This window comes from Pseudidiomarina atlantica, from assembly GCF_000753735.1.
GTDB classification, from domain to species: domain Bacteria; phylum Pseudomonadota; class Gammaproteobacteria; order Enterobacterales; family Alteromonadaceae; genus Pseudidiomarina; species Pseudidiomarina atlantica.
The window spans coordinates 1-115,343 of the sequence record NZ_JPIN01000013.1 but is presented as its reverse complement, the minus strand read 5'-3'; the positions used below and the strand labels follow the sequence as shown (position 1 = coordinate 115,343).

The 115,343-nt window shown below is 51.3% G+C and carries 105 protein-coding genes, 1 tRNA gene and 1 pseudogene (1 of these 107 running past the window's edge); 53 read left to right on the top strand and 54 right to left on the bottom strand.

Translation table 11 applies throughout. The features are described 5' to 3' along the window. From IDAT_RS11850 to coaD, 4 genes are all read right to left on the bottom strand, one after another. A protein-coding gene (locus IDAT_RS11850; RefSeq protein ID WP_034733942.1) for an ABC transporter permease crosses the window boundary here: on the bottom strand, positions 1-282 show its beginning. It extends 900 nt beyond the left edge of the window; only the first 282 of its 1,182 coding nucleotides appear in the window; the start codon lies at positions 280-282; its stop codon lies beyond the left edge, outside the window. Beyond that, complete coding sequence (locus IDAT_RS11845; protein WP_034733939.1) at positions 279-1,184, bottom strand: ABC transporter ATP-binding protein; 906 nt, start codon at positions 1,182-1,184, stop codon at positions 279-281. The genes IDAT_RS11850 and IDAT_RS11845 overlap by 4 nt, the downstream gene beginning before the upstream one ends. Before the next feature lie 160 nt (positions 1,185-1,344). After that, positions 1,345-2,949: a phosphoenolpyruvate carboxykinase (ATP) gene (pckA, locus tag IDAT_RS11840; RefSeq protein WP_034733936.1), complete on the bottom strand. Its 1,605-nt coding sequence runs from the start codon at positions 2,947-2,949 to the stop codon at positions 1,345-1,347. Positions 2,950-3,112: 163 nt separating this feature from the next. Next, positions 3,113-3,604 carry a pantetheine-phosphate adenylyltransferase gene (coaD, locus tag IDAT_RS11835; protein WP_034733933.1) on the bottom strand — a complete coding sequence of 164 codons (492 nt, stop codon included), beginning with the start codon at positions 3,602-3,604 and terminating at the stop codon, positions 3,113-3,115. Positions 3,605-3,716: 112 nt separating this feature from the next. Here coaD and IDAT_RS11830 point away from each other — a divergent pair, with 112 nt between their 5' ends. From IDAT_RS11830 to ubiA, 6 genes are read left to right on the top strand one after another with little or no spacing between them, the layout of a single operon-like run. Then, a complete protein-coding gene (locus IDAT_RS11830) occupies positions 3,717-4,910 on the top strand; it encodes a glycine C-acetyltransferase (protein ID WP_034733930.1) in 1,194 nt (397 codons plus the stop codon). A gap of 24 nt (positions 4,911-4,934) precedes the next feature. Next, positions 4,935-5,963: an L-threonine 3-dehydrogenase gene (gene tdh / locus IDAT_RS11825; RefSeq protein ID WP_034733928.1), complete on the top strand. Its 1,029-nt coding sequence runs from the start codon at positions 4,935-4,937 to the stop codon at positions 5,961-5,963. A gap of 40 nt (positions 5,964-6,003) precedes the next feature. Then, a complete protein-coding gene (glpE, locus tag IDAT_RS11820) occupies positions 6,004-6,327 on the top strand; it encodes a thiosulfate sulfurtransferase GlpE (protein ID WP_034733925.1) in 324 nt (107 codons plus the stop codon). A gap of 1 nt (position 6,328) precedes the next feature. Next, positions 6,329-7,171, top strand: a complete 843-nt coding sequence (locus IDAT_RS11815) for a rhomboid family intramembrane serine protease (RefSeq protein WP_034733923.1) — start codon at positions 6,329-6,331, stop codon at positions 7,169-7,171. Beyond that, positions 7,168-7,764 carry a chorismate--pyruvate lyase family protein gene (locus IDAT_RS11810; protein WP_034733921.1) on the top strand — a complete coding sequence of 199 codons (597 nt, stop codon included), beginning with the start codon at positions 7,168-7,170 and terminating at the stop codon, positions 7,762-7,764. Before IDAT_RS11815 ends, IDAT_RS11810 begins: the two co-directional genes overlap by 4 nt. After that, positions 7,757-8,602, top strand: coding sequence for a 4-hydroxybenzoate octaprenyltransferase (gene ubiA / locus IDAT_RS11805; RefSeq protein WP_034733918.1), 846 nt, complete (start codon positions 7,757-7,759; stop codon positions 8,600-8,602). The genes IDAT_RS11810 and ubiA overlap by 8 nt, the downstream gene beginning before the upstream one ends. Here the strand turns inward: ubiA and plsB are convergent, their stop codons facing one another. Then, positions 8,603-11,053, bottom strand: a complete 2,451-nt coding sequence (plsB, locus tag IDAT_RS11800) for a glycerol-3-phosphate 1-O-acyltransferase PlsB (protein WP_034733915.1) — start codon at positions 11,051-11,053, stop codon at positions 8,603-8,605. Positions 11,054-11,199: 146 nt separating this feature from the next. Between plsB and lexA the strand changes: the two genes are divergently transcribed. From lexA to IDAT_RS11770, 6 genes are all read left to right on the top strand, one after another. Beyond that, positions 11,200-11,820: a transcriptional repressor LexA gene (gene lexA, locus IDAT_RS11795; protein WP_034733912.1), complete on the top strand. Its 621-nt coding sequence runs from the start codon at positions 11,200-11,202 to the stop codon at positions 11,818-11,820. Further along, complete coding sequence (locus tag IDAT_RS11790) at positions 11,817-12,233, top strand: hypothetical protein (RefSeq protein ID WP_051986800.1); 417 nt, start codon at positions 11,817-11,819, stop codon at positions 12,231-12,233. Before lexA ends, IDAT_RS11790 begins: the two co-directional genes overlap by 4 nt. 327 nt (positions 12,234-12,560) lie before the next feature. After that, positions 12,561-13,649 (top strand): cytochrome c oxidase subunit II, encoded by a 1,089-nt coding sequence (gene coxB / locus IDAT_RS11785; RefSeq protein ID WP_081909841.1) that lies wholly within the window; start codon positions 12,561-12,563, stop codon positions 13,647-13,649. Between the two features lie 13 nt (positions 13,650-13,662). Continuing rightward, positions 13,663-15,249 (top strand): cytochrome c oxidase subunit I, encoded by a 1,587-nt coding sequence (gene ctaD, locus IDAT_RS11780; protein ID WP_034733907.1) that lies wholly within the window; start codon positions 13,663-13,665, stop codon positions 15,247-15,249. Between the two features lies 1 nt (position 15,250). Beyond that, positions 15,251-15,829 (top strand): cytochrome c oxidase assembly protein, encoded by a 579-nt coding sequence (locus IDAT_RS11775; protein WP_034733904.1) that lies wholly within the window; start codon positions 15,251-15,253, stop codon positions 15,827-15,829. An 11-nt stretch (positions 15,830-15,840) separates the two neighbouring features. Then, positions 15,841-16,722: a cytochrome c oxidase subunit 3 gene (locus IDAT_RS11770; RefSeq protein WP_034733901.1), complete on the top strand. Its 882-nt coding sequence runs from the start codon at positions 15,841-15,843 to the stop codon at positions 16,720-16,722. Between the two features lie 31 nt (positions 16,723-16,753). Here the strand turns inward: IDAT_RS11770 and IDAT_RS11765 are convergent, their stop codons facing one another. Next, positions 16,754-16,969: a DUF2909 domain-containing protein gene (locus tag IDAT_RS11765; RefSeq protein WP_034733899.1), complete on the bottom strand. Its 216-nt coding sequence runs from the start codon at positions 16,967-16,969 to the stop codon at positions 16,754-16,756. Between the two features lie 27 nt (positions 16,970-16,996). Between IDAT_RS11765 and IDAT_RS11760 the strand changes: the two genes are divergently transcribed. From IDAT_RS11760 to IDAT_RS11740, 5 genes are read left to right on the top strand one after another with little or no spacing between them, the layout of a single operon-like run. Beyond that, entirely contained in the window at positions 16,997-17,722 is a 726-nt protein-coding gene (locus tag IDAT_RS11760) for an SURF1 family protein (protein ID WP_051986798.1), read from the top strand. Beyond that, entirely contained in the window at positions 17,719-18,264 is a 546-nt protein-coding gene (locus IDAT_RS11755; protein WP_034733896.1) for a hypothetical protein, read from the top strand. Before IDAT_RS11760 ends, IDAT_RS11755 begins: the two co-directional genes overlap by 4 nt. Positions 18,265-18,268: 4 nt before the next feature. Beyond that, entirely contained in the window at positions 18,269-19,252 is a 984-nt protein-coding gene (locus IDAT_RS11750) for a COX15/CtaA family protein (RefSeq protein ID WP_034733894.1), read from the top strand. A gap of 39 nt (positions 19,253-19,291) precedes the next feature. Then, the gene (cyoE, locus tag IDAT_RS11745) at positions 19,292-20,200 is read left to right on the top strand and encodes a heme o synthase (RefSeq protein WP_034733892.1); all 909 of its coding nucleotides are present in this window, start codon (positions 19,292-19,294) and stop codon (positions 20,198-20,200) included. Between the two features lie 3 nt (positions 20,201-20,203). After that, positions 20,204-20,827 (top strand): SCO family protein, encoded by a 624-nt coding sequence (locus tag IDAT_RS11740; RefSeq protein WP_034733889.1) that lies wholly within the window; start codon positions 20,204-20,206, stop codon positions 20,825-20,827. Here the strand turns inward: IDAT_RS11740 and IDAT_RS11735 are convergent. Further along, positions 20,824-21,876, bottom strand: a complete 1,053-nt coding sequence (locus IDAT_RS11735) for a polysaccharide deacetylase family protein (RefSeq protein ID WP_034734041.1) — start codon at positions 21,874-21,876, stop codon at positions 20,824-20,826. The genes IDAT_RS11740 and IDAT_RS11735 overlap by 4 nt on opposite strands. Here IDAT_RS11735 and IDAT_RS11730 point away from each other — a divergent pair. After that, entirely contained in the window at positions 21,842-23,203 is a 1,362-nt protein-coding gene (locus IDAT_RS11730) for an MATE family efflux transporter (RefSeq protein WP_051986796.1), read from the top strand. The genes IDAT_RS11735 and IDAT_RS11730 overlap by 35 nt on opposite strands. On the opposite strand, the gene IDAT_RS11725 is transcribed toward IDAT_RS11730, so the two are convergent. Together IDAT_RS11725 and nfuA are read right to left on the bottom strand one after the other, a co-directional pair. Further along, positions 23,177-24,580: a DUF4397 domain-containing protein gene (locus tag IDAT_RS11725; RefSeq protein ID WP_034733885.1), complete on the bottom strand. Its 1,404-nt coding sequence runs from the start codon at positions 24,578-24,580 to the stop codon at positions 23,177-23,179. The genes IDAT_RS11730 and IDAT_RS11725 overlap by 27 nt on opposite strands. A 98-nt stretch (positions 24,581-24,678) precedes the next feature. Continuing rightward, positions 24,679-25,257, bottom strand: coding sequence for a Fe-S biogenesis protein NfuA (gene nfuA, locus IDAT_RS11720; RefSeq protein WP_034733883.1), 579 nt, complete (start codon positions 25,255-25,257; stop codon positions 24,679-24,681). 143 nt (positions 25,258-25,400) lie between these two features. On the opposite strand from nfuA, the gene IDAT_RS11715 reads away from it, so the two are divergent. Beyond that, on the top strand, positions 25,401-28,019 hold the full coding sequence (locus tag IDAT_RS11715) for a M14 family metallopeptidase (protein ID WP_211250606.1): 2,619 nt from the start codon (positions 25,401-25,403) through the stop codon (positions 28,017-28,019). 3 nt (positions 28,020-28,022) lie between these two features. Here the strand turns inward: IDAT_RS11715 and IDAT_RS11710 are convergent, their stop codons facing one another. Beyond that, the gene (locus IDAT_RS11710; RefSeq protein WP_051986794.1) at positions 28,023-28,724 is read right to left on the bottom strand and encodes a ComF family protein; all 702 of its coding nucleotides are present in this window, start codon (positions 28,722-28,724) and stop codon (positions 28,023-28,025) included. Positions 28,725-28,757: 33 nt separating this feature from the next. Between IDAT_RS11710 and bioH the strand changes: the two genes are divergently transcribed. Continuing rightward, entirely contained in the window at positions 28,758-29,540 is a 783-nt protein-coding gene (gene bioH, locus IDAT_RS11705) for a pimeloyl-ACP methyl ester esterase BioH (protein WP_034733879.1), read from the top strand. Here bioH and mutM read toward each other — a convergent pair. After that, a complete protein-coding gene (mutM, locus tag IDAT_RS11700; protein ID WP_034733877.1) occupies positions 29,537-30,352 on the bottom strand; it encodes a bifunctional DNA-formamidopyrimidine glycosylase/DNA-(apurinic or apyrimidinic site) lyase in 816 nt (271 codons plus the stop codon). The two genes, bioH and mutM, sit on opposite strands and share 4 nt — an antisense overlap. 75 nt (positions 30,353-30,427) lie before the next feature. On the opposite strand from mutM, the gene IDAT_RS11695 reads away from it, so the two are divergent. Continuing rightward, positions 30,428-31,084 carry a 2OG-Fe(II) oxygenase gene (locus tag IDAT_RS11695; RefSeq protein ID WP_051986791.1) on the top strand — a complete coding sequence of 219 codons (657 nt, stop codon included), beginning with the start codon at positions 30,428-30,430 and terminating at the stop codon, positions 31,082-31,084. Between the two features lie 73 nt (positions 31,085-31,157). On the opposite strand, the gene rpmG is transcribed toward IDAT_RS11695, so the two are convergent. The 3 genes from rpmG to radC all read right to left on the bottom strand — a co-directional run bounded on the left by rpmG (position 31,158) and on the right by radC (position 32,399). Beyond that, on the bottom strand, positions 31,158-31,313 hold the full coding sequence (gene rpmG, locus IDAT_RS11690) for a 50S ribosomal protein L33 (protein ID WP_034733875.1): 156 nt from the start codon (positions 31,311-31,313) through the stop codon (positions 31,158-31,160). A gap of 11 nt (positions 31,314-31,324) precedes the next feature. Further along, complete coding sequence (gene rpmB / locus IDAT_RS11685; protein WP_034733872.1) at positions 31,325-31,561, bottom strand: 50S ribosomal protein L28; 237 nt, start codon at positions 31,559-31,561, stop codon at positions 31,325-31,327. A gap of 160 nt (positions 31,562-31,721) precedes the next feature. Next, a complete protein-coding gene (radC, locus tag IDAT_RS11680) occupies positions 31,722-32,399 on the bottom strand; it encodes a RadC family protein (RefSeq protein ID WP_034733869.1) in 678 nt (225 codons plus the stop codon). A 183-nt stretch (positions 32,400-32,582) separates the two neighbouring features. Here radC and coaBC point away from each other — a divergent pair, with 183 nt between their 5' ends. After that, positions 32,583-33,815 carry a bifunctional phosphopantothenoylcysteine decarboxylase/phosphopantothenate--cysteine ligase CoaBC gene (gene coaBC, locus IDAT_RS11675; RefSeq protein ID WP_034733866.1) on the top strand — a complete coding sequence of 411 codons (1,233 nt, stop codon included), beginning with the start codon at positions 32,583-32,585 and terminating at the stop codon, positions 33,813-33,815. 14 nt (positions 33,816-33,829) lie between these two features. Then, positions 33,830-34,414: a nucleoid occlusion factor SlmA gene (slmA, locus tag IDAT_RS11670; protein ID WP_034733863.1), complete on the top strand. Its 585-nt coding sequence runs from the start codon at positions 33,830-33,832 to the stop codon at positions 34,412-34,414. Here the strand turns inward: slmA and gpsA are convergent. The 3 genes from gpsA to IDAT_RS11655 are packed head-to-tail and all read right to left on the bottom strand — an operon-like array spanning position 34,406 to position 36,406. Next, complete coding sequence (gene gpsA / locus IDAT_RS11665) at positions 34,406-35,407, bottom strand: NAD(P)H-dependent glycerol-3-phosphate dehydrogenase (RefSeq protein ID WP_034733861.1); 1,002 nt, start codon at positions 35,405-35,407, stop codon at positions 34,406-34,408. The genes slmA and gpsA overlap by 9 nt on opposite strands. 24 nt (positions 35,408-35,431) lie before the next feature. Beyond that, positions 35,432-35,941 carry a protein-export chaperone SecB gene (gene secB, locus IDAT_RS11660; protein WP_034733858.1) on the bottom strand — a complete coding sequence of 170 codons (510 nt, stop codon included), beginning with the start codon at positions 35,939-35,941 and terminating at the stop codon, positions 35,432-35,434. Between the two features lie 36 nt (positions 35,942-35,977). Continuing rightward, positions 35,978-36,406, bottom strand: a complete 429-nt coding sequence (locus tag IDAT_RS11655) for a rhodanese-like domain-containing protein (protein WP_034733856.1) — start codon at positions 36,404-36,406, stop codon at positions 35,978-35,980. Between the two features lie 185 nt (positions 36,407-36,591). Here IDAT_RS11655 and gpmI point away from each other — a divergent pair, with 185 nt between their 5' ends. From gpmI to IDAT_RS11640, 3 genes are read left to right on the top strand one after another with little or no spacing between them, the layout of a single operon-like run. After that, positions 36,592-38,127 carry a 2,3-bisphosphoglycerate-independent phosphoglycerate mutase gene (gpmI, locus tag IDAT_RS11650; RefSeq protein ID WP_034733854.1) on the top strand — a complete coding sequence of 512 codons (1,536 nt, stop codon included), beginning with the start codon at positions 36,592-36,594 and terminating at the stop codon, positions 38,125-38,127. Further along, positions 38,124-39,275, top strand: coding sequence for a murein hydrolase activator EnvC family protein (locus tag IDAT_RS11645; protein ID WP_051986789.1), 1,152 nt, complete (start codon positions 38,124-38,126; stop codon positions 39,273-39,275). Before gpmI ends, IDAT_RS11645 begins: the two co-directional genes overlap by 4 nt. Further along, entirely contained in the window at positions 39,275-40,030 is a 756-nt protein-coding gene (locus IDAT_RS11640) for a divergent polysaccharide deacetylase family protein (RefSeq protein WP_034733853.1), read from the top strand. The genes IDAT_RS11645 and IDAT_RS11640 overlap by 1 nt, the downstream gene beginning before the upstream one ends. Here the strand turns inward: IDAT_RS11640 and IDAT_RS13215 are convergent. The 5 genes from IDAT_RS13215 to ftsY form a co-directional block, all read right to left on the bottom strand. Then, entirely contained in the window at positions 39,993-40,244 is a 252-nt protein-coding gene (locus IDAT_RS13215) for a YkgJ family cysteine cluster protein (protein WP_081909838.1), read from the bottom strand. The genes IDAT_RS11640 and IDAT_RS13215 overlap by 38 nt on opposite strands. Positions 40,245-40,247: 3 nt before the next feature. After that, entirely contained in the window at positions 40,248-41,114 is an 867-nt protein-coding gene (rpoH, locus tag IDAT_RS11635; protein ID WP_034733850.1) for an RNA polymerase sigma factor RpoH, read from the bottom strand. A gap of 161 nt (positions 41,115-41,275) precedes the next feature. Further along, positions 41,276-42,256, bottom strand: coding sequence for a permease-like cell division protein FtsX (gene ftsX / locus IDAT_RS11625; RefSeq protein ID WP_034733846.1), 981 nt, complete (start codon positions 42,254-42,256; stop codon positions 41,276-41,278). Continuing rightward, positions 42,253-42,930: a cell division ATP-binding protein FtsE gene (ftsE, locus tag IDAT_RS11620; protein ID WP_034733844.1), complete on the bottom strand. Its 678-nt coding sequence runs from the start codon at positions 42,928-42,930 to the stop codon at positions 42,253-42,255. The genes ftsX and ftsE overlap by 4 nt, the downstream gene beginning before the upstream one ends. Beyond that, on the bottom strand, positions 42,927-44,138 hold the full coding sequence (gene ftsY, locus IDAT_RS11615; RefSeq protein ID WP_051986787.1) for a signal recognition particle-docking protein FtsY: 1,212 nt from the start codon (positions 44,136-44,138) through the stop codon (positions 42,927-42,929). The genes ftsE and ftsY overlap by 4 nt, the downstream gene beginning before the upstream one ends. 100 nt (positions 44,139-44,238) lie before the next feature. Between ftsY and rsmD the strand changes: the two genes are divergently transcribed. Together rsmD and IDAT_RS11605 are read left to right on the top strand one after the other, a co-directional pair. Continuing rightward, on the top strand, positions 44,239-44,859 hold the full coding sequence (gene rsmD, locus IDAT_RS11610; protein ID WP_034733841.1) for a 16S rRNA (guanine(966)-N(2))-methyltransferase RsmD: 621 nt from the start codon (positions 44,239-44,241) through the stop codon (positions 44,857-44,859). After that, the gene (locus IDAT_RS11605) at positions 44,856-45,134 is read left to right on the top strand and encodes a DUF1145 domain-containing protein (protein ID WP_034733839.1); all 279 of its coding nucleotides are present in this window, start codon (positions 44,856-44,858) and stop codon (positions 45,132-45,134) included. Before rsmD ends, IDAT_RS11605 begins: the two co-directional genes overlap by 4 nt. On the opposite strand, the gene IDAT_RS11600 is transcribed toward IDAT_RS11605, so the two are convergent. Then, entirely contained in the window at positions 45,131-45,748 is a 618-nt protein-coding gene (locus IDAT_RS11600) for a YjaG family protein (protein ID WP_034733837.1), read from the bottom strand. The two genes, IDAT_RS11605 and IDAT_RS11600, sit on opposite strands and share 4 nt — an antisense overlap. Positions 45,749-45,844: 96 nt before the next feature. On the opposite strand from IDAT_RS11600, the gene IDAT_RS11595 reads away from it, so the two are divergent. After that, positions 45,845-46,765, top strand: coding sequence for a threonine ammonia-lyase (locus IDAT_RS11595; protein WP_156099524.1), 921 nt, complete (start codon positions 45,845-45,847; stop codon positions 46,763-46,765). On the opposite strand, the gene IDAT_RS11590 is transcribed toward IDAT_RS11595, so the two are convergent. The 4 genes from IDAT_RS11590 to IDAT_RS11575 all read right to left on the bottom strand — a co-directional run bounded on the left by IDAT_RS11590 (position 46,758) and on the right by IDAT_RS11575 (position 49,633). Continuing rightward, positions 46,758-47,186, bottom strand: a complete 429-nt coding sequence (locus tag IDAT_RS11590; RefSeq protein WP_034733835.1) for a VOC family protein — start codon at positions 47,184-47,186, stop codon at positions 46,758-46,760. The two genes, IDAT_RS11595 and IDAT_RS11590, sit on opposite strands and share 8 nt — an antisense overlap. 4 nt (positions 47,187-47,190) lie before the next feature. After that, positions 47,191-47,400 carry a hypothetical protein gene (locus IDAT_RS11585; protein WP_034733833.1) on the bottom strand — a complete coding sequence of 70 codons (210 nt, stop codon included), beginning with the start codon at positions 47,398-47,400 and terminating at the stop codon, positions 47,191-47,193. Positions 47,401-47,494: 94 nt separating this feature from the next. Beyond that, the gene (locus IDAT_RS11580; protein WP_034733831.1) at positions 47,495-48,658 is read right to left on the bottom strand and encodes a cystathionine gamma-synthase; all 1,164 of its coding nucleotides are present in this window, start codon (positions 48,656-48,658) and stop codon (positions 47,495-47,497) included. 3 nt (positions 48,659-48,661) lie between these two features. After that, entirely contained in the window at positions 48,662-49,633 is a 972-nt protein-coding gene (locus IDAT_RS11575; protein WP_034733829.1) for a PLP-dependent cysteine synthase family protein, read from the bottom strand. A 169-nt stretch (positions 49,634-49,802) separates the two neighbouring features. Between IDAT_RS11575 and IDAT_RS11570 the strand changes: the two genes are divergently transcribed. Continuing rightward, a complete protein-coding gene (locus tag IDAT_RS11570) occupies positions 49,803-50,408 on the top strand; it encodes a hypothetical protein (protein WP_034733827.1) in 606 nt (201 codons plus the stop codon). 8 nt (positions 50,409-50,416) lie between these two features. Beyond that, entirely contained in the window at positions 50,417-51,430 is a 1,014-nt protein-coding gene (gene ltaE, locus IDAT_RS11565) for a low-specificity L-threonine aldolase (RefSeq protein WP_034734028.1), read from the top strand. Here ltaE and IDAT_RS11560 read toward each other — a convergent pair. Next, positions 51,427-52,812: a sigma-54-dependent transcriptional regulator gene (locus IDAT_RS11560; RefSeq protein ID WP_034733825.1), complete on the bottom strand. Its 1,386-nt coding sequence runs from the start codon at positions 52,810-52,812 to the stop codon at positions 51,427-51,429. The genes ltaE and IDAT_RS11560 overlap by 4 nt on opposite strands. After that, positions 52,809-54,149, bottom strand: coding sequence for a sensor histidine kinase (locus IDAT_RS11555; RefSeq protein ID WP_051986782.1), 1,341 nt, complete (start codon positions 54,147-54,149; stop codon positions 52,809-52,811). The genes IDAT_RS11560 and IDAT_RS11555 overlap by 4 nt, the downstream gene beginning before the upstream one ends. A 182-nt stretch (positions 54,150-54,331) precedes the next feature. On the opposite strand from IDAT_RS11555, the gene IDAT_RS11550 reads away from it, so the two are divergent. Further along, positions 54,332-54,733 carry a DUF4168 domain-containing protein gene (locus IDAT_RS11550; protein WP_244441653.1) on the top strand — a complete coding sequence of 134 codons (402 nt, stop codon included), beginning with the start codon at positions 54,332-54,334 and terminating at the stop codon, positions 54,731-54,733. Between the two features lie 58 nt (positions 54,734-54,791). Here IDAT_RS11550 and IDAT_RS11545 read toward each other — a convergent pair whose 3' ends face one another. After that, positions 54,792-56,330 (bottom strand): YifB family Mg chelatase-like AAA ATPase, encoded by a 1,539-nt coding sequence (locus IDAT_RS11545; RefSeq protein WP_034734022.1) that lies wholly within the window; start codon positions 56,328-56,330, stop codon positions 54,792-54,794. Positions 56,331-56,441: 111 nt separating this feature from the next. After that, positions 56,442-57,185: a ferredoxin--NADP reductase gene (locus IDAT_RS11540; protein ID WP_034733823.1), complete on the bottom strand. Its 744-nt coding sequence runs from the start codon at positions 57,183-57,185 to the stop codon at positions 56,442-56,444. Positions 57,186-57,257: 72 nt separating this feature from the next. On the opposite strand from IDAT_RS11540, the gene IDAT_RS11535 reads away from it, so the two are divergent. Further along, positions 57,258-57,929 (top strand): hypothetical protein, encoded by a 672-nt coding sequence (locus IDAT_RS11535; RefSeq protein ID WP_034733820.1) that lies wholly within the window; start codon positions 57,258-57,260, stop codon positions 57,927-57,929. Here IDAT_RS11535 and IDAT_RS11530 read toward each other — a convergent pair. After that, entirely contained in the window at positions 57,913-58,164 is a 252-nt protein-coding gene (locus tag IDAT_RS11530) for an accessory factor UbiK family protein (protein WP_034733818.1), read from the bottom strand. The two genes, IDAT_RS11535 and IDAT_RS11530, sit on opposite strands and share 17 nt — an antisense overlap. A 95-nt stretch (positions 58,165-58,259) precedes the next feature. Between IDAT_RS11530 and rep the strand changes: the two genes are divergently transcribed. After that, entirely contained in the window at positions 58,260-60,269 is a 2,010-nt protein-coding gene (gene rep / locus IDAT_RS11525) for a DNA helicase Rep (RefSeq protein ID WP_034733816.1), read from the top strand. 7 nt (positions 60,270-60,276) lie between these two features. On the opposite strand, the gene IDAT_RS11520 is transcribed toward rep, so the two are convergent. Beyond that, positions 60,277-62,850, bottom strand: coding sequence for a sensor domain-containing phosphodiesterase (locus IDAT_RS11520; protein WP_051986780.1), 2,574 nt, complete (start codon positions 62,848-62,850; stop codon positions 60,277-60,279). Between the two features lie 200 nt (positions 62,851-63,050). Then, positions 63,051-63,434 carry a c-type cytochrome gene (locus IDAT_RS11515; RefSeq protein ID WP_244441657.1) on the bottom strand — a complete coding sequence of 128 codons (384 nt, stop codon included), beginning with the start codon at positions 63,432-63,434 and terminating at the stop codon, positions 63,051-63,053. 137 nt (positions 63,435-63,571) lie between these two features. Between IDAT_RS11515 and dinB the strand changes: the two genes are divergently transcribed. Continuing rightward, the gene (gene dinB, locus IDAT_RS11510; RefSeq protein ID WP_244441652.1) at positions 63,572-64,657 is read left to right on the top strand and encodes a DNA polymerase IV; all 1,086 of its coding nucleotides are present in this window, start codon (positions 63,572-63,574) and stop codon (positions 64,655-64,657) included. On the opposite strand, the gene IDAT_RS11505 is transcribed toward dinB, so the two are convergent. The 3 genes from IDAT_RS11505 to IDAT_RS11495 form a co-directional block, all read right to left on the bottom strand. Then, positions 64,644-65,687, bottom strand: coding sequence for a PepSY-associated TM helix domain-containing protein (locus tag IDAT_RS11505; protein ID WP_034733813.1), 1,044 nt, complete (start codon positions 65,685-65,687; stop codon positions 64,644-64,646). The genes dinB and IDAT_RS11505 overlap by 14 nt on opposite strands. After that, a complete protein-coding gene (locus IDAT_RS11500; RefSeq protein WP_034733811.1) occupies positions 65,687-67,789 on the bottom strand; it encodes a TonB-dependent receptor in 2,103 nt (700 codons plus the stop codon). The genes IDAT_RS11505 and IDAT_RS11500 overlap by 1 nt, the downstream gene beginning before the upstream one ends. A gap of 89 nt (positions 67,790-67,878) precedes the next feature. After that, on the bottom strand, positions 67,879-68,724 hold the full coding sequence (locus tag IDAT_RS11495; protein ID WP_034733808.1) for a MurR/RpiR family transcriptional regulator: 846 nt from the start codon (positions 68,722-68,724) through the stop codon (positions 67,879-67,881). Between the two features lie 131 nt (positions 68,725-68,855). Here IDAT_RS11495 and IDAT_RS11490 point away from each other — a divergent pair, with 131 nt between their 5' ends. The 5 genes from IDAT_RS11490 (at position 68,856) to IDAT_RS11470 (ending at position 75,614) form a co-directional block, all read left to right on the top strand. Then, the gene (locus IDAT_RS11490) at positions 68,856-70,229 is read left to right on the top strand and encodes a Na+/H+ antiporter NhaC family protein (RefSeq protein WP_034733806.1); all 1,374 of its coding nucleotides are present in this window, start codon (positions 68,856-68,858) and stop codon (positions 70,227-70,229) included. A gap of 13 nt (positions 70,230-70,242) precedes the next feature. Further along, positions 70,243-71,832 carry a serine hydrolase gene (locus tag IDAT_RS11485; RefSeq protein ID WP_034733803.1) on the top strand — a complete coding sequence of 530 codons (1,590 nt, stop codon included), beginning with the start codon at positions 70,243-70,245 and terminating at the stop codon, positions 71,830-71,832. A gap of 3 nt (positions 71,833-71,835) precedes the next feature. Next, positions 71,836-72,939, top strand: a complete 1,104-nt coding sequence (alr, locus tag IDAT_RS11480; protein WP_034733801.1) for an alanine racemase — start codon at positions 71,836-71,838, stop codon at positions 72,937-72,939. A gap of 125 nt (positions 72,940-73,064) precedes the next feature. Next, positions 73,065-74,501 carry a C40 family peptidase gene (locus IDAT_RS11475; RefSeq protein ID WP_211250605.1) on the top strand — a complete coding sequence of 479 codons (1,437 nt, stop codon included), beginning with the start codon at positions 73,065-73,067 and terminating at the stop codon, positions 74,499-74,501. A gap of 12 nt (positions 74,502-74,513) precedes the next feature. Further along, positions 74,514-75,614: a dipeptide epimerase gene (locus IDAT_RS11470; protein ID WP_034733799.1), complete on the top strand. Its 1,101-nt coding sequence runs from the start codon at positions 74,514-74,516 to the stop codon at positions 75,612-75,614. Here the strand turns inward: IDAT_RS11470 and IDAT_RS11465 are convergent. The 3 genes from IDAT_RS11465 to IDAT_RS11455 form a co-directional block, all read right to left on the bottom strand. After that, the gene (locus IDAT_RS11465) at positions 75,598-76,017 is read right to left on the bottom strand and encodes a YqaA family protein (RefSeq protein ID WP_034733797.1); all 420 of its coding nucleotides are present in this window, start codon (positions 76,015-76,017) and stop codon (positions 75,598-75,600) included. The genes IDAT_RS11470 and IDAT_RS11465 overlap by 17 nt on opposite strands. 2 nt (positions 76,018-76,019) lie before the next feature. Beyond that, positions 76,020-78,107, bottom strand: a complete 2,088-nt coding sequence (locus tag IDAT_RS11460; RefSeq protein WP_051986775.1) for a S9 family peptidase — start codon at positions 78,105-78,107, stop codon at positions 76,020-76,022. Positions 78,108-78,208: 101 nt separating this feature from the next. Beyond that, complete coding sequence (locus IDAT_RS11455) at positions 78,209-78,703, bottom strand: TIGR00645 family protein (protein WP_034733794.1); 495 nt, start codon at positions 78,701-78,703, stop codon at positions 78,209-78,211. 181 nt (positions 78,704-78,884) lie between these two features. On the opposite strand from IDAT_RS11455, the gene IDAT_RS11450 reads away from it, so the two are divergent. Both IDAT_RS11450 and cydB read left to right on the top strand, forming a co-directional pair. Then, positions 78,885-80,288 carry a cytochrome ubiquinol oxidase subunit I gene (locus IDAT_RS11450; RefSeq protein WP_034733792.1) on the top strand — a complete coding sequence of 468 codons (1,404 nt, stop codon included), beginning with the start codon at positions 78,885-78,887 and terminating at the stop codon, positions 80,286-80,288. 2 nt (positions 80,289-80,290) lie between these two features. Continuing rightward, the gene (gene cydB / locus IDAT_RS11445) at positions 80,291-81,292 is read left to right on the top strand and encodes a cytochrome d ubiquinol oxidase subunit II (RefSeq protein WP_034733790.1); all 1,002 of its coding nucleotides are present in this window, start codon (positions 80,291-80,293) and stop codon (positions 81,290-81,292) included. A gap of 103 nt (positions 81,293-81,395) precedes the next feature. Here the strand turns inward: cydB and IDAT_RS11435 are convergent, their stop codons facing one another. Together IDAT_RS11435 and olsF are read right to left on the bottom strand one after the other, a co-directional pair. Beyond that, on the bottom strand, positions 81,396-82,211 hold the full coding sequence (locus tag IDAT_RS11435; RefSeq protein ID WP_034733785.1) for a prephenate dehydratase: 816 nt from the start codon (positions 82,209-82,211) through the stop codon (positions 81,396-81,398). A gap of 72 nt (positions 82,212-82,283) precedes the next feature. Next, positions 82,284-84,023 carry a bifunctional ornithine lipid synthase OlsF gene (gene olsF / locus IDAT_RS11430; protein WP_034733783.1) on the bottom strand — a complete coding sequence of 580 codons (1,740 nt, stop codon included), beginning with the start codon at positions 84,021-84,023 and terminating at the stop codon, positions 82,284-82,286. Positions 84,024-84,122: 99 nt separating this feature from the next. Between olsF and IDAT_RS11425 the strand changes: the two genes are divergently transcribed. Further along, positions 84,123-85,484: an amidohydrolase family protein gene (locus IDAT_RS11425; RefSeq protein ID WP_034733781.1), complete on the top strand. Its 1,362-nt coding sequence runs from the start codon at positions 84,123-84,125 to the stop codon at positions 85,482-85,484. On the opposite strand, the gene pbp4b is transcribed toward IDAT_RS11425, so the two are convergent. The 3 genes from pbp4b to IDAT_RS11410 all read right to left on the bottom strand — a co-directional run bounded on the left by pbp4b (position 85,481) and on the right by IDAT_RS11410 (position 92,419). After that, on the bottom strand, positions 85,481-87,943 hold the full coding sequence (gene pbp4b / locus IDAT_RS11420) for a penicillin binding protein PBP4B (RefSeq protein ID WP_034733779.1): 2,463 nt from the start codon (positions 87,941-87,943) through the stop codon (positions 85,481-85,483). The two genes, IDAT_RS11425 and pbp4b, sit on opposite strands and share 4 nt — an antisense overlap. Next, the gene (locus IDAT_RS11415; RefSeq protein WP_034733777.1) at positions 87,940-89,448 is read right to left on the bottom strand and encodes a tryptophan halogenase family protein; all 1,509 of its coding nucleotides are present in this window, start codon (positions 89,446-89,448) and stop codon (positions 87,940-87,942) included. The genes pbp4b and IDAT_RS11415 overlap by 4 nt, the downstream gene beginning before the upstream one ends. 97 nt (positions 89,449-89,545) lie before the next feature. Then, complete coding sequence (locus IDAT_RS11410) at positions 89,546-92,419, bottom strand: TonB-dependent receptor domain-containing protein (RefSeq protein ID WP_034733776.1); 2,874 nt, start codon at positions 92,417-92,419, stop codon at positions 89,546-89,548. A 444-nt stretch (positions 92,420-92,863) separates the two neighbouring features. Here IDAT_RS11410 and IDAT_RS11405 point away from each other — a divergent pair, with 444 nt between their 5' ends. After that, complete coding sequence (locus IDAT_RS11405) at positions 92,864-94,675, top strand: glycoside hydrolase family 3 N-terminal domain-containing protein (RefSeq protein ID WP_051986773.1); 1,812 nt, start codon at positions 92,864-92,866, stop codon at positions 94,673-94,675. Here the strand turns inward: IDAT_RS11405 and IDAT_RS11400 are convergent. After that, the gene (locus tag IDAT_RS11400; RefSeq protein WP_081909836.1) at positions 94,672-95,808 is read right to left on the bottom strand and encodes a M14 family zinc carboxypeptidase; all 1,137 of its coding nucleotides are present in this window, start codon (positions 95,806-95,808) and stop codon (positions 94,672-94,674) included. The two genes, IDAT_RS11405 and IDAT_RS11400, sit on opposite strands and share 4 nt — an antisense overlap. Next, complete coding sequence (locus IDAT_RS11395) at positions 95,809-98,586, bottom strand: FAD-binding and (Fe-S)-binding domain-containing protein (RefSeq protein ID WP_034733774.1); 2,778 nt, start codon at positions 98,584-98,586, stop codon at positions 95,809-95,811. It lies immediately after the preceding gene. A gap of 77 nt (positions 98,587-98,663) precedes the next feature. On the opposite strand from IDAT_RS11395, the gene IDAT_RS11390 reads away from it, so the two are divergent. Then, the gene (locus IDAT_RS11390; protein ID WP_034733772.1) at positions 98,664-99,512 is read left to right on the top strand and encodes a MurR/RpiR family transcriptional regulator; all 849 of its coding nucleotides are present in this window, start codon (positions 98,664-98,666) and stop codon (positions 99,510-99,512) included. Positions 99,513-99,516: 4 nt separating this feature from the next. Here the strand turns inward: IDAT_RS11390 and IDAT_RS11385 are convergent, their stop codons facing one another. Genes IDAT_RS11385 through IDAT_RS11370 form a run of 4 tightly spaced genes read right to left on the bottom strand, consistent with a single transcriptional unit; the run spans position 99,517 to position 104,498 of the window. Next, positions 99,517-100,662 carry an exo-beta-N-acetylmuramidase NamZ family protein gene (locus IDAT_RS11385; protein WP_034733770.1) on the bottom strand — a complete coding sequence of 382 codons (1,146 nt, stop codon included), beginning with the start codon at positions 100,660-100,662 and terminating at the stop codon, positions 99,517-99,519. Further along, positions 100,655-101,614: an N-acetylmuramic acid 6-phosphate etherase gene (gene murQ, locus IDAT_RS11380; protein ID WP_034733769.1), complete on the bottom strand. Its 960-nt coding sequence runs from the start codon at positions 101,612-101,614 to the stop codon at positions 100,655-100,657. Before murQ ends, IDAT_RS11385 begins: the two co-directional genes overlap by 8 nt. Beyond that, a complete protein-coding gene (locus IDAT_RS11375) occupies positions 101,611-103,194 on the bottom strand; it encodes a sodium:solute symporter (protein ID WP_034733767.1) in 1,584 nt (527 codons plus the stop codon). The genes murQ and IDAT_RS11375 overlap by 4 nt, the downstream gene beginning before the upstream one ends. Before the next feature lie 11 nt (positions 103,195-103,205). Then, complete coding sequence (locus IDAT_RS11370) at positions 103,206-104,498, bottom strand: hypothetical protein (RefSeq protein WP_034733764.1); 1,293 nt, start codon at positions 104,496-104,498, stop codon at positions 103,206-103,208. Between the two features lie 108 nt (positions 104,499-104,606). Between IDAT_RS11370 and IDAT_RS11365 the strand changes: the two genes are divergently transcribed. From IDAT_RS11365 to IDAT_RS11340, 6 genes are read left to right on the top strand one after another with little or no spacing between them, the layout of a single operon-like run. Beyond that, positions 104,607-105,509 carry a glucosamine kinase nucleotide-binding domain-containing protein gene (locus tag IDAT_RS11365; protein ID WP_051986767.1) on the top strand — a complete coding sequence of 301 codons (903 nt, stop codon included), beginning with the start codon at positions 104,607-104,609 and terminating at the stop codon, positions 105,507-105,509. Beyond that, the gene (gene nagB-II, locus IDAT_RS11360; RefSeq protein ID WP_034733762.1) at positions 105,506-106,492 is read left to right on the top strand and encodes a glucosamine-6-phosphate deaminase NagB-II; all 987 of its coding nucleotides are present in this window, start codon (positions 105,506-105,508) and stop codon (positions 106,490-106,492) included. Before IDAT_RS11365 ends, nagB-II begins: the two co-directional genes overlap by 4 nt. After that, positions 106,492-107,628: an N-acetylglucosamine-6-phosphate deacetylase gene (gene nagA / locus IDAT_RS11355; RefSeq protein WP_034733760.1), complete on the top strand. Its 1,137-nt coding sequence runs from the start codon at positions 106,492-106,494 to the stop codon at positions 107,626-107,628. The genes nagB-II and nagA overlap by 1 nt, the downstream gene beginning before the upstream one ends. After that, a complete protein-coding gene (locus IDAT_RS11350; protein WP_034733757.1) occupies positions 107,616-108,893 on the top strand; it encodes a sugar MFS transporter in 1,278 nt (425 codons plus the stop codon). The genes nagA and IDAT_RS11350 overlap by 13 nt, the downstream gene beginning before the upstream one ends. A gap of 58 nt (positions 108,894-108,951) precedes the next feature. After that, on the top strand, positions 108,952-110,097 hold the full coding sequence (locus IDAT_RS11345; RefSeq protein WP_034733755.1) for a GGDEF domain-containing protein: 1,146 nt from the start codon (positions 108,952-108,954) through the stop codon (positions 110,095-110,097). Between the two features lie 29 nt (positions 110,098-110,126). Then, positions 110,127-111,680 carry a serine hydrolase gene (locus IDAT_RS11340; protein WP_034733752.1) on the top strand — a complete coding sequence of 518 codons (1,554 nt, stop codon included), beginning with the start codon at positions 110,127-110,129 and terminating at the stop codon, positions 111,678-111,680. Between the two features lie 17 nt (positions 111,681-111,697). On the opposite strand, the gene IDAT_RS11335 is transcribed toward IDAT_RS11340, so the two are convergent. Continuing rightward, on the bottom strand, positions 111,698-113,269 hold the full coding sequence (locus IDAT_RS11335; RefSeq protein WP_034733750.1) for a leucyl aminopeptidase family protein: 1,572 nt from the start codon (positions 113,267-113,269) through the stop codon (positions 111,698-111,700). 165 nt (positions 113,270-113,434) lie between these two features. Between IDAT_RS11335 and IDAT_RS11330 the strand changes: the two genes are divergently transcribed. Further along, a tRNA-Arg gene (locus IDAT_RS11330) sits at positions 113,435-113,511 on the top strand. A gap of 189 nt (positions 113,512-113,700) precedes the next feature. Here IDAT_RS11330 and IDAT_RS11325 read toward each other — a convergent pair. Both IDAT_RS11325 and IDAT_RS11320 read right to left on the bottom strand, forming a co-directional pair. Continuing rightward, positions 113,701-114,663: a HindVP family restriction endonuclease gene (locus IDAT_RS11325; protein WP_157980884.1), complete on the bottom strand. Its 963-nt coding sequence runs from the start codon at positions 114,661-114,663 to the stop codon at positions 113,701-113,703. 80 nt (positions 114,664-114,743) lie between these two features. Next, entirely contained in the window at positions 114,744-114,929 is a 186-nt protein-coding gene (locus tag IDAT_RS11320) for a hypothetical protein (RefSeq protein WP_034733748.1), read from the bottom strand. A gap of 211 nt (positions 114,930-115,140) precedes the next feature. Here IDAT_RS11320 and IDAT_RS11315 point away from each other — a divergent pair. Beyond that, a pseudogene (locus IDAT_RS11315) lies at positions 115,141-115,343 on the top strand (TolC family protein); the annotation flags it as partial.

The following is a 115,343-nucleotide window of genomic DNA, read 5'->3' as shown; positions in this document are numbered from 1 at the left end:
CTCAATCAACAGCACTCCGGCAACCTCTTTACCCAAGAGCGCAAATGCTGGTTCAGCTTCAGTCATCGCTTGCCACTCAATGTTAGCGACTGCTGGCAATTCAAACGGGGCAACTACTGCCACTTGATGGGTTTCTTCCAATGAAGTTTTCAACTCACCCCAACCAATCGAGATAGCAAACAACACTGCCATCAAGACCAACGAAAAGAGCTCTTGTTTCCATTTGAAAAAACGACGGAATTCAAATCCGCCAATGCGCATAATTTGTTGCCAACGTTTCATGATTGCACCGCCTGCAAGTAGAGTTCGTGAAGGTTTTGCTGTTGCTGGCTAAACTGCCGCACCGGCCCAAGTTGCTGCAACTGCGTTAACAACACCTCCGTTGCCACCTGCTCGCTACAAGTCAGTGCAAAGTCTTGTGCCGACTGTACCTCGACTTGTTCCACCCCAGGCAAAGCGGCAACGATCTCAACTGGTACCGGCGTTGCAAATTCAACGAACAGCGAGCTGCGCTGCAATAATTGCTTGCGGACCTCGGCAAGGCTGCCTTGAGCGATGACTTTGCCTTGATTCATCAACACCAGCTTGTCGGCCATACGCTCTACTAGCGCCATTTGGTGAGCACTTAGGATCACAGTGCAGCCGCGCTGGCGAAGTTCTTCCAGTACAGTCAATACAAACTCTTGATTCACTGGATCAAGACCTGAGAACGGTTCATCGAGGACCACTAGCTGAGGATCATGCAGTAAAGTCGCGATCAACTGGACTTTTTGCTGATTGCCTTTAGACAGCTGGCGCATCGGCTCTTTGGCTCGGACGGTTAAGTTAAAACGCGCCAACCACTGGTCGATACTTGATTGGGTTTGCTCCTTCGACATACCACGCAAACGCCCGATGTAACGTAAATTATCGACCAGCGTACGGTCCTGATAAAGCCCACGATCTTCGGGCAAATAACCAAATGCGGAGGTGCTCAATTGTACCGCTTGCTCATCGCGAAAATAGCGAATCGAACCACTGTCTGGATGGGTTAAACCTACCATCATCCGCACCAACGACGACTTGCCTGCACCATTTGGCCCAAGCAACGCGAGAATCTCTCCACCGCTTGCCGTTAAGTTCACTGCATCCACGGCTCTGACCGTGGCGTAATCCTTCACAACTTGTTCTACTTCGATACGCATGGAACATTCCCAACTTTTTAAGTTGCTGAGAATTATTCCACAACATTGCCGTAGTGCCAGTGAATGTGCTCATTAAACTGTTTTCAAATGTTTCAGGGCAGTGCAAACAAAAAAGCCGAGCTACTAGGCTCGGCTTTTATTGGGTCAAGGCAGACCACCCTTAACTTAGTTGTGGCCCTGCCGCGACGAGGGCTTTACCCTCATCGTTGTCGGTAAACTTCTCGAAGTTTGCAACAAAGCGACGCGCCAGATCATTCGCCCGTAAATCCCATTCCGCAACATCTGCATAGGTGTTGCGTGGATCAAGAATCGCGCTGTCTTCAACACCTGGCAGGTCCGTTGGCATTGCTAAGTTAAAGTATGGCAAGCTGACGAACTCGGCATTCTCGATGCTACCGTCCAGAATTGCATCGATGATTGCGCGCGTAGCCTTAATAGAGATACGTTTGCCAGTACCGTTCCAACCCGTGTTGACCAAATAGGCTTCCGCACCTGCCGCTTCCATCCGTTTGACCAAGACTTCAGCGTATTTGGTTGGGTGCAGGCTCAAGAACGCCGCACCGAAACAACTTGAGAAAGTAGGTGTTGGTTCGGTAATACCACGTTCAGTACCGGCTAATTTAGCGGTGAAGCCAGACAGGAAGTGATACTTAGTTTGCTCTTTGGTCAGTTTTGACACTGGCGGTAATACGCCGAAAGCGTCGGCAGTTAAGAAAATAACTTTCTTTGCGTGCCCTGCTTTAGAGACAGGTTTAACGATGTTTTCGATGTGATGAATCGGGTAAGAAACACGGGTGTTCTCAGTTTTCGAGCCATCATTGAAATCTACACTGCCATCTTCGCGTACAGTTACATTTTCCAGCAATGCATCACGGCGAATCGCGTTGTAGATGTCAGGTTCAGCTTCTTGTGACAGGTTGATGCACTTGGCATAGCAACCGCCTTCGAAGTTGAATACACCGTCGTCATCCCAACCATGTTCATCGTCACCAATCAGTTGACGCTTAGGGTCGGTGGATAGCGTAGTTTTGCCGGTTCCAGACAAGCCGAAGAAGATAGCGACATCGCCGTCTGCACCAACGTTGGCGGAACAATGCATAGAGGCAATGCCTTGCAGCGGTAAGAAGTAGTTCATCATCGAGAACATACCCTTCTTCATCTCGCCACCATACCAAGTGCCACCGATCAACTGAATGCGTTCAGTGAGGTTAAAGGCAACGAAATTCTCTGAATTGAGACCGTGTTCTTGCCATTTTGCATTGATGCATTTTGCACCATTCATAACGACAAAGTCAGGCTTAAAAGTCGCTAACTCTTCTGCCGTTGGGCGAATAAACATGTTTTTGACGAAGTGCGCTTGCCACGCAACTTCAGTGATAAAGCGCACGCACAAACGCGTGTCTTTATTTGCACCACAATAGGTGTCGACCACAAAAAGACGCTTACCTGATAACTGTTCAGTCACAGTTTCTTTTAGGTCAGCCCAGACTTCAGGGGTAATTGCTTTGTTGTCGTTCTTACCTTGGTCGGCCCACCACAAGGTGTCGCGGGTGGTGTCATCGCGAACGATGTATTTGTCTTTTGGTGAGCGGCCGGTAAAGATGCCGGTATCTACAGCGACGGCGCCGAGCTCGGTGACAACACCTTTTTCGTAGCCTTGCAAATCTTCGCGGGTTTCTTCTTCAAACAGTTGTTCGTAGGAAGGGTTATGGACAATTTCCGTGACGTCTGTGATGCCATACTGGCGTAAATCCAGATCAGTCATGTCGTGGACTCCTAAGGGTCTGGTCTGAGCAAAATCGAATGAAACAAAAAAGTCGGCGCGATTTTAACTGGAAACGCGCAAAAATGGTAGCCTAGACGCCTATTTTTGCGCCATCTTCACGGTTTTTTAACCCAATAAGAAGCACTTAGAAGTGCGCATTAAGTCAGGATTGACGCGCTTTTATTTTCGCATTTAGGGCGTTTGCGACATGTTCATCGGTAAATTGTCGTACATCGCCATGATGCAAGGCTACTTCTTTCACCAAAGTTGAAGAAATAAACGAATTTTCTTCAGACGGTGTTAGAAACACACTTTCGAGCCCTGGATAGAGGCGCCTATTCATATTCGCCATTTGGAATTCATACTCAAAATCCGAGACTGCGCGCAGACCACGAATCAGCACTGTTGCGCCCTGCTCTTTGGCGAAATCGACGAGTAAGCCACTGAAGCCAACAACGCTCACATTGGGCAACTGATCGGTGACCTGACGAACTAATTCAACCCGTTCTTCGAGTGAGAACATCGGGTGCTTGCGTGGGTTATTGGCGACGCCAACCACAATTTCACTAAATAAATTTGCCGCCCGCTCGATAAGATCAGCGTGGCCGTTAGTAATGGGATCAAAAGTGCCCGGATATATCGCACGCTTGTGCATGATTTTCCTCCGCCAATAGAAATGAGGATGCGCGATACCTAGCAAATCAGGTAAACTAATAGCCAAGAATAGCAGGCAATCCTGCGTACGCTTCTAAAGCTCGGAGAATTACATGAAGAATGATTTTTATCAACAGCTAGACCAACAGCTCGAAGAACTTAAACAAGAAGGTTTGTATAAGACAGAGCGCGTTATCACCAGTGATCAAGCCGCGGAAATTAAAGTTGGCGATGGTCAGTCTGTGCTGAACTTCTGTGCTAATAATTATTTGGGTCTTGCCAATCATCCTGAACTCATTGCAGCAGCGAAAAAAGGTCTTGATGAGCACGGTTTTGGTACAGCTTCAGTGCGCTTTATCTGTGGTACTCAAGACATCCACAAGACTTTAGAAAGTAAACTGAGCGAATTTCTTGGTACTGAAGAAACCATTCTGTATTCGTCATGCTTCGATGCTAACGGTGGTTTGTTCGAAACCTTGATGGGGCCAGAAGACGCCATTATCAGTGATGAACTCAACCACGCTAGTATCATCGATGGTATCCGCTTAAGCAAAGCCAAGCGGTATCGCTATAAAAATAACGATATGACCGACCTTGAAGCCCAGCTACAACAAGCTAAAGCCGACGGCGCACGTCACATTCTGATTGCGACCGACGGTGTGTTCTCAATGGACGGCGTAATTGCCAACATGAAAGGCGTGTGTGACCTAGCCGATAAATATGGCGCTTTGACCATGATGGACGATTGCCACGCAACTGGTTTTCTAGGTGCGAATGGCCGCGGCACACACGAATATTGCGACGTCATGGGTCGCGTCGACATCATCACCGGGACTTTAGGTAAAGCCTTAGGTGGCGCGTCGGGCGGTTACACCTCAGGCAAAAAACAAGTGATTGACTGGTTGCGTCAACGTTCACGTCCTTATTTATTCTCAAACTCAGTCGCGCCAGCGATCGTCCAAGCCTCAATTCGCGTATTAGAGATGCTCGAACAAGGTGATGAATTGCGTCAGCAGTTGTGGGACAACGCAGCCTTCTTCCGTAGTGAGATGACCAAAGCAGGTTTCACCTTGAGTGGTGCCGACCATGCCATTATCCCAGTAATGATTGGCGATGCTAAATTAGCCTCAGAAATGGCTGATCGCCTGCTGCAAGAAGGTATTTATGTGATTGGCTTCTCGTTCCCAGTAGTGCCGCGCGGCAAAGCACGTATCCGTACGCAAATGTCAGCCGGTCACAGCCGCGAGCAGCTCGAACGCGCTATCAACGCGTTTACCCGAATTGGTAAAGATCTCGGTATTATTTAAGCGCACTGAGTGTCCGGAGGACCTATGAAAGCACTTGCCAAATTACATGCAGAACCCGGCATTTGGATGACTGATGCCGAGAAACCTGAGTACGGTTACAACGACCTACTGATTAAGATTAAGAAAACCGCGATTTGCGGTACCGATGTGCATATTTATAAATGGGACGACTGGTCGCAAAAGACCATCCCCGTACCTATGGTTGTCGGTCATGAGTATGTTGGCGTGGTTGAAGCTATGGGCGATGGCGTGCGTGGCTTTACCAAGGGTGACCGTGTTTCTGGCGAAGGCCACATCACTTGCGGCCATTGCCGTAATTGTCGTGCCGGTCGCCGCCACTTGTGCCGCAATACCGTCGGCGTGGGTGTCAACCGTCCTGGTGCGTTCGCGGAATACTTGGTAATTCCGGCCGAAAACGCATTCAAATTGCCCGATGACATCAGTGATGATTTAGCCGCAATTTTCGACCCGTTCGGCAACGCCGTGCATACGGCTCTGGCTTTTGACTTAGTCGGTGAAGACGTACTCATTACCGGTGCGGGACCCATTGGTATTATGGCCGCTGCAGTCGCCCGACATGTTGGCGCCCGACACGTGGTGATTACCGACGTTAATCCGTATCGCCTTGAGTTAGCCTTGAAAATGGGTGCCACACGCGCGGTTGACGTAAGTAAAGAAAAGCTCACAGACGTAATGGCCGAACTCGGAATGAAAGAAGGCTTTGACGTCGGTTTAGAAATGTCAGGCGTGCCGTCAGCGTTCTCACAAATGTTGGCGACCATGAATCATGGTGGCAAGATTGCGATGCTCGGCATTCCGCCACAAAGCGTCGCCATCGACTGGAATGAGGTTATTTTTAAAGGCCTCACCATTAAAGGCATCTACGGCCGAGAAATGTTTGAGACTTGGTACAAAATGGCAAGTCTGTTGCAATCGGGACTCGACCTATCGCCGATTTTGACGCATCATTTGCCCGTAGATGAATTCGAAAAAGGCTTTGAAATCATGATTTCAGGCCAATCTGGTAAAGTTGTGTTGGACTGGGATGCATAACTGATTTTGCACCAACGTCGGCAATCAACAGGAGTAAACAATGGCTGAGTTTTCACGTATCAACGCTGCTACTGCGCATGAGTTGTGGCAGGCCGGTAACGCTAAATTTGCCGATATTCGTGATGCGCGCTCTTATGAACTCGGTCATATTCCAGGGTCTGTGCGCCTGACGGATGCGAATCTTGCGGACTTTCTTGCCGAACTTGACGACGACCAGCCGGTCGTCGTGGTTTGTTACCATGGCAATAGTAGCCAAGGTGCAGCCCAGTACCTTGCCCATCAAGGGATTGAACCGGTCAGTAGCCTCGATGGTGGCTTTACCGCTTGGGCGCATCAGTATCCTGAAGCGGTGGAGCGCAACTAACATGCAAAAGCTACTGGTGACCCAGAATGCTGAGATGATGCGTCGCTTGCATCATTACCTACAGCAGCGGGGCATTCCTGTCACCGTTAGTGAAAAAGGGAACCAGTTAGAGTTGTGGGTGGTGCAATCTAGTTACACCGCCCTCGCCAAAGACCTTATCAACGAATTTAAAGCGGATCCTGACGGTGCTGAAGCGGAGCTGCAATCGGCGCCGCGCAGAGCAGCTCCAACGACGCATACCCCTTCTCTACCGCAACAACTTTTACGCCAAGCCGGTCTCGTTACCATTAGCTTTGCCGTGCTGGTTACGCTGGTGTTTATTAGCTTGAACACACAACTTGCCGAGTCAGTGTTTGCGGCGCTGCGCATCAGCCCAACCTTCAATGACTTACCGTGGACGCAACCTTGGCGCTTCATTACCCCTACCTTGTTGCACTTTAGCGTCTTGCACTTCTTATTTAACGTATTTTGGTGGTGGTATTTGGGCGGACGATTCGAACGCACCTATGGCTCTACTTACCTGCTCATCGCTTTAGTGTTCTGCGGGGTGATTTCCAACGTCGCACAACTTTACGACAGTGGCCCCTATTTTGGCGGGCTCTCTGGAGTTATCTATGGATTGTTCGGTATCGCCGCAATAGTTGGATGGCAGCGTCCAAGTCATCCGCTGTTCCTGCCTAATGGTCTGATGATTTTTATGTTGGTTTGGCTAGCGCTTGGCTATACCGACTTGCTGTGGGTGAATGTTGCCAACACAGCCCACCTTACTGGCCTGCTTTCAGGATTGTTAGTTGGCGCTGCGCTGCGCATGTTTGAACACATCAATCGCAAATCAGCACCATGAGTTTTGTCTTTCCTGCGCTCAATTATCCTGTCGTGACACACGCCGGTGAAGCCGATTGGCACTTTCCGACTGCGGCGGAACAGTGGCCTGCAGTGGTAGGCGACTGGTTACTCGATCCACACTCGCTAACGGCAAAGCTCAAACACCACAGTCAACATTTTGCTGTACAAGTGCTCGGTCAACGTGAAGCGCCGCTGCTTGGCAACGAAACCCGCTGGCTAGGTGAGATTGCAGGGGGCGTTGTCCGCGAGGTTATTCTCTGGTGTGATCACGAGCCTTGGGTATTTGCTCGCAGTGTATTTCCTTTGCAGGCACTCGCCGCAGCGAAACTTAAGCTTGAAGCACTCGGCGATAAACCGTTAGGCGAGCATTTGTTTAATCAGCCAGATTTGCGCCGTAGTGCCGTTGAAGTATCGCAGTTTGCTGCCGATTCTAAGGTGGGTCGGCTGCATCAACAGTTAGGCTATGCAGCGCAAACGCTGTGGGGTCGGCGGAGTTGTTTTCATGCCGCCGAACAGCAACTTTTAGTTGCCGAGGTATTCATTGGAGCCTCACCATTAGCCAAGCATTATCGGGAGACTCACCATGTTTGATCCCTATCTACGCCTGATGCGTGCCGACCGACCGATTGGGACCTTGTTACTCGCTTGGCCCATGCTCGCGGCCTTGTTGATCGCCGGATCCGGTAATCCACCGTTAAAAGTTGTGGTGCTGTTTCTGCTGGGTGCTTTCGTCATGCGCTCAGCCGGTTGCGTCATCAATGATTTCGCTGATCGCAAAGTTGATGGACACGTGACTCGCACCAAATTACGGCCGTTAGCGACTGGCGAAGTGCAAAGCTGGCAGGCACTGGCGCTGTTCGTTGGCCTGTTGCTGATTGCCTTTTTAATTGTCCTGCAATTCAACAAAGAGACGATTCTATTGAGTGTTGTCGCCGCAGGTGTGGCAATTCTGTACCCGTTTTGTAAACGCTTCACACAGCTACCACAGGTGGTATTGGGCATTGCTTTTAGCTTTGGTATTTTGATGCCTTTTACCGCATTAAACCAAGGATTACCGCTGGCGGCTTGGTTGCTGTTTGCCGCTAACATCTGTTGGACCGTTGCCTACGATACCGAATACGCTATGGCCGATCGTGACGATGACGTGAAGATTGGCGTTAAATCAACAGCAATCCTATTTGCTGGCTTCGATCGGGTCGCCATCGGTATATTGCAACTGGCGACGCTGGGTCTACTAAGTTGGCTGGGTTATCACCTACAGTTTGCGCTGTGGTTTTGGCTCGGCTTGAGCGCGATCGCGGTGTTGTTTGTCTGGCAGCACTTGATGATTTGGTATCGCGAGCCGCAACGTTGTTTCCAGGCGTTTTTGCACAATAATCATGTCGGCTGGGTACTGGCTGCCGCGGTGGCAGCCAGCTACTGGTATTGATTAGTTTTTACTATTCTGTAAACGGCTTTGCACCGCTTGCCGAATCGTCTGCACGATTGGCGTGTCTAACAGGCGATCAATGGTATCGCTTAGCTCAGCGACATTCGCATGGGCGACAAAATTACCCTCACTGTTGACCTCAATGAAATCTTCACGCTTAAGTGTCGTAATGATACCGCTGATCAACTTCTTATCGAAAAACTCAGGTGCGCTTACGCCATGCATCGCGCTGAGGCGTTCCGCCAAGTCGACAGCCGCCTGCTCTAACTCCGCACGACCATGCGCACCGCCCTGCTGCAATAGCTCAAAGACAATCGCGTAGCGTTGTAAAGTCTCACTCGCTGCACGTGCCAATAGTTGCAACTGGAAGTACTCAGTGGTCTCACGAGTATGGGTACGATAAGTATCTTCGGCGGTTTTCTGCAGTAAATCAACGCTAACTAAGTGCTCGACAATAGCTTCCGCCCACAGCGCCATCTGGTCGCGCGGATGACTGATGAATAGCTCTTCTTTTAACAACGGTTGCACTTGCTCGAGTAGTTTAATCACTGGCGCTAGGCCAAATTCTTTATGCGAACAGGCATAAGCTGCGATCAACGCCGGCACTATCACCATATGCATGATATTGTTGCGGTAGTAGGTCATCGCAATGGCAGTGGTACCATCGAGCTTGATCATTTCGCCCATCGTATCTTCGCTGACGACGAATTTGTCGTGACGCTTAGCCAGTTGCCACAGTTCCTCGCCGGTTTCAGCTGGCACATAAGCGAGCTTGCTATATGGAACGTCGCGCAACAAACGCGTGTAAACATCAAGCTGATTAACTAGTTCTTGGTGCGTCAATGCGCGTTTCTCCGCACTCAACAATGCCAATGCGGTCAAGTTAACACTGTTCAATCCAGCAGCGTCGTTGATGCGCTGCATAATTTGTTCGGCGAATAAGTTAACCGTTGGCGTCAACCACCGCGGGCGCGCAGGTTCTTCTGCACCATGCGTGATCGAATCACGCCAATCTGGGGTGAGTTGATCGAGTGCTTGGCCCACATTAAGTGGTTCACCAAAAGTCACATAGCCGAAACCGAAGTTACGCAAATGACGTAAGCTTGAAAGCACCTGCCAAACCGATTCTTTTTCTTTCGATTTGCCTTTGAGTTCCTTCAAATAAGTGCCTACTTCCATGACATGTTCGTAGCCTAAGTACACCGGCACAATCGACATTGGACGTTGCTGTCCACGTAGCATGCCCTGCAAAGTCATGGCGATCATGCCGGTTTTTGGCTGCAATAAACGCCCCGTCCGACTCCTTCCACCTTCAGTGAAATACTCGACCGGGTAGCCTTTGCTAAACAGCCTATCGAGGTACTCACGAAACACTGTCGAATAAAGTTTATTGCCCTTGAAACTACGACGAATAAAAAAGGCGCCGCCTCGTCGGAACAAGGGGCCAGCGGGGAAGAAATCAAGGTTCACCCCGGCCGCAATATGCGGTGGCACAAGGCCTTCTTTGTAAATGACATAACTTAGCAATAGATAGTCCATGTGGCTGCGATGGCATGGCACATAAACAATTTCATGACCGGCTTCGGCAAGCTCACGAATGCGCTCACCGCCTTCCACATGAATGCCGTTATAGATACGACTCCACATCCAGCCCATAAAGCGGTCAAGCACCCGCACCAGCGTTTCACTATAACTGGCGGCGATTTCATCGAGGTATTCACGGGCGCGCTTTGCTGCCTTTTCCGGCGTGATTTTCTTACTGCGCGCTTCTTCAGCAATGGCTTTCTTAATGGCTGGATTTTCCAGTAACTCTTGAATGACGCGTTCGCGGCGCGCCACTTTTGGCCCAGCGACCGCATAACGTAAACGCACAAAGTGAACCCGCGCCACCCGTGCTAGTTTATGTGCCACGCGTCTATCGCAGCCGTGTTGATCGGCCATTTCTCGGAGACTTACCGAACGGCTTGCGCGCATCAAAATATTGCGCCCGGAGAATAAAACCAGCCAAAACTTGCGCCAACGACCGGGATTATCCAGATCCGCGACCATGGGTTTGCCTTGGCGCGGCTCCTGACCTGCTTTACGCCCCCAGAACAGACCTATGGGTACCAATTTAACGTTCAAATTAGGTTCTTTTTGATGAGACTGTAGCAATTGCAAAAATTCGTCTACTGCTTGCTCGTTGCGGCGCGGTTGTGCTTGCTCAAGATACATAATACGGGCATGGCGAACGCCATTTATCAACAGCGGCTCCTCGGGATCAGGTAGCCCCGCTTTGGCAAGCGCGCGCTTGACTACCAAAAGATCGGTTACCGAACTCGAACGCATTACATACACAACGTGTTCAGGTGTAATACGATCTTGTAGATCTTCATCGAAAATGACTTCGAAGCGTGTTAACCAGCGCACTGGCCAATACAACAGCTTACCAACAAAGCCTCTCCAACTCATGCCATTCCCCCGTGAAATTAAGTCCCTAAAAAGGATACCACTGATTGTTTTGCAATGCTGTTAGAAAAAAAGTGCGCAAAAAAGTTGCGATCTCAAAACACCTGTATATACTCACAGTATTACTGTATGGATAAACAGGTATTCACATGCGACCTTTAACACCGCGACAGCAAGAAATTTTAGACCTTATTAAAGACACGATTGACGCAACTGGGATGCCACCTACCCGTGCTGAAATTGCACAGCGTCTTGGTTTCCGTTCAGCAAATGCTGCAGAGGAACATTTAAAGGCACTAGCGAAAAAAGGCATGATCGAGATGATGCCAGGCATGTCTCGCGGAATTCGGCTGGTCGGCGCCAATGATGCAGATATTCCGGAAGGACTCCCTTTGATAGGCCAAGTCGCTGCTGGTGAGCCTATTTTGGCGCAAGAACATGTCGAAAGTCACTATCAAGTCGACCAAAACCTGTTTCGTCCACATGCTGACTTTCTCTTACGGGTAAACGGCATGAGTATGAAAGATATTGGTATTTTGGATGGCGATTTACTCGCCGTTCATAAAACTCAAGAAGCGCGCAACGGCCAAATCGTGGTTGCGCGTGTAGATGATGATGTCACTGTTAAACGTTTCGAGCGAAAAGGAAACTTAATTCTCTTACATCCTGAAAATCCAGAGTTTTCCCCTATTCAAGTCGACTTAACTCAACAGTTTTTTACGATTGAAGGGTTAGCGGTCGGCGTGATTCGAAATGGAGCATGGTTATGAGATACAACTACCCACACGCAAGCCGTGAGCTTGCTGTAGACAACTTCGTCGCAGGCGACGAAGCACATTTATTAGCTGAAGATTTTGCCAACTTCATGCCTCGCATTCAGTCCCTCGCCTTGCGCACCAAGCAATGGGTGACGGTCATCGGCGGTAATCGGGAGGTGATTCAGCAACTGGTAAATGCAGGTGTCAGCCGCTCGCGTATTCGTTGGGTTGGTGGGCGCGATGCCGATCAACGCGAATGGGCTACTGAACAAGCACTTCTAGCCGGAACTAGCAGCGTTGTTTTGAGCTTTTTACCTGGATTTTCATCGCCTCGCGTAGCACAACGCGTAAAAATGGCGAGCAAAGTGAGCCACACCCATAGCTTTGTGTTCCATACCCCATCGTCTCAGATCCCACTCCACTAAACTGAGACGAACCCTGCAAGGCTGCTTCGGCAGCCTTTTTTTTCTTCCAATCACAAAAAATTCTTAACTTTAGCGGTGGCTTTTTCATCTACTCATGGTATTTTGATCAGGCAGCTTACTGCTAACACAATAAATAACAATAAACATTGATACAAAACAACAAAGGGTTAGTAGGGAAAGCGATTTTCTGACCAGAAATGCTGTTCCTTTTTCTGCTCACCTCTTTGTTCTTCAGGCTCGCACTTCGGTGTATTCGTGGTTCGACCGCGTCGGAAGAATGAGAGGAGATGTAGCGTGAGTATTAAACTCATCAGTGCGCTTGTGGCGATGGCACCTGTCGCTGCCCAAGCGCGATCTCAGTTAAACCTTACTCAAGGCGTAACTGATATTAGTCAACGCGTGTATGACCTTCACATGACAATTTTCTATATCTGTTGTGTGATAGGTGTTGTCGTTTTTGGGGCCATGTTCTGGTCCATGATTCGACATCGCAAATCCAAAGGCCGTAAACCGGCAACTTTCCATGAAAACGTCAAAGTTGAAATCGCTTGGACGGTCATTCCATTTCTGATCTTAATCGGTATGGCGATTCCAGCCACCTCGACCTTGATTGCAATGGAAGATACCAGTGAAGCTGAGGTCACCGTTTTGGTGACTGGTTCGCAATGGAAATGGCACTACAAATATTTCGATACCGACGTCGAGTACTTCAGTTTGTTGGCAACTCCGCGCCAGCAAATTGAAAACAAGCTCGATAAAGGGGAGAACTATCTACTTGAAGTTGACCGTCCGCTGGTCATCCCCACAGGTAAAAAAGTGCGCTTCCTGATTACCTCAGATGACGTTATCCATTCTTGGTGGGTGCCTGACTTTGCGGTCAAGAAAGATGCTAACCCAGGTATGATCAATGAGGCGTGGACCAAAGTTGATGAGCCCGGCATCTATCGTGGTCAATGTGCTGAACTCTGCGGTAAAGACCATGGCTTTATGCCGGTGGTTGTTATTGCCAAAGAACCTGCTGAGTACGATGCATGGATGGCCGAACAAGTCGCCGCTAAACAACGCGCCGAAGAGGAAGAGCAACGTCTGCTCGCCATGTCGATGGACATGGATGAAGCAATGGAGCTCGGTGAACGCGTTTATGTAGGCAGTTGTGCTGCCTGTCACCAAGCCAACGGTGAAGGTATCCCTGGTGTGTTCCCGGCATTGAAAGGTTCAGACATGGCGCTGAACGACATGCAAGGTCACATTGACATCGTGGTCAATGGTAAGACTGGCACTTCAATGCAGGCGTTCGGCAATCAGCTTACCATGCAAGAGATCGCAGCGGTGGTCACCTACGAGCGTAATGCTTGGGGGAATGACACCGGCGACCTAGTGCAGGCTGCTGATATCAACGCATTTATGAACGAATAAGGGAGACCTGACTATGAGCACTGTTGTTGGCGAAATGGATCATCACGATCATCACCATCACGCGCCGTCGGGTATTACCCGTTGGCTGTTTACCACGAACCATAAAGATATAGGTTCGCTATATCTGTGGTTCTCTTTCATTATGTTCTTGGTTGGCGGCGCCATGGCAATGGTCATTCGTGCTGAGCTGTTCCAACCTGGCTTACAACTGGTTGAGCCGCATTTCTTCAACCAGATGACTACTGTGCACGGTTTGATCATGGTATTTGGCGCGGTCATGCCCGCCTTTACCGGCCTCGCAAACTGGATGATACCAATGATGATTGGCGCTCCAGACATGGCCTTACCGCGCATGAATAACTGGAGCTTCTGGATCCTGCCGTTTGCATTCGCAATTCTGCTGGCTTCACTTTTCATGGAAGGTGGCGGTCCAGCATTTGGTTGGACGTTCTACGCTCCGTTATCAACTACTTATAGTAGCGATTCAACGGCACTCTTCGTGTTCTCGGTACATATCATGGGTATCTCATCCATCATGGGTGCGATCAACGTGATTGTGACTATTATGAACATGCGCGCACCAGGCATGACCTACATGAAGATGCCATTGTTCGTATGGACTTGGTTTATCACTGCGTTCTTATTGATTGCAGTCATGCCGGTACTGGCCGGTGCGGTGACCATGGTATTAACCGACAAATATTTCGGCACCAGTTTCTTTGATGCCGCAGGTGGCGGTGACCCGGTCATGTTCCAGCATATTTTCTGGTTCTTTGGTCACCCCGAAGTGTACATCATGATCTTACCGTCGTTCGGTATCGTGTCGGCCATTATTCCTGCGTTCTCACGAAAACAACTATTCGGTTACGCATCCATGGTCTACGCCACCGCAGCCATTGCTGGCTTATCATTCTTGGTCTGGGCGCACCACATGTTCACCACCGGTATGCCGGTGTTTGCTGAGCTATTCTTCATGTACTGTACTATGTTGATATCGGTGCCGACTGGGGTGAAGGTCTTTAACTGGGTGGCGACTATGTGGCGCGGTTCAATTACCTTTGAACCGCCGATGATGTTCGCACTCGCATTCGTTATCTTGTTCACCATCGGTGGTTTCTCTGGTTTGATGCTGGCCATCACACCGGTCGACTTCCAGTACCATGACACCTACTTTGTCGTAGCCCACTTCCACTATGTATTGGTGAGCGGAGCAATCTTCTCCATCATGGCAGCCGCTTACTATTGGCTGCCCAAATGGACTGGACATATGTACGACATGGGGCTTGCAAAGCTGCACTTCTGGGCATCGTTGATTTCCGTTAACGTGTTGTTCTTCCCAATGCACTTTGCTGGACTGGCAGGCATGCCGCGACGCATTCCTGACTACTCAATACAATTTGCGGACATTAATCAGATCGTCAGTATTGGTGGCTTCGCCTTCGGTCTGTCACAGCTGATCTTCTTATGGTTGGTCATCAAATGTGTACGTGGTGGTGAGAAAGCACCAGCGAAACCATGGGAAGGTGCTGAAGGCCTTGAGTGGACGGTACCTTCACCGGCACCGTATCACACCTTCGACACACCACCTGAGGTGAAGTGAGATGAGCACGCAACCAAGCAAACCAGATAACCTAAAGATCATCCGTCGGCTGCTGCTGACGGTGGTCTGTATGTTCGCGTTCGGTTTTGCTTTGGTACCACTGTACGAAGTGTTCTGTGATCTTACCGGGTTTAACGGCCGCTTTACTGACGGACAAGCGGCTGCAAACACCAAAGCAGTGGATACCAGTAGAACCATCAACGTGCAATTTGTCACCCGCGTGAACAAAGGCATGCCTTGGGGATTTGAGCCTGAAGTACGCTCAGTACGAGTGCACCCAGGTGAAACCAAAGTGGTTAACTTTCTGGCACGGAATCCGACTGGGGGCAACATGGTTGCGCAAGCAATTCCCTCAGTTGCACCTGGTGAGGCCTCGCTTTATCTCAATAAAGTCGAGTGTTTTTGTTTTAACCAACAGCCATTGGCTGCTGGTACCGAAACAGCTATGCCGATGCAGTTTTATTTGGATCCCGAGATTCCAGAGCACATTCACACGGTTACCCTGTCGTACACTATGTACGACATGACACAAAATATGACACCTGATGCGTTGGCGGCGATTCAGCCGACAGCGGAGTGAGGAATTAAGTAATGGCAGAACAACAACACGAAAAATATTATGTGCCTGCTTCAAGTCCGTGGCCGATCGTTGGTGCGATAGGTTTAGGGCTTATCGCTTTCGGCGCTGGTCACACCGTGATTGACGCAAGTAAAGACGCCGACGGCTGGGGCGTAAATGTACTGTTTGCCGGCATCGCCGTCATTCTCATTATGTTATTTGGTTGGTTCCGCGATCAAATCAACGAATCCATGTCTGGGTTATACAGTAAGCAACTCGGACACTCGTACCGCCAAGGTATGGCATGGTTTATCTTCTCAGAAATCATGTTCTTTGCAGCCTTCTTCGGTGCCTTATTTTACGCCCGCGTGATCGCTGTTGAATGGCTAGGTGGCGCCGGTAACAATGCGATGACGAATGCAGTCTTATGGCCTGATTTCGTTGCGCACTGGCCGCTGACGGAAACGCCCGGTGGGACTGAGTCAGGTGCGATGGGTTGGATGGGCTTACCGCTATACAACACCATTATCTTGATTATTTCATCTGTGACCTGTCATTTTGCCCATGTTGGTCTTGAGAAAAATAATCGCAGGCAGCTGACTGGCTTCTTGGCCGTGACCATTGTGCTTGGTCTTATCTTCTTGTATCTGCAGGGCGCTGAATACGTGCATGCTTACCAAGAATTAGGGCTGACGCTGGATTCGGGCATTTACGGCAACACCTTCTATATGTTGACTGGCTTCCACGGCATGCACGTGACTTTGGGAACCATCATGCTGATTGTGATGTTTTTCCGGGTCTTAAAGGGGCACTTTACGCCGGAAAGTCACTTTGCCTTCCAAGCAACTAGCTGGTATTGGCACTTTGTTGATGTGGTTTGGGTGTGTTTATTTATCTTCGTTTACGTTCTGTAAGCTCACCCATCGCGACCGGCTAAGCGCAAGCTTAGTACGGTCGCGGATTACCTTCGAGTAATCCAGTCGCGAGCAATACCACAATAATTAGAATGGCGAGCGCAGAGGCGCCGACGCGGCGACCTAAGAAGCGCGTCATTGGCGGTTGGTCAGGGTCATCGCGGAGCATTACAAACAACGCGCGACCGAGATTAAAGACCATAAAAAACATGAGTAGTACCAAGATGATTTTTGCAGTAATGACCATTTTTCAATCCTGTACAGGTGCAAGCTGATGCGATGGGGCAGTATTATCGCCACAGCACTCACTTTGCTGGCAATTGCGATTATGGTCAAGCTCGGATTTTGGCAGCTCGATCGCGCCGCCGAAAAACAGCTGTTGTTTGACGACTTCACCCAGGCACAAACTGCTGCCAACGATGCGAGTTATCAACCGCTACCGCAACAACCCACCACGGCGCAAAGATTTAAACCTGTGACGGTCGGTGGTCAGTTTCACAGCACCTACCTTTTACTCGACAATCAAATTCATCAAGGCCAAGTTGGCTATCAGGTCATCGGTCTGCTCGAGGCAGAAGATCGGCAAGCATTGGTTCCTGTCAATCTGGGCTGGATCCCAGTAGGTGACGACCGTACCTTGCTGCCGACAGTGGAGCTTCCAGAGCTTGATGAACCGTTGCGCGGTTGGTTGTACTTTCCGGCAGACGACGCCTTTATGCTGGGTGATCAGGTCATCGAACCGGGTCTCAATCCTTATCGCATTCAACAGCTCAATGCAGCAGCAATAAGTGACGCCTTAACGCTTCCAATTGCTGACTATGTAGTGCTACTCTCAGAACAAGAAAATTATGGCTGGCCAAGACAATGGGAGCCCCAAGTCATGTCCCCGGCCAAACATCAGGCGTACGCATTGCAGTGGTTTTCACTCGCGTTTGCGGCGTTCGTGGTGTTGCTTCTTGTCCGACGTTCCATAACGAAAACAAAAAAGGAATGTGCATGACTTCTGTCAAAAAATCTCGTTTAACGCTGATTGGCGTTGCACTTGCTTTTGTGTTGCCGGTCATCGGCGCAAAGTTCGTGCTTGACCAAAGCTGGTATCAAGGTGGCGCCACCAATAAAGGGACTATGGTGCAACCTGCAGTTACCCTTGATGAAACGACGAACGCTCAATTACCCGATGGCTGGCGCGTCGTATTGATTGCCGACGATGCCTGCGGGGCGCCCTGTGAACAAGGTTTTTACGCAATCAATCAACTTGATGTGGCACTTGGCAAAGAAAGCCATCGGGTGAAACCTATCGTCTTGAGCCGCGCTGAACTGAGCTTCGACTTTAGCCAAACACCTTTGGTCGAAACTATCGTTGCGCCAGCAATTGTGGAACAGCTCGACAGTATTCCCGCATATCGTCTTTTTATCGTTGACCCGCTTGGTACTGCAGTATTGCATTACCCTACACATGCAGACGAACCCACCATGCGTGCCGAAGCGAAAAACTTGCTTTCAGACCTTAGAACTTTGTTAAAACTATCACGGATTGGGTGATGCCATGCGGACACTAGTCAACTTCAGTATTCTTTTTGCTTTGGTGGTGATTATCCTCGGTGCTTACACGCGTCTTACTGACGCAGGTCTGGGGTGCCCTGATTGGCCAGGCTGCTATGGTCACCTTACAGTGCCGGTTGATGAAGAAAAAGCTGCGGCTGCACAAGCACTCTTCCCCGATGCTCCGCTTGAACATCACAAAGCCTGGAATGAGATGGTACATCGCTATGCCGCGGGCATTTTAGGGATTCTAATTCTTATCATTGCCATTACCGCTATGGTGCGCGTGCGCAAGCATCCGGAAACTCCGCTCAAATTACCACTATTCTTATTAGCATTGGTGACCTTTCAAGCCGCACTTGGCATGTGGACCGTGACCATGAACCTGCAGCCGTTAGTGGTTATGGGACATTTGCTCGGCGGCTTTACCACTTTGTCGTTGTTGTATTTACTGCGGTTACGGCTTCAGCGTGTGCATATTCCACTCGGCGATCCCAAAGCGCGTAAGCTCGCTGGTTTAGCCTTCTTCGCACTTGTCGTTGTGTTCATGCAAATTGCGTTGGGGGGGTGGGTAGCCGCCAATTACGCAGCACTAGCCTGCACTGAACTACCAATTTGCGAAGGCAACTGGAGTGAACAACTCGATATCGCGGGCGCTTTCTCGGTACCAGAGGCAGTGACTTACCAGTACGGCGCGCACGACTATGCCGAACGCATGACCATGCATGTCGCTCATCGTATAGGCGCCATTGTAACCATTGTGGTAGTGGGATTGATGTTGTTGCGTGGCTACAAAACCGCGCAATCAAGTGTCATCAAAGGCACTTTAAATTGGGTCACCTTAGCGCTTATCGTGCAAGTCGCACTAGGACTGAGCAATGTTATTTTCATGCTGCCGCTAAGTGTTGCTGTTGCACATAACCTATTTGGTGCTCTTTTACTCTTAAGCCTTGTTGGCTTGAATTACAAACTCGCGCGTAACGCTTAAAAATCATAATAATAAGCGCTCGAGAAGGAAGTTAGTTGTATGACAGAGATGACGTATAAGAAACACGCGCATTGGCGCGATTACTTAGAGCTTACCAAGCCGCGCGTAGTGCTATTGCTACTGCTTACGGCCTTGGTAGGCATCGCCTTGGCGAGCCCGGTGTGGGTTGGCTGGCAAATTGTCGTACCGGCGATGATCGGCATTGGTCTGATGTCCGGTTCGGCAGCAGCCGTGAATCACTTAGTAGACCGTCATATTGACGCGAAAATGGCGCGTACCTTGCGTCGCCCCCTGCCATCAGGCGCGCTATCACCACGCCATGTGCTGAGCTTCGCAGCAGTTATCGGCTTGCTCGGCTTCGTCGTGCTGGCCTTGTGGGTGAATATGTTGACCGCGTGGCTAACCTTTGCCAGCCTGATTGGCTACGCCATTGTTTACACCATGTACCTGAAGCGAGCCACACCGCAAAACATCGTCATTGGCGGTCTCGCCGGCGCCGCTCCGCCACTGCTAGGCTGGACAGCAGTTACTAACGAAATTCATCCTCATGCAATTTTACTCGTGATGATCGTATTTACTTGGACGCCGCCTCATTTTTGGGCTTTAGCCGTGCACCGTGCGAAAGATTATGCCAAAGCAGAAATCCCAATGTTACCGGTCACCCACGGTATCGAGTTCACCAAAACACTGATTCTGCTCTATACCATTCTGCTCGCGATTATTTGTTTGCTACCCTATATTGTAGGTATGTCTGGAATCATCTATTTGATCGGTTCGAGTATTCTCAGTGTTTGGTTTCTAGGTTATGCATGGAAACTCAAATTCGCACCAACTAAGACGACTGCCTATAAGATGTTCACCTTTTCGATTTGGCACTTAATGGTATTGTTTGTGCTATTGTTAGTGGACCATTATGCAGTTACACCCGCACTGCCGTTAGTGAGGTAATTCATGCAAAAACTTCTTGTGACCCTTATTGCTATTGTGGCGCTCGTTGCTGGTGTTGTGATCTACAACGGTCTCCCTAAAGAGGAGCCTCGGGCGCTAGTTTATAACCCACCTCGCGACCTGAATCCGTTTATGCTGCAGGCACATACTGGCGGTCAACTGGCAAATGCTGATTTGACCGGCCAATGGACCTTTTTGTTTACCGGTTACACCTCTTGTCCTGATATCTGCCCTACAACTATGGCTGATTTAGGCAAAGCGATGCCTGTGCTCAAGAGCGCAAGTGATCGCCCAGTTCGTGTTTGGATGATTAGTGTTGATCCACAGCGCGATACATTGGCAAAGCTCGAAGCTTATGCATCTTATTTTGGCAGCGAATTTGTCGGCGTTCGAGCTGAGCACAAAGACCTCTATCCATTTGTCAACGGTTTGGGCTTGATGTACTCAATTCCAGAAGAAGGCGAAGTTGATTACCTCGTTAATCACAGCTCAGCGATTGTCTTGATCAATCCAGAGGGGCAGCGGCACGCTATCTTTAAAGCCGATCATCAACCGGGACAACTCCCTGTGGTGGATACCCAGCAGATGATCGATGACTTTCAAATTATTGCCTCGCAATACAACTAATCTGGCCAGCGCCCCTGTTCATTGGGGCGCACTAACGGCACCGAGTACCAGTAAAATCGACCTGATAGCGAGCGACTTGGTAAAGTGCAATTGACTCTTGAGCGCCCAATCGGTGGTTGTGACAAGGTTAGTTCTATACCTTCATCATCCACATTTGGCTGTATCACGTCGCCCTGATAAAAGCAGTTTATACGTTGCAGCTGCACATCATCGCTAACGGCAATGTGTAACCGAACATTTACCTCTTCGACGTCAGACGCGACTTCCATTTCAGCCGGTTCATGAGCTGTCACTGGTAATGGCAAACTGCCTATTTTTGTCTTTAGCGTGTCTAAGTTGGCATAATTTGCCGAGGCTGGAAAACGTGGAATTTCAGTCGCTTTAGTGTACCGGCCCCAGGGCCCGGAATGTTGACCGAAAGCCAGAAAGTCCTGCTCTGCGAGCAGCTTCGCTAACTTGGCATCATATTCACCGTACGGATAGGCAAACAGCCGCGGCTGTGGCGAACCAAGTTCGTCATCTATCACTCGCTGCGCCTCAACTATCGCCGTGAGTTGACGTTGCTGCCATGCGGCTTCGTCTTGTCCTATGTCACGCCAAGTCATGTGTTCATGAAATTGTGAATGATTGGCGATAGTTGCACCATATTCAGTCAACTCACGAAGTTGCTCCCAGCTCATATAAATTCGTGGGGTTTGCTCCATCAGGTAAGGATTCACAAAAATGGTGAAGGGATAACGGTATTTTTTGAAAATCTCAAGGCCATTGTCGTAAACGTTACGCCAACCATCATCGAAGGTAATGCTGACCAATTTGTCGGGAACCTGCTCTTGCGCTAACAATTCCTTTGCCTCAGTAAGCGAAACCACCTTATAGTCATGCTCTTTAAGGTAAGCGAAATGTTGCTCCAACTCAGCCGCTGTAACTGAGGTAACCCGCGGTGTATCATCACCTACATGATGATATTGTAGCACCACCACTCCATGCTCAGCAGCATGACTGAACGGAACAAGAATGAGCCAAAGTAAGCCAAATCCCAACGCTCGCATTACGGACCTCCATCGATTTTGGGGAAGCTGGTCGGCGCATCAGCGGATTATTGCCATCGCGCTACCTATGATCATTTCGAATATTGCCGCCCCACTGCTAGGGCTGGTAGATACTGCCATCATAGGGCATCTACCCGACGCGATCTACCTGAGTGCAGTAGCACTTGGCGCTATGGTAGTAAGTTTTATCTTCTTGCTCGCTATTTTCTTACGGATGACCACAACTGGCGAAATTGCACGCTCTTTCGGGCGCGAAAATGTCAGTGAGCAACGCCGTATAGTACTGCATGCGATTGGCTTTGCCGTTGTTCTGGGACTGCTGATTCTGCTTGCAAGCCCGCTGATTACGGATTTTGCTTGGTGGATTATTGCGCCCTCTGCAGATCTCAAACACTACGCAACGCAATATATCGATATACGATTGTGGGCAGCGCCTGCAGCGCTTATTAACTTGGTTGTTTTGGGTGTGTTGCTTGGACGGCAACAGAGCAAGCAAGCGATGATACTGGTTATTTTTACCAACGCCGTTAATGTCGTTGCTGACGTTATCTTGATTTTGGGGCTCAATATGAATGTCGCCGGTGCTGCTTGGGCATCGGTTACCGCTGAAATGAGCACGGCACTATTGGGTCTTTGGATGTTGCGTGATTTACTCCCAAAGCCCCAGCATTGGCAATTTGAGCGTGTTTACTTTGCGACGTTCTTTGGCATGAATCGCGATGTTTTCATTCGCTCGCTGTTACTGCAGCTTTGTATGGCAACCATGACCGGTTATGCCGCCCGCTTTGGCGATTTATACGTAGCCGTCAACGCGGTATTAATGCAGTTTTTGATGCTTATTTCACTCGGGTTAGATGGTATTGCCTATGCTGTCGAAGCACTCGCCGGTGCCGCAGTCGGGCGAAAAAATCGTGCTGAAGTACGTTATTGGCTGCGTCTTACACTCATTTGGTCACTCATTTTTGCGGTCATTTATAGTGCTTTGTTTTGGGGCTTTGGCAGCTCTATTGTCCAGCTACTGACCGATTTACCTGAGGTCATCGCCACTGCAGAAGTTTACCTGCCGTGGATTTATGTGGTCCCCCTACTTGGCCATTGGAGCTATTATTTCGATGGCGTTTTTATTGGTTTAGGTTGGGCGCGTGCGATGCGCGACACTATGGCGGTGAGCGCGTTGCTCGTGTTCGCCCCACTTGCAATCGCAGGCCAGTGGTGGTTTACCAAAGAAAATGCCAACCACGGTCTGTGGTTGGCATTGAGTCTTTTTTTACTTGCGCGTGGCGTAAGTCAGTATGTTTACTTACTGCGCCGGCGCCAAGTCATCTAACAAGATCAGCTGCGGAGGCAGACCGCCACCTGTCATGTCTACTGCTGCGGCGGTGTAAATACCACCCCCTTCAAGGGTCAGTGGGATCGGACCGATCGCTGCAGTTTTGGTACCTGCCAAGGTCACTGTGACCACGTAGTCGCCTGGCAACAATGATACATAGCCTGTCGATGCCAAAGCTTCTGGATTAAACGGCACTGCCGAGAAAGCTGGCTGCGCTTCGCTGATATCATCCGTCGCAGTGACGTAAATATCGACATCACCTGCGCTTGGAGAAGCGTGGACCAACTGAATTTGTGCTTCAGTACTGACGCGACGCTGCATGTCGGTAACAGCTGCAAGAGTCAACGAACCATCACCCAGTGCACCAACTGCATAGACGCTCAATTTGTCACTGGTAGACAGCGCTAGCGGGACATCATCTAGAACCACAGGGTCACCACCAGCCGCGGCAACATCAATCAGATAGTCTGCAGCAGGTAAGTTGATGAAACCAGTCGCGTCTAAAAACGCAAGGTCGGCAATCGCTGGGCTGGCAGCATTATTGACCGTTACATCCACGGCAGGCGCGTCTGCGCTGGCATGGACCACACGAATGTCGGCACCCGCATTGACGTCAGGTAACACGGTTGCACCTGAGCCATCGGCGATTTGCAACGCGATAGGTGATGCGCCAGTCATGGTGTTAGCCACTGCTGCAACCACTAAATCTGCGCCATCGGGCAAGGTTACTGCGCCGCTGTCATAGACCACTGAAGCTGGCTCACCAGCGACAGTCACACGGATCTGGTATTCACCGGCCGGGACTTCGACTTGGCCTGAGTTATCAAGGAACGCGAGTGTTGTGACGGCTGCTTCAGCGCTCAGATCGGCGCCTGGTGCAGTGACGAAAATATCAACCGCTGGAGCATCTGGTGCCGCATGCACAACTTCCACACGCGCATTGCCTGCTGTTACCGCAGAAAAATCGTTGGCAAAAATCAACGGCTGGATACTGCCATCGCTTACTTTACCCACAGCAAAGACTTCATAGCGCATGTCGCCACCCAGATCGACGTCAGCCGGACCAATCACGGTCGCAGTTGAGCCATCAGGTAAAATACCGTCGACTTGGATACTGTAAGAGGCTTCTTCGAGTTCGAGTACTTCCGATGAAGCGCCAAACGGCACGCCTTCAAGTGCTGCGTTACCATTGACTAAAACATTCACATCAGGTGCGTCCGCTACTGCATGGTGCACACGAACGTAAGTTGAAGCTGGCGGCGGAGGCGGTGGTGGTGGCTCGACAACCACTACTGGATCGTCGTTATCACTACCACAAGCCGCTAGCATAAGAACCGCAATCGCGGGTATACTAAATTTCGTGATCCCATTCATGATTTGTTCCTCGTCGTGTAATAGGCAAATTCCACTACGCAGGGACAAAATGTTTGGGATCACTTTTTACTTATACAACTTCCGATCTTTACACTCGCTTAATAGTACGAATGTTCACCAGGCTGGTGCTCGGTAACGTCCTTCACGCCTTTTAATTCGCTAGGGAAGCGCTGTAACAATTCTTTCTCAATGCCTTCTTTGAGCGTCACATCAACCATACTACAACCATTACAACCTCCACCAAATTGCAAGATGGCAAAACCGTCATCAGTGATTTGATTCACTGCAACGCGACCACCATGGTTGGCAAGTTGTGGGTTGATCTCTGCTTGAATAACGTACTCAACACGTTCGATCAGCGGTGCGTCATCAGCAACTTTACGCGCTTTCGCGTTAGGTGCTTTCAAGGTCAGCTGCGAGCCAAGTTCTTGTTCTTCAAAATCAATCACGGCGTCTTGCAAAAACGGTGCACTACCAGAGTCCACCACTGCGTCAAAGCCAGAAAATGGCAATACTTCATCATCTGGTTCAACAGAATCTGGCGGACAATAAGACACGCCACACTCTGCAGTAGGGGTACCCGGGTTCACCACAAACACACGGATATTCGTGTTATCCGGTTGTTCGGCAAGTAATTTGCGAAAATGCGCTTGAGCGCTTTCTGTAATACGAATCATGGGCTAACCACCTCACTCCTATACTTGAGTAATTTAGTAAGGTATATCTTATCGCAAAAATCGGTCATTGCATAGTAAGCTGCTTGGGTGAAAGCCAGCATTTTGCTAGGTTAAAGCGATAATAATTCACTTAGGACTTGATTATGCGTTTGATAAAACAGCTTTTCGTTGCTTTGCTGCTGGTCACTACCAGCGCCAGCGCAGCAAAACTCTCGCTGGCAGATTATTTGCCGCAAGACGTGACTTATGATCCCAGCATTCCAACTCCAGAAGAAGTGTTGGGGTATCAGGTTGGTGAATGGCATGTGCGCCATGATCAACTGGTCCGCTACATGGAAATCCTCGCTGAAAAAAGTGATCGTTTTAGCCTTGAATACACTGGGCGCACGCACCAGCAGCGTCCTTTATTGCTGATCACGGTCACCACGCCGGAGAATCATCAGAATATCGACGCTCTCCGTGATGCGCACTTAGCGATTGCCGACCCGAACCGCGATGGTGACCCAGAAACTGCGCCACTAGTGCTGTATATGGGCTATAGCATTCATGGTGATGAACCAAGTGGCAGTAACGCTGCCTTGCTTTACGCCTATTACCTGGCTGCGGCACAAGGCGAGAAAATCGAAGCCGTATTGCGCGACTCGATTATTTTGCTCGATCCCAGCTTTAACCCAGACGGCCTAGCGCGCTTTGCCAATTGGGCAAATCAGCATCGTAGCCAAAACCTGGTCAGCGATCCGCAGCACCGCGAGCACGTACAAGGCACGCCACGCGGCCGCGTCAACCATTACTGGTTTGACCTGAACCGCGACTGGTTGCTGTTACAACACCCTGAATCGCGGGCGCGTATTGTCAACTTCCAAAAGTGGAAACCAAACGTACTTACTGACTTCCATGAAATGGGAACTGATAGCACCTTCTTCTTCCAGCCTGGAATTCCGACGCGACGTAATCCAAACACTCCTGAAGAGAACGTCACACTGACCGCCAAACTTGCTGAAGGTCATGCTGCAGCGCTCGATGAACAAGGTCGTTTGTACTTCACTGAGGAAGCCTTCGATGACTTTTACGTAGGTAAAGGCTCAACCTACCCAGACGTACAAGGTGCGATTGGCATTCTGTTTGAACAAGCTTCAAGCCGTGGTCATGCGCAAGATTCAATTAATGGTTTGCTAGAGTTCCCGTTCACCATCCAAAACCAGTTCACCACGTCATTGACGACCATGTATGGTGCTCATGAGAACAAATCTGCGTTTTTGGATTATCAACAGCGCTTCTTCGACAGCGCTATTGAAGCTGCTGGCGATGCCGACTTCCGTGGCTATCTGTTCGGCGACGAAACTGACCCAGCACGCGTTGAGGGTTTATTGGAAATTCTGCGTCAGCACGAAGTCCAAGTGTATCCGTTGACCGCTGAAGTCGAAGAAAATGGCATGACCTTCAAGCCAGGCAGCAGCTATTATGTGCCATTAGAGCAGCCGCAATATCGCCTCATTCGTGCGATGTTCTCGACTCAGCAAAGCTTCCGCGATAATACCTTTTATGATGTCTCGGGTTGGACCCTACCGCTCGCATTTAACTTGAAATTCGCGCCAACCGATGCGCGCGTTCGTTACAGTGATGCAACTGCACAAGCGACCACCAATACACCGGTAAGTCTTGTTCCGAATGCGGTTGCCTATGGCTTTGACTGGCACCATTACTTTGCCCCTCGGGCATTGCAAGAGCTCACCGAGGCGGGCGTGCACGTGCGTCAAGCCGATCAAGCATTTACCGCCAACGTGGTTGACGGTCAGCATGCATTTGAGCCAGGCGCAGTGGTTGTTACGCGCGCTTATCAAGAAAAACCATGGCAAGAAGTGCAAGCGCTCGTGCAAGAGATCACGCAACGCAACGGCCTTCTGGTACACAGTATTGCCTCCGGCTTAACCCCTGAAGGAATGGATTTAGGGAGTCGTAACCTACGTCCGGTGGAACCGGTAAGCGTAATGATGCTGGTCGGTGATGGCGTCAACATGTACGAAAATGGTGAGGCTTGGTACTACCTCGATCGTCATGTCGGCATTCCAGTCAGCATGATTGACAGCGATCGCTTCAGTCGCGTCGATTTGAGCCGCTATACCCACATTCTGTTAGTCGACGGCAGCTATTACACACTCAATGACAGCAGTGTTTCACGCCTGAAAGATTGGGTCCGTGACGGTGGTACTGTGATCGGCCAGCAAGGTGGCGCGAAGTGGCTCGCGGAACAAAAAATTCTCGCCGCAACCTTTGTTAGCGATGACGCCTTTGCCGAAAAGTTTGATAGCAGCGCACTTACCTACGCCGATCGCGATAGTTATTACGGCAAACGTCGGGTCGCTGGTGCTATTTTCGGTGTCGACCTAGATACCAGTCACCCAATGACGTTTGGCTTCCCGCGCAATACCCTGCCGGTCTTTAAAGACAGCTTGAATGCGATGGAAGTGCCGGAGTCACCGTTTGTGACCGTTGCCCGCTATCAACAAGAACCCCTGTTAAGCGGTTATGCTGCTAAGGAAAACCGTGAAGTGATGGCTGGCAAAGCAGCGCTTGTGGCACATCGTTACGGTGGCGGTCGTGTTATCGGTTTAGCTGATGACGTGAACTTCCGTGCCTTCTTCTGGGGCAGCGCTAAGTTGCTAAGTAACGCCATCTTCATGGCGCCTGCCATCAACGCCTTCGCCAACGGCGACGAGGATGCCGCAGCAGCAGCGGCAGAAGCTGAAGAAGCAGCGCACTAAGCATTACTCAACCTGTCCTGGCGCGTGCGGCTCGTTAAAGCATAGAGCCCACGCGTCAACTACTGTAGCCCCGCGGCGGAGCAACGCTGCAGTGGCTGCTGTCATCGAAGCCCCAGTAGTAATCACATCATCCACAACCGCGACGCTAAGCCCTTCAACCGATCGCGTGCAGTGCAAACTTTCTACCATATTCTGCCAGCGTGCTTGTCGCCCTAGTTGATGCTGCTTGGCCTCGTCATGTAAGCGGCGCAGCATTCCTGCGGCAAAGGGTACTTGCAGTAATTCAGCGACCTCCTGCGCCAATAGCGCAGCTTGGTTATAGCCACGTTGCCGCCAACGTGAACGGCTCATCGGCATCGCTACCACTAAATCAGGCCACTCAGCCCCCTGCTGTCGATAACAGGCTTGCAGTTGAGCCGCCAAAATCGGCGCTAACCAATGGACTAAATCAGGTCGCCGACGAAATTTAAAATCCTGCACCAGTTGGCGACTGTCCGCCTGCCACGCTAAGGCCGCAAACCAATGTCGCCCTAAGGCTTGCGCCTGCGCCGGCGCACGCCAATGCACGCAGCTTGGCGGCAACCGTGGTAAATCACTATAGCAAGTGCGACAAAATCCTAAGCGCTCGTGCGCCAATAGCGGCTCGGCACAGAGCCAACAACAGGCAAGTGGCAGCTTGGCAAGCAGTTGAGGCAGGGTTACCATGAGCTTTTCCTTAAGCAGTGGTGAGGACCTTTTATGGTAGGCAAAGTTTGGACCGACGTCAGTGGGAGCGGAGCGGATATCGTTGTACTCCACGGCTGGGGACTCAACGGTCTGATTTGGACGCCGGTGACGGAAGCGCTAAGCCAATTGGGCCGCCTAACCCGCATGGATCTACCCGGTTATGGTGATTCGCCATGGCCGGATGGCGTCCGGCTAGAATTCAGTGAGTTGTGCAATCAAACGCTCGCCGCACTGCCTGAACGTTGCCATTTGATCGGCTGGTCGCTGGGCGGTTTGGTGGCTACCCAAATTGCGTTGCAGGCACCCGCACGCGTGCAGAGTCTCACGACCGTAGCTTCGTCGCCCTACTTCCCTGCGCAGGAACCCGCTTGGCCCGGTATCGAACCGTCAGTACTGAGTCAATTCGGTAAACAGTTGAGTAAGGATTTTCGCCGTACGGTGGAGCGTTTCTTAGCGCTACAGTCACTCGGTAGTCCGCACGCCAAAGCCGATGTAAAAGCGATCAAGGAATGGTTATTTAGCAAACCGATGGCGCCGGTAGAGGTGCTCGACGCCGGTTTAGATATGCTCGCACAAGTCGATTTGCGCGCACAGTTATCACGCTTGCAGATGCCATTTTTCCGTATCTATGGGCGCCTCGATGCGCTCGTACCCGCGCAGGTCGTGACGCAAGTCGATGCCTTAGCGCCGCACAGTCGCAGCTACATTGCCCCAAGCTGTAGCCATGCCCCCTTTATCAGCGACCCAGACGGCTTTATAAGCGCCTGGCGGAGTTTTTATGGCACGCTTGACTAGCGTTGGCACTGCTTACAATAAACGGTGCTACGTTGGCCCAGGCGAATTTCGCTGAGTTCCGTTTTGCAGACCATGCATTGTTTGCCACCACGCCCATAGACATTGAGGTGCTGTTTGAAGTATCCAGGTTGCCCATCGGCCTGAGTGAAGTCTTGCAGTGTGGTGCCACCCTGCGCAATCGCCGCCGTCAGTGTTTCTTTGATAATCGGCACCAACCGTTGATAACGCGCTAGGCTGACTCGACTCGCGGCACGCTTAGGGTGAATGCCGGCTTTAAATAACGCCTCATTGGCGTAAATATTGCCAACGCCCACTACCACATGGTTATCCATAATAAAGGTCTTCACGGCTTGTGACTTGCCTTGCGCTTTGGCGTGTAAATAGCTTGCGGTAAAAGCCTCGGTGAGCGGCTCTGGACCTAACTCAACCAGCAAGGGGTGGGCAGTGCTCGGATGCTCCGCACTATAAAGTACACAGCCAAATCGACGCGGATCGTTGAAACGCAAACACTGGCCATTGGTTAAGATCAAATCGAAATGATCATGCTTCACCACCAAGCTGTTGTGCGGCACCACTCGTAACTTGCCGGACATGCCTAAATGCAAAATCAAAAAACCTTTGTCGGTATGCAGAATCAGGTACTTTGCACGACGTTCCACCCGCTCAATCAAGGCACCTTCAAGTAGCTCCACCTCGCTCGGAATGGGCCACCGCAGGCGGCGATCCCGCACCACGATCTGGGCAATTTGTTGCCCTTCCAAATGCGGCGCTATGCCTAGCCGACTGACTTCAACTTCAGGTAATTCTGGCATCTCGTTTCTCTTGTGTTTACGATGAATTCACTCTATATTCGCGCGGTTTCGTTCTCAACCTTAAACTAGATAATCATGCTTGACGCTGCACTAACGCTTACCGCTCAAGACTTTGCTACTGATGCTATCGATCTCGATCGATTGGCGGAGCAAGGCTACGTGATTGTACCTAAGTTCTTGGCGCCCGAACAATGTCATGAACTCTATCAATATGCCACCCAGCTCGCCCCGCAAGATTGGCAACAGGCCGGAATTGGTCGCGCCGATCAATACACTACCAATTCCGCTGTGCGACAAGATAAAATCCGTTGGTTGCAGCGCGAAGTGCCGTATGAGAACGCCTATCTGCGGATGATGGATCAGCTGCGAGTGGAGATTAATCGTTACTTGTTTATGGGGTTATTCGATTACGAATGTCACCTAGCCCATTACCCACCAGGGGCGTTCTACCGAAAACACTTAGATGCCTTTAAAGGGCGCAGTAATCGTATTCTGACGACGGTGTTTTATCTAAATCCGGAATGGACCGAGGCCGACGGTGGTCAACTCGTGATTTACGGTGACCGTGGTGAAGTGCTTGAAACAGTCTTACCTGAAGCGGGTAAGCTTGTGGTTTTTCTAAGTGACGTATTTGTGCATGAAGTGCTTGCCGGGCAACGCGATCGTTACAGTATCACCGGCTGGTATCGTTTAAACGCGAGTATTGGCGGTATTGTCGACCCCACCCGCTAAAATGATCTTATGACAGCCAATAAAAAACCCAGCCGGAGCTGGGTTTTTTGATGCTTTAAGCAAACGAAATCGATTATTTGATTTTCGCTTCTTTGAACATCACATGCTTACGAACTACTGGATCAAATTTCTTGATCTCAAATTTTTCTGGCATGTTGCGCTTGTTCTTGTCGGTAGTGTAGAAGTAACCAGTACCGGCAGAAGAAACTAAACGAATTTTATCGCGCATGGTACTGCTCCTTACACTTTAACGCCACGTGCGCGCAAATCTGCAAGCACAGTGTCGATACCGTTTTTATCAATAATACGCATACCTTTAGTAGAGATACGCAGCTTCACCCAACGCTTTTCTGATTCTACCCAGAAGCGGTGAGATTGTAGGTTCGGCAGGAAACGACGCTTGGTCGCATTGCGCGCGTGTGAACGGTTATTACCGGTAACCGGACGCTTTCCTGTAACTTGACATACTCGTGACATCGTTTATTTACTCCAAAAATTGCTTACAAGCTCGCCTGTCGCCCATCGCGGCCTTGCCTTGAATCCGAGGGCGCATTTTATACAGTAAACCGGCTCGGTAATCAAGAGATCAGCGTTATTTTTTGATCTTTTTGATCGTTCAGATGGTGGCGCTACTCTACTACAACAGCCCGCGTTCGGCAAATGAAACTGGCGCTCCGCTACCAATGACAAAGTGATCCAGTAAAGCGACGTCGATCATATTCAAAGCTTTTTTCAAACGCTCGGTGACGCGTTGATCCGCTTGGCTTGGTTCCGCAACCCCGGACGGATGATTATGCGCCAAAATGACCGCTGCAGCGTTATGTTGCATTACCAATTTAATAATCTCACGCGGATACACGGGTGCCGCATTGATCGTGCCTTGAAACAGTTCAACATATTTGAGTAGGCGATGCTGACTATCCAGTAATAAGACAACAAATACTTCGCGCTGCTGATGGCGCAGTTGGGCGGTTAAATAATCCCCAACCATCGACGGCTGGGTAAAGCCCTCGGAACGCTTGAGCTGCCATGCCAGATAGCGGCGTGACATTTCCATAATGACTTGCAACTGCATCACTCGCGCTGGGCCTAATCCTGGTTGTTCGAGTAGCAACGCGGCGGGAGCGCCGAGCATACCGCCAATACCGTCAAAGGCATTAAGCAATTCACGGGCGTAAGTCACGACATCCTTACCACGAACGCCAGTTCCTAACATAATTGCTAATAGTTCAGCATCACTTAGCGCTGCAACGCCTAACTCCGCCATTTTTTCGCGAGGCCGTTCTTGTAACGGCCATTCCTTCACACTTACCATCCCTGTGCTCCTTGGTCCATTTGCTTAACGCAGTCTAACATCAGCGCTGCACACAATTGGGGGGTGGTTAGGTTCAGTGTTGCTGCTGAAAATCTAAGCAGTTGCACTGCGCTTACAAGTTTAAGAGTGCGTAAAGAAGTGTTTTCGTGCTACTGTTAAGCACATGATTGGTGAGGACTTACTATGACTGAAACCCTATCCAAAACGCTCGCTGGCCGTCATGTTCTGGTCGCCGTAAGCGGTGGTATTGCCGCTTATAAAAGCCCCGAACTGGTGCGCCGCTTGCGCGATCTCGGTGCTATCGTGCGCGTGGTTATGACCAAAGGCGCACAAGCATTTATTACGCCGCTGACGATGCAAGCCGTTTCTGGCCATCCAACTCATCACGATCTGCTCGACCCTGCTGCTGAAGCAGCTATGGGTCATATAGAGTTAGCAAAATGGGCTGACGTGATTATCGTTGCGCCTGCCAGTGCCAACACTCTCGCTCGGCTTGCTCATGGCTTTGCTGATGATCTTCTGAGCACTCTCTGCCTAGCAACCACGGCGCCGATCATGTTGGCGCCGGCAATGAATCAACAAATGTGGTCGGCACCCGCGGTGCAAGCCAATTTGCAATTACTTGAACAGCGCGGCTTTCACCTAATTGAACCGGACAGTGGCGCGCAAGCCTGTGGCGATGTCGGTGCTGGCCGTATGCCGGAACCACTGGCGTTGCGTGATGCTGTGGTCGAATTGTTGGCACCAAGTGATGCTCCTTTACGCGGACAACACCTGGTCATCACTGCAGGCCCCACGCGCGAACCTATCGATCCGGTGCGCTATCTGAGCAATCACAGCTCCGGCAAGATGGGTTATGCCCTTGCCGCCCAAGCCAAACGTTTAGGTGCCGAGGTGACTCTGGTGTCCGGTCCAACGCAACTCACGCCACCGGCGGGCGTACGCACCCTCCAAGTTGAAACCGCGGCTGAAATGCTGGCCGCAGTCGAAAGTGTCATTGCCAGTGCCGACGTGTTTATTGGCTGTGCGGCAGTCGCTGACTATCGCCTTGCCGAAGTAGCCCCGCAAAAACTGAAAAAACAGCATGAAAATATGCAGCTCGAACTGGTGCGTAATCCTGACATTCTTGCCACGGTTGCAGCACGCCAGAATCCACCCTTGTGTGTTGGTTTTGCCGCCGAAACCCAAGCTGTCGCGCACTATGCTGCCGATAAATTAAAGCGTAAGAAACTCAGTATGATTGCGGCCAATGACGTTAGCGATAGCAGCATCGGTTTTAATAGCGATAGCAATGCGATGACCTTGTTCTGGCAAGACACCAACGGCACGCTGCAGCAACGTGCGCTGGAGCGCGCCAGTAAAGCGCAAATCGCGGAGCAAATCTTACGCCAACTGACCGTATTACAATCCCAATAAGAGAGTCACTGCAAATGACCGAGAAGAAACCTAACCGCAAGGAACAGATCCTTAGCACCCTAGCGCAAATGCTAGAAACCAGCCCGGGTCAGCGCATCACCACCAAAAGCTTGGCCGCCGAACTGGGCGTTTCCGAAGCTGCGCTATACCGCCACTTTCCGTCGAAGGCGCGGATGTTTGAAGGCTTGATTGAATTCACTGAAGAAGCGGTGCTTGGCAATATCAACAAGGTACTTGAAGCAGAAAAAGATACCTTGCGGCGCTGCCAAATGATTTTGGTGGTGGTGCTCACCTTTGTTGAGCGCAACCCCGGGATTACGCGAATTCTCACTGGTGACGCGCTGATGGGTGAGCATGAGCGGTTACGTTCACGGGTGCAAAATCTATTTGGCAAAATCGAAGCGAATTTGAAACAAGCTTTGCGCGAACGACGCTTACGTGAAAACGTGCAAACACGCTTGGATGAGGGAGTATTGGCGAATCTATTGATGGCCTATGCCGATGGCAAAATCGCGCAGTTTGTGCGCTCTGAATTTAAACAAGCACCCACGCAGGAATTTGACGCGCAATGGCAAACCATCGCGCACCAATTACTCTGATTTGCGTGCCCGGCTCAGCAGGTTGATAGCAGCCTGCTGAGGCGTGGTATCACCATAGAGTACATCGTAGATCTGCTCGCAAATCGGCATCTCCACACCATGACGCCGTGCTAATAGCACCACCTCTTTAGTGTTTCGATAACCTTCAATCGCCTGGCCGATATCTTTCATCGCTTGTTCAACGCTTTTCCCCTGCCCTAAGGCAAGGCCAAAACGCCGATTGCGCGACTGATTGTCGGTACAGGTAAGAATTAAGTCACCTAATCCGGCCATCCCAGTAAAGGTTTCAGGCTTGGCACCGAGTTCTAAACCTAAACGCGTTAATTCGGCCAAGCCTCGCGTGATCAATGCCGTGCGTGCGTTCGCACCAAAGCCAATACCATCGGCCATACCGGCACCAATGGCAATGACATTTTTTACCACACCACCAAGTTGCACCCCGATAAAATCATCGTTGGTGTAAACCCGGAAGGTGCGGTCGCAATGTAGTAAATCGGACAGCTCTTGAACAAACTGATCATCGGTCGACGACATTGAAATTGCTGTCGGCAAGCCTTTTGCCATTTCCATCGCGAAAGTGGGTCCCGACAGTACGGCTAAGGCATGGCCGGCACCGAGAATTTCCTCAGCTACTTCAAACAACAAACGCCCGGTATCTGGCTCGAGCCCTTTGGTCGCCCAGGCCACTCGCGCATCAGCCGGCATCAATGGTTTGATGTCATGCAGCACTTGCGCAAACCCACTACTTGGCACCACCACGACAATGTTGCGGGCGTCGACCACTGCGTCAGCAAGGTCACTGGTAACGGTAAGGTTTTCTGGTAACGGAATGCCCGGCAGGTAACGCTTGTTCTCGCGCTGTTGGGCCATTGCATCGATTTGCTCGGCGTCGCGCCCCCACAAACATACTGGAGTGCCTTTACGCGCAAAACAAAGTGCTAGGGCGGTTCCGTAAGAACCGGCACCTAGCACAGTTACTTGTGTATCACGCATTATAGAGTGCGTTCTACCCGACGCTTACGCGTCAGTTTGCTGCTGTTCAGCTTGCTGCTGTTGACGCTGTTGCACGTGTTGCGCGAATACGGCGTCGAAGTTCACTGGAGCAAGGTTCAACTGCGGGAAGGTTGCACGGCTTACTAGGCTCGACAAGCACTCACGCGCATATGGGAAGAGAATATTCGGGCAGAATGCGCCAAGCAATTGCGCACGTTGTGCTTCTTCCAATGAATCCGCAACTGTGAAGATACCTGCTTGATGAACTTCAGCTAGGAATGCAACTTCGCCCGCAACTTTGTTAGTTGCAGTGATTTTCAAAACAACTTCGTAGGTGTTGTCTTCCAATTTAGTGTTCTTGACGTTCAGATCAAGACCCAACTCTGGTTGCCACTCTTTACGGAAAATTTCAGGTGCATTTGGCGATTCGAAAGACACATCTTTGGTGTAGATGCGTTGGATTGCGAATGCTTGTTGCTGTTGTTCAGTTGCTTCGCCTTGGGCAGCGCCATTTACTTGCTGTTCGTCAGCCATGTTGTTACTTCCTATTCTTCAAATTGAAATCAATGATTATTTTTTAACTAGCGGGAAACTTGCGCCCTGCCAGGCAGAAATTCCACCCTGTAATACGGCAACGTTTTCGTAGCCCGCTTTGAACAGCTGGTTCGCAGCTGCTTTTGCGGTCATGCCGGTTGCACATACCACCACGATGGGGGCTGATTTATATTTATCAAGTGCAGCCGTGTCATTTTTCCGGATCCGCTCAGCAGGAAAATTGATTGAGCCTTGAACGTGACCTTTACGGTATTCGTCTACCGAGCGAATATCGACAAACACACCGTTATTGCGGTCCACCAGCAATGTTGCCTGCTGTGGTGGCAGTGCCTTCACTTTTGAAGTGGCTGCTTGCAACGTGGTAATGATGAGGGCAACTAGCAACACAACCCAAAGGATGCTCATCAAATAATGTTCGGCGGCAAAAGTAAGAATTTGCTCCATGACGGCTCACTACTCCTACTGAAAAAATCAAGCACAAGAGTATACCTTCTGAAATGGCAGTTACCAGTAAAATTTGGCGGCAATTCGCCCGACGGCGGGTGCGTTGCGATAGAAAATCGCATAAACTAGAGGCGAATCAATCACAACCTTTCATGCACCACGAGCAACGAAGTCGAGGATGTTACATGGCAAAGCCACATACTCCCCTAGCGCTATTGATTTTGGACGGCTGGGGTCATCGCGAAGCAGCTGACGACAATGCCATTGCCGCAGCGCACACACCGAACATGGATGCGCTTTGGCAGCAGTGCCCGCATACACTGATCGACGGTTCAGGTATGGCGGTGGGTCTTCCCAAAGGGCAGATGGGTAACTCCGAAGTCGGTCACGTCAATTTGGGCGCCGGTCGCGTGGTGTATCAAGATTTCACGCGCATTAGCAAAGCCATTGCCGATGGTGACTTCTTCACTAATGCTACTTTGACGGCCGCGGTAGACCAAGCAGTCGCCCACAACAAAGCCGTGCATATTATGGGCTTGCTCTCTCCAGGCGGCGTCCACAGTCACGAAGACCACCTGCTAGCAATGGTGGAGCTTGCTGCCCAACGCGGTGCCAAAGCTGTTTATGTACACGGCTTTTTAGATGGTCGTGACACCCCACCGCGTTCGGCTAAGCCAACCATAGAACGCTTCGAGCAACTGTTTAGCAAACTCGGCGTCGGGCGCTTCGCCAGTCTCTGTGGTCGCTATTATGCGATGGACCGCGACAAACGCTGGGATCGCGTTGAGCAAGCTTGGCAATTGCTGGTCGACGGTCAAGCCCCCTATACGGCGCCAAGTGCCGGAGTGGGTTTAGCGCAGGCTTATGAGCGCAACGAGAGCGATGAATTCGTGAAACCTACGCGGATTGGTGATGCGGCGCCTATCGTTGACGGTGATGCTGTTATTTTCATGAATTTCCGTGCGGATCGCGCACGTGAACTCAGTCATGCCTTTATTACGCCAGACTTTGACGGCTTTAAAGCAGCGCGCCGACCGCAATTAGCGGCTTTTGTGTCGCTCACTGAATACGCGAAAGATATTCACAGCAAGGTTGCGTTTCCACCTGAAGACTTGCAAAACGTGATGGGTGAATGGCTCGCGAAGCAAGGTTATTCACAGTTACGGATTTCAGAGACGGAAAAATATGCGCATGTGACGTTTTTCTTCAGTGGTGGCCAGGAGCAAGAATTCGACGGCGAGACACGCGTCTTGGTGAACTCACCGCAGGTCGCCACCTACGATTTGCAACCCGAAATGAGCAGCGTGGAGCTGACCGACAAGTTGGTGGCAGCCATCGAGAGCGGGCAACACGATGTCATCATCTGTAATTATCCGAACGGTGACATGGTCGGCCATACCGGCAATTTCGAGGCTGCGGTAAAAGCTGTTGAGGCTGTTGATACGGCGATTGGGCGGGTGGTAGAAGCACTGCGTAAAGTCGGCGGCGAATGCCTCATCACGGCTGACCACGGCAACGCCGAACAAATGCAGGATCATGGTACCGGACAGGCCCATACCGCCCATACTAGTGAACTCGTGCCGTTTATTTATGTGGGTCGTGCGGCGACCGTGCGTGACGGTGGCATCTTATCAGATGTCGCACCCACCATGCTGCATCTGCTCGGGTTACCACAACCTGCAGAAATGACCGGCACACCCATTGTGACTGTGCACGAATGAGCCACCTAACGCGTCTTTTGGTCTTGCTATTGTGCGGTTGCTGGCTGCTACAGCCGAGTAGCAGCCATGCCTGGCAAACCAGCCAAGAGGACGCGGCAGCAACGCAGGCGCGCATTGATGCCATTGCTCGCGAGTTGGAACGGCGGCAGTCGGCGATGCAACAGCGGGCGAAACAATTGAGTCTCACCGAGCGTGAACTGCAGCAGCTCGAAACCCAAATGGGAGTGGTCGCCAGCGAACTTGCCGCGACACAACAGCAACTGCAGGCCACCAGTGCTCAGATCAATGACCTGCTGCAACAACAGCAAGCATTAGAAGCCGAGCAAGCGCAGCAAGCCAAATGGTTGGGCGAGCAGCTCGACCGCGCCTATCGCATCGGTGAGCATGATTTTCTCAAGCTCGTGCTTAATCAAGAGAATCCTGCCGAGTTTGAGCGCTTACATGGCTACTACGGCTACTTCAACCGCGCTCGGCTGGCCAAACTTGACGAACTTAAAGCAACTCAAGCTGAGCTTGAACAGGTGCGTATTGACCTAGACGGAGCACGACAACAGCTGGTCGCACAGGAAGCCGAGCAGAAGCGCCAGCAAGGAATCTTGCTAGAGCAGCAAAAAGAACAAAAAGCCTTAGTGCGACGACTCAATCAAGAGCAACGTGAAGACCAGAGTCGCATCGCGCAATTAGAGCGCGATCAACAAGAGCTTGAAGAAGTGCTTGCAGCCATTATTGCAGCCTTACGCGACGAGCCTCAACTCAACGGTTTAGCTGAGCTCAAAGGTAAAATGAGCTGGCCAGTGAATGGCCAAGTGCAACGGCTTTTTGGCCGTGTCCGCAGCGGCACCGTGAAGTGGAAAGGTGTGACCATTGAAGCAGCGACTGGCAGTGCCATTAACGCAATTGCCGATGGTCGGGTGATTTATGCGAATTGGATGCGCGGTTACGGTCTTTTGCTGGTCCTTGATCATGGTAATGGTTACATGAGCCTGTACGGTCACAACCAAACCATTTTGCCCGCAGTCGGCGATGTCGTGCGCCGTGGCGAGGAGATTGCTCGCGTTGGACAAAGTGGCGGTCGCGAATCACCCGGTTTGTATTTTGAAATCCGCGCTGATGGCCAACCGGTGAATCCGACGCAATGGTGCCGTTAATGTTGCCGTTAATGCTGCGTAGTGCTGCTGTTTTACTGAGTTTACTGCTGGTACCAACGGTGCTGGCCCAACCGCGCATTGCGATTGTTATCGATGATCTAGGACACCATGTCGACCATCATGCGTTTACCCAGCTACAACTTCCCGTCACGCTTGCGATCATGCCTTTTACCATGCAAGCTGAAGCGCTAGCAGCCGCTGCCGCAGACCATGCCCATGAAGTTGTCATTCACATGCCGATGCAACGTGAACAGCATGATGTGCAGGAACAAGGCGTGTTGGACCGCTTTGATAGCAAAGCACAGTTTATTGCTACGCTCGCCGCAGCATTTTCGCGCTTACCGAATGCGCAGGGACTCAATAACCACCAAGGCAGTCAAATGACCGCAGCAGCGGAGCAGATGAACTGGTTGATGGCGGAGTTACAGCAACGTGGATTATATTTTCTCGACAGTCGCACTACGGCCGCAACCGTTGCCGAGCAAACCGCTCAACAATGGAGCATCCCCACTAATCGCCGCCATGTCTTTCTTGACAACGAACCAACGTTAGAAGCGATTGAGGCCCAATGGCAACGTGCTGTATTGATTGCGCAAAACCAAGGCTACGCCATCGTTATTGGACATCCGTACGAGGTTACGTTGGAGTTCTTACAACAACTACAAGCAGCATCGGTACAGGCAGTAGAGTTAGTGTATCTGTCGGCGCTGGTGAGTGTTAACTCGTCTCCTGCTCCAAGCGCGTCAACAGAATAAGCGCTTCGGCGCGGTCATAGCCGCAAACATCTCGACTGGCAGTAAAATCAGCACACACTTGGGGACGATCTGGGTGCATGAAGATGCCACACAGATTATTTTCGGTCAGGTGAATACAACGAATGCCAGCCGGTTTCCCTGCTGGCATTCCTGGTATCGGTGAAGTAATAGACGGTGCGATACAACATGCACCGCATCCGACTCGACAGTCCACGGCTTACGCCATGGCCGCGCGCAGTTTCTTCATCGCATTGGCTTCAAGTTGACGTACCCGCTCTGCAGACACTTGGTATTTATCTGCGAGTTCTTGCAAGGTAGTTTTGTTTTCTTCGTCTAACCAACGCGCACGCACGATGTCTTGACTACGCTCATCCAACGTCTTAATTGCCGAGAGCAAGCGCAACTGGGTGTGCTCTTGCCACTGCTCTTGCTCAACTTCTTCAGCTAAGTCAGAACGTTTGTCTTCCAAATATTGCGCTGGAGAATAAGTGCTACCCTCACGCGCATCATCATCGTCAGAGCTGAGCTCAAAGGCTTGGTCATGGGCACTCATGCGCGCTTCCATTTCCATCACTTCTTTGGTGCTCACACCTAAGGTTTCTGCGACGGTATTAACTTCGTCTTGCGTAAACCAGCCCAAACGCTTTTTCATTTTGCGCAGATTGAAGAACAATTTGCGCTGCGCTTTAGTGGTCGCAACTTTGACCATGCGCCAATTTTTCAGCACATACTCATGAATTTCTGCTTTGATCCAATGCACCGCGAATGACACCAAGCGTACGCCAACCGATGGGTCGAAACGACGCACGGCTTTCATCAAACCGATATTACCTTCTTGGATCAGGTCAGCTTGTGGTAAGCCATAACCTGAATAACTACGCGCCACATGAACCACGAAACGCAAATGCGACATGATCAGCTGGCGTGCAGCTTCTAAATCATCTTCTTCGGTTAACCGTACTGCCAAATTATATTCTTCTTCGGCAGTAAGCATCGGAATGCGGTTGACCGACTGAATATAGGCCTCAAGACTGCCGCTACTCTGCGGTACCGCTAGTGCCATACTTGTCATATCAGTGCTCATGCAACAACATCCTCTCTTTGCTAGTGACTGCGGTCTCTGGATTGCTTTTGCAGCCACTGATTCAGACCCATTTTGGCCCGAAAAGTTCCCTCATTCTAGCAAATCTGACGCTGCTGACAACGGGATCCTCGTGATCTTCATAAAACTTACATGGGGACAATTTATTGCGGTTCAATAGCGGTAACGTGTTTTCTTACCGCAATATAGGAACCTACCAAGCCGAGTCCCACCGCAATACCCCAAACTACCGCCATTTCCGTCAGATTAAGCCCGGTTAGGGTAAATTGGCTATCGTACAGCTCGGCAATATCGCGTACCGCACCAGACAGCCACATGATGAGTACGGCCGTAGCCAGCCAAGTGATCACCCCACCGACCAAGCCATACCAAATGCCGGTGTAGAGAAACGGGCGCTGAATATACGCGTCGGTCGCACCGACCAACTTCATCACCATAATTTCATCGCGCTTGCTGCTAATATTCAAACGAATGGTATTACCGACAATTAGCACAACCGCGACACAAAGTAACAACGCCAGCGCCAAGAATGCATCACGAACGAGGTCAACAATCGCCGTGAAACGCTCTAACCAGTCGACATCGAGGCGCGCTTGTTCAACTTCACGTTCTTGCTCTAGCTGTTGTAGCAGTTGTTGCGCGGCGGCAGCGCTGCGATAATTTTCACGCGGAATCACCCGCAACACATCTGGTAAGGGATTCTCTTGGAGCGTGTCGAGAGCATCACCAAAGCCTGAACGTGCACGAAAATCAGCGAGACCTTGTTCTTTACCTATCAGTGTTGCCGACTCAATTTCCGGCGATAAATCAATGCGCTTGGCGAATGTTTGTACTTCTTGCGCGGTGAGGTCTTTGTGCAAAAACAAAGTGATCTCTGACGCTTGTTGGAAGTCTGCACCGACATTATCAGTATTCTTCACGATCACATAAAGGGTTGCAGGCAAAGTTAAACTCAACCCCAACACCGCCATGGTCATCAACGAGGCGAACGGATAACGGGCTAACTGGCCGAGGCTGCCGACCGCTTGCTGTGCATGGTGGACAAAAAACATGAAGAAGCGTCGCACACCGGAGATTTTGACTTGCTGCGCCCCTTGTTGGCGCGAACGGAACAGCACACTCATAGTGCCTCCTCGGTCAGGCCATCACTAATCATACGTCCTTCTTTGAGCGTTAAAGTGCGATAGCGTAAGCGCGCGATTAAGCTCAAATCGTGGGTCGCAATCAATACGGACACCCCAACGCGGTTGAACTCTTCGAACAGTTTGATGATTTCGGCTGAGAGTTTCGGGTCGAGATTACCGGTGGGTTCATCGGCGAGTAACAGGGGTGGTTTATTGACGACCGCACGAGCGATTCCCACCCGTTGCTGCTCACCGCCCGAAAGCATATGCGGATAATGGCGAATTTTATCGCTCAAGCCGACCTTATCAAGTGCCGCCTGCACGCGCTTGCGTGCCTCCGAGAGGCTATAACCTTCAATCATCAACGGTAAGGCGACGTTATCAAATACTGTACGATCCATGAGTAGGCGGTGATCCTGAAAAATCATTCCGATATCGCGACGGGCATAAGCAATTTGTTTACGCTGAATGCGCTTCAAGTCGTGACCGTTGATCAGTACACGCCCAGCGGTCGGTCGCTCCATCAAGCTAATCAGTTTCAGTACGGTACTTTTACCTGCCCCTGAATGACCGGTTAAAAACGCCATTTCTCCCGGTTCCACGTCAAAGCTGACGTTGTTCAGTGCTTTAAAACCACCGGGATAAACCTTACTGACTTGCTCGAATTTGATCATGGTGCCTTGGGTTCCTCAATCGCGCGTTGAAACAGTGCTTGCACAAAGGGCTCCGCTGCAAATGGCCGCAAGTCATCTAAACCTTCACCAACGCCAATGTAGCGAATAGGCAGTTTGAATTGATCGGCGATGGCAAAAATCACCCCACCTTTGGCCGTACCATCTAATTTGGTCAAGGTGATACCACTGACGCCCACTGCTTCGGTGAAGAGCTTGGCTTGGCTAATCGCATTTTGCCCAGTGCCGGCGTCGAGCGTCAACATCACTTCGTGTGGCGCGTTCTCATCAAGCTTTTTCATGACCCGCACCACTTTCTTCAATTCATCCATCAGGTGCGCTTTGTTCTGCAAGCGCCCTGCGGTATCGGCAATCAGCACGTCGACGCCACGCGCTTTCGCCGCGGCAACGGCATCATAAATAACTGACGCGCTGTCTGCGCCGGTATGTTGCGCGACCACTGGAATGTCGTTGCGCTCACCCCATACTTGCAATTGCTCGACCGCGGCGGCACGGAAGGTATCGCCCGCCGCCAGCATGACCGACTTACCTTGACGTTTAAACTGCTGTGCCATTTTGCCAATGGTGGTAGTTTTACCGACGCCGTTGACACCCACCATCAGAATCACATAGGGGCCTTCTAGGTTCTCAGGGAGGGTTAGTGGTTGTTCAACTTCTTGCAGAATTTCGACCATATTGTCTTGCAACAGCTGATAAAGCGTTTCTGCATCTTTCAACTGGCGACGGTTAGCCTGTTCCGTCAATCGCTCAACGATTTTCAGCGTGGTCGGCACACCGATGTCAGCAGTTAATAGCTGAGTTTCTAGCTCTTCGAATAACTCGTCATCGATCTTTTTGTCTTTGAAAATGCCCCACAGGCCGTCGCCAATGGCGCTAGATGTCTTTTTTAAGCCACTGGTGAGGCGTTGCCACAAGCTTGGTTTCGCTTGCTCCTTAGTTTGTTTCGCACGGCTTTCGGCGGTCACTTGCGCACAAATTTCGGTCGCGTCGGGAGCTACCGTTTCAGCCACTGATGGCGGCTCTTCGGGTAACGCTTCGTTTGGCTCTGCTTGCGGCTCGGTTACATCTTCAGGAATCGGTTCGTTAACAGGATTTTCGTTAACAAACGCCTGCTCCTCGCGCTGTTCGTTTTGCTCTGGCGTTTGTTCGTCTTTTTTAAACAAGCGCGAAAAAAATGATCCTTTAGCCATACTGCCTATACCTTTGGAAGTTCATTACCAGTCAGTTTACAATGGCGTCAGTTTAACACGTCTACCGACAGATTGTGGACACACAAGGGGCTACTTTAGCATGCGGCGCACCGCACACAAGCAGAAAACAACACGCCATCGTGGCGCAGGTCAATTAAGGATTATTGGCGGGCAATTACGCGGCCGTAAATTGGCGATTGCAGATGTACCTGGATTGCGTCCAACCACCGACCGCGTGCGCGAAACCGTGTTTAACTGGCTACAATTTGAGCTAGCCGAACAACGCTGTTTGGACCTATTTGCCGGCACCGGCGCACTCGGTTTGGAAGCGCTCTCGCGCGGTGCTGCAGAGGTCATTTTGCTGGAGCAAAATAGGGTCGCCGCCGACCTCCTGCAACAACATGCAACGACCCTGAACCCAGTATGTCATGGGCAAGCGCAAGTGCAGCAAACCGATGCCTTGAAATGGTTGCAACAAGCTACTCCGCAGCCTTTCAATGTGGTTTTTGTCGACCCACCGTTTCGCAGCAATCTAGCTGGCCCCGCTTGTGCGTTGCTAGAGCAACAGCGCTGGTTAGCCGACGATGCCTTGGTGTATCTGGAGACGGAAAAAGAGTGGCCGCTCGAAGTCCCTGCCAATTGGCAATTACAACGGGAAAAAATCGCCGGACAAGTGGCTTTTCGTTTATTTGCCGTTACGGCACAAGGAGCAAATACATGAGTTGGTTAGTATGGGTTGGCCGCAGCGTGTTTGCGATCATTTGGGGGGCGATGTTGGCCAACTTAGTGTGGCCCTTTCCCGGCAAAGGCTTTGCCTTATTTTTGATCTTGCTGCTAGTTCTGCTCGGTCTGCATTTACTGCAATTGATGATGTTCGCCACGGTTTATCGTGAACACATTCAGTGGCGCCGTGGCGATTACTGGCAAATTGTCCTCTTTGGCGTTATCGGTTGGCTCGCCATTGTGCAAGCCCAACCCAAGCGACAACAAGGTTAAGCTTCGCTGTCGCGCTCCATGCCAATATTGGTAATGCCTTCGGTTACCACCATTTCTTGTAACTGCCGTACCATTGCTTGACTAGGTGCGGCTTTACTGGCCTGCATCGCTTCCAGAAAATCAATGAGTGCTTGCTGCACTTCGACTTCGTAAACCGCTAATTCATGCTCACGAATCAGCTTGCGGCGCGCTTCAGCATCAAGCTCAGCGCCCTCGGTCAACTCCAAAAACTTGGCGACACCCGCTTGCGATATTTTAGCTACGCTCACTAAGTCCGCACTGTTGTTATCCAGGAAACCCTGCAACATGATGCTAATCGCGGTGCAGGCATCCATTGCCGGATACACGCCGAGCATGTCGTGACCGTGCTCACTGGGTGTCACATCATCGATTTTTTCTTGCCAACGCGCAAAGTTTACTTTTACTTTTTTGCCCTGCCAAACCCAGTCCCAACAAGCGTTAAGCGCACCTCGCAGTGGCTGCGGATCGCCAAACTTAGTGACTTGATGAAAGAGTTCGTAGTTCGGGTACATGCGCTCGCATAAATACAAAGCAGCCAAAGCTTGGTAGCCAAACTCAAGATCGCGCAATCGTTGAAAAGTGTTCAGGGCCAAAGTTCGTTCCTTGTTGTTTCGCGTAATACAATGATACATGCTAGTGAGCAGTTCGGCTATGGGTTAGGATGGCGAGAAAAGATTAGGAAGGTGAGCATGTTGGATTTTGCAAAGGTGGATGCGGCAGCAGATCGGATTGCCGCGCGCGCAGTACGGACGCCGGTGAAACAGAGCCAGGCACTCAATGAGGCGTTGGGCTGCCAGGTTTATTTGAAGTGCGACAACCTGCAAAAAAGCGGAGCTTTTAAGTTCCGTGGCGCGTGTAATGCCTTGCTGCAACTTTCACCCGAACAACGCCAACAAGGCGTGGTCACGGTATCCTCCGGCAACCATGGCGCAGCGCTTGCCGCTGCGGGTCAGATGCTCGGCGTGAAGGTAACTGTGGGGGTGGCAAGCAACGCCTCACCTTTTAAGCGCGCCAATATGCAGCGTTACGGCGCGGACATCATCTCGATCGAGCCCGGTATGGCCGCACGCGAAGCTTTTCTTGCCGAACAACAAAGCCGTGATGCCATCATTATTCCGCCCTACGATCACCCTGATATCATCGCTGGGCAAGGCACCGCCGCACTCGAATTGCTCGAAGATTATCCACAGTTATGGGGGCTGATGACACCACTCGGTGGTGGTGGACTACTTAGCGGAAGTTGTTTGGTCGCTGAGCATTACGGTGCGTTTTGCTATGGCATCGAACCTGAATTGGCGAGCGATGGCAAACAATCGCTGCAAACGGGCGAAATTCAGCCAGCCATGCCACCGACAAGCATTTGTGATGGCCTGCTTACCAGTTTAGGCAAGCACACTTTTGCCATCATCAAAGAGCAAGTGACGGATATTTTATTGGTCAGTGACGAAGAGGCTGCGGCAGCGCAACAGTTGGTAGATAAAACCACAGGTATGTGGATAGAGCCCAGCAGTGCAACGGTCATTGCAGCTATTCAGCGCTACCCCGAAATCTTCCGCGAAAAATCAATTGGCGTTATCATCAGCGGCGGCAACTGCACCCGCTTTACTTAGCAAACAACGAGGAGAGGTCCTCAAACGCCTTAAACTCCAACGCATTGCCACTGAAGTCATAGAAGAACATGGTCGCTTGCTCGCCTGGCTGCCCTTCGAAACGAATATGCGGTTCAATCACAAACTGAATGCCAGCGGCTGCGACGCGATCAGCGAGCACACGCCAATCTTCCATTGTAAGCACCACACCAAAATGCGGTACGGGTACGGCATGGCCATCGACCGGATTATGATGGGCAACACCTGTCCGTTCTGGGGCAAGGTGGGTCACCAGTTGATGACCGTAGAAATCCCAATCCACCCACTCTGTTGCCGAGCGGCCTTCGTTACAACCGAGAATAGCGCCATAAAACTCGCGAGCGCGAGCAATGTCGTCAACCGGTATCGCCAAATGGAAAGGTCGTAAGGTGTTCGTGGTCATAGTCTCAGTGTTTTAACGTCATCATTGCTGCAGGTTTACGCCACATGCGCACCCCCACAGCAACGACTAATATCATCCAATTCAATGGTGGTAAAATACCACACACGAGAACGGCAAGCATACTCCATAATGGCTGACGATGATGTTGACCGACCAGCACATAAAACAACAATGCCGCCACTAAACCCTGTAAGAGAAATAGGCTAAGAGGCATAGGATAACCCTTGTTTTGGTTGTCTGTAATAATTGTCGGATTAGCCTACCGTAACTTCATGCAATTGTAAAAGAATGTAAATGTTCTTGTAATATCAAGCGTTTAAGGCTTGATCTAAATCGGCGATCAAGTCTTCGACGTCTTCAATACCCACCGAAATCCGCACAAAATTATCCAAAATACCGAGTTTTTCGCGGTTCTCTTTTGGTATCGAAGCGTGGGTCATAATCGCCGGGTGTTCGATCAAACTTTCGACCCCACCTAAGCTTTCAGCAAGTGCAAAAATCTCCACTGCTTCTAAGAAACGTCGCGCTTTTGCGAGGTCACCTTTGAGCAGAATCGAGATCATGCCGCCGAAGCCATGCATTTGCTGTTTCGCTAAAGCATGTTGAGGGTGACTTTCGAGCCCTGGATGGATGACTTTTTCAACCTGCGGGTGCTGCTCTAACCATTTAGCGATAGTCAAAGCTGCTTCGTTATGTTGCTTCATGCGCAGAGCTAGAGTCTTCACGCCACGCAAGGCGAGATAGCTGTCGAATGGACCGGCCACTGCACCCACTGAGTTTTGCAAGAATGCCATTTGCTCGGCGAGTTCAGCGTTGTCACCCACCACGGCAATACCACCGACCATGTCGGAGTGACCATTAAGATACTTGGTCGCTGAATGCATCACGATATCCGCACCGAGTTCCAACGGGCGCTGGTTATAAGGCGTTGCAAAGGTATTGTCGACCACCACCAAAATATTATGCTGCTTAGCAACCTTGACGATAGCGGCAATATCCACCAGCTTCAGCATCGGGTTACTTGGAGTCTCGACCCAAATCATGCGGGTTTTATCAGTGACAGCGGCAGCAACTGCATCGATGTCGCTCAGGTCGACATAAGAAAATTGCAAACCTGCTGAGCGCCCCCGCACTTTGTCGAATAAACGGAAGGTGCCGCCGTATAAATCGTCCATCGCAACCACATGATCACCGCTGTTGAGTAATTCCATGATGGTTGAAGTAGCGGCCATACCCGAAGCGAACGCATAGCCATGACTGCCACTTTCTAAGCTGGCAACCGCACGTTCCCACGCGAAACGCGTTGGGTTATGTGAACGCGAGTATTCAAAGCCCTTGTGTACACCCGGGCTTTCTTGAATGTAAGTCGAACTGGTAAAGATCGGTGGCATCACCGCGCCAGTTGCTGGCTCTGGAGCTTGTCCACCGTGAATTGATTTGGTCGCAAATTTCATTTTCTTCGCGTCTGCCATTGCTTACTCCTCGAGCAGATGTTGAGCGGCCATCCACTCATCATTGTATAGTTTTGATAAATAGCGATTACCGGTGTCACAGGCGAGCGTTACGACACGTTTTGGCTCTGTTTGCTCGCGGCAATAACGAATCGCAGCGGTGATCAAGGTACCGCTTGATGAACCGACCATAACGCCCTCTTTCACCAACAGTTCACGCGCCGTGTGAAAGGCATCTTTATCGCTCACCGCATAGGCTTTGTTCGCCAGTTTGATATCACAGATGTCAGGGATAAAGTCTTCGCCGATACCTTCAACCAACCAACTGCCCGGTTCGACTTTCTCGTCACGATTCACCAAAGGTTCCAAAATTGAACCTTCTGGATCAGCCAAGACCAAATCGACCTGCGGATTTTGCTCGCGCAAATAGCGTCCGACGCCAGTCAAAGTGCCGCCTGAACCAACGCCACAGACGAATGCATCAAGTTTGCCGTCCATTTGTTGCCACATTTCAGGGCCCGTAGTGTTGTAGTGGGCCGCGACATTGGCTTCATTGGTAAACTGGTTGACGTAAAAATAGCCGTTTTCTTCGGCTAAACGGGCGGCCATGTCTTGGTAATACTCTGGATGCCCTTTTTGCACGTCAGACCGGGTACGCACAACGTCCGCACCCATGGCTTTTAAGTTATTCACTTTCTCTGCCGACATTTTGTCCGGCATGACGATTTTCAACGGGTAACCTTTGCTTGCCGCGACCAACGCTAAACCCAAGCCGGTGTTACCTGCGGTAGCTTCAATAATGGTCATTCCTGGCTGCAATTTGCCTTGCTGCTCAGCGGCTTCAATCATACTGACCGCGATGCGATCTTTAATTGAACCACCCGGATTCATCAATTCTAGCTTCAGATACAACTCACACGGGCCAGTGTCGATGTTGCTCACTTTTACCATCGGCGTGTTGCCGATCATTTCCAATACGTTTTGATACACGCGCATGCTGAGGTTCCATTGTCATTTCTTGTACTCGGCATTATCGCACGTTGCATGCCACATTTGCCAATCTGCTGGCTACTTTTAGTACTCTTTTGCCACACAAATAGCCATGCTTTTTTGCATAAGATATGGCACATTAAGCTCACTCGTTCCGCAACAAGGATACACCCAAATGACACCTCAACCTGCTTCGCGCGCACTGCGCTTTGCCCTCGCTGGCACGGCGATCACCGCCTTAAGCGCTTGCCAAGTGCCAGAGCCAACTCCGCAAGATCAGTTTTTCGCTGCATTTGAACCCTATTGTGGCAATTCCTACGCAGCCGAAGTGGTCGCTGATAATCAACCCAGCGAAGCCTGGCAACAAGAACTAGTGGTCCACATTCGCGACTGCGAGGCCAACACCATCCGCATGCCACTGCACGTAGGTGAAGACCGCTCGCGAACTTGGGTGTTAACGCGCACGGAAAAAGGACTCGACTTCCAACATATTCACTTGCATGAAGACGGGACACCGGATGCAGTATCGCCCTACGGCGGTCACACCATTGCCAGCGGTGACGCACAAATGCAGGCATTTCCAGTGGACAACGCCAGTAAAGCGCTGTTTGTCGAGAATGGACTCGAGGTATCGACCACCAACACCTGGATTTTGTCGTTTGATGGCGACGTGATGTACTACGAACTCACCCGCCCAGGCCGTGAATTCGTGGTTGCTGTTGATTTATCGCAACCCATTGCCGAGCCGCCTGCGGCTTGGGGTTATACAGGTAAGGAGTAACGCGAGTGCTGTTCGATTTACGCAGTGATACCGTGACTCAACCAACTGCTGCAATGCGCGCAGCGATGGCTGCTGCACCCGTTGGCGATGACGTGTTTGGCGATGACCCAACCATTAATGCATTACAGGAGCGTGTGGCGGCGATGGCCGGCAAAGAGGCGGCATTGATTGCCAGCAGCGGCACGCAAACCAATTTATTGGCGCTGCTGAGTCATTGCCAGCGCGGTGAGGAGTACTTGGTAGGTCAGGAGTATCACACCTACCGCTATGAAGCTGGCGGCGCTCCGGTCCTTGGCGGCATTGTGCCGCAACCCTTTGAAGTCAGCAGCGATGGTACGCTTGATCTCGCAGCAGTCGCGAAACGCATTAAACCAGATGATCCGCATTTTCCGATCACGCGCTTGCTGGCGCTGGAGAATACTCATACCGGTAAGGTGATTCCGCAAAGTTACATGGAACAAGCACGTCAGTTAGTCGACCAACACGGGCTGAAACTGCATCTGGATGGGGCGCGCGTGTTCAACGCTGCGGTGGCAACGGGCTTATCGCTAGCAGAACTTAGCGCCCCCTTCGACTCAGTGTCGATCTGCTTCTCGAAAGGGTTAGGAACACCCATTGGTTCGGTGCTGGTTGGTGACAAAGCCTTTATCAAGCGCGCACATCGGTGGCGCAAAATGCTCGGTGGTGGCATGCGCCAAGCCGGCATTGTCGCTGCAGCGATGCATCACGCACTGGACCATCACGTAGCGCGGCTGGCTGAAGATCACGACAACGCTGCCAAGCTTGCAGCGGGGCTCAGTCAACTGCCGCAATTACAAGTTGAGCCCGCACAAACCAATATGGTGTATATCAACTACGGCTCGGCGGCAGTGGCAAAGCAAGTGAGTGAGCACTTACGTAAGCAGGATATCGTGGTTGGTACAGCGCAGCGTTTGCGCTTGGTCACGCATCTCGGCATTCCCGCAACGGCAATTGATGGTATCGTTGCCGCATTCAAAGAAGCCTTAGCGCAGCTGTCTTAATCAGCTGCGTCGTCTTCGTCCAGCCAGCGATACAGCGTGCGCCGCGTCACCCCCAGAATGCGTGCGGCGCGCTGCTTGTTGCCTGCAGTTGCGGCAAGCACTTGGCTCACATAGCGTTGCTGCACTTCATGGAGGCTCGGCAACTGCTCCGGATCTGCTGTCGTGGGCAGAATTTCGGCACTGGGTTCAATGGCGGCGGCAGCCTGCATGCGCGTCGGAAACTCTTGCGGCGTGATCCACTCACCTTGGGCAAAAGTGTAAGCGCGCTCAATCGCATTTTGCAGCTCACGCACATTGCCTGGAAATTCATAGTGCGCCAGCAACGCTTTGGCGGCGGCATCAAATCCCAGCACGTTCTTGTCTTGCTGGGTGCGTAATTGCCGCAAAAAATGTTCCGCCAACAGCAAGCGGTCGTCGCCACGCTGCCGCAGCGGCGGTACCTGCAGCGAAAAAGTCTCAAGTCGATAAAACAAATCTTCGCGAAAGTCATTATCCCGCACACGCTGCTCAAGGTCCTGATGGGTCGCGGCAATGATCCTTACATCCACTTTTTCTTCTTGATCGCTACCGACCGGACGCAAGGTGCCTTCTTGCAATACCCGTAACAGCTTGGCTTGCAAGGCCAACGGCATTTCACCGATTTCATCAAGCAGCAAAGTTCCGCCATGAGCTTCGCGTAACAGTCCAGCCCGCGCTTTCTGCGCCCCAGTAAAGGCACCCGCGGCGTGGCCAAAAAATTCACTTTCCATGAGCTCGGCTGGAATGCCAGCGCAGTTCACTGCCAAGAACGGCCCCTCGGCACGCTTGCTTTGCTGATGCAAAGCCTTGGCAACTAATTCCTTGCCGGTACCACTTTCCCCCAACACCAACACCGCGCCTTCGGCTGCGGCAATTTGTGCAATCTGTTGATACAGTTGTTGCATGCTGTCGCTCTGCCCGATCATCCCTGCGGGCCCCTGTTGCGCCTGCTCGTTCGAACGGTAATGGGCAACTTCGCGCTGCAATCGACGATAGTCCAGCACTCGCTCGACACTCACCAGTAAATGATCAAGGTCTAATGGTTTGGTGAGAAAATCATCTGCTCCCTGTTGCAGGGCTTCTACGGCTTGGTTGACGGTGCCAAAGGCGGTAATCAAAATCACCGCCGGTGACAGCCTTTGCTGACGCAGCTGCGCAAGAAGTTCCATGCCTGATAAACCGGGCAAACGAATATCACTTACTACCAGTTGATAGTCACTGAGGGTTTCCTGTAAAAAATCATCGGCGGCGGCAAATGCACTGACGCGATAGCCATCACTCTCGAGCTCTTCTTGTAGCAGTTCACGTAAGCCTGGGTCATCTTCGACAACCGCTACCTTAATACTATTTTTGCTTAAACTCATAAGGCGTCCTTCGGCAGTGTTCGCGGTAGAAAGATACGGGCTTGGCAACCACCACCAGGGCGATTTTGCAGCAAAAACTTGCCGTGATGCGCACTCACCACATGGGCCACTATAGCTAAGCCAAGGCCAGTACCTTCGCCAATGGGTTTGGTGGTGGCAAAGGGTTCAATCAGCTGAGTGACATCGGTATCTTGCGGGAGCCCGGGACCATCATCTTCAACTACCACCCAGTAGCCGTGTTGCGCAGTCTCTACACTTACTGTGACCTGGCTAGCTGCAGCCTGCAAGGCATTGCGAAATAGGTTGACCAAAGCCAACTCAAGTCTGGCGGTGTCGGCCTGCACGGTCGCTTGCGCCGGCACTTGCGTAATCTGTAGCTGCACTTGCCCGTCATTTTCGTGGCCGATTGCCCGCGCCGCCTGCTCAATGAGAGCTGGTAGCGCTTGTGATTGCTCGGCATTTACTGGAGCACGGCTAAAGTCCAACAACTGCTGGACTAAATTGGTCAAACGCTCAACTTGACCGGAAATTGCCGTTAATTGGCGTTGGCTTTCAGTATCGGTGTGCCGTTTCAGAAGCCGCTTGGCGCGCCCGGAAATCACCGTAAGCGGGGCGCCCAATTCGTGGGCAACACCGCGAGCGAGTTGGCCAATCGCAGCCATTTTCTCATGCTCGCGCAGCCGTGACTGTAATTCCACCTGCTGTTGGAGGCGGGTGCGATAATAGCCAAAGGCGAGAATGGTCAACACCACTAAGGTCACAACGCCCCAGGCGATCCAAGCAATTTGCTCAAGCCTTGCAAAGCTGCGATCAAAGTCGCGGGCTTGGCGGTTTAACTGCATAAAGCCAATCAACCGCTGATTGCGATCATGCATCGGAATAAATTGCGAAAACATATCAAGCCCTGCTACTTCGCGGTAGCTATCTTGTTGCTCACCAGTCAGCAATACTTGTTCGGCCATCACACTCTCAGACAAATCCAATTCAGTAACGCCCGCTGAGACCACCAACTCACCGTTGGTGTCATACACCGATGCGCCGTAAATACGGCCGATTTCGAAGACGGCATCGAGTTGTGTTTGCATTTGCTGCACGTCACCGGCGACCAGCGCTTCACTTAACGGCAAGCGGATGGCACGACCAATTAGCTCTAAATCATCACGCAGGCGATCATCTTGGAACTCGCGCGCTTGATTCAAAGCAACGTTGATCGCGACTCCAGTGAGTGCCAACAGCGGCAATACCAAGTACAGCAAGAATGCCCGTTGCCAACTCGGATTACCGACCGAGCGCGAAATACGCTGTGCTAATGAAGATCGACTGTATATATTTGTCACACCCACCCCTTATTAATGTGTGTCCAAATTATACATAAGGCGTTAAGCAGATTCCATATAGATTCTATTTCTATTACTTTTCAATGGCTTATATCCATCAAGAAAGTTGGCACGGTCCTTGTATTGTTAGTAGTGAAGGCAATAAAGCCTATGTTTTTAACTACACACAGCGTAAGGAGTTCATGATGAACAAATTAGTACCTACATTAATCGCCAGCGCACTTTTTGCCGCAACTGCAACTGCTACGGCAGCACCAGCGATGCAACAAGGTCAACAAGCACAGCAGGGCCAAGCTATGCAACAGCAGCAAGCTCCACAGGTAGAGATCACTGACGAATTGTTGCAAAACTTTTTGGTTGCTATGAGTGGTGTGCAGGAAGTCAGCCAAAAATACTCTGAGCAGTTCCAAAACGCCGAAAACTCTGAAGAAGCGCAAGCGATTCAGCAAAAAGCCCAAGAGGAAATGATTGCCGAGGTGCAAGACGCAGGTCTAAGCACGGATGAGTACAACGCAGTCATTCAGCGCGTGCAGCAAGACCCTGAATTGCAAGCGCGTCTACAGTCAATGACGGACGACTCATAAGCAGTCGAAAGTTGCTGCCTTAGCAGGCAGGGTTATCGTGCTGACACGTGCTCCCTAGCTAGAGTTCGCGCAACTGCTGTAATAGGCGATCAAGCGCGCGATAACTCAACGCTTCAGCAAGATGTTGACGCCCTACCCGCTCGGCTTGTGCAGCATCGGCAATCGTACGTGCTAGGCGCAGCACGCGGTGATAAGCCCGGTGCGACAAGCCGAACTTCTCAATAGCGGCCACCAGAAATGTGTGGTCGCTTTTTTGCAGCTGGCATACAGTCGACAATTGATGCGGCTGCAAATCTGCATTCAAGCACCCCTGACGTTCACACTGTAAGACTCGCATAGCCGTTACCTGCTCGCGCAACTTGGGCGTTTGTGCTGGCGGCGCTTCGGTTTGTTGCTGCTTAAGTATTTCCGGTTGCCGCGGTACATCGACCTGCATATCGATACGATCTAACAATGGCCCCGACAGCTTACCCAAATAGCGGTTGATTTGATCCGGACTCGAACGCGCACTAGCCAAGGTTCCATCAAAGTGTCCACAGGGCGACGGGTTCAACGCACAAACCAACTGGAAGCGCGCTGGAAACTGCGCTTGATAGCCGGCACGACTAATGGTCACATGCCCAGATTCTAAAGGTTCACGCAAGGAATCAAGCACATGCCGAGAAAACTCCGGCAGTTCGTCAAGAAACAAAATGGCATTGTGCGCTAATGAAATCTCGCCCGGTTGCGGTGGTGAGCCGCCGCCCACTAACGCTGCTGCCGAGCACGAATGATGCGGTGCACGCAGATTGCGCTGCAACCAACTGTGCGGCGTTGCCGCGCGGTGCTCATAGCCTGCCACACTGCGCACCGCGGCAACTTCAAGACCTTGCTCGTCGTTGAGCGGCGGCAATAAGCCCAGTAAGCGCTGGGCCAGCATTGTTTTTCCCGTTCCCGGCGGACCAACAAATAGCAGATGATGCCCGCCCATAGCGGCGAGTAAAAGAGCGCGTTTGGCCTGTTCTTGCCCCATCACATCGGCAATATCGCCCGTTGGATAAACGTAGTCATGACTCTTCAATGCTTGCACGAACGGTAATTTGTGCGGTCCTGTGAGATGCTCAACCACATCTCGTAAACTCTCGCCGACCACGCATTGTTGCTCGCGAATGACTTGTGCTTCGGCAAGGTTATCCAGTGGGATCACCGCCTCACGCCCTTCACGGCGACATGCCAGTAGCGCTGGCAGCATGCCCTCGACATCACGTAGCTCGCCGTTCAGCGTCAGCTCACCATAGAATTCGCGGGAAACCACCGCAGCCTCACTAAGTTGACCATCAGCAGCCAGAATTCCAATGGCAATGGCAAGATCATAACGCGCCCCGTGCTTGGGCAAATCTGCGGGCGCTAAATTCACAGTGATTTTACTGCCGCGCGGAAAATCAAAGTCACTCGCTTGAATCGCCGAACGCACTCGGTCACGCGCCTCACGCACACCCGCCTGCGGCATACCGACCACAGTGAACGCTGGCAAACCCATGGCCAACCCCACCTCAACAGTCACCAACGGTGCTTCCATACCGTACAGTGCACGCGTGAACACCCGCGCAATCCGAATTGTTCCCATGGTCACTCCTTTGACACCGCCAGTTTGCGGTCAACGGAAACAAGTCTAGCGTGATTGCGAGGTTTGTCTGTCAGCCGCACGGCTGACTTTTAGGTAAGCCTATTACCAGTAGTGCTCTACCGTCACGTTGCCGGGCTTACGCCGTAGGTTTTTCGGTAAGCCCTTGTCGGCCAGCACGCGCTTAGCATCAGTGATCATTTCGGGGTTGCCGCAGAGCATGACTTGCGCATCACTGTCTAAGGTGTCGTCGACCGCAGCCTCCAGCTCACCACTGACGATCAGCGCAGGAATGCGACCACGCAGTGCGCCTTTGCTGTCTTCACGGCTGACAATCGGTTGATAATGCAACTGCTGCGGATGGGCGTCGCACCATTGCTGGATGCTGTCGCGGTAAGCTAAATCAGTGCTGTAACGTACCGCGTGAATCAAGTGAATGCGGGCAAAGCGCTCATATGGAATGCGCGTGGTCAGCATCGACAAATAGGGACCAATGCCGGTGCCAGTTGCCATCAACCATAGGCTTTTGCCTTCCGGCACCTCGTTCAAGGTGAAAAAACCACTGGGTGGTTGACTGACTTCTATCGCTTGTCCGGCACGCAAATCGTGCAGACGCGGCGAGAACTCACCGTCATGGACCCGATTCACGAGAAAATCGAGGATCGGCTCTTGCGGGCCATTGACCAACGAATAAGCACGCTGAAAGCGTTGCTCGCCGTCGTTCAGACCGAGCCGCACAAACTGCCCAGCGATAAACTCGAAAGGTTCGGGAACGCGCACGCGTAGACTAAATAATTCATTATTCCATGCGTAGTTTTCGACTACTTCTCCAGTCATCCACTGTGCCATCGTTCACCTCGTTTTTACCGCGTTCATGTTGATTGTGCTAGAGTACGCTTTTCTTCCTCGAAGGGCTAGACGATGTCGTTCTATCTCATACGTTTTACACTGTTCAGCCTGCTTGCCGCAGGCCTGTTAAGTGGCTGTGGTGAACGTCAACAAGCCGACTCGGTAGTGCGTTATTCACAGCCACAAGTGTGCGAGTTTGCCGCGGACATCGCAGCGCTTGATGTTAAGCAACCCGATGCCAAACAATTACGTTTCATCAACGAAACCTGGCGTGGGTTGAGCAAAGACAACGCCTTTCGCCCTGACGAATTGACTCATGCGCAACAGCTCATAACTGAACTGAATTACTTTTTAGCCCGCGATAGCCTGCAACTCATCGAACGTGTGCTAGCGATTACCGCAGCAACTTATGAAGAAATCGAGGGCTTACGACGTTTTAGTAGCAACCCTCGCGAGATGAAAGTACCTGATTCAATTTTGCGCAACTATCGCAATGCGGTACAGGCATGCTGCGCCGATGCACTCAGTGCAAACGCCACAGCGCTGGTACGTGAAGATGAAGCATCGGGTTTGTATGCTGTCGGCCGCCGTGCCTATTTTATCCAACGCGATGTCACGGCTTTGTTGAACAACGATCTGACGTTTATGGCCTATCGCGAAAAATTAGCGAGTGCAGCGGCGAGCATACCGGCCCAAACACCGGTCGTGGATATTGCACCCGATTGGGTTACTTGTCGTCGCTAGCGGGTTGTTGCAGCTGCTGTAACTGCTGCTCCAGGGCTTCGACCCGCTGCCGTAAGCGCAGTAACAGCTGTTGTTGAACGTCGAGCTCTTCGTGGGTGACGACGTCAAGTTTGGCAAGTTGCTGTTGTAAGATCTGTTTGATGCGCTGTTCCATGTTACCGGCAAGGTCTTTCACGCCAGCTGGGATACTGTCGTTGATTTGCTTAGCAATTTCTTCAATTTTTTTCGCGTCCATGAACGGCTCCTGAGTAGAACGGGGAATTGTCTTTTAGCTTAGCAGTTGTTTACGTTAAAATCTGCTGTTCAGTTCGCTCGCAAGCTAGGAACCTAATGAAACTTAACCCGCGTCAACAACAAGCTGTCGAAGCCATTGCCGGACCTGTGCTAGTACTTGCCGGCGCGGGCAGCGGCAAAACGCGGGTGATCACCGAAAAAATTGCCTATCTGATTCGGCGCTGCAATTACAAAGCGCGCCATATCGCAGCGGTCACCTTTACCAATAAGGCCGCCCGCGAGATGAAAGAACGCGTTGGGCAAACCCTTGGCCGCGAATACACCCGTGGCCTCACGGTGTCGACCTTTCATACCCTTGGCTTGAATATCATTCGCAAGGAAGTTGCGCGGTTGGGCTTGAAGTCCGGCTTTTCACTGTTTGACGACCAAGACAGCTTTGCCTTGCTAAAGGCGCTCACCGAAGACGAACTCGACGGTGACAAAGAACTGGTCAAGCGGCTGCAAGCACAAATCGGTAACTGGAAAAACGCCATGTGGACGCCAGAGCAAGCGCTAGAACAAGCGCAAACGCCAGAGACGCAAGAGTTTGCTGAGTTCTATCGCCGCTACCAACAAAACATGCGCGCCTGTAATGCACTCGATTTTGATGATTTGATACTGCTACCGACCCAGTTGCTGGCTAGCAATGAGCATGCACGCGAGCGCTGGCAGAAAAAGTTTCAGTATTTATTGGTCGATGAGTATCAAGACACTAACACCTCGCAGTATCAATTGGTAAAACTGCTAGTGGGTGAACGCGCGCGCTTTACCGTGGTTGGTGACGATGACCAATCGATTTATTCTTGGCGTGGTGCACAACCGCAAAACTTGGCGCTGTTGCAAAAAGACTTTCCACAACTGGAGGTCATCAAGCTCGAGCAAAATTACCGTTCGCACGGGCGTATTCTTAAAGCGGCCAATATCTTGATTGAAAACAATCCGCACGTCTTCGAGAAGAAACTCTTCTCGGAAATGGAATACGGCGTGCCGCTACGGGTGATCTACGGCCGCAACGAAGAACACGAGGCTGAGCGTGTGGTGGCTGAAATCGTGCGACGCCGCTTTCTCGAGCGCACGCCCTATTCACATTTTGCCGTGCTCTATCGTGGCAATCATCAATCGCGGATCTTTGAGAAAGCGCTGTTGACCAACCGCATCCCCTATCGCATGACCGGTGGTCAAAGTTTCTTTGCCCGCGCCGAAGTCAAAGACGTGATGGCGTATCTGCGACTGCTGATGAACCCCGATGACGATAGTGCATTGATTCGTATCATTAATGTGCCCAAACGTGGTATCGGCCCACAAACCGTTGAACGCATCGGTGAACTTGCCCACGAATTGCATATTCCGATGCTCGCCACCTGCGAACATCAAGCGTTGAAAACCCGCATGGGCAGTCGTGAATACCAGTCGGTGCAGTTATTTACGCACCTGATCGCACAAACCGCGAAACGTTGCCAACATCCAAGCGATGTTATGGCGGCTTTGTATCATTTGATCAAAGAAATTGGCTACGAAGAGTGGCTCTATGAGTCGAGCCCGAGCCAAGCGGCAGCTGAAATGCGCTATAAAAACATCAGTGAGTTGTTGCGCTGGGTGGGCGAAATGATCAAAGGTGACGATGAGCATGAGCCACTGAATTTTGAGCAAGCCGTCGCGAAACTTTGTTTGCGTGATCTGATGTCGCGTAACGAAGAAGAAGATGTCGGCGATCAGGTGCAGCTGATGACCCTACATGCCTCAAAAGGACTCGAGTTCCCTCATGTCTTTATGGTTGGCATGGAAGAAGGGCTGCTGCCGCACCAAAGTAGTATCGATGACAACATGGTCGACGAAGAGCGGCGTTTAGCTTACGTGGGTATCACCCGCGCGCAGCATTCTTGCGTGTTCACCATCGCCAAAGAACGTCGCCAGTACGGTGATGTCATTCGCCCTGAACCGAGCCGATTTTTGTTTGAATTGCCACAAGACGATGTGGAATGGGAAGGTCAGACGCCAGTCACCGAAGAAAAACAAGAAGAGACCCGTAATCAAGGCCTTGCGATGCTGCGCAATGCACTGAAATAAAAGCTTTTTACATGGCTTCTTGGCGTTCTTTGCACGGCAGCCATATCGGTTCGCCGAGTTGCGCTCCCACACCAAGCTGAACTCCCGCAGCGCGCAATACCGCCAACTGTTCAGGCGTATCGATACCAGCCGCAGCAATGGTGATATTTAGCTCTTCGCATAGGTTCACGACGTTGCGTACCATCACCCCAGCGCGTTCACTCTTGCTACTTTCTGCAACAAAGCGACGATCGAGTTTGACGTGGGTGAAGGGATAATTGAGCAGATATTGTAAGGCCCCTGAGCTGCGCCCAAATTCGTTCAAAGCCAGTCCGACACCGGCATCGGCGAGCATACGTAAAGCGCTCAATTGTCGCTTCGAATTGTCGCTAAGTTCGGTTTCGCTAAACTCAAACACTAGCCGTTGCGGCTTTACACCGCTTTCCTCAACAATCTGCAGCAGCGCTTTGACATCGGCGAGCTTGAATAGATGTTTGGTCGAAAGACTAACATAAATCGGTATCTTCAACTCCTGGTCTTGCACGATTTCGCAACAGCGCGTCAGCATCCAGTGATCGAGCGCAACAATCATGCCGGTTTTTTCGGCCACATTTAAAAAGCTCTGCGCTTCGAGTAGCTGATCGCCGCGCTGCCAGCGCACGAGCACCTCACGTGCTTGTGGCTTACCCGTTCGCAAAGCAACTAGATCGAATTGTTGCAAGACAAAATCTTGATCAAACTGCGCGTGGCGCAATTCGGTTTCACGATGCAATGACGCAACCAAATCTTTGTGGATACTTTCGTCGAATACCACATACCGACCGCGTCCCATACTCTTGGCTTGGTACATAGCGGCGTCAGCATCACGCAATAGACGCTCAGCAGTATCGTTACGCGATTTACATTCAGCAATACCAACGCTGGCACCCGAATAGTGTTCAGACTCACCATAAACAAAGGGCTGACGCATCTGCTCGATGATTCGCGAGGCGACATCTTTGGCATCATCCACATGCCGCACGAGATTCAGCAAGATCACGAATTCGTCACCGCCTAACCGCGCAACGGTATCGTTGTCGCGCACACATTCACAAATGCGCCGACTGGCTTCCAGCAAAAACTCGTCGCCGGCCGAATGCCCAAGTGAATCATTGATATCTTTAAAACGGTCCAAGTCGACAAACAACACAGCGAAATTGTGGGTCGGGAAGCGGCGTTTCTGGTTTAAAGCTTGTTGCAGGCGCTCCGTAAACATGGAGCGGTTGGGTAAGCCGGTTAAGGTGTCATGGTGCGCGTCGAAAAACAGTTTTTCTTCAATTTTTTTACGGCGCTCGATTTCGTTGACCAACTCTTCGGTACGCTCGGCCACTTTCTTCTCGAGAAAAGCATTTACGCGACGAATTTCATCAGCGTTACGACGGCGCTCAATCGCTACCGCAACGTGCTGCGAGACGAAGTTGAGCAACTCAAGATCGTCTTGCTTGTAATTCACTTCGTCTTTATAGGTTTGCACCGACAACACGCCGATAACTTCATCATCCACCAGCAGCGGCGAACCTAGCCACTGCCGTGGGCGCGTGCCATAGCACTTGTCGGGACCTTTGACGTGACCCGCGGCGATCAGATTTTCATACACTTTCTCGTCAATAAAAATGGGCTTTTTACTAGCAATCACAAACTCCGTCAGCCCTTTGCCGAGCGGGCGACGCTCCACAATTTGTGCATCACGTTCATCCACGTAATAAGGGAAGCGAATGTGCTTGCGGTCATCGTCGAGTAATGCAACATAGAAGTTGTCGTTGTTGACCAACTGACCTAACTGTTGGTGTAACTGCTTGAAGAAGGTATTCATATTCTCTGAAGTGTTGGTCAACTCCGAGATGGAATACAACACCGATGCGACTCGTTCAGCACGTTTACGCTCGGCAATCTGCTCCTCTAACGAGCGGTTAGTATCGCGTAAATTCGCGGTTTGGCGACCGATTTCTTGCAGCATAAACTCGCGTTGCCGCACCCGCTCTAGCGCGTTCACAATGTGCTGTGAGACGAAAGTGAAAAGCTCTTTGTCGGCGGTGGTATAGCCGACATTCGATGTGTAACTTTGTACCACCATCGCGCCCATCACCCGCTCTCCGCTTTTCAGCGGTACTCCAAGCCAGTCTACTGGAGGCGCACCTAAGTCACGAATTTCACCACGCGCGACTAACTCGTTAAAGTTTTGCTCATTCAACAAAAATGGCTGCCCAGTGCGCATCACATAGCCGGTAAGGCCCCGGCGCAACACATCCGCTGGAAACTGTTCGTAGCTCGGCACTTCGTCGTATTCGTCGACAAAATAGACGAACTTGACGGTGTCAGAATGATCATCGTACAAACAAACGAAAAAATTCTTTGCCATCATGAGTTCATCGATGATGGCATGCAGTGCCGGATAAAATTCCTGCATATCACGCGCTGAAGATGCTAACTCCGAGATGCGAAACAGCGCTTTTTGGATAACTTCAGATTCGCGATACTTCAACGCAAGGGTTTTAAGACGTGCAACAGCCTTACGCAAACGCGTAATTTCAGCAGATGTCGAAGACTGTTGAGTGTCGCTCATGGGCCTGTAGCAGCTTGTTTTTGTTTATTTTTTATACTGTTTTTATGTTTTTTTGTGAACAAACATGTAAACGATTATATCTTTACATTTCTTTACAGGAAAGCGTTTCGCGCGATTTTTCACCATTTAGACAAGAGCTAGACAAGCACAAAAAAACCGCCGAAGCGGTTTTTTTGTTTTCTGTTCAGTCAACTGAGCGTTTAAATGTCAGCAATCATATAATCAATGGCAGCTTGAATTTCGTCATCGCTACAGTCACCGCAAGTGCCTTTTGGCGGCATTGCGTTGTAACCTTCAATCGCATGACGCAACACAGTGTCCATACCTTGTGCTAAACGCGGTTCCCAATCTGCTGCATCATTGATTTTTGGCGCACCTAACACACCGCTGGTGTGACAGGCTGCACAGAATTGGTTGTAGATAGCATCGCCCGAGCGAGCACCACCGCTGCTTGCGGTTTCACTTCCGGCTGCTTGCGCGTCACCTGTACGCACTTGGCCAATCGGTGCAATACGCTTCGCAATATCTTCACTACTGTCTTGTGGCAACATGGTTGCGCCCGCGCTACCCACCACAAAGGCCATGGCAAAGGCGAGGAAACGACCAGATTTTACAACTTTCACTACGTTCACGGTGGACTCCTGTTTCATTGAGATGAGCTTGCACGCTCACTGAGTTGTTGCGATTATAGCCAGAATCCGTGCAAGGTTAAACATTTCTAATGATGTCCGCTGATTTGTCAATAAATACGCGTAAAATAGCGCTTTTGGATCTCGATGCTTTTTTTGCCAGCGCCGAGGTTTTACGCGACCCCAGTTTGCAGCATCGACCCTTTGCAGTGGGCGGTGGCAGCGAACGCGGTGTGGTCGCAACCGCCAACTATCTTGCACGTCAATTCGGGGTGCGCAGTGCCATGTCGGGTGCCCATGCGCGCCGCTTGTGTCCGCAATTGCATTTCGTCAAACCCGATCACCGCTATTACCGTGAGTTGTCCACCAAAATACTCGAGGTACTCACCCAAGTGACGGAGCAAGTCGAACCGGCTTCTATTGATGAATTCTACTTAGACTTGACCGACAACCCGCTGCATCAAGGCAGTGCCTCGCTCATCATGGAAGCCGTACGTAGCGAGCTGCGTGCTCTCGGTCTGACAGCTTCTGCGGGGATCAGCTGCCAAAAGATGGTGGCGAAGATTGCCAGCGAAGAACGCAAACCTGACGGTCAATTTGTGGTTCCCCCAGATCAGTTAGAAGCCTATATTGCCCAGTTAAACCTGAAACGTATTCCCGGCGTCGGGCCGAAAAGTCTCGAGCGCTTGCAGCATGCCGGCTACTACCTCGGTAAAGATATTCAAACTGCAGAACTTGCGGCGCTACAACGGCTATTGGGCGATAAAGCAGGCTGGTTATTGCAGCAACGCTGTCAGGGTATTGACCCACGTCCGGTAGTCACTGAGCGAGTGCGTAAAAGCGTTGGCTGTGAAGAAACGCTGCGGCATGACCTGCAACATTTACGCGAAGTGGAACGATTTCTTGACGAGATCTTGCTACCACAATTACAAAAACGCCTCGGCCAACAGCGTTGGCAAGACACACTGATTAAAAGTCAGACGGTGAAATTGAAGTTTAACGACTTTCAGCAGACTACAGTGTCGCGTACCGCGCGCAAAGTGTCACCGAGCTTGTTTTATCAGTTAATTCGCGAAGCTTGGGATCGCCGCGGTCAGCGCAGTGTGCGCTTAGTGGGCTTGAGCGTTGCCCTCCCCGACCCAGACGAGCAGTTGCAGTTAGAGCTTAACCTCGACTAGCAGCGCGGCGCCGCCACCAAAACCACACACCAGTGATGGGCAGTAGCATCAAGGCCAAGCCGCCCAATATCAATGCGGTTAACCACGCCACGCCACCCACTGCCGCAATATGCAGCGGATAAATCATTTGCGACAACTGAAAACCCCTGCTCTTAGCGCGCACATCGTCAGCGCTGAGTAATTGTCCTGCCGCATCAAACTCAAGATAACTACGCCCATTAGGATGCCACTCAGCGTCATGCTGTAGACGCATGCGATAGCCGCCAACCTCAGTAGGTGCAAGATACAGTAAACGTGTAGTTTGATCGGGCCAATAGCTGGCGGCTAATTCGAGTCGTTGCTGCCAATTCAACGCGCGAGTTTGTGGTAAAGGTTGGGCATTCAGTGTTTGACGCTCAGGTAGCCATTGGTCGAGACTGCTGCTGACCGCTGCGGCATACATGATAGCGGTACCTGTTAGCAGTAGCGCCAATAATGGTAGCAATGCAATCACCCCCACACTGCGGTGCAACTGCCATAAGGTCGCCATGAACTGGCGCGAACTTGGCCATTGCCAACGCACCGACAACAAGCGCCAACTCCAATGCCGCGGCCACCAGCGAACGAGTCCGGCCACGACTAACAACAGACTCAACAAACCAAAGATACCTTGCAGCTCTTTGCCGAGTTCGTGCAGCAATAAATGGTGATGAAATTCTACCGCCCACGACAACCAATCGCCAAGCAAGGGTCGCGCCAGCAGCAGCTCACCCGCGGCGTCATAATAATGAATGGTGCCAGCGCCATCGACCACTTCAGTCCAAGGTTTATCGGCGCGCGGAAGGTAGGCATAACCGGCTGCGTAGCGGTCGTACACTGCGGCAGCTTGAGCAACCGTAGGCACTTGCTGCAGGTTGAGCTGAGGATAGCTCAGTTGCAGCAATTCGGTTTTGTAAAATAGCAAAGTGCCCGTCAATGCGACGAGCACTAGCCACACAGTTAAGGTGAGCCCTAACCATTTATGGATGCGGGCAGACCACTGTTTCCACATTAGAACGAGTAGCTCCAGTTGACACTCACGGTGCGGCCACGACCGGCAAAATTGCGGTTATCAGGACCTACTGTTTGGGCGTAGTAGGTAAGATAGAACTCGTCCAACAGGTTTTCGATGCCCACGGTGAACTGGCCATAGTCCATGGTCTCGATCAGCACTTGTGCGTCCAACGTTTGATAACCATCGAAGTTATTGATGGCCTGCGCACCGCTGTAAATCTCGCGATCGAACAACATGTTGTATTGTACGCGGCTGCTGACGAGTGCGCCCCATTGCTGTTCCCAATACAGGTTGGCGCGCTCGGGAGCGATATTGCGCCCGCCAAGTTCAGTATCGACCACGCCATCGTCGTTACTGTCGTATTCGCCGTTGGTCTTGGCATAGTTGACACCAAAGCTGGTGTAGGCGGTCCACGCATAGTTTGCGCTTAGCTCATATCCATCGATTTCAGTGCGCTCACGCAACACGCTGTAGAACCCATCGGCGTCTGCCTGCAAGCGCGCGCCCAAGTCTGAATCAGACTGAAAATAGCTCAAGCTGAAATGCAGTGCACTGTCACGGTACTCAATACCGATTTCTTGATTGTCAGCAATCACCGGTTGCAAATCGAGGAAGCTCGCAACACTTAGGTCGGGTTGGTTGATACCTCGCAGCACGCGACCCACGTCAGGCATGCTGAAGCCTTCGGAATAGCTGGCAAAGGCGCGCCAATCGTCAGTTAGTTGATAAACAGCACCAAAGTTAGGCAAAAGTTCGTTAAACGACGGTTCTCCGCCGGCAACAAATTGACTACCGTATGATGCCAGGGTGGTGAAGTCATCCACTTTGAGCTTGCCATATTCGTAACGTGCGCCAGCGCTAAGGGTTAAGCCATTTGCTTGGTAACGCGCTTGCACAAACGGCGCCCAATTGTTGAATTCGGTTTCCGGCACCCAGTTACGACCGGTTTGTGCGAGTTCTTGGAAGGTGGTGTCGCTGAGATAATCGACACCACCAGTCAGATCAACAGGTGTTGCTGCAACGTTGTCCCAATTAAGGGTCAGACGCGAGCCATATTTCTGTGAATCGTTGCGCGACTGATCAAATAAGTTCTCGCCAAACGCCGGATCTTGGAAAGTTGCATAAATGCCGCCGCCATAGAGCGCCGAGAAGTCTTGCGAGAACAACTGCCAGTTCAGGTCCGCACCCAAAACATCGGCGTTACGATAAGTCAGTGTGGCGGTCGTTACCTTGTTGCGAGGCGCGTCGCCTGCAGTGGGTTCTTCAATTGAAATCGTGGGGATTCCCGCGGCGCGATCTCCGCCTAGCGACGAATAATCACCATTTCCTTCCATATCAAAATGGTTCACCATCAATTCCAGCTGCTGCATATCATCGATGCGATAACCTAGTTTCGCGAACACGTCATAGCTTTCTGAGTCCATGGTGTCGCCTTGCGCACTATCAACGCCGATCAAATTGCCATCGCCATCAACATACATGCCGGTGCTGCGTAGTTGCACCCCGGCAACCGCGGAAACATCACCTGAGGCGCCACGGAATAAATAACCGGTGCGATAACTCAAGCCTTCGTTGGTTTCACTCGTCGGCGCCGTAAAGCCTGCTGTGACCTCGTGCGCTGCTCCATTTTCAGCTGATTTGGTAATGATATTGATGATACCACCACTAGCGCCCATGCCTTGGATGGCACTCGCACCGTGGATAATTTCAACGCGTTCAATCATTAATGGGTCAATGGTATACGCCGCGCGTGAGCCATTTCGCAATGGGTTGGACTGCGGCACGCCATCAATCAAGTACAGCGGTTCACGCCCACGCAAGGTTTCACCAGCACTGCTTAACTTCTGCCGTGACGGCGAAAAGGCTGGCACCAAGTTGCCAAGCACATCCGATAGGGTATCGGCGCTGGCTAACTGGCGACGTAAATCTTCGCCATCAATCACCGTCACCGTAGCGGCAATACTACCAGCACTTTGTGCCGTGCGGGCTGCGGTGATTTTGATGGTTTCGTCGGCTTTGACTGGCGTGGTGGTGTCTTGCGCGACTGCAGGGCCGGCAAGAATTGCGGCGAGAGCGATACTTAAAACTGATTTTTGCATGATTGCGAATCCTATCTGCGCATTCAAATGAAAGTGCGCTAATGATAACGATTCGCATTATTAGATCAATACCTAAATAGGAATAGTTTTTATTTAGTATCTAGCAAATTGTGGGAATTCATACTCTCTTCTATCAGCGCATCCACCTTTAATGCTTGGCACATTTGCACGTACAGCACATGGCAAAGATGCTGCATGCCCATTTGCATCAATACGCTATCGGTACGCACGTGAGTGTCGCCACCTAAAGAAAATAGCGCTACATCCGCAAGAATACTGGTTGGATTATTACCATAGCGGGTCAATGAAATGACTTTGGCACCTTTGCTTTTGGCTTGCCGCACAATTTTGACGATATCGCTGTTTTGCCCGCCGTCACTAATGGCAAACAGCACATTACCCTCGCCGAGCGTGGTCGCCATTTGAATTTGTAAGGCCGGATCGGTGCTACTCAACGTGACTTTACCGATTTGCATTAACCGCAACACAAAGTCTTTGGCAACAATCGCTGACTTACCGAAGCCCGCTACTTGAATGGTTTCGGCTTTGGTAAGTTGTTTAAGTGCCGCCTGCAGCTTTTCGTTTTCATTGATGTCGGCAACGCCCTGCATGACTGCATACTGGGCATCACGCAGCTCAGCAAAGGTATCCATCAAGGAACGCTCTTGCGCAGGATGGCTCGCAGTTGCGCGATTCTGATTCGATGCCGAGACAACGGCTTCGTTGACGGCAAACTTCAAGTCAGGATAACCACGATAGCCGAGTTTCTGACTGAACTTAACCACACTCGATTGGCTCACACCTATAGCGTCGGCCAATTGCTGCGAAGAATAATCGCGCAACAAATGCGTGTTCTCAAGAATAAAGTCTGCCAATTTGCGCTCAATAAGCGACATATCGTCGCGCATCGCGCGGATTTTAAGTAAACAGGACATAGGCGCTGTCTTTTTTTGTTAGAATGTTCATAAAGTATGAAACTTACAGCTCCATATTGAATAATTTATTACTGGTTGGCAATATGGACAGCGAAAATCACAGCTAACTATAACAACAAGGTCGCTTATTTATGAGCTGGATGTCCGTACTACCGCCGCTAGTCGCCATTATCGTGGTGTTCTGGCGCAAGGAAGTCATTGTTGCACTACTGCTTGCGATTGTAACTTCAGAACTTCTCTTAACTTGGCAAGGCGGTGAGCCGCTGATCTATACTTTTGTTGCCACCATTGAACGCATTATTTCGGTATTCGCCTCAGAGGGCAACACCCGCATCCTCATTTTTAGTTTGCTAGTCGGTTCCTTGCTTGCGTATATTCGTGAATCTGGCGGTGTTGCCGCTACCGTTGAAGCACTGCTGGCAAAAGGCCTAGGCCGCACCAAGCGCAGTGCTAGCTTGATGACGGTGTTCACCGGTATTTTCGTGTTTATCGAATCAAACTTAAGTGTGCTCACGGCCGGTATCTTATCGCGTGGTTTGTTTGAAAAATTAGGCATGAGTCGCGCCCGTCTGGCCTATTTAATTGACAGTACCAGCGCCCCTATTTGTATTCTGATTCTGCTCAATGGCTGGGGCGCCTACGTGCTTGGTATGCTCGACCAACAAGACTTGCCAGGTTCGAGCGTGACTACTTTGTGGAGCACTATCCCGTTTAATTTTTACGCCATTGTCACGCTGATTATCGTGTTTTATACCGCCATCAGTGGTCGCGTATTCGGGCCAATGAAAAAAGTCGAAGAACAACCGGTCGAACACAAAGATATTCCTGAGCATGTGCCAAGTAACAGCAAAGCCCGTTACATGTTGGTGCCATTGTCAGTCATGGTGTTTGGTATGGTCGCCTTTATGTTCGGCACCGGTGGTGGTGATATCACCCAAGGCGACGGTTCAAAATCGGTGTTGTACGCGACCATTTTGGCGTGCGTAGTGGCCTACTTTATGTTGATTACTAGCCGTCGCAATAGCCACAAGCAGCTGGTAGATATCGGCTTTAAGGGCATGAGTGAGCTACTCCCCTTGGTCAGTATCGTGCTGCTATCGTTGGCACTAGGCGCAAGCTTACGCGAGCTTGGTACCGGCACTTTCTTGGCTGGTTTGGTTGGTGAGTTCCTGCCATTGTTCTTAATTGCGCCGATGCTGTTCCTTGCCGGCGCGCTTATTTCGTTTACCACCGGTACTTCATGGGGCACCTTCGCGATCTTGATCCCGATCGCCGCACCCATGATTATCGCTTTGGACTTGCCGGCACCATTACTGCTTGCCGCAGTGCTTGGCGGCGGTGTCTTTGGTGACCATTGTTCACCGATTTCTGACACCACTGCGGTGTCGGCACTCGCATCGGGCTGTGACTTACTCGAACACGTACGTACCCAATTGCCTTACGCATTGTTCGGGGGCGTCATTTCATTGGCGCTCTATGTGGTTGCCAGTCTCATCATGATTTAAGGGTTTTAAAACTATGTCGTTGTTTACTATGAAAACTGCTGTAAAACCTTTGGCCTTGGCGCTGGCTGGTTTATCACTGAGCTGCGCTGCGGTGCAGGCTGAACCGAGTAAGATCAGTGGCGAGAAGATTGACCGTACTGTCGCGCAAGTGATGGATGAGTATGCTATCCCGGGCGTTGTTATCGGGATTGTTGAAGGCGACGACGTTACCTTCGCTGAAGCCTATGGTGTACAAGAATACGGCGACGCTGTTGCGGTGAGCGACAAAACGCTGTTTAAAATCGCCTCCGTCACCAAGAACTTCACCACTGCAGCGTTGGCGCTGTTAGTCGACCAGGGCAAGCTCAACTGGGACGATCGCGTCATCGATCACATACCAGAGTTTCGTACCCAAGACCCCTGGATTACGCGCGAATTCCGGGTCCGCGACCTACTGATTCACAGTAGCGGCTTGAATCTAGGTGCTGGTGACTTAATGTTCTGGCCAACGCCAAATGACTTTACTCGCGCTGATATCCTGAAGGGCTTACAGTATCTACCCATGGACGGTGGATTCCGTTCACGCTATGCCTACGACAACATCCTCTATGTGCTCGCTGGTGAACTCACTGAACGCGTCAGTGGTCAGCGCTGGGAAACCTTTGTCGAAGAGCAATTAATGCGTCCTTTAGGCATGGAGTACTGCTTCGCCGGGCCAGTACCTGAAGAATACAAGCAATACATTGCCCAGCCACACGGGACTATCGACGATACACCGACCGTTGTGCGCCGCGATTTCGCTGAGGAATATCTACCCTCAGCGCCGGCCGGCGGCATTCGCTGCAGCTTACGCGCCATGACCAAATGGATGAAGATGCACATTAACCGGGGTAGCTATACGGCGGCAGATGGCAGCACTCAGCAATTAATTAGCGCAGCGCAACACGCGGAAATGTGGAAGCCACAAACGCTGATGAATGTGGGCTCACGGGCGTACGAGTGGGACAACACGCATTTTGCTGCCTATGGCTTAGGTTGGCGCATGCATGACGTCGATGGCCTACTGCGTATTCATCATACCGGCACCTTACACGGTATGAATGCGTATCTCTCCTTTTTCCCAGAATTAGATACGGGTTACTTAGTGCTGATGAACAAAGCCAATAGCGACGCCCGTACTGCGCTCATGCAGACTCTAATTAAGCCGTATACTGGTTCCGAAGAACGTGATTGGGTAGCCGCTGTGCAAGAATGGCGTGCACAAGCCAACGCCTATCGCGCCGAAACCTTTAAAGAGCCTGAAACCCAAGCAGTGACTGCTGAACAAGCTGCTCAGGTTAGCGGTGATTATGTTGATCCTTGGTTTGGCAAAGCCACCGTCAGTTGGCAAGATGGCCAGCTGCGCTGGCGCTCACATCGTTCAGAGCGCTTAGTGGGCACCATGGAGCACATGAAAGGCAATACCTATGTAGTGCGTTGGGACGACCGTACCCATCATGCCGATGCGTATGTGCGCTTCACCACGACCATGGCGGGCGATATTCAAGGCATGGTGATGGAACCCATTGATCCGGCTGCAGACTTTAGCTTCGACTTCGAAGACTTACGGTTCGAGAAGCGCTAATTTATGAGTAATGGTCTGCATTTTCGTCCCACTCGTGCGGAAATATCGACGGCAGCACTGCGTCACAATGCTAAGGTCGCCCGTCAACACGCAACCGATTGCCTGTTGCTGGGTGTGATCAAGGCCGATGGTTATGGCCACGGAGCCAATGAAGTGGCACGTGCCATCAATGGTAGCGTCGACGCCTATGGTGTCGCTTTCATTGACGAAGCACTGAAATTACGTGACGCCGGCTTTTTGCAACCCATCGTATTGCTCGAGGGCTGCTTTTCTGAGGCCGAATTACCGGTTTGTGCTCACTACGGTTTTCAACCGGTCGTGCACTGCCAAGCGCAGTTGGACGCGATACTGAACGCGCGGTTGGTTAAACCGCTACCAGTTTGGGTGAAAGTTGACTCTGGCATGCATCGCTTAGGTTTCAACGTCGACCAAGTGGAAACAGTGCTCGCCGAGCTTGAGGCCAGCCCACAAGTTGCTAGTATCACCTTGATGACCCACTTTGCCAACGCTGACCTCAGCGAGCATCCCCTCAACGAAGCGCAGCGTGACCGTTTTATTGAGCTATGCGCTCGTACCTCGCCGACCAAGTCATTGAGCTCGGCCAACACCGCTGCCTTGCTCAGTAGCAAACTAGATTTGGGCATCGAGCCGCATCATTGGCAACGGACCGGCATCATGTTGTACGGCGTTAACCCTACACAAGAGCGCACCAGTGAACCATTGCAAGCGGCGATGCGCTTGGTTGCTCCGATCATGGCAGTACGTGATATTGCCGCAGGTGAGGCCGTCGGTTACGGCAGCCGTTGGGTCGCCGAGCGCCATAGCCGCATTGCTACCGTTGCGATTGGTTATGCTGACGGGTATCCGCGCCATGCGCCTGACGGTACCCCGGTCTGGTTGAATGGACAGCGCGCAAGCCTCGCGGGAATGGTGTCAATGGATATGATCACCATCGATGTGACCGATGTTGAGCAGGTCGAGGTGGGGGACGAGGTTGAACTGTGGGGACCCAATCTCCACGTGTGCGAAGTGGCGGATTGCGTCGGCAGTATCAGTTATGAGTTGCTAAGCCGCATTAGCCCGAGGGTTCCGCGCCACTATAAGTAGTCGATAAATAATTTATGAATAAAAAATTCCTTGTTAGGAATATTATTCCAATTTAAGATGGGAACATGTTTTCATCAGCGATACCGCTCTTTAGGGTATCGACACAAGCCCGAATGGGAGAAGTTGTGAATAGAGTTGCGACAAAAATTGCTCTAGCAATGAGCGTGTTAACGCTGGCGGCCTGTCAGTCAGCGCCCTCAACCACTGCGCAGGAAACTGCGATTACAGGTTTAGGTTTTCAACACTTGCCGAACTATCAGCACGATGTGATCGGCATGCAGCAAGACTATTTGGACCCCGATTTTTGGTTGCAACGTTTAGCGCAACCCAATCAACTGATCATGTCACCAGCAGAAATAGCCGCTTTTAATGCGCGCTCTTATGAAGTGCAAGAAGAAATGGTGTACATCGATCAGTTACCGGCGTCTTACAACCGCGAGCAATTACGACAAAAAATAGACGGTTTAAGTAGCATCCCGAAGTATGATCGTTTCTATGCCAACGGTGAACAAGCGACTGCCGCACAATTGCAAGCTTATCGTGACGCAGTCAACATCGACGGCATTGCCGCTGACAACCCCGTACGTTTTGGTTTGGTGGTGAAGCGTTCAGCCATGCGCACCTTCCCAACCTTTGACAAACTTTACAGTGAAGGCCTCGATACCGATATCGATCGCTTTCAAGAGACTGGCGTGTTTCCTGGTTGGCCATTGGCTATTCTGCACACCAGTGCAGATGGCCAGTGGTATTTAGCCCAGTCTTATCATTATCTGGCATGGATTCCAGCCGAAAATGTTGCTATTGGTGAGCGCGAAGAAGTATTGAGCTTTGCTAACCGAGAACCTTTTGCCGTTGTTACCGAAGCCAAAGTTGAGACCAACTATACGCCGAATCATCCACCGGTCTCTGAAGTGCAACTCGACATGAGTACGCGATTACCTCTGTTAAGCGCCGCCGAAACAGGCCATATTGTGCATGGGCAAAATCCCTACGCTAGTTACACCGTGCAGCTACCCATTCGTGATGCGCAAGGCGAACTCGACTTTTCGCCAGCGCTGATTGCGCGGCATAACGATGTTACCGTTGGTTACTTGCCTTACACCGAGGCGAACATTGTCAGCCAAGCCTTCAAGTTTCTCGGCGAACGCTACGGCTGGGGTCACGATTACAATGCCCGTGATTGCACTGGCTTTGTCTCTGAAGTTTACCGCACCATGGGCATCGAGATGCCGCGCAACTCAAGTGAACAGGGCTACGGTGCATATGGCGATACCATCGTCTATGATGAAAACAGTAGCAATGAAGCCAAACTTGAGCGCCTCGCCAAGGCTAAAATTGGTGACTTAATTTATTTGCCAGGCCACGTGGTCATGTACATTGGTGAAATCAATGGTGAGCCTTACGTAATTCATGACGTGCACGGTATGAGTTACACCGATGACAACGGCGAGCGCTATGACGAAGGTACGCTCAATGGGGTCTCAGTGACGCCATTAACCAAGCTCGGTTTCGGTGATAACACCTACTTAGACCGTATTTATGCGATCAAATCGGTACGCTAAACAGGATTATTTATGAAGATTACAGACATTAAACTTGCCATGTTGCGCGTGCCGTTAAAAACTCCTTTTAAAACGGCCCTGCGCACGGTTGAATCGATTGAAGATATCGTGGTGATGGTGCATACCGACACCGGTCACATTGGCTACGGTGAGGCACCAGCAACTGCAGTTATTACCGGCGATACGCACGGCTCTATCATCGAAGCCATTGATCGGATCATTAAACCCAAGCTGATTGGCCAAGAAATTTCCGAGCTCAATCATATTGTGAACTTGATTCAAAATGGCATTATTCGCAACTACAGCGCCAAAGCCGCGGTAGAAATGGCTGTGTATGATTTGTGGGGACAGTTCTATGATGCGCCTCTCTACAAAATGCTCGGCGGCGGTGTACCTACAATTTCGACTGATATCACTATTAGCGTTGATTACATCGACAAAATGGTCGCCGACTCACTGGAAGCTATCGATCGCGGCTTTGAAACCCTCAAAATTAAAGTTGGCAAAGACATTGGCGTCGACATTGAGCGGGTCAAAGCAATCTACGCAGCAGTTGAAGGCAAAGCGCTGTTACGTCTTGATGCGAACCAAGGCTGGACCCCCAAAGAAGCCGTTTATGCCTTGCACAAGCTAGAAGATGCCGGCGTCCGTCTCGAGTTGGTCGAGCAGCCGGTAAAAGCGCGCGATATCGACGGAATGAAGTTCATTACGGAACGCGTTAATACTCCGGTGATGGCCGATGAAAGTAGCTTTGGCCCTCGCGAAGTTATCGAGCTGATCAAAATGCGCGCAGCGGACATCATCAATATCAAATTAATGAAAACCGGTGGTATTTCGAATGCCATCAAAATTGCCGACATTTGTTCGGTGTATGACATGCAATGCATGATTGGCTGTATGCTGGAGTCCAGTATTTCAGTATCAGCAGCAGCTCATTTGGCCGTTGCTAAGGCTAATGTTATCACCAAGATAGACCTTGATGGTCCATCATTGTGTGCTTTTGACCCAGTCAAAGGTAGCGTGAAGTTCAAAGAAGCTGAAATTACGATTAGCAATGCCCCAGGCTTGGGGATTGAATCTATCGAAGGCCTCGAAGCTATAACGCCACGCTAAGTGCGCCCAGTAGCAGGGCGTAACGCCCTGCTTTGCTGATCCAAACGATCAGCAAGAATTGCCAAAAGCTGAGCCGCAACATACCGGCGATAAACGTCAAAGTGTCGCCAATAAATGGCGCCCAAGCCAATAACAAAGACCATTTACCATAACGTTCAAACCACCAGTGCCCGCGCGTTAACGATTTTTCCTTAAACGGAAACCAACGGTGATCTTGGTAGTGCAGTAAAAATCGTCCAAGACCATAATTCACCACACTGCCAAGAGTATTACCGAGCGACGCCGTGAGCCAAATCAACCAAACGTTGTAGCCCATTTGCTGTGCCGTCACCACCAGAATCTCTGATTGTGCGGGTAGCAAAGTGGCGGCCAAAAAGGCCACCACAAATAGGCTCCAATACATGCTTACTCAGCGTCTTGGTTTTTCAGATAGCGTTTAAACCAAGCAACCGTGTGCGCCACTTTTGCTTCAATGCGTGACGGTTTAGCGGTCACGCCATGGTAAGCATCGGGCACGCGTACCATGACCGTAGGTACCTGACGCAACTGCAGCGCTTGATAGAACTGCTCGGTCTCCGCCATTGGTGTGCGACGATCTTTTTCGCCAGTGAACAACAAGGTCGGGGTAGTGACGTTGCCTACCAGTGACAACGGTGAACGCTGCCAATAATGCTCAAGATCTTCCCATGGCATGGCTGGGAATTGATTCTGGATCTGGCCAATCGAACTGTCTGCGGTCAAGGTTTTGCTGACCCAGTTGATGACCGGATTGGTCGCCGCTGCAGCGTTAAAGCGATCGGTAAGGCCAACGGCGTAGGCAGTCGCAATACCGCCTGCAGAGCCACCAGCGATAAACAGGTTGTCAGGGTCGGCAATGCCTTGTTCAATCAGTGCGTCAAGACCCGACATGTGGTCAGCAAAGTCACGTTCAGAGGCGTAATGACCGTCGAGCAACATCGCAAAGTCTTCACCGTACGAAGTACTACCGCGGTAGTTCACGTACAGCACCACAAAGCCTTCTGCAGCATAACGTTGATGTTCTGCGGCGAAATAAGGCCCATACGATAAGTGCGGACCGCCATGAATTTCGACCATGGTTGGGTAGCGCTTACCTTCTTCATAGTCTGGCGGCAAAATGTACCAACCGTGAATCTCGGTATCATCGAACGACGATTTATAGGTAATCTCACGTACTTCGCCAAGGTCGCGCTGTGCTAGTACATCACCGTTTAAATCGGTCAAGACTCGGCGTTTGCCAGCATCATTCACGGCAACGTTGGCGAGATCGTATTCCGTGCCATAAGTATAAGCAATCGCCCCGGTTTCAGGCGCCACTGAATACATGCCCATGGTATAAGGTCGGCTTGCATAAATACCACCGACGTCAGTAACGCGTGTGGTCAGTTTGCCACTCAAGTTGATCTCGGCCACGGTAATACGACCACGGTCAGCATATTGCACCGCAAGACGGCGATTATCGATCCATTGTGGGTTATCGAACGAGCGATCAAAGTCCGTACGAATCGCGGTAATTTCGCCAGACTCCCACGCCATGCGATGCAAAGTCGCGTTTTGATACGGTACGGGCGCATTGCCACTGTGTAAAAACGCCAAATACTTGCCATTCGGTGACAAGGTGGCGGATGATTCGCTGCCCGGTAAATCCGTAAGCTGGCGCAGGCTGTTATCTTGTAACTTCACCGCCCACAAATCACCTTCACGTGACTGGTATTCCCAGTTCTCATTACGATTTGCCGAGAACACAATTTCGCTCGCATCTGGCGCCCATACTAATGGTCCACCATGACGAAAAGGACCAGCTGTCAATTGCCGTGCGGTACCGCCGTCACTTGGCACCACAAACACTTGGTTATAGCTCGATTTAATGACGCCCGCGCCATCACGCTGATACAAAGTCCGCTCGACCACGATGGGTGCCGCGCCCCATTTAGCTTTTGCCGGTTTGCTCGGCATTTTGACACTTTTCGCGAAGTCACTTTTCGGCTCTTCAACCGACATCATAAATGCCAAGTGCTTACCGTCGGGCGACCATGCCATTTGGCTGGGACCACTTTGCACCTCGGTGACAGCTGCAACGCGCTGCTCAGCCACCCAATAGACATGAATCTGATTGCGGCCCGAGCGATTCGAGGTAAAGGCGAGGCGCTTGCCGTCTGGCGACCAAGTAGGATTCCCATAGCTGTGTTGGTCGGCAAACAATGGAGTGTGCTGGCCAGTTTCACTATCCACCAGCCAAATGCCACGGCGCGTGCCATCAGTCATGATGTCGAAACTGTTGCGAACGTACGCAATATAGCGGCCATCTGGCGATATCTGCACGTCATTTGCGTATTCTAGGTTGAATACGTCCGCACCGCTTAAGGTTGGTTTAACCGGTTGCAGGTAAGAGGTTGATTCGGCGTTTGCTGACCCCATGATAGAGGCCAGCAACACACTGGAAGCTAAACTGAGCGTTAATACTGAAGGTTTCATGCGATGTACCCTAGCCTTTGTTGTTCGAATAGATAGCTTGAGACTACCTAAAGGCTGAGGGCAAAAGCAACGAAACTAGACCAAACTGCGCCTTTTAACGATTAGTCGTCGGCCTTGCGTGTCAGCTTATCGAGGTAACCCATAGCAAAAGCTGAGCCGACAAAGGTTAAGTGAATCAACACATACCATTTAATTTTTTCAACCGGCACGTTGTCGGCGTTCATAAAGACTTTCAGCAAGTGGATTGAGGATATCGCCACAATTGAAGCGGCGACTTTATTCTTCAAGCCACCTGAGTCAATCTTGCCCAACCACGCCAGCTTCTCTGAACCGCCAATATCAAGTGTGGAGACGAAGTTTTCATAACCACTGAGCATGACCATCACCAATAGACCGCCCACCAGCGCGATATCGATAAGCGTGAGCGTCAGCAGAATGAGGTCAACTTCGGGGGTAGTAAAAATAACCGGGATAACATGGTAAAGCTCTTGAAAGAATTTTACGCCCAGTAACATCACCGCGATGCTCAAACCGAGGTAGATTGGGGCCAATAGCCAGCGTAGGCTGTACATAAGGTTTTCGACGAAACGTTCCATGGTACCTTCCGAGTCTAGCGCGAGTAGTATCTGCAAATTCTACCTGTGCGGCCGCCGACTTGCCATACTTGATGTAGGGCAGCGCCCGAAAAATGATACTGCAAAAGCTAAGGTTATTACCTATAAATTCCTGAGAACCTCCCTATAATTAAGTAGCAACTTAAATAAGTGGGAGTTCAGCATGGTCGAAAGTTTCTTTTCCGATGCGGACGCACTTTTTCTGGCACGCTTCCAGTTTGCCTTTACCGTGGCGTTTCACATTATTTTTCCAGCCTTCACTATAGGTATTGCAAGCTACCTTGCCGTCCTCGAGGGGCTTTATCTCAAAACTCGTAAACCGGTGTACCAAAAGCTCTTCCGCTTTTGGGTGAAGATTTTCGCCGTTGCCTTCGGGATGGGCGTGGTGTCGGGCATTGTCATGAGTTATCAGTTCGGCACCAATTGGTCGGTATTCTCTGATAAAGCAGGACCCGTGATTGGTCCGTTGATGGGCTACGAAGTATTGACAGCCTTTTTCTTAGAAGCTGGTTTTCTCGGCGTAATGCTGTTCGGTATGAACCGTGTCGGCGAAAAACTTCACTATTTTGCCACCCTCATGGTCGCTATTGGTACCGCTATCAGCGCCTTCTGGATTTTATCTGTGAACAGCTGGATGCAAACTCCTGCCGGCTTTGCCATAAATGACGTCGGTCAGTTTGTCGTTGAAGACTGGTTTGCAGTGGTGTTCAATCCAAGCTTCCCTTACCGACTTGCACACATGCTATTAGCTGCCTATCTGACCACAGCGTTTGTCGTGGGTGCAGTTGGCGCTTGGCATTTGCTCAAAGATAAAACTAATGCGGCGGCGCGCAAGATGTTCTCCATGGCGATGTGGATGGCACTCATTGTGGCGCCACTGCAAGTATTCGTTGGCGATTTGCACGGTCTGAATACTCAGGAATATCAGCCAGCTAAAGTCGCAGCAATGGAAGGCCACTTCAAGTCCGAGACACAAGCTCCGCTGTATTTGTTTGGTTGGCCCAACGAAGAGACTGCCGAAGTCGACTATGCCGTTAAAATTCCGGGACTTGCGAGCATCATTCTGAAGCATGACGTGAACGCTGAGGTCACCGGACTCGACGCTTTTCCGCGCGAAGACTGGCCACCCGTACCCATTGTCTTTTGGTCGTTTCGGATCATGGTCGGCATCGGTTTGTTAATGGTGGTCATCGGCCTTTGGGCAGGAATTCAGCGAGCCCGCGGTAAACTCTATGATTCCTCGCTGTTGCACCGCTCTGCGCTGTTGATGGGGCCGTCTGGGTTTGTGGCGGTGATCGCCGGTTGGATTGTCACTGAAGTGGGCCGGCAACCTTGGGTTGTACAAGGCTTGCTACGGACAGCCGATGCTGCCTCACCGATTGCCGCTGAGGGTGTGGGGGCTAGTTTGCTCGCCTTCATTGTGGTCTATTTCTTAGTCTTTGGTGCCGGTACTGTGTATATCTTACGCAAAATGGCTGGTAACCCTGAAACTGTTCACATTCCTGAATACGCCAAAGCCAAACCTGCTGGCATGGCAGCTGAACGCTTAATGCACGAGGAGGAATAGTCATGGATTATGCACTTATCTGGGCCATCTTAGTGGCCGTCGCTGTCTTTGCGTATGTAGCGTTAGATGGCTTCGACTTAGGCGTGGCCATGCTGTTCCCTTGGTTTAAAAAGGAAGCAGACCGCGACATCATGATGAACAGTGTGGCACCTGTTTGGGATGGTAACGAAACTTGGTTAGTGCTTGGTGGCGGCGGCTTACTCGCCGTCTTCCCACTGGCCTATTCGGTACTGATGCCGGCACTCTATATGCCAGTGATAGCCATGCTACTTGGCTTGATCTTTCGCGGCGTGGCGTTCGAGTATCGCTTCAAAACCCGCACCAATAAGCATTGGTGGGATCTCTCCTTTATCGTCGGCTCACTGGTTGCTGCCTTAAGCCAAGGCATCATGCTCGGGGCCATGCTGCAAGGCATTAAAGTGGTTGACCGTGCCTATGCTGGCGGTTGGTTTGATTGGCTGACGTGGTTTAGTGTGTTCTGCGGTATCGCCGTCGTGATTGGTTATCTGCTGCTTGGCGCGACTTGGCTAGTCATGAAAGCTGAAGGTGAACTGCAACGTCGTAGCTACGGTCTTGCTTTTAAGTTTGCGCTTGGGCTCGTTGCCTGTATTACTTTCGTGAGCCTTTATCTACCATGGCGTGACAGTGCTATCGCGGAGCGTTGGTTTAGTTTCCCAGCATCTATCTGGTTGTGGGTCCTGCCAGTCGTATTAGCTGTTGTCACTATTGGCCTACTGCGCTCATTAAAACAGCGTCAGCAAGGTCGACCTTATTTGTGGTCACTCGGCCTATTTTTGGTGTCATTCTTGGGCTTTGCCGTCAGTATTTTCCCCTACCTAGTGCCACGAGCCATCACTATTTGGCAGGCGGCAGCTCCTGATAACAGCCTGAAGTTTCTCTTGGTCGGCGCCGTATTTTTACTACCGATCATCTTTGCCTACACCGGTTACACCTATTGGGTATTTCGTGGCAAAGTGAAGGCTGATGCGGGGTATCACGACTAATGGCCAGACAAACTTGGCGGCGACTGGGCTGGTTTGCGCTATTTTGGCTCGCCGGCGTCGCCGCGGTAACGCTAGTGGGGCTGCTGATCAAGCTCGCGCTGGCTTAACCGCCGCGCGGGTAACTGCCCAGGACCACCACTTTATTACGCAGTTCAATCAAGGTGAGGGCGGCTCGAATCGCGCTGTCCTCTCGATGCCCTTCGCACTCAATGTAAAAATGGTAGTGACCGAAACGATGCCCGGTCGGACGTGACACGAGCGAGGTTAAATTGACGCGATAGGCGGCAAATACCTGCAAGTGCTCCACCAACAGCCCCGGGTGATCGGTGTCATCGATGATCAACAGCGATGTCTTGTACGCCGTGTCAGGGTCGGGCTCAGTTGTCACCGCTTGGGTTTCGCGAACCGCAACAAAACGCGTCTCGTTGTGCGCATAATCGGTAATATCATGAATCACGTGCGCGAAGCTGTGCTGCTTCAAACTGTGCTCCGGCACGACGGCCGCTGCTGGCTCACGGCTTTGTTGCAGTAATTGCAGGGCTTCACTGTTGCTCGCGGTATTCATGATCGGCACCGCATACTGACCGAGACATTCGCTGCATTGCCCTTGCGCGACGAATTGCGCATAGATTTTCTGCGGCTCGGGGTGATTGGCAACCAACGAAAACCGCACCGGAATACTCAGTTCGCCGATAATCTCTAGTGGCCGCTTTACAAAGCTATCAATCACCGGCGAGACCACACCTTCGACGATATTCTCGATCGGCACAACGGCGATATCAGCTTGTTGCGGAATTGCCTTCAACACCTGCGCTAGAGCTGGGTGAAACTGCAAGGTGTAGGTATCGAGCTGACGGCCGAATTCACAGGCTGCGAGTTCAGAGAAGGTTCCAGCGGGTCCGAGAGTGGCAATACGCATTACAAAGCAATTCCTTGGCAACATCGAGATTCAAAGGCGAATCTCTAAGTTAAACAGGAATGCCGCTGAATGCTAGTGCTTTTGCGCGGTCTCTGTCGATAAATAGCGCTGACGGCGACGTTCTTTGAGTTGCCGTAAATCGATAATGATAAGTGCATCAATACTATTGTTAAAGGCTGGGTCGACGCTAAAACAAGCAAAGTGCACACCACCAGGCTCACAGAGTTCGCTGTACTGTTTGAATAGCGTCGGCAGTTTCACTTGGTGCTGTTGTAAATAGTGCTTCAACTGCTGAAAATCACAGGCGTAATCATTGCTTGAGAACAGCTCCTGCATGGCTTGTTGTTCATGCGGGGTATAAACAAACGGATGATTTGGCTGCGCTAGTTGTTGCAGCGGTGGGAACCACTGTTGATAAAACCAAACAATGGCAACTTGCGCCGCCCGAGGCAACTCACCTGATAAGCTCACCGGCCCAAATAAATAACGCACCTCTGGGTGTTGCTGAATATAAGCGCCGATACCCTGCCATAAATAATCCAAACTATAGCGATTACGATATTGCGGTTGAATAAAACTGCGTCCAAGTTCCATTCCCTGTGCAAGAAAGCGCTCCATGGTCGGTAATAGCTTGAACAGACTTGCGGTATACAACGCTTGGTAATCGAAATTCGAGATCAACTGCGCCACAGTTGCCAACCGGTAGCTTCCGGCAATGGCCAACTGCTCGTCATCCCATAAAATAAGGTGACTGAACTGCACATCATAGCGATCCAAATCGCGACGCTGTCCGGTGCCTTCGCCGACCGCGCGGAACGTCAGTTCACGCACCCGTCCGAGCTCACGCATCAACGGACAATCGCTGCGATAGTCGGTGAAATAGAGCTGCTTGCCGTCAGGGGTGGTAGTCAGATACTGACAGCTATGAACGGCGCTACGCAGGGCCACGGGAGACTCAGGCAAAGCAATACCATGCTCGGTCGGAAACATTCCCGGCTTACCATGACCGACTCGATACAAGTGCTTACGCAACATGTGTACGCGGTTGGTCAACGTTAGATCGCTGCGTTGGTGGTGTTTAAAGGGAATGCATTGACCGATACGCAGCTGGATCTCACCGCCGCGCTGGCGAAACATTTCTTCGACCAACAACAAGGTCGACAGGGGTTTGTATACCATCGATGAGGCGTAGAACGTCCAAGAGTTGCGGCCATCAACATGAATCGGCAGTATGGGCGCTTGCGCACGGTCAGCAATCTTCAAGAAACCGGCATCCCAACGAGTATCGCGCACGCCTTTCGGCCGGAGTCGCGATACCTCGCCAGCAGGGAAGATAATCAATGCTTGGTCGGCGGCTAAATGGTCTTGAATCGCTTTAATTTGTTGGCGTCCGGCACGGCCATCAAGATTGGTCACCGGCAACAACATGGGTCGCAAAGGTTCGATACTCCATAGCACATCGTTGGCAACCACTTTGACGTCTGGGCGAATTTCCGCGACCATCTTGAGCAAAGCCACGCCATCAAGAGAACCAATCGGATGGTTGGCGATAATGACAACTTTGCCAACACTCGGCAGATGTTCACGATCGCGATCGGCGACTGTGTAGCGAAAATCAAAATATTCGAGAACTTGGTCGACAAAGTCGCGCCCACGCAAATGTCCATAACGTTCAGTGAACTGTTGAATGTCTTTGGCATGTAATAATTTCGAAAGCCACTTACTCACCGGCCGTCTTAACCACGGCGCCACGGCCGGATGATTCAACAACGGTGGCAGTTTATCTTGGATCAACTGATTGACGTTCAACATAAGCGCTACTTTGAAAATTAATTTGCAGCCAACAGCTTTACGTCTTTTAATGACACTTCCATGCCGAGCCGATGAATTTTTAGTGACAGGAGATCAATCATGCCCCTGCGAAGTATGTGTTTAAGCTTGTGTGCCTTGCTACTCAGTGCCTGCACGCCAGCGCCTAGCGCCGAACAAGAAGCGGCGTTGGCGGCGGACACTGTGGTCACCAACGTCAATGTATTGACTTGGCAAGACCAATTACCGCGGTTTCTGACCAAGCAAACTATCGTTATTGACGAGGGTGTCATTACGGCAGTTTCAGATGCGATTGATAACACCCGCATTGGCGCCGCCACCCAGGTGATCGACGGGCAAGGCGGTTATGTCCTGGCTGGCTTTACCGAGATGCACGGACACGTGCCGGCAGCGGTTAATTTCGGCGGTATGCCCGAACGCTATGCCGACGATATGCTGTATCTCTATGTCGCAAACGGCGTCACCACCGTACGTGGCATGCTCGGTTACACCAATCAACTCGAGTTGAAACGCGATATCGCCAGCGGTGCTCGCATGGGACCGACCTTGATTCTGGCGGGCCCAAGTTTTAACGACAACACAGTTGAATCACCAGAACAAGCTGCCGCGCGCGTGCAAGAACACGTTGCCCAGGGTTGGGATTTATTGAAAATTCATCCGGGTCTGCAGTTAGATGAATACCGCGCAGTTGCTGCAGCGGCGCGCCAAGCGGGTATCGATTTCGCAGGTCATGTGCCCGAGGCAGTGGGCATTGATGTCGCCATGGCCGAAGGTCAGCGCACCATTGACCACCTTGATGGTTATTTACGTTTTGTCGACGCCATCAACCGTCCGATCACCGATGATGAACTGCAGCGTCTGGTAGAAATGACAGTTGCCAGCGATATGACGGTCGTTCCGACCCAAGCGCTGTGGGCTACCCTAATTGGTGCCGGTGATGCTGAGCAGTTAGCCGCCTACCCTGAGCTTGATTTAGTGCCCGAGCGCGTGCGCGAAGGCTGGCTTAACTATTATGCAAGCCAAGGTTCGAGCTATTTCAATGTTGAGCATGCCCAAGTGCAGCAAGAAAATCGTAAGCGGCTGCTAAAAGCGCTTTATGATGCGCGCGCCAAGATTGTCTTTGGCACGGATGCGCCGCAGCTCTTTTCGGTGCCTGGCTTTTCCATTCACCATGAAATTCGCTATATGCTCGACGCGGGTATTCCCCTCGATGCCATCTACTACAGTGCTACCGAAGCAGCCGCCGACTATTTTGCTACCCATGACTTGAAAATTGGTCGTGTCGCACAAGGCTATCAGGCGGATTTTATGTTACTTAGCGAGAATCCGTTAGACCGGCCAGCAGTATTGCGCCAGCCAACGGGAGTGATGGTTCGTGGGCAGTGGCTTGACCGCGCGAGTATCGCGGCCAAGCTCGAAGAAATTCGCAGCGCTTACCGTTAATCGAGGCCGAGCACGGCCTCGTAAACACCGGTCATAATGCTGCCGTAGTTACCACTTTCAAATTGCTTACCGACAAATTCATACGCGTCACCGTCGGCTTCAATAGGCGTGTGGCGCGCGTTGGTAAGCAGCACAATGCCAAGATCCAAGGCTGGATCGATTACCGTTGCGGTGCCCGTCCAGCCGGTGTGTCCAAAAGCCAAATGGCTCGCGTACGGGCCAAAATGCCAACGTAATTGACCATCGGCGGCACGGCGCCAGCCCATGCCAAAAGTCCGCGCATTTTCGTGCGGCTTGGTGAAGGCATCCATGATACTGCTGTCGAACAGGTGCACGTTGCCGTAGCCGCCGCCATTCAACAGCGCCTGCATCAATACCGCCATATCCGCAGCAGTGCTGAACAATCCCGCGTGCCCAGCAATGCCCTGCATGGCGTAGAAGGCTTTTTCGTCGTGCACCTCGCCTTGCAAGGTATACTGACGCATATTGGGAAAATCGATACGCCCGCCTCGCGTGTTGCCGAGCAATTCCGTCGCCGCAATTTCGTGCGCTTCTCGACCTTTCTCCAGCGGGTTAAAAAGCGTGTCATGCAAACCAAGTGGCGTATAAATATTCTGCTCGGTGTACTGATCAAGCGGCATACCCGTGATGCGCTCAATCAGGGTGCCAAGCAACATAAAGTTGGTGTCGCTGTAGGTCGTCTGTACCCCCACCCCAACATCGAATGGGACAGCTGTCAGCATGAGTTGTTCGGTTTTCGCTTTAGTTTGCGAAAAGAAGCGTTTGCCGAGTTTATTGTCCGGGTCAAAAAAATGGACCTGTGGCGCATAGCCTGATTGATGCTGAAGTAAGTCTTTAACCAATCGTGCTTCACGGCCGTCACCACGATACTCAGGCAGGTAATAATAAATCGGCTTATTGACATCAAGTAGGCCGCGGTCGACCAGTTGCATCATTGCCATTGAGGTCGCAAAAGCCTTCGTATTCGAGGCAATGTCAAACAAAGTGTCAGTGGTCATCGGGGTAGGTTGCGCCACCTTGTTACCCAGTCGATCGTAACGCTTTGCGTAACCGTAGGCGCTGTGTTTGATAATTTCGCCGTCTTTGATGACCAATAACACTGCGCCAGGGAAGCCATTCGCTACGTCTTGCTCTATCAGTTCATCCACCGCGGCAAAACGCTCAGCATAGGCCGCCGTGTTATCAACCAATTGTGGGTATGGCACGCGTACGCGCACCTGCGCATCAGCTGGCTCAACCTTGCGCACGAACAATTGATTAATGCCATCCCGCGTGCGACGCTGCAGCGAATAATCGTAAATTTTGCCGGGTTGCAGCGGTGTAGCGATATTCAGCAGTTGTCCATTCACCTCTATTTCGGCAGTCACCGGTTGATCAGTCTCAAGGATCAAGCGTCCACGCTTGGCATAACTTTTAAATGCGGCTTTATCGTTCACCCACTCGCGCATCGAACGTTGTGCTTCTGGCTCTGGCAAGAGCAGGTCAATCTGACCGCGTGGTTGCTGCTGTTTAATGACCTGCTGCTGCGCCTTGCTTTCGCTTTGATAACGCTGCCACAAAGGTTCTAAGCGCTCAGGGAAGTAACGCTCCAACAAAGCGAACACGGCTGCCGCCGTTTGACTATCTGCCTTACCATCCACTTGCCAAGGTAAAAAATGCATTTGGAACGCCGCAACCGTGCTTGCGGTCGTTTCATCGTACACGCCAGTTTCAGTTACGCCGTAACCATAAGCGCGTAAGGCCGCTTGCAGTAAGCCGGTATTGACCGGTTGCCGGTTAAATTCCCGCCAATAACGACTCAGGGTGTCTTGCTCATACCAAGCGCCGACCCCTTGTTGATACAACTGATACCAAGGGAAACGTGGGCCCGGGTCGTTTTTGCGGGTCGGTGCAATATCTGAATGCCCAACGACTGCGGTCGGATGAATATCAGGGTGACGAGCAAGAATTTGTTGCGCCAACGCGATGACTTTTTCAATTTGCTGCGGGTCGAAATCAGGGAATACACACAAGCGATTCTCGCCATGTTCTGCACGGCTTGCAGTGGTTTGATTGTCCCATTCACACTGCGGCACGTTGACGATCTCAATGCCAATGGAATGGTCATTGAGATCGGTGCGTCCTTGCCAATAGCTGTCGCCTGCGTGCCACGCGCGCTCTCGTTCATCGACCAACTGCAAGACCTTCAAATCGTCATAGGGATAGCTCGGATCACCACTTTCAGGCACCAAATAATGCGAACTCAAGCCTTTGGGTTCGACCAGCGCTTGTACGCTCTTTTGGTAATCAATCGCGGTATAATGCAGAACCAAAGATTTAATCCGATGATCGTAATTGGCTGAAGGGAGTTGTTCATAGTCAGAGGTCCACGAACAGCTACTGAGCGAGGTCAGCGCCAACAAAATAATGCTTAATTTTCGTACAATAGGTCGGTTCATTGCGCTTTACAGTGTTGCTGAATAAATTGTGCGTGACTCGGTAGCGGCGCTGTTACTTGCTTGAAGATGCGCTGCACCGTATGAATGTGTTGTGCTAATTCTTGTTGCGACATTTGTTCTGCCAGCGGATGCACGTTGTGCGGCCGCAAGCCTTGTCCATGGAACATTGAGAACCAACTAATTTCATTAAACAGCTCATTGTTGCTGTTGCGGAAAATACTAGCATTCTCGCGGAACAAATCGATGCGTTCTTGTAATGAGTCAGGGATTTCCATGTCGCGACAATAGCGCCAGAACTCAGAATCGTCACGATTGGTGAGTTTATAGTGGCACATCACAAAATCACGAATATTGGTGATTTCTTCGGCACAGAAATGGTTAAAGGCTTTGGCGCGTTGGCGCATTTCGCCAGCGCCGGGGAGCAAGCTAATGAGGCGAATAATCGCGGATTGCGTCAATTGCAGCCCAGTCGATTCTAGCGGTTCAATAAAACCTGCCGCCAGCCCAATGGCGGCACAGTTGTGCTTCCATGGCTCATCGCGGCGACCATTAATCCACCGTAAGTGGTTGGCTTTGCTGTCAAAGTTTCCGATGGTTTCACGAAAATCTTGTTCCGCCTTTTCGTGGTCGGTAAAGCGACTTGAATACACCCAGCCTTCACCGGTGCGATGTTGCAGTGGAATCTTCCAGCGCCAACCTTCGGGATGCGCGATGGAGCGGGTATAGGGCAAAATGTCTTCAGCGTCATGCTGACCGGGTAGCGCCACGGCACTATCACAGGGCATCCATTTGCGCCAATCGTGATAGGGAACGCCCATAGCTTCGCCAATCAGCAGCGCTTTAAAGCCACTACAGTCGACAAAAAAGTCACCTCCCACTTCACCGTGCTGCTCTGTTATGAGCGCTTGAATCGCGCCGTGTTTTTCGCGTTGTTTGACTTCCAACACGCGATCTTCAAGTGCCATCACACCGCGCTTACAGGCAAAATCCTTTAGGAATGCCGCGTATTTCTGCGCATCAAAGTGATACGCATATTTGATATGGCCCAGCGGACTGCGTTTATCGGCGATCGGGCGCGTAAATTTGTGCTGTCGCGCTACGGTCCACTCGAGATTCACATCGGCCAGTGGCACGGCATTAGCACCCTGCTCCCGCTCGTGCCGCAAATAATAGTGATGAAAGGGAATACCGTTTAAGGTGATGCCATACGGACCAAACGGATGAAGATAGAAATCACCGATGTTTTGCCAGTTCTCAAACGCAATGGCTAACTTGAATGAGCCGTGCGTTGCTTTGAGAAACTCGTCTTCGTTGATTTCGAGTAGTTGGTTAAATTCGCGAATCCCAGGGATGGTCGCTTCGCCAACCGAAACAGTACCAATCACCTTCGACTCAATCAGAGTGATTTTGTAATGCTGCCGATCAAGCACTTTGCTCAGCGCTGCCGCCGTCATCCAGCCGGCCGAACCGCCACCAAGAATGACAATGTGATAAGGGTCGGTCATAGCGTCAAGGTACCTCACAAACAAATGCGGCCAGCCGAAGCTGACCGCACTGAGTTAACAACTCTGTTTACACCTAAACTATCTTTAAGCTCTGTCTTTAGAACTTATAAGTGAGTTGTAGCGTGTAAGCACGACCACGTGGGTCAGCTACGCGCGGATCGAATGCTGCACCCGGCGAGTAGTCGTTTTGGTGTGCAGTAAACGGTGGATCGCGGTCGAACAGGTTCTTGATACCGAAGGTAACATCCCAGTCTTCCAACGCCATGTAACGCACGCTGTAGTTGTAGATCAAGTAGCTGCCAACTTCGCCATCGTAGTACGGCGGATTCGCAACACCTGATGCCACACCCGCTGGCGTTTCATCGTCGTAGCTGTGACGGTACAACTGCGTCAAGCTGTGCGCCCAATCACCTTTCGCATAGTTAAAGGTCACGGTGTGCTTCCAACGCAGCGGAATGTTACCGCGTGAATGCGTACCGACTAGGTTTGGACCGAATGGGGCGTCATCCACCAATTTCTTCTTGTCTTCAATCAAGTAGCTACCGTTGAAGTTCAAGGCCCAAATACCATCGTACATTTCACCGTTGGTCTGAATGCCTAGCTCGATACCGCTGGTACGACGCTCACCGGCGTTGATGTAACGGCTATCGATAGTGACCAAATCACCATTTGCGTCACGGATGAAGTTGTCTTGATAGAGATCGTAGTTTTCGAGCAGGTCACGGAAATCAGGCGTCTGAATCGTGCCTTCGATCACGATACGCCACCAGTCAACATTCATCGAGAAGTTGTCAGTGGGCGCATACACCACACCAAAACTTTCTTGCGTTGACTCTTCAGGACCTAAGTCGAGCTTACCACCAAACAGACGCGTTGGTTGAATAGGCTGACAGTTCGGATCGTCAGGGTCGACCACGCCGCCTGGGCAGTCACGTGGGTCGGCAAGATCTTGACCAGTGTACGGTTCTTCAGTCGCGCCGTTATAGATTTGGTTGAATGAAGGTGTACGGAAACCAGTGCTATAGGCACCGCGTACAAGAATTTCTTCAGTCGGTTGCCACAACAAACCCACTTTCGGGTTGGTGGTGCCACCGAAACCATCATAATCATCGCGACGTAGTGCCAGGTTCATTTCGAAACTTTCAACAACTGGAACCAAGGCTTCAACGAACACCGCTTTCACTGTGCGGTCAACATCGTCCAGTACGTTCGCGTTATCAAACGGTGCACCATAGATGTCTGGGCGATCGGCTGCCGCACGACGGTCGCCATTGAATTCGTAGCCTTCTTTACGAATATCGATACCACCGGCAACGTAGATATTGTCGCCACCCCAACCAAGGTTGAAGCCAGTATCGCCAGTGATCGATGCATCGAATTGCGTCATTGTGGTTTTACCACCGTAGAGCACAACTCCTGCAGCTGAAGCTGCTTCTAACGCTGCCATACCGGCGGCTGATTGCGATTGACCTGGTAATAAGAATGGATTGATGTCGCCACTACCGATGCCTGCTGCGAGCATTTCAGTGTAGTGATAACCACCACCGAGTTGCGATTCAGATTCGTTGGTCGCGTGGCCTAGACCCACTTTGTAGTCCCAGAAACCTATGGTTCCCTCAACACCGAACTGGATTTTCATTGCTTCGGTGGTAGTCTCGATTTGACGTGGACCACAATCCATACAACGCCAGCGGAAGGCAATCGGCGCACCATAGTTCAATTGATCAGCACCGTAGTAATCGGCCAACGCATCATAGACGTAATCGTACGATTCGCCAGTGCTTGGGTACCAACCTGCAGAACCAATTGCCCATGGGGTGATTTGGTTCGGTTCAAAGACTTTCTTCGAGGTAACTTCTGAACCAATGACTTCAACGAAACCTTCGGCACTGTCGCCAAGGGTTTTCGTTGCACGCGCAACAAAGTCGACGCTTTCAACCGGTTGCTGGAGGGCGGCGGCGCGTGGGTAATCCCATGCACAACTGACGCCTGAGTTCCGCTCGCGGTTCCACAGTTCAGCAGCGTCGTCACCCATCAACGGGTACACGTCACAGCCTGGCATACCAGGGAGCGCCAGCACGTTTAGCACATCGTTCTCAAGACCGGTGTTTGGGTTAATAAGACCCGTACCAATCAAGTTGTAGTTTGGCGACGTAGGATCATCACCGCCTGGGCGGTCGTTCACAGAAGCGAACGGCGTACCACGCGTGTCAGGCGACAAACCACTCTCCGGTTGGAAGGTATTGGTGAAATCACGATCAACACCACGCAGAATTTCGGCCTGGCGATACGACAATGACGCCATTACGTTGTAGCCGTCTGAGTACAAGTCACCGGTACCGGCTAATACGTTGAAGCGGTAGATGTTACCACCACCGGCTTCAGTGTGATCCGCGAAAGCACCGACTTCAGCGCCTTGGTAATCTTTCTTCAAGATGAAGTTAATAACACCACCGATGGCATCAGTACCGTAAACAGCTGAGGCGCCGTCACGGAGAACTTCAACACGCTCAATGGCGGAAAATGGAATCGAGTTCAAGTCAACCGAGCGGCCTTTTAAGCCGTGGGTTGCTGTGCGGCGACCGTTGAGTAGAACGAGCGTTGAGCCCGCACCCTGTTGCCGTAAGTTTGCCGATGACGCACCGTTATTACCGCGTTCTTCGCCACTCACGATACCCGTGTTACTGGCTAGGTTGTCATTCGAGTTAGAGGCAACGTTCAGTTGCAATAACAGTTGTTCAGCAGTGGTAATACCTTGAGCGTCAATGTCTTCACGCGAAATAATAGTCAGCGGTAAATCGCCTTCCATCGCTGTTCGTTTGATGCTCGAGCCGGTTACCTCAATGCGCTCAACTTTGTCTTCCTCGTTGTTTTGCTGTGAGTTCTCGTCTTGACCTACATCCTGCGCATAAGCCATACCGCTCATGCTCGTTGTGAGTCCCAGCAGAAGTGCTATCTTGTTGAGTTTCACTTTGCAATCTCCGCTCGTTGTAAGAATCGATGCGTATCGTCACTACGCCTTATCATTATAGGTTTTTCGTTTTACGACACCTGACTAACAAAAATGACAGGATCGTCATATCTTGAAAGTACCATACTCATTTATAATGTAAATAATAAATTATTCCAAGTGGAATTCTGGGTAATTTTTGTACACAGCTGCTATATCCCCGTAATTACTGCATATTTTTATGATAGTTCGCAACAAGTTAGTTATAGCTAGGCAAATTGTTGCGGAATGTTTCTCTGCCCTTTAGTGGCGCCGCTTTTAGTTCGACGTGCCTACAGCGGAAAAGGTTTACAACCGCAAGACCAATCAACTCCTACTTTGTATTTAATCAATTGGAATAATTTATTTTTGGCTGCGGCTAGCGTAGGATAAAGCTTAAGCAAACGAATAACATTGAGTATAGCCATGAAACGAATTGTTGCTGTGTTTTGCAGTCTCGCCGTACTACTAGGTTGCAGTCCGCAAGTCGATGACGACGAGCTTAAACGGCTGGTCGGACAAAAATTAATGCTAGATTTCCGCTACTTTTGTGCCGACGACACGCCCAGCGACGAATGTAAATCAGCAGTCACTGAATTACCTCCCGAATTAGCTGAAGTATTGCGTGACGGCCAGATCGGCGGCGTCATTTTATTTGCGGACAACCTTGTCGACGCACCACAAATCGTGCGCTTGATTGATGCGATGCAGCGAGTGATGCGGGATGCTGGCTTACCCCCCTTGTTTATCGCCATCGATCAAGAAGGTGGCCGCGTCGCGCGCTTGCCTGAGCAAGTCGATGTGCGCTTTGCAGGCAACATGGCCTTAGGCGCAAGTTATACTGCCGATGCTGAGCAAGGCCAACAACTGACTCGTGACGTCGCAAGTGGCATGGCGCAAGTGTTACATGACTTAGGCTTTAATCTGAATTTTGCGCCTACTGTCGACGTCAATGTGAACCCAGACAATCCGGTGATCAACGTACGGAGTTATGGCGAATCACCACAAATGGTAGCTGAACTCGGTCAAATCACCGTCGCTGCCATGCAACAGCAAGGTGTGATGAGCGCGCTGAAGCATTTCCCCGGACATGGCGATACCAATGTGGATAGTCACACTGGCCTGCCGCGCGTTGACCATGACCGTGCCACCATTGCTGCGGTCGATTTGTTGCCTTTTGCCTACAGTATTAATAGCGCTGAGCCGCCAGCGATGATCATGACGGCACACATTCAATACCCACAATTAGACGACAGCACTTTTGTCGCAACCGATGGCACAGAAACCATTTTACCGGCGACCATGTCACGCAAAATCCTCAGTGGCGTGCTGCGCGAAGAACTGAATTATCAAGGCGTTATTGTAACAGATGCCTTGGATATGGCGGGAATCGCGCACTATTTCGACGAAGTGGACGCCACCTTGCAAACTTTTCGAGCTGGGGCGGATATCGCACTGATGCCCTTCACCATTCGCAATCCCGCTGATATTGCAGCGTTTTGGCAGTATCACGCACAGGTCATCGCGGGTGCTCGAAATCTAGAAGCCACGGAATTGCGCGCCTCAGCAACACGTATTGCAGCGCTGAAAACCGACTATCAGCTGAGCGAGACTATGGACTTAGATGCCCGCTTGGCGACCACAGTCGCCTTGCCACGCGCCAGCAATGTGGCGTTGGAAGATAAACTCGCCAACGCCGCAGTGACCACAGTATTTGGTCATGCTGCGTTGCCGTTGCAAGCCTCGCACTGGCATTTTGTCATGCCCGATACCTTAAGGTGTGAAGCCGCGCAGCAGGCGCTGCATCAGCAACGGCCGGAGTTGACCAGTAGCTGCACCAGTTTGGCACGACTACCAGGTGCACCAGAGCAGCAATGGCCAGCTGATAGTGCCATCATTGTTGGCGATATCACCCCGCATCATAGCTTGGTGGAGATGGGCGGCATGGATGACTTAGCTTCTTGGCGCGAGCGTCCAAGCAAAGCGGAACAGCATGCTTGGTTGCAAGAGACATTATCAATGGCGCGTGAACAACAATTGCCGACGGTGTTTGTGGCATTGCGGGCGCCTTATGTGATTGGTGATTTTCGAGAATTGGCGACAGCCGCAGTTGCGACCTACGACTACAGTGCCGCTATTGCTGACGCTGGGCGCGTACGCAGCGCCAGTATCAACGCGCTGATCACGACATTACTAACCGGCCAAGCTGCTGGGCAATTACCGGTGAGCGTGGATTAGTGGTTCAGAAACGCTAATAGCGCACGAGCGCACTCACCCTTGTGTACGGTCGCCGGATACTTTTTGCCGTGTCCGGCGAGTTCTACAAATCCCGCAGTGCTGCTGGCATCACCCACGAAGTCGATAATATAGTCGGCACCGTTACGCACAATGCATACATCCGCCTGAAACGCTTGTTGCCCTTGCGGCGCAAAGGTGAGCTGATAGATTTTGATATCGCACAGACCGTCGCTGCGATTTTCTGGTATCGCGTAATAATCCGCTAAGGTATATTCTCGCGCTTGCTCGTTGAGCAACGCCTGCAGCGCTGCGTGTAGCGCGATGACGTTCAGTTCACGCGCGACCTGACGCTCCGGGTCATCTCGGTGTGCACCGCTCTCAATCAGAATTGTACTTGCGCCAGTGCCAGCAATTTGATCGCCAAAGGAACGCGCTGAATAGCTGTCGTTGTAACGGGCGATCCCGTTAGGCAGCCAGTGCGCCAACACTTTGCGCATGTGCGCAATCAATTGCTTGGCTTGCAAGCGCGCGCTATCCACATGTTTATCGGGATGATACGCCGGCGCTAAGAATGCGATGGTCGCAGGTTCACTCGAAGCGCCAACCGTGTAGTACGGGTTTTGATCGTGCAAGTTAAATGCCACTGACGGACGTAAACTTTGCACCTGCTGCCACAACAGCCGCCCTTCGGGCGACTGCTGCGCCAGTGCATCGCGATTGATATCAATGCCTTGCGCATTTTCACGGGTGCCACGCTCAGCGCCATCAGGGTTAAGCATCGGAATCACTTGCAAAGTCACGAGCTCTTGCCAATTGGACGGCAAACCAATTGCTAGCGCCTGCTCACCGGCCGCCGCCTCACGCAACAACTGTAACCAATCCAACACCGCCGCCGTCGCTGTAGATTCGTCGCCGTGCATCTGCGTCCAAGCAAGAATGATCAGCGGTCCGTGCCCCATCGAGATACGCTCAATCGGTCGTCCCTCATAGGATTCACCAATTGGCTGCGCGCCCAGATCACGCAAAAGCGGGTGGATATCGGACAACGTCAGCTGCCGCTTACAGAGGGCAGCCCTCTTTAGGGGTTGGAGGCGCGTGTGGAGGGCGTTGAGCGTTGTGTCGGGATGGGGCATCTAAGCGCTCCTTGTGCTGATCTGGTTAAGTAAAAATGCAATGTGTTGGTAGGCGCGACCACTGTGCTCGGTAAGGCCGATTTCGCAGGTGCGGCTATTGCTCACCGCATGTTGGCAGGCGGCTGGCAGTTCCCGTGCAAGGGGCGCTAGTGCGCTGGCGTTAAGTTCGGGGGTGGTAAAGCCTTTGTCACCGGCAAAGCCACAACATTTAACGCTTGGCGGCTCAACTACTTGGCTACTGCAAAGTTGTGCGAGCTGGCGCAGCGCGCGGCCATTATCGAGGTGGCGACTGCTACAGGTCACGTGCAAAGCCAGCGGCTCCGATAACGGTGTTAAGTCCAACTTTGGTGCGACATAACTGAGTAGAAACTCACTAAGTTCATAGGTTTTCACTTGCGCATGTTGGAGCTGCAAAGCGCATGGGCTGGCATCAATGATGACTGGGTAGCGCCCCTGCTCACTGGCTTGCCATAATGCTACCTCGAGCTGTTCTCGTTTACTCGATGCTTGCGCGGGAAAGCCCTTGCTCTGCCAAGGCTGACCGCAACAATGTTCGGCGCTGTGTGACAACAGTTGCAGCTCAATACCGGCCTTCGCACAAAGTTCGGCAACAGTAGCCGGCAGTGACTGCGCGTTCCCCTGCTCCGAGTCGTAGCCAAACAGTCGGTTCGGACAGGTGGTGAAATAGATAGCTTTGTCTGTAACTACAGAGCCAGCGCGCGATTCCGTGCTCGGTTTTGCGGCAGCAGCCAGCGGCGGCAAGCGCGGTAAATCTTTTGGCAGTAATGCTGGCGCGAAACGTTGCAATTGCCGCCCAGCACCCAGTGCAAAGCGCGCAATCGCCAGGCTCGACCCCAGATGCGCCTGCGTCCATTTAGCGACCGCAGGTGCCAAGGTGCGTTGCGTTTGCTGCTCAGCCCGCAGCTGTTGCACCCATTCACCGGTATTAATACCTACTGGACAGGCGGTCGCGCACAAGCCCGTTGCCGCGCACGAGTCGATGCCAAGATGTTGGAAGTCGCGCTCAATTTGTGCGCGTTCGCTAGCACTACGATGTTGGGCCCGGCGCAGCAAAGCGATGCGCTGGCGCGGTGAGAGCGTGTAATTTAACGACGGACACTGCGGTTCACAAAAACCACATTCAATACAGGCATCAACCGGATCGGCGACCGCAGGTAATTGCTTCAAATCTTGCAAGTGCGCCAGCGGATCGTCATTCAGAATCACGCCGGGGTTGAGAATTCCCTGCGGATCGAGCAACTGTTTCAATTGCTGCATCAAGGCTAGGCCCTTGCCGCCCCATTGCGCATACAAATAGGGCGCCATATTACGGCCGGTACCGTGCTCAGCTTTTAACGTGCCGCGATAACGTTCGGTAACAAGATGATTCACCGCTGCCATAAAATCGGCATAACGTTGAACCTCAGCGTCAGTGTTGAAGCTCTGCGTGAAGACAAAATGCACGTTGCCATCGAGCGCGTGACCGAAAATAATCGCTTCGCTATAGCCATGCTCAAGCAGCAACTGCTGCAAATCATCGACGGCGTCCGCCAATTGCTCAAGCGGAAACGCGACATCCTCAATCACCACTGTGGTACCGCTAGCGCGCACTGCGCCAACCGCGGGAAATAGCCCTTTGCGAATATTCCAAAGCGCGGCACTGCGTTCAGCGTCTTGACTAAAAGCACACAGCGGCTGCGCAGCGACCTCTGCTGCCGCAAGAAGGGCGCCAATGGCCGTGGTTGCTTGTTGTAATTCGACTTCGTCAGCACGGCCAATATCAATCAATAATGCCACTGCTTGCGCTGGCATCTGCTGTTCCGTATAAGGTGCGAGTAAATGTGCCACCGATTGCAGCGAGCGTCCATCCATAAACTCCACGGCATCGACGCCGCTTTCACGCAACGCTGGAATCATTGCACATGCAGCATGACTGTTTGCGAACAAGTACAGCCCAGTAGCGCGTGCCGCCGGAACCGCAACCGTGCGATAAGTAATAGCTTCAATAAAACCGAGCGTGCCCTCAGAGCCAATAAATAAATGCGTCAGAATATCTAGCGGGTCAGTAAAATCTAAAAAAGCGTTTAAGCCATAACCCATGGTGTTTTTCAGCCGATACTGCTGGGTGATCGCAGCACTAAAGTCAGCATCATCACGCACTTGCTGAGCAAGCGCTGCGAGCTGCTCTAATAGCTGCGCATGACTTTTGCGAAAAGCCTGTACACTGTCAGCATCGGCGGTATCTACATGGGTTCCATCAGCGAGGACAAAGCTCAAATGTTGCAGGGTGTGGTAGCTGTTGTGCTTCACCCCACAACACATGCCAGAAGCATTGTTGGCAGCGATGCCGGCAACCTTGCAACTATTTATCGAGGCTGGATCAGGGCCAATTTTTCGCCCTAAGGGAGCTAACTGGCGATTCGCCTCGGCACCAATCACGCCGGCTTGTAAGCGCACCGCAGCGCCCTGCTCAAGAATCTCTACGCGTTGCCAGTCTGGCGTCAATATAACTAACACCGAATCAGAAATCGCTTGGCCTGACAAACTGGTCCCAGCGGCACGAAAGGTCAGCGCAATCTGACAGCTTTGCGCCAATTTTACGATGGCTTGTAGTTCGGCAAGCGTCGCCACCTGCAGCACTAACTTTGGCACTTTGTGGTAAAAGCTAGCGTCAGTGCTAAACGCCAATCGTCGCGCTAAATCACGCACACACCTTGAGGCGGGCAACACACTCGCAAGCTGCTGCTCAAATTGCTGCCATTGCTGTTGCGCTCGCATTCCCACACTCATCTCCTAGTTGATATTCCTGCCGATGGGTATATATTCAGAATAAATAATTCCCAAAGGAAGGGCTTATGTCAGCATTCGCCAAAATCAAAGCGATTCAAAATACCTTATCTGCCAGCGAAGCAAAACTCGCGGCTTTTACCCTTTCATCACCCACGGCGATGCGCGAACTGTCGTCGTCGCAGTTAGCCAAGACCGTCGGCGTCAGTCAATCTAGCGTGGTGAAATTCGCGCAAAAACTAGGTTACAAAGGCTATCCAGCTTTTAAATTGTCCGTGGTTGATGCCATCAATAAAAAAGCGCAGAACAATAGTCGATTACATGGCGAAATCACCGTCGATGACGAATTTAACGATATGGCCGATAAACTGTTAGCCGGCAAAATTAACGTGCTCACCGAAACCCGCAACCTCAACGAAAAAGAAGCCTTTACCGCCGCCGTCAATAAAGTTTTAGGTGCCAAACGCATTTTAATCAGCGGCGTTGGCGGCTCGGCGATTGTCTGTCGCGACCTGTGCTACAAATTACAGAAACTCGGCTTACAAGCGGTGAATGACACCGATAGCCATGTGCAATTAGCACTGGCAGCAACCCTCGACGCGCACGATGTCGTCATTGCCATTAGCGAATCGGGTAGCACCCTTGAGGTCGCGCGCGTGGTGAAAGAGGCACAACGCCATCAAAGCTCGGTAATTTCCATTACTCGCTACGGCAAAACACCGATCAATCAACTGGCCGATATCAAGCTTTATTCGGTAGCTGAGAGCGAGTCCACCCGCTTGTCATCTATCCACGCCCGTACTGCGCAAAACTTAGTCATCGATTTACTGTTTATTGCGCTGATTCAAGCCTCAGAAAACGGTCGCGGCATTCTGGCACGCACCAACAAAGCTTTTCAACGCATGCGCGCTAGCTAACTCATTACGGATACAATAAGTATGGCGCGCGACGCTGCTTAAACTGGGTCAAAGCGGGTTGCCAACTGGCGCGAATTTCGGCTTCGCTCTGCCCTGCTTCAATGGCTTTGCGCAACTTATCGGTACCACTGAGCTTATCCATGAAGTCGGGCGCGGTAAAAAACGTCACACCCGCTTCTTTAAAGGCTTGATGCGCTTCAAGAAGCAAACTCAAGTCAAAGCCGCGGACTTCACTTTTGCGTAAATCGACACCATACAGCTGTTGATCTTGTAGTTTCGGGGTTGGCGCACTTTGTGGCAAGCTACGTGGCGTGAAACTAAATTCACCCAAGGGCACTTCGTCATGACCCATCACCTGAAACGGGAACTCTGTACCGCGGCCAATACTGACCGCCGTCGCTTCGAACAAACACAGCGAAGGATACAACTGAATGGCCTGCGCATTCGGTAAGTTCGGACTTGGCGCGATGGGCAGCGCATAGGCTTCATCACGTTGATAGTCACTGACCGGAACCACTGTTAAAGCCAGCTCATCGGCAGCCTTAATCCAGCCTTCGCCCTTGATCATCAACGCCAACTCCCCGACCGTCATGCCGTGCAGCAAAGGGATTTCATGCATGCCGACGAAAGATTGAAATTCGAGATCGAGCACTGGACCGTCAACGTAAGCGCCATTTGGATTGGGCCGGTCAAGAACAATCATTGCCAGTCCCTGCTCAGCGGCGGCTTCCATGACGTAATGCATGGTGCTGATGTAGGTATAAAAACGCGCACCGACGTCTTGGATATCAAAAATGATAGTGTCTACGCCAGCGAGCATTTCAGCGCTGGGCTTTTTGGTTTTACCGTAAATCGACAAGATGGGTAAGCCGGTACGGGTGTCAACCGCGTCACTGATAGTTTCACCGGCACCTGCATCGCCGCGGAAGCCATGCTCGGGCGCCAATACCTTGACCACATTCACGTCATTTTCGAGCAGAAAATCGACCAAGTGTTGATCGCCGACGCGCGAGGTTTGGTTTACCACCAAGGCGACATTTTTGTCGGCGAGCAAGGGTAAATATTCAGCTGGACGGTCGGCCGCGACCACGGTCGCTTGTGCCGGTATCCACCACAACGCCGCTACCATGAACATCATGAGTTTACGCATCAGTTGACTCCTTGCCGCTTGCTTGCTCTGCGGCTTGACGTAAGAAACCTGCGTTGCTTTCGAGTAAGCCGCGGGCGGTCGCCGCATCTGTTGCGGTTAGGATCATCAGAATCGCTAATTTTGCGCTATTGTCCGCAGCTTTGAGCGCTTGTTCCGCCTGTTCGCGACTGCAATCAGTGGCTTGCATCACAATACGGATAGCACGCGCGCGGAGCTTTTCGTTCGAGGCATTCACATCGACCATTAAGTTTTCATAGGTCTTACCCAGGCGAATCATACTGGCGGTACTGAGCATATTGAGCACTAATTTTTGCGCGGTTCCCGACTTTAATCGGGTCGACCCAGTCAAGGCTTCAGGGCCAACGACAGGGCAAATGCCCATGTTCGCCACTTGCATCATCGCTGAGTCTGGATTACAGGTAACGGCAACCGTGGGACAGCCAATGCTGTTGGCATATTCCAATGCAGCAACCACATAGGGTGTGCGGCCACTCGCCGACAGTCCCACCAAAACGTCTTGTGCACTCAACTGTTTGGCTTTGACGTCCGCTACACCTGCCTCACGATCATCTTCGGCACCCTCGACGGCAAATTGAATCGCTGGCTCACCACCGGCAATAATGCCTTGTACTAGGTCATCTGGCACACTGAAAGTTGGTCGGCATTCAACTGCATCAAGGATCCCCAACCGCCCACTAGTACCAGCACCGATGTAAAATAAGCGGCCACCAGCAGCGAGGCGCGGCACGATGCAATCCACTGCTTTAGCAATCATCGGCACTTGTGTCGCAACCGCCGGAGCAACTTGTGCATCTTCCCGGTTGATGCGGCGCAAAATCGCCTCGGTCGGCAATAAGTCGATATCCATGGTATTTGGATTCCGGCCTTCCGAAACAATCGCGTTTAGTTGCACCAATAAGTCATCTGTAGTGTTCGAACGATCCATAGTCATGCAGTTTCTGTAGTTCCATGTTGAGATTGCAAGTTTGCTTTACCACTTAGGCAAATCAGAGTAGAGAGTGTAGTGCCAATCAGCAGTTGCCAAGTGAAGCCAATATCTGCTGCTAATGCCGCAGGCCAGAAGTTATCGACAATGTAAGGCTGCATGCTGAGCGGAACCAAAAACCCTACCACTAGAGCTAAGGTTACTGAGCGCGCACTCCCGCGCTTACTAAATAGAGTCGTAAAGTACACGCCAAGCAGACCGCTATAGGAAAACACCATCACACTTAAGGCAAACTGCAGTAGTGGTGTGTCGGTATACTGTTGCCAGTAATAGCACAGGCACGCCATCAACGCTAAGGCTGCCGCAACCAAAGCCATACCGGCTTGTCCGGCACGGACAAAATGCTGTTCATCAAGGTGCGCGTTGCGAGCGCGCTTCCACGGCCGATAAATGTCTTGAATCAATACGCTGGACATCGAGTTAAGGCCGGAATTGAGCGTCGATAAGGCGGCTGCAATAATCCCTATGGTCACAAGACCACGGACGCCAGCTGGGATTTCGGTGAGCACGTAGTACATAAAGATAGTCACCGCTTCACCGGCAAAAGTTGGTACTGGTCCATCGCTCAATCCAGAGGCCATAATGTCGGGACGTTGGTAGTAGATATAGAGCAATAAGCCAATCACAATGAACAGCAGCATGACCGGAATTACCATGACGACTGACCACAACATCGCTTTGCTACCCTCTTTGGCATCCTTACAGGTCAACACCCGCTGCGTCATGTCTTGGTCAAGACCAAAGGCGGCAATATTCAACAGCACAAAACCGGTGAGCACTGACCACAGGTTGAATACCCCACCACTGCTGAAGTCGAGTTCGGTATCAATCAACTTTAGCTTGGAATCTGCACCCGGCTCCGGCTGTTGCAGTGCTTGCACGATTTCACCAAAACTCGCCGGGATCGCATTGTAAAGCACGGCAATAACGGCAATCGCAGCACCGACATAGATAACGGCTTGCAATACATCAGAATAGATCACCGAACGAATACCGCCGACTACGGTATATAAAAGGCCCGCGAGAGTAATAATCAAAGTCGCCGTAATGACGCTACTGGCAGCGATGTCGCCAAATAAGATCATAGCGACCGCAAGTGCGGCCATATACAGTCGTGCGCCACTCGCAAAGACGCGACCGAATAGGTACATCATCCCAGCCTGACGCTTAGCGCCTGCACCAAAGCGTCGCTCTAGCAGTTCATAGACGGTATAAACGCGATACTGATAAAATTTCGGGATCAAAAACATCGCCACGAAAGCGACGGCAATGAAAGCACCGATATTGCTTGCGAGATAGGTTAAATCACTGCGATAGCCTTGATCCGGTCCGCCTAAAAAGGTGGCGGCTGACTGTGAAGTCGCCAGTACCGAAATAGCAACCACCCACATGGGCATTTTATTGCCACCCAAAAAGTAGTCTTGGGTTGAGTTGTTTTTGCGGTTGAAGAGCCAACCACTGCCCAACAAAAGCAGACCATAGGCGACGAAGACGAAGACATCGGCAAGCGAATACTGATCAAGCATAATGGTTCTTCTTAAGGTTGAATAAGTTCGCGTACCGCGTTTTCAATCAAACGCTCGAGTTTGGCACCGGCTACGCCGACATGATCGTAGCTATTGTCGTCGACACTGGCTTGGGCGGCAAAGGTAAACTCTTTGGTGCCCGTGGCCAACGGCAAACAAATATGTGCCAGTGCGACCACTTCGCTGGCTCCGCGTGTTTCACTGGGTCCTGCGCCGAGTTTGTGGAAAATACGCCAATTGCCATTGGTGGCTTGGTCCAACGTCTGCTGCACGCTGAGCCCCTGTAGTTCTGGAAATTCGTGTTGCAACGCCGCAGCAATCGCCCGATGCGGCGTGAGGCTTGCGCCGGCCATCATGCCGCCCGCATTTGCGCTGTTCTCGCTATGTCCGAGTCCGTAGAACAACATTTGCACCGCGTCATCAGAGAGGCCCGGCATTTGCGTGAGCCGATCGCGTTTGTGTGCGGCAAGGCGTTTGAGGAATTCAGCTGAAGCGAGCGTGGTCATTGGCTTGTTGCCAGTTAGGCCACAGTCATCGCAGCGATAGCTGCGCGAACCACTATCGCTTTCGCGCGACACAATTTGCGCTTCGACCTGGCGTGACGGCGTGCGCCAATAAAGATCTGTAGGCTGGAACGCATCCGGTCCATAAGCACCACGAAACATCACTTGCGGTTGACCGATACGCAACCACGCATCGTGAAAAAGTGCGGTCAGATAATCACGCCCCGCCAGATTGACCAAGTAGTAGGCCAGCGCATTAGAATTACCATCTGCCTTGCCCGAGGCCTCGTAGCTGTTGATGCTGGTGATGAGGTCGGCAAGCTTAACGTCACCAATCAGGGTATCGGGCTGCGCAAAATTATCACTCAACAGTGACATCACGCCGGCAAATGCCATGATTTTTGAAGAGCTCCACGGCTCATACAAATCATCGTGAGTATTGGCGTTAGCCAAATAGCGATAGGCCATTTGACCGTCTTTTTGAGCAAAATCAATGACAGTGATCTTGCCGTCTTCAGCATTCATCGGGAGCGCCTGCCAATCGTGCGCCGTAGCCTCGATCCAGCCCTTATCGGTTCCCACTTCTTGACTGGTGCGATAGGTTTGGCTGTCAGCCGCTACCGCTGGCGCACATTGTTGCCAACCCGGTTCGGCATTCGCCGGCAGCAGCGGAGGAGCGCCCATAATGTCATCGTAATAAGCCAAGCCTTCTGGTGCTGGCGGGATCCCATTTGTTTGTGCTTGGCTGCATGCTGTGAGCGGAAAAAGGACTAAAAACAGAGCAATTGTCGATTTTTTCATTAATTAATTCCTTGTTATTCTGTTTCTAAGAATAAAGTATTACAACTTAAAGGGCAAAGTGTGGCAGTATATTTCTTATGATTTTGCAGCAAAGTTAAGGTATTTCTGATGCAAGCGACTTATTACGCCGGTGTCGATGGTGGCGGCACCAAGTGTCGTGCCGAGCTCTATGACGCCAGTGGCAAGCTGCTTGGGGCTGGCGTTGCCGGTTCTGCCAACATCGCGCGCCATGGTGAAACGGCGCAGCAATCAATTGTCAATGCAGTCACGCTAGCGGTCGCCAACGCGGGGCTCGACGCACAAGTTTTAAGTGAAGTGGTGGTTTGTGGTGGCTTCGCTGGGGCCAATTTGCCGTCAGCGGCAGCAGAATTGCGCGCTTGGTATCATCCATTTGCCGCCTTCCACTTTGCTTCAGACCTCCACACCGCACTATTCGGCGCGCATGCTGGCGCTAACGGCGCGGTGTTGATTGTCGGTACCGGCTCTTGCGCGGCGGCTTTGGTTGACGGCGAAGTCATTCAGTTCGGCGGCCACGGATTTTTGCTCGGTGATAAAGGCAGTGGCGCTTGGTTGGGTAAACAAGCCGTAACCTATACGCTTGAAGCGTTAGACAACGTAGTTAGCGCAGGGCCTTTGAGCGCTGCCGTATGTGAGCATTATCAATGCGCGACACCAACTGCGCTGGTCGACCGCCTGAATCAAGCTCCACCCGGCGTGTTTGGCGAAATTAGCCCGCTGATTATTGATCTCGCCGCGACCGACGAACCGGTGGCACTAGCACTAGTGCAGCAAGGTTGTCAGTACCTGAGTGATATCGCGCGCAAAGCGTTGCAGCGCAGCAAAGGCCAGCTAGTGTTAACCGGCGGTGTTGCTGGGGTGCTCGGCCAATGGCTCGATGCCGATGTGCGCGATGCTATCACCACTGCCCAAAAAGGTCCCGAATGGGGTGCAATCGCATTATTTTGCGGCCGTGAAAGCGGTGGCTCATTTGCTACAGGAGATTCTAAATGAGCTCTCTGATGGCCCGTGAAACTGCTGAAATCCCAACAGTGATTCGGCAACAATTAACGCACAATGCGGCTTGCTTGCAGCGCCTTGGTGCCGAGTTACGTGCACAGCCACCGCGCGCGGTGATGATGATTGGTCGCGGTACTTCAGACCACGCCGGCGTATTCGCTAAGTATTTAATTGAAGTTGAATGCGGCGCGCCAGTGATGGCCGCGGCTCCTTCGATAGCCAGTGTTTATGGGCAAACTTTGCGCTTGGACGGCATGCTCGCCATCTGTATTTCGCAATCGGGCAAAAGTCCCGACATTGTGGCGCAAGCCGAGCGCGCAAAAGCTGGCGGTGCGCGCGTGCTCGCCTTAGTGAATAACGTTGATTCTCCCTTAGCAGCAATGGCGGATGATGTACTACCGCTGCATGCCGGTCCGGAATTGGCAGTCGCCGCCACCAAAAGCTATATCGCCAGTCTGGTAGCGCTGGTTTCGCTAGTCGCCGCTTGGCAAGACAATGCTGACTTGCAACAAGCCTTGCAAGAATTACCCCAGCAATTGCAAAATACCCCCGCACAAGCTTTCGCATTAGCCGACTTTCAACAGTTAAAGCAGTGCGTGGTGCTCGGTCGCGGTTTTGGTTATGCCATTGCCCGCGAAATGGCGCTGAAACTAAAAGAAGTGCTCAGCATTCAGGCTGAGGCCTTCAGTAGTGCTGAGTTCTTGCACGGCCCAGTGACGTTGGTGGAACAGCACTTGACGGTAGTCAATTGCCAGATCGATGATGAAGGCGCAGTCTATCATCAAGCACAGATCGCCGACGTTGAGGCGCGTGGCGCACATGTTGTGCCGTTTCTAGCGGCTGGCGTGTTGCACCGACGGCTGCAACCCATCGCGCTGATGCAGCAATTTTATCAGGCACTCGAGCAGCTTGCGGTGCAGCAAGGTCTCAATCCCGACGCCCCGCCAGGGCTGAAAAAAGTGACGGAAACACGCTAATGTTTGTTTGTGAGAATGTTTTAACGCCGCAAGGCTGGCGTCAAAATCAACAAATCGCGTTCACCGACGGGCGCTTAACCGTGATCGAGGATGCCCCAGCGCAGCACGATTTACCTGTCTACCAAGGCTGGTTGGTGCCGGGGTTTATTGACGTACAAGTCAATGGCGGTGGCGGTGTGCTCTTTAATCAACAACGCGATGCTGCGGGTCTTGCGCACATTATGCGTGCGCATCGCGCGCATGGCACCACCGCCATGCTGCCAACCTTAATTACCGATAGTTTTGCCGCCATGGCCGATGCTGCTACCGCAATAAAAGCCGCGCGCGCTGCAGGCGTAACCGGGATTATTGGCGTGCATTTTGAAGGCCCATGGTTAAGCACCGCCCGCAAAGGCGTGCACAGTGAACAATTCATTCGTCCACCAACAGCAGAAGAGCTGGCGTTGATCAGCGATGCGGAGCTAGGCGTGGTGATGGTCACTCTAGCCCCTGAAACCGTTGGATCTGAAGTAATTCAACAACTGACCGATGCTGGTATTCGGGTGTTTTTAGGCCATTCTGATGCCACCGCTGCACAGGTGAATACCGCACTAGACGCCGGCGCCATTGGTTTTACCCACTTATATAATGCGATGTCACCGTTGCAGTCTCGCGCACCAGGTATGGTCGGTGTCGCACTGGCCCGCGACTGTTACGCCGGTTTGATCGTCGACGGCTATCATGTTGACCCGCAAGCGTGCCAAGTCGCGTTTCGCGCCAAAGGTCGCGAGCAAATGATGCTGGTGACCGACGCCATGGCTTTAGCCGCTACCGATGCACAGCAGGTGCCCTTTTTTGATACCGAAATCATTCGCGACGGCGACAAGCTGACCACCCCTGATGGCACCCTCGCTGGCTCCTGCTTGACCATGGTGGAAGCGGTACGCAATACCGTGCAGATGTGCGGCGTGACGCTGCAAGATGCCGCAATTATGGCCAGCGCCACTCCGGCCGCGATGCTTGGCCTCGACACCTATGGACGATTAAGCGTAGGTTGCCACGCCGACATGGTCCTGCTCGACAACGACTTGAATCTGGTTCAGCTATGGCAACAGGGCGAACCACTGCATAAGGATGTTCACGCATGCCAACCTTAATCCCGATGCTGGCAATTGGTTTACTGTTTTTTATCTTTGGCTTTGTGACCTGGCTGAACGGCGCCTTGATTCCGTTTTTACAAATCATTTCTGATTTGAACGAACTGCAAGCCATGCTAATTGCCTTCTGCTTTTACATCGCCTATGTGGTGATGGCACTGCCAATGGCGTGGTTACTCGAGCGCACCGGTTACAAAAACGGCATGTCGGTGGGCTTAGCGGTTATCGGTATCGGCTGCTTGCTTTACATACCGGCGGCGACCTACCAAACTTTTGCCGTCTTTCTGTTGGCGCAGTTTATCGTCGGTTCGGGTTTGACCATTCTGCAAACTGCGTCGAATCCTTATATTGTGCGCATTGGTCCACAAGAGTCTGCGGCCGCGCGCATCGCCATTATGGGCATTTTGAACAAAGCTGCTGGCGTTATCGCGCCGATCTTCTTTACTTGGTTGGTACTGGCAGATTTTCCCAATGTCAGCGCCGCATCAATGGCGGAACTCGCAGCTGCTGAGCGCGCCGAGCAAGTCAGTTTAATGGCCGCCGCAGTCATTCCACCATACGTTGGCATGGGTATTGCCATGTTCGTGCTGGCCTTTGCGTTTTATTTGGTGCGCTTACCCCATATCAAAGAAGAAGCTCCCTCTGACGCACCAGTGCATGAGTCGGTGTTGAAATACCCACAGCTGGTGCTCGGTGCTATCGCCCTATTCTTCTACGTGGGCGTCGAAGTCCTTGCCGGCGATACTATTGGTTTGTATGGTTCTCGCCTCGGCTTAGCTAATTACAGCACGCTGACCTCGTACGTGATGGTTGCCATGGTTATCGGTTATGTGTTGGGCCTAGTGCTGATTCCACGCGTGTTAAGTCAACAAGGCGCGCTTACCGGTTCTGCTTTGTTAGGCTTGATCTTCAGCGGTTTGTTATTGGTCTCATCCGAACAGAGTACCGTTATCGCCTCGGTCTTATGGGGCTGGAGCGGTATCCCGGTAGTTCCCGACGCCATCGCGTTTCTTGCGCTATTAGGTTTCGCCAATGCCATGGTGTGGCCAGCGATTTGGCCGCTCGCATTAGCCGACCTCGGCAAGTTTACCGCACGCGGCTCGGCTATCTTGATTATGGGCATTGCCGGTGGCGCCATTTTGCCGCTGGTGTATGGCGCCCTCGCCCAAAGTTTTGATCCGAAAAGCAGCTATGCACTGCTACTCGTTGGCTACGCCGTGATCGGCTACTACGGCCTTGCCGGCTATAAAAAACGCCACTGGTGAAATGTGGCGTAACGGGCTATTCTGACAAAAGATAACAACAACAAAGAGCTTGTGCGCTGTGGAACTGCATTTACCCACTCTCGTCGTCACCGCGGTTGGTCTCAATGTGCTGCTCGGCATATTGATGCTGGTCATTTATCAAGTGCGACGGACTCAGAAAAGTTTTCTTACCTGGGCATGCGCATGCTTTGTCTTTGCTTTAGCCGCCGTGGCGGCGAGTTTACGCGTTTATATTGACCAACCGTGGCTAACGATCTTCACTGCCGACGTTTTGATTGTACTGTCGCCGTTGTTGGCGCTGCACGGCCTGCGCCAATATCAACAACAAGCGCCCGTTTCGTTAAAGTTAGTCGCTTTAGTCATTAGCTACACCGCCCTGCCGTTGGTCTTGCTTTACCATGCACCCATTCATGCACAAACCTTTACTTCGGTCGTGTGTGCGTCAGTTTACTTATTTGCCGCCGTTTATATCTTAACGATTCGACAAGCACCAGCACTGACCAAGGCTGTGTTGTTTTTGCTATTTTTGGTCCACGGTGGCTTGATGCTGGGTATGGCTGGCATGCTGTTTCAGAACCTTTCGGCCGCTAAAATAGCCATGATCGAGCCGATTCTGAACTTGATGCTGATGACGCATTTGTACCTAACCACCGGCACCGCCATGTTGTTCCCAGTCTTTGCTTTTTCACTGAGCGAACAGCGGCTGCTCGAATTAGCGAACTTCGATGACCTGACCAAGATGTACAACCGCCGCGCGTTTTGGGAGCGCAGCAGTTTGTTGTTAGCGAAGAACCGCTTACTACGCAAACCCTTTGCAGTACTGATGATTGATGTGGATTACTTTAAAGCCATTAACGACCGCTACGGCCACGCGGCCGGTGATGCCTGTTTAAAGCGCATCGCCGATATCATTCGCGAACACTTGCGTGAGCAAGACGTAGCCGCTCGTGTTGGTGGTGAAGAGTTTGCGGTGGCCATGCCCAACGCCGATCACAATCAAGCCGAGTTACTGGGCATGCAGATCTGCCAGCAAGTTGAGCAAGAGAAATTCGAAGTGGCGGGTCAGAAAATCAAACTAACGGTAAGTATCGGCATCATCTATAGCAGCAACAGCCGCCGCGAACTCGCCGAGTTACTCAATGCTGCCGATACCGCCCTTTACGATGCCAAAGCCAGCGGCCGCAACCGCCTAGTCTTCGGCTAACAAGCCCCAACAGCAAAATGGAACTCCCAATGAAAACAAAAACTTACAAAGGAAGGGCAGCCCTCTTTGCGCTGTTGCTGGCGGCGCCAGCCTACAGCGCACAAGGGCTTGCGGCCGATGTCAGTGCGGACAAAATCCGCGAAACCGCCAATAACACCCTAAAAGCGCTTAATATTCCAGGAGTTGCGGTTGTTGCCGTACACCGTGGCGAAGTCATTTTGGCCGAAGGTTTTGGCGTGCGCGACATCGCTACTGATGAACCGGTGACTGCCGATACCTTGTTCGGTATTGCCTCGAACACCAAAGCATTCACCGCCGCAGCCATCGCCACCTTGGTCGAGCAAGGCAAACTCAGCTGGGATGACAAAGCGATCGAACACCTACCGGAACTCCGCTTGGCCGATCCAAACATTACTGCTGAACTCACCATTCGCGACATGCTGAGTCACCGCTCGGGATTAGGCCTTGGCGCTGGCGACCTGATGATTTGGCCTAACACCGATAAAACCACCGCCGATCTCATCGAAGGTCTCGCCCATGTGCCAGTGCAACGTGATTTACGCCAAGGTTTTGCCTACAACAACCTCATGTTTGTGATGGCTGGCGAAATTATTGCCCGCGTGAGTGGCATGCCTTACGCCCAATACATTGAACAGACCTTCTTAAAGCCGCTACAAATGCAAAATACCGCAGTAGGTTTCTCGAACATTGCCGAAGGTTATGACAATGTGGCGGTCGGCACCATTGAATACGACGGCGAGCTGAAGCGATTCCCACTCGACTTTTTAGAGGACTTCAGCTCTGCAGGCGCTATGGCGAGCAGTGTTAACGATTTAAGTAAGTGGTTACTCACGCAACTTAACGAAGGCACCAGCCCAAGCGGCGAACAACTGTTTAGCGAAGCTTCACAGAACACCATGTGGAACGTCACTACACCGCTTGCCGCGAATGGCAATCCAGCGACACAATTTCGCGGTGTCGGACTCGGTTGGTTTGTCAAAGACTATCATGGCGTGAAGCACGTCTCGCACAGCGGCGGCATTCTTGGCATGTTGTCGTTGACCACACTAATTCCCGAACATGAATTTGGCATGGTGGTGCTGAGTAATCAGCAAGCCTTTGGCGGCCTGACAGCGATTACCGAAGAAGCCCTCGAAGACTTGCTGGAGCTCCCCGATCGCGATTGGGTGACCGAACAACAAGCTGATTATCGCAAATCGATGCAGGAAAAAGCTGATTTCGCCTTGGCGCAGCCTGCGCATAAGCGCCCTGCCCTCGAACTGCCAAATTACGCAGGTACCTATCGCGACGCTTGGTATGGCGATGTCATCGTAGCGCTCGAGGAAGATGAGCTACTGATTAGCTTCACCCACACCGAGTTACTCAAAGGCCGCCTCGAACACTACAACGGCGATACCTTTGTGGTGCGCTGGAACGAGCCGCTACTCGAAGCCGATGCCTTTATCGATTTTAACGTCGATCGCGCGAACAAAATAAAAGGCGCGACGCTTGAAGCTATCGCACCTTTTACCGATTTCAGCTTTGATTTTCATAACTTACAGCTCGAACGCGTCGAGCCATAAGTCTAACCATAATTAGGTTAGTTGCCAGCTGCGTTGTAGTTTTCAACCCATTCAGCGAGTAGGCGCACACCGTAACCATTGCCACCGGCCGGATGAATACCATTCGCGCCGGTGCCATACGCATTACCGGCCATATCGATGTGGATCCACGGCGTATCTTTGGCAAAGTGTTGTAAGAAACGTGCACCCGCTTGCGCTCCTGGTGAACCGACGTTTTGCACATCAGCAAGCCAGCTATCGATGATGCCGTCGTATGGTCCTAGCGGTAATTGCCACACCAGTTCACCGGTCTCTTCTCCGGCAGTTTTCATGGCTGCCAGCAGATCTTCATGATCCGAGAACACCGCCGAATAGTCTGTGCCAACCGCGCCAACTTTAGAACCGGTCAAGGTGGCGATATCTGCAATAGCACGAGCGTTTAGCTTATCGCGTGCATACCAAATGCCGTCCGCCAGAATCAGACGTCCTTCGGCATCTGTGTTGACGACTTCAATACGCGTGCCGTCACCCGCAATCAACACATCACCCGGCAAGGTAGCACTGCCAGAGATCAAATTGTGCGACAGCGGTACCACGCCGGCCACATTTATCGGTGCATCCTTACCCGCCAATGCCATCACCGCACCCAATACCGCCGCACCGCCAGCTTTATCGGTCTGCATACGGGCAATGGAGCTGCCTGAGGTTTTTAAGTTGTAGCCGCCGGTGTCAAAGGTGTTGCCCTTGCCCACCAGCGCAATCGGAGCCTCATCGCCGCCGCCTGAATATTCAACAACCAACAAATAGGCTTTATGCTGACTGCCTTGGCTGACGCCATAAAGCGCACCCATCCCCATTTCTTTGACCTGCTCAGGTGTATAGACCGTCGCTTTGATGTCGTCGTAACCACTCACAGCCTCTTGCGCTAGTTCAGCAATCGCCTGCGGATAGCCGTCGCTGCCCGGCAAGTTAATGATGTCGCGCGCCACAAACACGCCGTGCGCGAGCGGTTGCGTTTGCGCGTAGGCTGCAGCAGCCGCATCTCCGTCATCGCCATGCCAATGTACGGTGTAATCTGGACGTGGTGCTGGCTCACTCTTGTACTTGTCAAAACGATAGTTGCGTAAGTCCATGCCGTGCGCCATCGCCGCGATTTGCGTGTCGCTCAAACCTTTAGCATGCACCACCACCGTCTCGGCCTTATCGTTGAGCTGCGCTGCGAGGCTGGCACCCAACTTTTCAGCATCAGCGCGGGCAAGCTCACTGCCAGTACCGACCACCCACAAACGCTTCGCATAAAAGTTGGGTAACGCCAAAAGCTCCACCTGCTGCCCTTGTTTGCCGGTGAATTCCTCTAACTCCAGCGCGTTAGCAATCATCGCACGCGTGTCAGCATCCCACATTTGCGGCAAAGCGATACTGCCATCTTCATTTTCCGCCACCAATAACACCAAGACATCAACGTCATTCATATGTTGATGCTCAAATTTATGCTGCGTCTGTACGTAATCATTGAACGACGCTTGCGCCAATGCCTCATTCTGCAAAGCCACGCCCGCAGTCAGCAAGGTTCCCAAAGTTAATGCTAAAACACTCTTTTTCATACTCATGTTTACTTCCTCAAGTCACACGAAACTGGGCTAAACATGCCCCACAGCGCGCCTGAAAACAAGTGATTAATCGATGAAGTGGGTAGACAATACGACCGTTTTTCCCTAGAATTCCCGCCTGCTTGCACGCAAGCCCCCGCATTGAATGCTTTTCATGCTAAATGCGCACCCGTAGCTCAGCTGGATAGAGCGCTGCCCTCCGGAGGCAGAGGTCACAGGTTCGACTCCTGTCGGGTGCGCCATAATTCTATAGCCTGACATTGATAGCAAGTACTAACTTTGAGGCTTTTGTGCCGATTCTGTGCCAAAATTGTGACTTGTTAAGGTTTTGCCTCCAAGTTTCATGACCTTCGCACAACATTCTTGCTCTTAATCAATTTAGGAAGCAAATTCTGTCGTTTTCTCTTAAGCATAAACAACAATATTCAATTTTAAGCATCGTCTTTAAATAATTCCTGTGCTGTATAATACAAGCTTTGATCAAAACGACGTTCTGGACTTAACTCTTTGTGCCCGCCATTCATAATCACATTTGTGATGCTAGATAATTTCATAATTGGATTATAACGTCGAGGATGATTCATAAATCTACGAGTCATTTTACCATTCAGAGCAAATTCTTTGTCAGTCTGCAGGTTGAAAGCCATTTGAGTATAAATATTATGAATATTTACCTTATCTGTTTGTGTTAGTTCGTAAAGAATCCTTGCAAGCCTTAGCGTTGATCTATAAAGCCTTGTAACTTTCCCCACATCTCGCTCTCTTGATGCGCAATCAATAAAGGTACGGCAAATAGCAAAGTCGCTCCAAACAAAAATATCATATGCATTACCCTTATCAATAATCGGTGACTTACCCAATGTCTTCCATATTGGATGTAATAAAAAAGGTTTTTGGTAGTCTTTAAACTCTGTAAATATTTTATTTAAACACCCAATGATTTCCTCCCTTTTACTCAACATTTCAACAGTATTATCCCAATGTTGAATTGTCGAACAGGTAGGCTCTAAGATTTCCTTTAGTCTCGCTCTAAATGGTTTTATCGAATCAAAAATACCTAGCGCGGCGTAAGAAGTACTTGCAGGTCTAATCACCAACTCGGTACCCCAGTCAGACTCTCTGTCGTTTGCAGTGGTATTGTCCGGAATAACTGTAAGCTTAACTTCCAAGGCTCGAATAAATGAGTCACCGAGTTTTAGTACGAGATCAATTCCTTTAATGTCTGTCCTTGAATATTCTTGGTAAGGCTCGAATTTTGACTCGAATAAAAAACTCAATTCATTATTTGCCACATCGGTACCAAATATAAAATCAAAACCTTCTTCTCGCGCTTCTACCTGAAGCTCTTGATTCGTGCATAGGTATACAGCAGAAGTATTTGTGTGAATCGCCACTAGTTGAAAACTATTTTTAATTAATGTACCGTTAAGCTGCTTATTTAGAACTGTAGGTAATGATGCTTAGACTAGGATTTTTAATACTGGTGCTTGTTGCTGTTCTGACTCAAATCAGTCAGGCGGTTGCTGATGTGCATCAATCTCACCAGTCCTCTTCTGAGCAACACCTCAATTTTGAGCATGACGAATCCCACATCGATAAGCGCAATCTCCCTAAAAGTGGAGAAATCAGCTTTGACTGCCATCACTGCTGTCACTGCCATGGTTCATTTCATTTATATGCCATGAAGGCTGAAAAAACTCTCGCTTTACCACGAATGGGCACAATACGTCCTGGGTATACTGAGTTTTACACTAACCCTCTATCATCGCCGCTGTTCCGGCCTCCTATCTCCTCATAACTGCCTAATAAGCTGCTTTAGCAGCGCAAGAAAATCATTATTTTACGCAGTAATATGACTGAGGAGTCTATCTATGGGTCCGTTTTCGACACATAGCAAACGCTTGTTTGTTGCCGTAAGTCTGGCAATAAGTTCAAGCTACGCCAATGCACAACAGTTGCCCGATCAATGGCAAAAAACTGTGCAGCAACACCCCAGTGTTGAAGCCGCTCAACAGCAGGCTGAAGCGCTGATCCAACAGGGCAAACAATTAAATCAGCCTTTGTACAACCCTAG

Coding starts and splice junctions, on each gene's coding strand:
- IDAT_RS11645 (WP_051986789.1), top strand. CDS start 38,124: ATGAGCCACCTAACGCGTCTTTTGGTCTTGCTATTGTGCGGTTGCTGG.
- IDAT_RS11550 (WP_244441653.1), top strand. CDS start 54,332: ATGATGAACAAATTAGTACCTACATTAATCGCCAGCGCACTTTTTGCC.
- IDAT_RS11815 (WP_034733923.1), top strand. CDS start 6,329: ATGCAAAAGCTACTGGTGACCCAGAATGCTGAGATGATGCGTCGCTTG.
- plsB (WP_034733915.1), bottom strand. CDS start 11,053: ATGAGTTGGAGAGGCTTTGTTGGTAAGCTGTTGTATTGGCCAGTGCGC.
- pckA (WP_034733936.1), bottom strand. CDS start 2,949: ATGACTGATCTGGATTTACGCCAGTATGGCATCACAGACGTCACGGAA.
- IDAT_RS11400 (WP_081909836.1), bottom strand. CDS start 95,808: ATGCCCCATCCCGACACAACGCTCAACGCCCTCCACACGCGCCTCCAA.
- IDAT_RS11735 (WP_034734041.1), bottom strand. CDS start 21,876: ATGCGAGCGTTGGGATTTGGCTTACTTTGGCTCATTCTTGTTCCGTTC.
- ctaD (WP_034733907.1), top strand. CDS start 13,663: ATGAGCACTGTTGTTGGCGAAATGGATCATCACGATCATCACCATCAC.
- IDAT_RS11570 (WP_034733827.1), top strand. CDS start 49,803: ATGACACCTCAACCTGCTTCGCGCGCACTGCGCTTTGCCCTCGCTGGC.
- IDAT_RS11320 (WP_034733748.1), bottom strand. CDS start 114,929: ATGGCAGTGACAGCAGTGATGGCAGTCAAAGCTGATTTCTCCACTTTT.
- radC (WP_034733869.1), bottom strand. CDS start 32,399: ATGGTAAGTGTGAAGGAATGGCCGTTACAAGAACGGCCTCGCGAAAAA.
- coaBC (WP_034733866.1), top strand. CDS start 32,583: ATGACTGAAACCCTATCCAAAACGCTCGCTGGCCGTCATGTTCTGGTC.
- IDAT_RS11730 (WP_051986796.1), top strand. CDS start 21,842: ATGAGCCAAAGTAAGCCAAATCCCAACGCTCGCATTACGGACCTCCAT.
- rsmD (WP_034733841.1), top strand. CDS start 44,239: ATGCGGCGCACCGCACACAAGCAGAAAACAACACGCCATCGTGGCGCA.
- IDAT_RS11655 (WP_034733856.1), bottom strand. CDS start 36,406: ATGGAGCAAATTCTTACTTTTGCCGCCGAACATTATTTGATGAGCATC.
- IDAT_RS11460 (WP_051986775.1), bottom strand. CDS start 78,107: ATGAAACCTTCAGTATTAACGCTCAGTTTAGCTTCCAGTGTGTTGCTG.
- IDAT_RS11520 (WP_051986780.1), bottom strand. CDS start 62,850: ATGAGCGACACTCAACAGTCTTCGACATCTGCTGAAATTACGCGTTTG.
- bioH (WP_034733879.1), top strand. CDS start 28,758: ATGGTAGGCAAAGTTTGGACCGACGTCAGTGGGAGCGGAGCGGATATC.
- IDAT_RS11405 (WP_051986773.1), top strand. CDS start 92,864: ATGAAACGAATTGTTGCTGTGTTTTGCAGTCTCGCCGTACTACTAGGT.
- IDAT_RS11590 (WP_034733835.1), bottom strand. CDS start 47,186: ATGACCACGAACACCTTACGACCTTTCCATTTGGCGATACCGGTTGAC.
- IDAT_RS11495 (WP_034733808.1), bottom strand. CDS start 68,724: ATGTCCTGTTTACTTAAAATCCGCGCGATGCGCGACGATATGTCGCTT.
- rpmG (WP_034733875.1), bottom strand. CDS start 31,313: ATGCGCGATAAAATTCGTTTAGTTTCTTCTGCCGGTACTGGTTACTTC.
- IDAT_RS11535 (WP_034733820.1), top strand. CDS start 57,258: ATGTCGTTCTATCTCATACGTTTTACACTGTTCAGCCTGCTTGCCGCA.
- ftsX (WP_034733846.1), bottom strand. CDS start 42,256: ATGAGTGTGCTGTTCCGTTCGCGCCAACAAGGGGCGCAGCAAGTCAAA.
- IDAT_RS11375 (WP_034733767.1), bottom strand. CDS start 103,194: ATGCTTGATCAGTATTCGCTTGCCGATGTCTTCGTCTTCGTCGCCTAT.
- IDAT_RS11585 (WP_034733833.1), bottom strand. CDS start 47,400: ATGCCTCTTAGCCTATTTCTCTTACAGGGTTTAGTGGCGGCATTGTTG.
- IDAT_RS11540 (WP_034733823.1), bottom strand. CDS start 57,185: ATGGCACAGTGGATGACTGGAGAAGTAGTCGAAAACTACGCATGGAAT.
- gpmI (WP_034733854.1), top strand. CDS start 36,592: ATGGCAAAGCCACATACTCCCCTAGCGCTATTGATTTTGGACGGCTGG.
- IDAT_RS11775 (WP_034733904.1), top strand. CDS start 15,251: ATGAGCACGCAACCAAGCAAACCAGATAACCTAAAGATCATCCGTCGG.
- nfuA (WP_034733883.1), bottom strand. CDS start 25,257: ATGATTCGTATTACAGAAAGCGCTCAAGCGCATTTTCGCAAATTACTT.
- IDAT_RS11530 (WP_034733818.1), bottom strand. CDS start 58,164: ATGGACGCGAAAAAAATTGAAGAAATTGCTAAGCAAATCAACGACAGT.
- secB (WP_034733858.1), bottom strand. CDS start 35,941: ATGGCTGACGAACAGCAAGTAAATGGCGCTGCCCAAGGCGAAGCAACT.
- IDAT_RS11470 (WP_034733799.1), top strand. CDS start 74,514: ATGAAGATTACAGACATTAAACTTGCCATGTTGCGCGTGCCGTTAAAA.
- nagB-II (WP_034733762.1), top strand. CDS start 105,506: ATGAGCTCTCTGATGGCCCGTGAAACTGCTGAAATCCCAACAGTGATT.
- IDAT_RS11790 (WP_051986800.1), top strand. CDS start 11,817: ATGAGATACAACTACCCACACGCAAGCCGTGAGCTTGCTGTAGACAAC.
- IDAT_RS11810 (WP_034733921.1), top strand. CDS start 7,168: ATGAGTTTTGTCTTTCCTGCGCTCAATTATCCTGTCGTGACACACGCC.
- IDAT_RS11485 (WP_034733803.1), top strand. CDS start 70,243: ATGTCGTTGTTTACTATGAAAACTGCTGTAAAACCTTTGGCCTTGGCG.
- IDAT_RS11425 (WP_034733781.1), top strand. CDS start 84,123: ATGCCCCTGCGAAGTATGTGTTTAAGCTTGTGTGCCTTGCTACTCAGT.
- glpE (WP_034733925.1), top strand. CDS start 6,004: ATGGCTGAGTTTTCACGTATCAACGCTGCTACTGCGCATGAGTTGTGG.
- lexA (WP_034733912.1), top strand. CDS start 11,200: ATGCGACCTTTAACACCGCGACAGCAAGAAATTTTAGACCTTATTAAA.
- IDAT_RS11370 (WP_034733764.1), bottom strand. CDS start 104,498: ATGAAAAAATCGACAATTGCTCTGTTTTTAGTCCTTTTTCCGCTCACA.
- IDAT_RS11515 (WP_244441657.1), bottom strand. CDS start 63,434: ATGGCCTTTGTGGTGGGTAGCGCGGGCGCAACCATGTTGCCACAAGAC.
- IDAT_RS11505 (WP_034733813.1), bottom strand. CDS start 65,687: ATGTGGAAACAGTGGTCTGCCCGCATCCATAAATGGTTAGGGCTCACC.
- IDAT_RS11595 (WP_156099524.1), top strand. CDS start 45,845: ATGTTGGATTTTGCAAAGGTGGATGCGGCAGCAGATCGGATTGCCGCG.
- IDAT_RS11385 (WP_034733770.1), bottom strand. CDS start 100,662: ATGCGTAAACTCATGATGTTCATGGTAGCGGCGTTGTGGTGGATACCG.
- IDAT_RS11750 (WP_034733894.1), top strand. CDS start 18,269: ATGCGGACACTAGTCAACTTCAGTATTCTTTTTGCTTTGGTGGTGATT.
- IDAT_RS11640 (WP_034733853.1), top strand. CDS start 39,275: ATGTTGCCGTTAATGCTGCGTAGTGCTGCTGTTTTACTGAGTTTACTG.
- IDAT_RS11340 (WP_034733752.1), top strand. CDS start 110,127: ATGAAAACAAAAACTTACAAAGGAAGGGCAGCCCTCTTTGCGCTGTTG.
- IDAT_RS11605 (WP_034733839.1), top strand. CDS start 44,856: ATGAGTTGGTTAGTATGGGTTGGCCGCAGCGTGTTTGCGATCATTTGG.
- IDAT_RS11560 (WP_034733825.1), bottom strand. CDS start 52,812: ATGAGTTTAAGCAAAAATAGTATTAAGGTAGCGGTTGTCGAAGATGAC.
- IDAT_RS11710 (WP_051986794.1), bottom strand. CDS start 28,724: ATGGTAACCCTGCCTCAACTGCTTGCCAAGCTGCCACTTGCCTGTTGT.
- IDAT_RS11335 (WP_034733750.1), bottom strand. CDS start 113,269: ATGAGTATGAAAAAGAGTGTTTTAGCATTAACTTTGGGAACCTTGCTG.
- IDAT_RS11755 (WP_034733896.1), top strand. CDS start 17,719: ATGACTTCTGTCAAAAAATCTCGTTTAACGCTGATTGGCGTTGCACTT.
- IDAT_RS11725 (WP_034733885.1), bottom strand. CDS start 24,580: ATGAATGGGATCACGAAATTTAGTATACCCGCGATTGCGGTTCTTATG.
- rep (WP_034733816.1), top strand. CDS start 58,260: ATGAAACTTAACCCGCGTCAACAACAAGCTGTCGAAGCCATTGCCGGA.
- IDAT_RS11390 (WP_034733772.1), top strand. CDS start 98,664: ATGTCAGCATTCGCCAAAATCAAAGCGATTCAAAATACCTTATCTGCC.
- ftsY (WP_051986787.1), bottom strand. CDS start 44,138: ATGGCTAAAGGATCATTTTTTTCGCGCTTGTTTAAAAAAGACGAACAA.
- coaD (WP_034733933.1), bottom strand. CDS start 3,604: ATGCACAAGCGTGCGATATATCCGGGCACTTTTGATCCCATTACTAAC.
- ftsE (WP_034733844.1), bottom strand. CDS start 42,930: ATGATCAAATTCGAGCAAGTCAGTAAGGTTTATCCCGGTGGTTTTAAA.
- pbp4b (WP_034733779.1), bottom strand. CDS start 87,943: ATGAACCGACCTATTGTACGAAAATTAAGCATTATTTTGTTGGCGCTG.
- IDAT_RS11465 (WP_034733797.1), bottom strand. CDS start 76,017: ATGTATTGGAGCCTATTTGTGGTGGCCTTTTTGGCCGCCACTTTGCTA.
- gpsA (WP_034733861.1), bottom strand. CDS start 35,407: ATGCGTGATACACAAGTAACTGTGCTAGGTGCCGGTTCTTACGGAACC.
- IDAT_RS11500 (WP_034733811.1), bottom strand. CDS start 67,789: ATGCAAAAATCAGTTTTAAGTATCGCTCTCGCCGCAATTCTTGCCGGC.
- IDAT_RS11450 (WP_034733792.1), top strand. CDS start 78,885: ATGGTCGAAAGTTTCTTTTCCGATGCGGACGCACTTTTTCTGGCACGC.
- olsF (WP_034733783.1), bottom strand. CDS start 84,023: ATGTTGAACGTCAATCAGTTGATCCAAGATAAACTGCCACCGTTGTTG.
- dinB (WP_244441652.1), top strand. CDS start 63,572: ATGATGTCCGCTGATTTGTCAATAAATACGCGTAAAATAGCGCTTTTG.
- IDAT_RS11740 (WP_034733889.1), top strand. CDS start 20,204: ATGCAAAAACTTCTTGTGACCCTTATTGCTATTGTGGCGCTCGTTGCT.
- IDAT_RS11580 (WP_034733831.1), bottom strand. CDS start 48,658: ATGGCAGACGCGAAGAAAATGAAATTTGCGACCAAATCAATTCACGGT.
- IDAT_RS11350 (WP_034733757.1), top strand. CDS start 107,616: ATGCCAACCTTAATCCCGATGCTGGCAATTGGTTTACTGTTTTTTATC.
- ubiA (WP_034733918.1), top strand. CDS start 7,757: ATGTTTGATCCCTATCTACGCCTGATGCGTGCCGACCGACCGATTGGG.
- IDAT_RS11765 (WP_034733899.1), bottom strand. CDS start 16,969: ATGGTCATTACTGCAAAAATCATCTTGGTACTACTCATGTTTTTTATG.
- IDAT_RS11365 (WP_051986767.1), top strand. CDS start 104,607: ATGCAAGCGACTTATTACGCCGGTGTCGATGGTGGCGGCACCAAGTGT.
- alr (WP_034733801.1), top strand. CDS start 71,836: ATGAGTAATGGTCTGCATTTTCGTCCCACTCGTGCGGAAATATCGACG.
- murQ (WP_034733769.1), bottom strand. CDS start 101,614: ATGACTATGGATCGTTCGAACACTACAGATGACTTATTGGTGCAACTA.
- mutM (WP_034733877.1), bottom strand. CDS start 30,352: ATGCCAGAATTACCTGAAGTTGAAGTCAGTCGGCTAGGCATAGCGCCG.
- IDAT_RS11490 (WP_034733806.1), top strand. CDS start 68,856: ATGAGCTGGATGTCCGTACTACCGCCGCTAGTCGCCATTATCGTGGTG.
- rpmB (WP_034733872.1), bottom strand. CDS start 31,561: ATGTCACGAGTATGTCAAGTTACAGGAAAGCGTCCGGTTACCGGTAAT.
- IDAT_RS11770 (WP_034733901.1), top strand. CDS start 15,841: ATGGCAGAACAACAACACGAAAAATATTATGTGCCTGCTTCAAGTCCG.
- cydB (WP_034733790.1), top strand. CDS start 80,291: ATGGATTATGCACTTATCTGGGCCATCTTAGTGGCCGTCGCTGTCTTT.
- coxB (WP_081909841.1), top strand. CDS start 12,561: ATGGCACCTGTCGCTGCCCAAGCGCGATCTCAGTTAAACCTTACTCAA.
- tdh (WP_034733928.1), top strand. CDS start 4,935: ATGAAAGCACTTGCCAAATTACATGCAGAACCCGGCATTTGGATGACT.
- IDAT_RS11760 (WP_051986798.1), top strand. CDS start 16,997: ATGCGATGGGGCAGTATTATCGCCACAGCACTCACTTTGCTGGCAATT.
- cyoE (WP_034733892.1), top strand. CDS start 19,292: ATGACAGAGATGACGTATAAGAAACACGCGCATTGGCGCGATTACTTA.
- IDAT_RS11695 (WP_051986791.1), top strand. CDS start 30,428: ATGCTTGACGCTGCACTAACGCTTACCGCTCAAGACTTTGCTACTGAT.
- IDAT_RS11845 (WP_034733939.1), bottom strand. CDS start 1,184: ATGCGTATCGAAGTAGAACAAGTTGTGAAGGATTACGCCACGGTCAGA.
- IDAT_RS11830 (WP_034733930.1), top strand. CDS start 3,717: ATGAAGAATGATTTTTATCAACAGCTAGACCAACAGCTCGAAGAACTT.
- IDAT_RS11435 (WP_034733785.1), bottom strand. CDS start 82,211: ATGCGTATTGCCACTCTCGGACCCGCTGGAACCTTCTCTGAACTCGCA.
- IDAT_RS11715 (WP_211250606.1), top strand. CDS start 25,401: ATGCGTTTGATAAAACAGCTTTTCGTTGCTTTGCTGCTGGTCACTACC.
- slmA (WP_034733863.1), top strand. CDS start 33,830: ATGACCGAGAAGAAACCTAACCGCAAGGAACAGATCCTTAGCACCCTA.
- IDAT_RS11415 (WP_034733777.1), bottom strand. CDS start 89,448: ATGACCGACCCTTATCACATTGTCATTCTTGGTGGCGGTTCGGCCGGC.
- nagA (WP_034733760.1), top strand. CDS start 106,492: ATGTTTGTTTGTGAGAATGTTTTAACGCCGCAAGGCTGGCGTCAAAAT.
- IDAT_RS11575 (WP_034733829.1), bottom strand. CDS start 49,633: ATGCGCGTGTATCAAAACGTATTGGAAATGATCGGCAACACGCCGATG.
- IDAT_RS11455 (WP_034733794.1), bottom strand. CDS start 78,703: ATGGAACGTTTCGTCGAAAACCTTATGTACAGCCTACGCTGGCTATTG.
- rpoH (WP_034733850.1), bottom strand. CDS start 41,114: ATGAGCACTGATATGACAAGTATGGCACTAGCGGTACCGCAGAGTAGC.
- IDAT_RS11395 (WP_034733774.1), bottom strand. CDS start 98,586: ATGCGAGCGCAACAGCAATGGCAGCAATTTGAGCAGCAGCTTGCGAGT.